Below are 115,343 nucleotides of genomic sequence, written 5' to 3'. Positions count from 1 at the left end.
GCGGGTTGCGTTTTTCGGGGTTGATGCCGAACTTGGCGATGGCTTCGGCCACGACCTTGGGTTCGATATCACCGCGATCGGCCAGGGCTTCCAGTGCGGCCAGCACGACCCAGTGGCGGTCGACTTCGAAGAAGTCGCGCAGCTTGCGGCGGCTGTCGCTGCGGCCGAAGCCATCGGTGCCCAGGACCTTGAATTCCTTGCTCGGCACCCACTGGCGGATCTGCTCGGCGTAGAGCTTCATGTAGTCGGTGGAGGCGATGACCGGACCCTTGCGGCCGGACAGGCACTCTTCGACGTAGCTCTGTTTGGGCTTCTGACCCGGGTGCAGGCGGTTCCAGCGCTCCACGGCCAGGCCGTCGCGGCGCAGTTCGTTGAAGCTCGGAACGGACCAGACGTCGGCGCCGATGCCGAAGTCTTCGCGCAGGATCTTCGCGGCGGCTTCGACTTCGCGCAGGATGGTGCCCGAACCCAGCAGCTGCACGTGATGCGCGGCGTCCTTCTTGTCTTCATCGAGCAGGTACATGCCCTTGATGATGCCTTCCTCGGCGCCCTTGGGCATGGCCGGCTGGACGTAGTTCTCGTTCATCACGGTGATGTAATAGAAGATGTCCTGCTGCTCTTCGATCATCTGCCGCGAGCCTTCGCGGATGATCACCGCCAGCTCGTACGCGTAGGTCGGATCGTAGGTGCGACAGTTCGGGATGGTCGCCGCCAGCAGGTGGCTGTGACCGTCTTCGTGCTGCAGGCCTTCACCGTTCAGGGTGGTACGGCCGGCGGTGCCGCCGATCAGGAAGCCGTGCGCGCGGCTGTCGCCAGCGGCCCAGGCCAGGTCGCCGATACGCTGGAAGCCGAACATCGAGTAGAAGATGTAGAACGGCAGCATCGGCTGGTTGTGCGTGGAGTACGAGGTACCCGCAGCGATCCAGCTGGACATGGCGCCGGCTTCGTTGATGCCTTCCTCGAGGATCTGACCTTTCTTGTCCTCGCGGTAGAACATCACCTGGTCTTTATCCACCGGCTCGTACAGCTGGCCGACGGAGGAGTAGATGCCCAACTGGCGGAACATGCCTTCCATACCGAAGGTACGGGCTTCGTCCGGCACGATCGGGACGATGCGCGGGCCGAGTTCCTTGTCCTTGACCAGCTGCGAGATGATCCGCACGAAAGCCATGGTGGTGGAGATTTCGCGGTCGCCCGAGCCGTCGAGCATGGCCTTGAGGGTTTCCAGCGGGGGAACCGGGACCTGGAAGCTCTTCTCGCGGCGAACCGGCATCACGCCGCCCAGCGCGGCACGGCGGGAAGCCAGGTACTTGGCTTCGGCGCTGCCTTCCTCGGGGCGGTAGAACGGCAGGTTTTCCAGATCGTCATCCTTGATCGGGATGTCGAACTTGTCGCGGAACGACTTCAGCGACTCGACGTCGACCTTCTTGACGTTGTGCGCGATGTTCTTCGCTTCGCCCGAGCCGGTACCGTAGCCCTTGATGGTCTTGGCCAGGATGACGGTGGGCTGGCCCTTGTGGTTGACCGCCTGGTGGTAGGCCGCATAGACCTTGTAGGGATCGTGGCCGCCACGGTTGAGTTTCCAGATCTCTTCGTCGGAGAGGTCCTTGACCATCTCCAGCAGCTCCGGACGGGCACCGAAGAAGTGCTCACGCACGTAGGCGCCGTCTTTGGCCTTGTAGTTCTGGTACTCGCCGTCGATGACCTCGTCCATGCGCTGCTGCAGCAGGCCGGCGGTGTCCTTGGCGAACAGCGGGTCCCAGAAGCGACCCCAGACCACCTTGTTGACGTTCCACTCGGCGCCACGGAACACGCCTTCGAGTTCCTGGATGATCTTGCCGTTGCCGCGAACCGGGCCGTCGAGGCGCTGCAGGTTGCAGTTGATGACGAAGATCAGGTTGTCCAGCTTCTCGCGGCCGGCCAGGGAGATCGCGCCCAGGGATTCAGGCTCGTCGCACTCGCCGTCGCCCATGAAGCACCAGACCTTCTGCTTGCCGGCGGGGATGAAGCCGCGGCTTTCCAGGTACTTCATGAAGCGCGCCTGGTAGATCGCCTGGATCGGGCCCAGGCCCATGGAAACGGTCGGGAACTGCCAGAAGTCCGGCATCAGCCAGGGGTGCGGGTAGGAGGACAGGCCGTTGCCGTCCACTTCCTGGCGGAAGTTGTTCAGCTGGTCTTCGCTGATGCGGCCTTCGAGGAAGGCGCGGGCGTAGACGCCGGGGGAGGCGTGGCCCTGGAAGAACACCAGGTCGCCGCCGTGTTCGTCGGTCGGGGCCTGGAAGAAGTAGTTGAAGCCCACGTCATAGAGGGTCGCCGAGGAGGCGAAGGAGGAGATGTGGCCACCCAGATCCGGGTCGTTCTTGTTGGCCTTCATCACCATCGCCAGGGCGTTCCAGCGCACCAGGGAGCGGATGCGGCGCTCCATGAACAGGTCGCCGGGCATGCGCGCTTCGTGGGTCACCGGGATGCTGTTGCGGTACGGCGTGGTGATGGCGTAGGGCAGTTGGGTGCCGGACCGGCTGGCCAGCTCGCCCATGCGGGTCATCAGGTAATGGGCGCGGTCTTCACCTTCACGGTCCAGGACCGATTCCAGGGCGTCCAGCCATTCCTGGGTTTCGACGGGATCGAGGTCTTGCATGGCTTGCTCCAGGGCGGAAAGGCTTCCAGAATCGGAAGCCAGTAGATCGTTGCCGATAGCTGCGCCAACCTCGTGGGCGACGCGGCGAATTCTTGGAAGTGCTCCGGGGGTACGCCCGGCGGGTTGTAGTTTTACTACAAATCGCCAGCGGATACATCCCTCCGCCAGAAAAAGTTAGTAGTAAAACTACAGGGGCGCGAAAAGACAGGAATGCCGGCGCCTCGCCGACCACTCAGGATAGACCATGAGCCTGCCGTCCCTGGCCGCTTTGCCGGCCACCCTCAAGCCCCTCGCCGAGCGGGCTGAGCAGAATTTCCGCATTGCCATCGCCGCGTTTTCCCCCGAGCAGATCGCCAGCTTCGACAGCTGGTCCGACGAGCGGCACGCCGACTTCTTCCGCGTCACTGCCGGCAGCGATTTCGTTGCCGAGCAGGTCCAGCGCGATCCTGCCTTTCTATTGGAACTGGCCGCGACCGGTGAGCTGGAGCGCGTCCTGCAGCCCGGCGAAATGGGCGCACAGCTGGAAGCGCTGCTGGCCGATTGCGCCGACGAGGACGAACTGGGCCGCCGCCTGCGTCGCTTCCGTCGGCGCCAGCAGGTGCGCATCATCTGGCGCGACCTGAGCCGCCGCAGCGACCTGGCGGGTACCTGCCGCGACCTGTCGGACCTCGCCGACGCCTGCATCGACCAGTCCCTGGCCTGGCTCTACCAGCGCCACTGCCAGCAGTTCGGCGTGCCCATCGGCAATCGCTCGGGCCTGCCGCAGAAGATGATCGTGCTGGGCATGGGCAAGCTGGGCGCGGGTGAGTTGAACCTGTCTTCGGACATCGACCTGATCTTCGGTTACCCCGAGGGTGGCGAAACCCAGGGCGCCAAGCGGGCGCTGGACAATCAGGAGTTCTTCACCCGTTTAGGGCAGAAGCTGATCAAGTCGCTGGACGCCATCACCGTCGAGGGCTTCGCCTTCCGCGTCGACATGCGCCTGCGCCCTTACGGTTCCAGCGGCCCGCTGGTACACAGCTTCGCCGCGCTGGAGCAGTACTACCAGGACCAGGGCCGCGACTGGGAACGCTACGCGATGATCAAGGCCCGCGTGGTCGGTGGCGACCAGGAGGCTGGTCAGCGCCTGCTGGAGCTGCTGCGCCCCTTCGTTTACCGCCGCTACCTGGACTTTTCCGCCATCGAGGCGCTGCGCACCATGAAGCAGCTGATCCAGCAGGAAGTCCGGCGCAAGGGCATGAGCGAGAACATCAAGCTGGGCGCTGGCGGCATCCGCGAGGTGGAGTTCATCGCCCAGGCCTTCCAGTTGATCCACGGCGGCCGTGACCTCAGCCTTCAGCAGCGGCCGCTGCTGCGCGTGCTGGCGATCCTCGAGGGGCAGGGCTACCTGCCGCCGCAGGTGGTCGCCGAGTTGCGCGAGGGGTACGAATTCCTGCGTTACGCCGAGCACGCCCTGCAGGCCATTGCCGATCGGCAGACGCAGATGCTCCCGGAGGACGAACTCGAGCGAATCCGCGTCGCCTTCATCATGGGCTTCGCCAACTGGTCGGCGTTCCACCAGGCCACCAACCAGTGGCGCGATCGCATCGACTGGCATTTCCGCCAGGTCATCGCCGATCCGGACGAGGACGAAGACGGCCAGGTCGACACCACCATCGGCGGCGAATGGATTCCGCTCTGGGAAGAGGCGGTGGACGAGGAGTCCGCCTGCCGACAGTTCGCCGATGCCGGGTTCGCCGAGCCCGCACAGGCCTGGAAGCGCCTGACCGACCTGCGCAATGGGCCGCAGGTGCGCGCCATGCAGCGCCTGGGCCGTGAGCGGCTGGATGCCTTCATGCCGCGCCTGCTGAACATGATCGCCGAGCGCGGTCCGGCGGACGTGTTGCTGGAGCGCGTATTGCCGCTGATCGAGGCGGTGGCGCGGCGTTCCGCCTATCTGGTGCTGCTCACCGAGAACCCCGGTGCGCTGGAGCGCCTGCTGACCCTCTGCGCGGCCAGCCCGATGGTGGCGGAGCAGATCGCCCGCTTCCCGATCCTGCTCGACGAGCTGTTGAATGAGGGGCGGCTGTTCCGTCCGCCGCAGGCCGCCGAGCTGGGTGCCGAGCTGCGCGAACGGCTGATGCGCATCCCCGAGGACGACCTCGAGCAGCAGATGGAAACCCTGCGTCACTTCAAGCTGGCCCATGGCCTGCGCGTGGTGGCCTCGGAGATCGCCGGCACCCTGCCTTTAATGAAAGTCAGCGATTATCTGACCTGGCTGGCCGAAGCGATCCTCGAACAGGTGCTGAGTCTGACCTGGGACCAGCTGGTGCAGCGCCACGGCCGGCCGACCCGCGTCGACGGGACGCCCTGCGATCCGGACTTCATCATCATCGGCTACGGCAAGTCCGGCGGCCTGGAACTGGGCCACGGCTCCGACCTGGACCTGGTGTTCATCCACGATGGCGACCCGCAGAGCGAGACCGACGGTGCCAAGCCCATCGATGGGGCGCAGTTCTATACGCGCCTGGGGCAGAAGATCATTCACTTCCTCACCGCGCAGACGCCCTCGGGCATGCTCTACGAAGTGGACATGCGCCTGCGCCCCAGCGGTGCCTCCGGCCTGCTGGTCAGTTCGCTGCGCGCCTTCGAGGCCTACCAGTTGGGCGAGGCCTGGACCTGGGAGCACCAGGCGCTGGTGCGCGCCCGCGTGCTCGCCGGCTGCCAGCGGGTGGCCAGGGCCTTCGAGGCGATCCGCGCGAAAGTGCTGGGCCAGCAACGCGATCTGCCGGAGTTGCGCAAGGAGGTCAGCGAGATGCGCGCGAAGATGCGCGACAACCTCGGCACCCCCAGCACTGTCGCCGGCACCGCGCCGAATGCCTTCGAGGCCGCGGCCCCGTTCGATCTCAAGCAGGATGCCGGTGGTATCGTCGATATCGAATTTATGGTGCAATACGCGGCCCTGGCCTGGTCGTGGCAGCACCCGGAGCTGGTGGAGTTCACCGACAATATCCGCATCCTGGAAGCGCTGGAGCGGGTCGGGTTGATGTCCGGCGAGGATGTCCTGATGTTGCAGGACGCCTACAAGGCTTACCGGGCGGCGGCGCACCGATTGTCCCTGCAGAAGCAGCCGGGCGTGGTAAGCGGCGACCACTTCCATGCGGAGCGGCGCATGGTGATGCAGATGTGGAAAGCCTTCGAGCTGACCTGATTCGCTGCGATTTCCCTCCCCTGGGCTTTTGAACGATGGAGCCAGCATCCGGCGGGATGATGTTCGCCGGAGCGGCCCGCGCTGTCAGTTGTGTTGTGCGGGCCTATGAATGTCAGGAACGAGGCGCGTGATGCCATTGCGCCAGGTCACAGGGAGTGACGAAAACTGTCCGGCCGAAAGAGCGGCTGGGCTAGACTGCCGGCATTCGATGCACGGCACCCGACGACGCCACACGGCTGGATGAATGGAGTACGGGGAGGCGAGAGCCTCCCCGGTCGTTTCTGGAAAAGGCATGAGAATTCTGATCGTAGGCCCCTCCTGGGTGGGCGACATGGTGATGGCGCAGACACTCTTCCAGTGTCTGAGGCAGCGGCACCCCGACTGCGTGATCGATGTGCTGGCGCCTGACTGGAGCCGGCCGATCCTCGAGCGCATGCCCGAGGTGCGCCAGGCCCTGAGCTTCCCGCTCGGCCACGGCGTGCTGGACATCGCCTCGCGCCGCCGTATCGGCAAGTCCCTCAAGGGGCAGTACGACCAGGCGATCCTCCTGCCCAACTCGCTGAAGTCGGCGCTGGTGCCCTATTTTGCCGGTATCCCAAAGCGCACCGGCTGGAAGGGCGAGATGCGTTACGGCCTGCTCAACGATATCCGCGCGCTGGATAAAGAGCGTTACCCGCTGATGATCGAGCGCTTCATGGCCCTGGCATTCGAGCCGGGTGCGGAGCTGCCGCAGCCTTATCCACAGCCACGCCTGGCCATCGACCCGCAGAGCCGCGAGGCCGCGCTGGCCAAGTTCGGCCTTAGCCTGGATCGCCCGGTGCTCGCCCTGTGCCCCGGCGCCGAATTCGGCGAGGCCAAGCGCTGGCCGGCGGAGTACTACGCCAAGATCGCCGAGGTGAAGATCCGCGCCGGCTGGCAGGTATGGATATTCGGCTCGAAGAACGATCATCCCGGCGGCGAAGACATCCGCATGCGCCTGATCCCCGGCCTTCGCGAAGAGTCGGTGAACCTGGCGGGCGAGACGGCCCTGTCCGAGGCCATCGACCTGATGTCCTGCGCCGGAGCCGTGGTCACCAACGATTCGGGCCTGATGCACGTGGCCGCTGCGCTGAACCGCCCGCTGGTGGCGGTCTACGGCTCCACCTCGCCGCAGTTCACGCCGCCGCTGGCCGACCAGGTGGAAATCGTCCGCCTGGGATTGGAATGCAGCCCCTGCTTCGACCGCGTGTGCCGTTTCGGCCACTACAACTGCCTGCGCGAGCTCAAGCCGCGCCCCGTGATCGAAGCGCTGGATCGACTGGTCGCTGACCCGGTGGACGTGGAAAGCGCCGAATGAGGGTTCTGCTGATCAAGACATCGTCCCTGGGCGATGTCATCCATACCCTGCCGGCTCTGACCGACGCCGCCCGTGCCATTCCCGGGATCCAGTTCGACTGGGTGGTGGAGGAAGGCTTCGCCGAGATTCCCGCCTGGCACCCCGCCGTGGCCCAGGTGATCCCCGTGGCGATCCGTCGCTGGCGCAAGAATCTCTGGCAGACATTGAAAAGCGGCGAATGGGGCCGCTTCAAACGCCGTCTGAAGGAAGTCGACTACGACCTGGTGATCGACGCCCAGGGCTTGCTCAAGAGCGCCTGGCTGACCCGCTACGCTCGCCGCCGCACGCCGATCGCCGGGCTGGACAAGGAGTCTGCGCGCGAGCCGGCTGCCAGCCGCTTCTATAACCGCACCTATCCGGTCGCCTGGGGCCAGCATGCCGTCGAGCGCGTGCGCCAGCTGTTCGCCCAGGCGCTGGACTACCCGCTGCCCGCCGGCACCGGTGACTACGGGCTGGATCGCAATCGCCTGCTGGACGAGACGGAGGCCGAGCCCTACCTGGTGTTCCTGCATGGCACCACCTGGGTGACCAAGCACTGGCCCGAAGTGTATTGGCGCGAACTGGCCCAGCGCATGGGCGAGCGCGGCTGGTCGGTGCGCCTGCCCTGGGGCAACGAAGCCGAACGGCAACGCGCCGAACGTTTGGCCGAAGGCTTGGAAAACGCTTCGGTGCTCCCCAGATTATCCCTCGCAGGCATGGCCAAGGTGCTGGCCGGCGCTTCCGCCTGCGTAGCGGTCGACACCGGACTCGGGCACCTGGCTGCCGCTCTGGACGTGCCGACGCTGTCGCTGTTCGGCCCGACCAATCCCGGTCTCACCGGCGCCTACGGACGCTCGCAGGTACACCTGGCCAGCGACTGGCCTTCATGCGCGCCCTGCCTGCAGAAGACCTGCACCTACCAGCCTACGGCCGAAGACAAGCGCCAGTTCGACCTGCGGCATGAACAGCCTCTGTGCTTCACGCGCCTGAATCCCCAGCGCGTAGCGACCCAGCTGGAGGCACTGCTGCTGGCCCCGGAGACGCTTCGATGACCCTGGCTTTCGTCCTCTACAAATACTTCCCGTTCGGCGGGCTGCAGCGCGACTTCATGCGCATCGCCCTGGAGTGCCAGCAGCGCGGCCACGCGATCCGCGTCTACACGCCGATCTGGGAAGGCGAAGTACCGCCCGGCTTCGACGTGCGCGTGGCGCCGGTGAAGTCGTTGTTCAACCATCGCCGCAACGAGAAGTTCAGCGCCTGGCTGACCGCGGACCTTGCGCGCTCGCCGGTAGACCGGGTGATCGGTTTCAACAAGATGCCCGGCCTGGATGTGTACTACGCCGCCGACGGCTGCTTCGAGGACAAGGCGCAGACCCTGCGCAACTCCTTCTACCGCCGCTGGGGCCGTTACAAACACTTCGCCGACTACGAGCGCGCGGTGTTCGCGCCAGAGTCCAAGACCGAGATCCTGATGATCTCCGAAGTGCAGCAGCCGCTGTTCATCAAGCATTACCGCACCCCCGAGGCTCGCTTCCACCTCTTGCCGCCGGGCATCGCCCAGGACCGCCGTGCGCCGGCCAACGCCGCCGAAATCCGCGCCGAGTTCCGTCGCGAGTTCAAGTTGGCAGAGGATGACCTGCTGCTGGTGCAGATCGGCTCGGGCTTCAAGACCAAGGGCCTGGACCGCAGCCTCAAGGCACTGGCCGCGTTGCCGCGCTCACTGCGCAAGCGCACCCGCCTGATCGCCATCGGCCAGGACGATCCCAAGCCATTTCTGCTGCAGGTGAAGGCGCTGGGCCTGTCGGACAACGTGCAGATCCTCAAGGGGCGCAGCGATATCCCGCGCTTCCTGCTCGGCGCTGACCTGCTGATTCACCCGGCGTACAACGAGAACACCGGCACCGTGCTGCTCGAAGCGCTGGTCGCGGGCTTGCCGGTGCTGGTCACCGACGTCTGCGGCTACGCCCACTACATCGACGAGGCGAAGGCCGGGCGCGTGGTGCCGTCGCCCTTCGAGCAGGAGCGGCTGAACGCCATGCTCCAGGAGATGCTGGAAGACGACGCCGCGCGCGCCGACTGGTCGCGCAATGGCCTGGCCTTCGCCGACAGCGCCGATCTCTACAGCATGCCGCAGCACGCCGCCGACCTGATCCTGCGGGAGCGCGCATGAAGCTCGAACTGCACGAGCCCTTCAAGACCCTCTGGGCCGGCAAGGACCCGTTCGCCGAAGTCGAACGCCTGCAAGGCAAGATCTACCGCGAGCTGGAGGGCCGCCGCACGCTGCGCGCTGAGGTCGAAGGTCGCGGCTATTTCGTGAAGATCCACCGCGGCATCGGCTGGGGCGAGATCGTCAAGAACCTGTTCAGTGCCAAGCTTCCGGTGCTCGGGGCGGGCCAGGAGCAGCGAGCCCTGGAGCGCCTGCATCAAGCCGGGGTGGCCACCATGACCTCGGTGGCGTATGGCGAGCGCGGCGGCAATCCGGCCGCACAACACTCCTTCATCATCACCGAGGAACTGGCGCCGACGACCGATCTGGAAGTCTTCTCCCTCGACTGGCTGCAGGCGCCGCCCGAGCCACGGCTCAAGCGCGCGCTGATCGCCGAGGTGGCGAAGATGGTCGGCACCATGCACCGCGCCGGGGTCAACCACCGCGACTGCTACATCTGCCACTTCCTGCTGCACACCGACCGCCCGATCAGCGCCGATGACCTGCGCCTGTCGGTGATCGACCTGCACCGGGCGCAGACCCGCGCCGCCACCCCGCGGCGCTGGCGCGACAAGGACCTGGCGGCGCTGTATTTCTCCGCGCTGGACATCGGTCTCACGCGCCGTGACAAATTGCGCTTCCTGCGCGGTTACTTCCTGCGCCCGCTGCGTGACATCCTCCGCGAGGAAGCCGCGCTGCTGGCGTGGATGGAACGCAAGGCGGCCAAGCTCTACGACCGCAAACAACGATACGGAGACCTGCTCTGATGGCCGGCTGGGTACTCGAAGCCGACTACCAGCACCTCGCCGCCGATTTCGGCAGCCTGGATGCCGTGTTCGCCCTCGAAGGCGAGCGCATCACCAAGGATGCGATGTCCGACGTCGTGCGGGTGGAGCGGGATGGCGTGCGTTATTACGTCAAGCGCTACCGCAAGCCGGGCAAGGGCTTTCGCCGCTTCCTGCCGCGCCCCCGGGTGAAGGCCGAGTGGCAGAACCTCAAGCAGTTTGCCAAGTGGGGCATCCCCACGGCGAAGGTGGTGGCCTACGGCCTGGAGCGCGAGCACGGTGGTTTTTCCCGTGGTGCGATCATCACACGCGAATTGCTCGGCACCGAGGACCTGCAGGCGCTGGCCAAGCAGAGGGATCCGCGCCTGAAGGATCGAGCCTGGGTCGACCATGTCATGCAGCAACTGGCGCGCTACACGCGGACCATGCACGACCACCACTTCACCCACAACGACCTGAAGTGGCGCAATATCCTGGTCGATGGTGAAGGCACGGTGTATTTCATCGACTGCCCGATCGGCGACTTCTGGATCGGTTTCATGCTGCGCTACCGGATCACCAAGGACCTGGCGACGCTCGACAAGGTCGCCAAGCGCCAGTTGTCCGCCACCCAGCGCCTGCGCTTCTATCTCCTGTACCGTCGGCGCGAGCGCCTGAATGCGTCGGACAAGAAGCGCATTCGCCACATCGTTCATTTCTTCGAGGGACGCGAGTGAAGGACTTCATCGCCAGCGACGACCAGGACCTGCTGGAAAGTAATGCCCTGGCCGATTTCGATGCCCTGTGGGACCTGGAGCTGGTGGCCGTCGACGAGCCCAACACCGAGCGTGGCGGCTGGAGCAGCGTCTATCGCCTGGAGCTGGACGGCACCGCCTACTACCTCAAGCGCCAGAGCAACCACCTGACCCGCAGCCTGAAGCACCCGCTGGGCGAACCTACCTTCAGCCGCGAGTTCCGCAATATCCAGCGTTACCGCCAGCTCGGCATTCCCTCGATGCAGGCGGCCTTCTTCGGCGCGCGGCAGGTCGGCGGCGAGCGCCGGGCGATCCTCATGACCCGTGCCCTGGATGGTTGGCGTGACCTGGACAGTCTGCTGCAAGGCTGGTCGAACCTGCCTGCCGAGCGCCGCCAGGCCGTCCTGCGTGCCTGTGGCATGCTCGCCCGGCGCCTGCATGAGGCCGGGCAGATGCACGGCTGCTTCTATCCCAAGCACATCTTCCTGCGCGAGACCGACGACGCCTTCGAGGCGACCCTGATCGACCTGGAGAAGACCCGCCCGCTGTGGTTCGGCCAGCGCGACCGCGTGCGCGACCTTGAACCGCTGCTGCGCCGCGCGCCGGACTGGAACGAGGCCGACGTGCGCAACCTGCTGGCGGCTTATCTGGGGACTGCCGCGGGTGGCCCGGAAGTCGACGACTGGTACCGCCGCCTGGGCGCGCGCCGCAAGAAGAAGGAAAACCGCGCATGAGGCTGTCCGCCCTGCGCGATGCCGGCCGCGCTCCGTCGCTGCCCCTGCGCATCGAGCTGGAAGACGGCGCCGGCCCGGCCGAGCTGCGCCTGGACAGCCTGTTGCGGGTACTGCCCGGGCAGCGTTACGTCGGCGCGGCCAATTGGCGTGGCCGGCCGGTGCTGGCCAAGCTGCTGGTCGGCGGCAAGGCTGCCCGGCACTTCCAGCGTGAGCGCGACGGCGTGCGCCTGCTCGCCGAGCAGGGTCTGACCACACCGCAACTGCTGGCCGATGGCCTGAAGGACGGCGAGGGCGGCTGGTTGCTCTTCGAGTTCCTCGACAACGCCCAGAGCCTCTGGGATGCCTGGCGCGCCGTGGAGGGCGAGCCACTGCTGTCCGAAGGCCAGACCGCCGTCATTGCCGAGGCGCTGACGGCCATCGCCCAGCTGCATGCCAAGGGCCTGTGGCAGGAAGACCTGCACCTGGACAACCTGCTGCGCCACGCCGGCCAGCTCTACCTCATCGACGGCGCCGGCATCCGCGCGGAAACCCCGGGTCAGCCACTGTCGCGCAAGCATGTCTTGGAAAACCTCGGGGTATTCTTCGCCCAGTTGCCGGCCAGCCTTGATCCGTATCTGGAAGAGCTGCTGATCCACTACCTGCTGGCCAATGGCGAGCACGCGCTGCCGTTGGAGGCCTTGCAGAAGGAAATCGCCAGGGTGCGCCGCTGGCGCGTGGGCGACCTGATGAAGAAGATCGCCCGCGATTGCAGCCTGTTCAGCGTGTTCAAGGGGCCGTTCGGCCTGCGCGCGGTGCGCCGCGAGGAAGAACCGGGCCTGCAGCCGTTGCTGGCCGATCCCGACGCCTTCATCGGCAAAGGGCATATCTACAAGACCGGCGGCGCCGCCACGGTTGCCCGAGTCGAGCTCGACGGCCGGCCGTTGGTCGTCAAGCGTTACAACATCAAGAACCTGCTGCACTGGTTCAAGCGCTTCTGGCGCCCGAGCCGCGCCTGGGCCTCCTGGCGCGAAGGCAATCGCCTGGACTTCCTCGGCATCGCCACGCCCAAACCCCTGGCGGTGATCGAGCGGCGCTGGCTGTGGCTGCGCGGGCCGGCCTTCCTGATTACCGATTACCTGGCGGGTCAGGATATAATCGCCCGTTTCAAACCCTACCTGGATCAACCGGAGGGGGGCGGCCTGCCGCCGGAAACAGACCTTGCAGCCCTGGACAGACTGTTCGCGGCGCTGGTGCGCGAGCGCATCAGCCACGGCGACCTGAAGGGGCACAACCTGTTCTGGCAGGAGCAGGGCGAAGGCGGGCAGTGGTCCTTGATCGACCTGGATGCCATGCAGCGCCACTCGCGAGAAGCGAGCTTCGCCCGCGCCTATGCCCGCGACCGTGCGCGCTTCCTGCGCAACTGGCCAGAGGGCAGCGCACTGCACCAGCTGCTCGACGAACGTTTACCGCGGGTGCCTGCGCACCCGCCCAGATGAAAGAGGCTAGACCCTGTGGCATTGACCATCCTCGGCCTGTCCGGCGCCGTAAGCCATGACCCTTCCGCCGCCCTGTACATCGACGGCAAGCTGGTCGCGGCCGTCGAAGAAGAGCGCTTCGTCCGCGACAAGCACGCGAAGAACCGCATGCCCTATGAGTCGGCCAAGTTCTGCCTGGAACAGGCCGGCATCAAGCCGTCGGACGTTGACGTGGTGGCCATTCCCTTCGCCCCCATCAGCATCTTCGACAAGGCCCGCTGGCACTACGCCAAGCGCTACGCCTACGCGCCGGACCGCGCGCTGGACGCCATCCTGCTCGGCAACCGCCGCTACCACCGCTACTACAAGCGAATCCAGTGGTGCCTGCAGCAGCTGGGCTTCGACCTGAAGAAGGTCAAGATCCAGCCGGTCGAGCACCACCTGGCCCACGCCTCCAGCGCCTACCACTGCTCGGGCTTCAAGGAGAAGACGGCGATCCTCGGGATCGACGGCAAGGGCGAGTACGCCACCACCTTCTTCGGCTACGGCGAGAACGGCAAGATCCACAAGATCAAGGAATTCTACGATCCGGACTCCCTGGGTGGCCTGTATGGCGCGATCACCGAGTACCTCGGCTTCGACATGCTCGACGGTGAGTTCAAGGTCATGGGCATGGCGCCCTACGGCGATGCCAGCAAGTACGATTTCTCGCGCCTGGCCAAGTTCGAGAACGGCGAGCTGATCATCAATACCGACTACGCCAACGTCATCGGCTTCCGTCGCTACAAGGAGAAGGGCAAGGGTTACTACTTCTCGCCCAAGCTGATCGAGTGGCTCGGCCCGAAACGTGAAGGCGACATCGCCGACGACCCGTATATCCATTACGCCGCCAGCATCCAGGCGCTGTTCGAGAAGCTGGCGCTGGAGATGATGGATTACTACCTGGGCGACATCATCCGCGAGACCGGCAAGGTCGCCTTCGCCGGTGGCTGTGCGTTGAACGTCAAGCTCAACCAGAAGATCATCGCTCGCCCCGAGGTCAAGGAACTGTACGTGCAGCCCGCGGCCAGCGACGCCGGCACCGCGGTTGGCGCGGCAGCCTACGTCTCCTGGGAGCGTGGCGTACCGGTCGAGAAGATGGAGCACGTCTACCTCGGCCCGGAATACAGCAACGAAGACGTCATCGCCGCCTGCGCCCGTCACGAGGCCAAACCGCAATGGCGCAAGATCGACAACGTGCCCGAGCTGATCGCCAAGGTGCTGGTGGACGGCAACCCTGTGGCCTGGTTCCAGGGCCGCATGGAGTTCGGTCCGCGCGCCCTCGGCGGTCGTTCGATCATCGGCTGCCCGAGCGTGCCGGGCGTGGCTGATCGGATCAACGCGCAGATCAAGTTCCGCGAGCGCTGGAGGCCCTTCTGCCCGTCGATGCTGGATACCGTCGGCCCACAGATGTTCAAGATCGACCACCCGGCGCCGTTCATGACTTTCACCTTCGAAGTCAATGAAGAGTGGAAGACCCGTGTGCCGGAAGTCGTCCATGAAGACGGCACCTCCCGTGCCCAGGTGCTCAAGCGCGAGTTCAACCCGCGTTACTACGACATGATGAAGGAGTTGGAGAAGCTCACCGGCAACGGCGTGGCGCTCAACACCTCGCTGAACCGCCGTGGCGAGCCGATGATCTGCTCGCCGACCGATGCCCTGAACATGTTCTACGGTTCGGACCTGCAGTACCTGATCATGCAGGACATCCTGGTGGTCAAGGACGGCGTGCAGTGACGACCGGAGCGCCCGCATGCGTGTTCTGATCATCAACCGACAGGAGCGCGCGCGCTCGCTGGATACTCTCTATGAAGGCCTGATCGCACTGAACCCCGGTTCGCGCATGATCAAGCTGAGCAAGGAGGAAATCCGCGATCTGCCGCGTACCCTCGCCAACCTGGACACCTCCGGTTTCGAGCGAGTGCTCTTCGACATCCCGTTGCGCCGCGCCGCGCACGCCTTCGACAGCGTGCGCGCCTTGCCGGGGCTGGTGTACTACGAAGAGGACGCCTATCAGGAGTTCATGGGCGAGAGCAAGTTCTACGGCAAGTTCCTGCGTTTCTTCCATTCGCTCAAGGGCGCGCCGGTGATCTACACCAGCGAATCAGTGCGCAGCTATTTCGCCCAGCAGGGCGTCAATGCGCACTTCGTCGCCAAGGCCTTCGATGACCGTCAACTGAAGGATCTCGGGCAACCGCGCGACATCGACCTGGCCTTCGTCGGCCGGGTGAAGAGCAAGGTCTATGGCCGCCGCAAGGAGCTGCTCGATCGTGTCGCCGAGCTGACCCCGCTGCAGCTGCTGCGTACCGAGAACCCCGACGAGTACCTGGGCGTGCTCAACCGCATCCGCTGCTTCCTCAGCGCGGACATCGGCTTCAACGAGTACATGGCAAAGAACTTCGAGGCCATGGCGTGCGGCTGCGTGCTGGTCGCCAAGCGCCAGCCCACCGAGGATGCCCTGCTCGGCCTGGTCGACATGCACAACGTGGTGCATTACGACACGCTCGAGGAGCTGATGGAGAAGTACCGGCAACTGCTGGCCGATCCGCAGCAGGCCCAGGCCATCGCCCGCGCCGGGCATGACCTGGTGTTCGAACGGCATCGCCTGAGTCAGCGCGCCGAGGAGTTCTCCCGAGTCCTTGCGCTGCCCCATCCGAATCCCCAAGGAATCAGCCGGCCGGGTCTCCTCCGCCGGCTCGGGTCGCTGTTCTCCCGCGCCTGATGCGGGAGTCGCGGCTCCGCAATAGCAGGGTCTGAGCATGAAAATCACGATCTTCGGAAGCGGTTACGTCGGTCTGGTGACCGGTGCCTGCCTGGCTGATGCCGGCCACCAGGTGGTTTGCGTCGATACCAACAGCGAGCGCACGCAGATGCTGTGCCGGGGCGAAATCCCGATCTTCGAACCGGGGCTGGACGTCATGGTCCGCAACAACCTGGCCGCCGGGCGCATCAGCTTTACCGAGGATGCCGCCGAGGCCATCGCCTTCGGCACGCTGCTGTTCATCGCAGTGGGCACGCCGCCGGACGAGAACGGCTCCGCTGACCTCACCTACGTACTCAACGTGGCGCGCACCATTGGCCAGCACATTGATGGCTACAAGGTGGTGGTGAACAAGTCCACTGTACCCGTTGGCACCGCCGACAAGGTCCGCGCCGCCGTGCTCGACGAGCAGGGCAAGCGCGGCTGCGACTTCCGTTTCGATGTCTGCTCCAACCCCGAATTCCTCAAGGAAGGCGCGGCGATCGAGGACTTCACCCGTGGCGCGCGAATCGTCGTCGGCACCGATTCGGAGGAAGTGCGTACGCTCATGCGTGAGTGCTACGCGCCTTACAACCGCAACCACGACAAACTGTTCTTCATGGGCGTACGCGCCTCCGAGCTGACCAAGTACGCCGCCAACGCGATGCTGGCGACCAAGATCAGCTTCATGAACGAGATCGCCAACATCGCCGAGCGAGTGGGCGCCGATGTGGAGCAGGTGCGCCTGGGGATCGGTTCCGATCCGCGCATCGGCTACCACTTCATCTATCCCGGCTGCGGCTACGGTGGCTCATGCTTCCCCAAGGACGTGCAGGCCCTGGAGCGCACCGCTGGCGAGATCGGCTACGACGCCGAACTGCTGCGGGCGGTAGAACGGGTCAACGACCGGCAGAAGCATGTGCTGCTGCGCAAGCTGCTGCAGGCCTTTGATGGCGAGCTCTCGGGGCTGACCGTGGGCATCTGGGGCCTGGCCTTCAAGCCCAATACCGATGACATCCGTGAGGCGCCCAGTCGTGTGCTGATGGAAGCCCTGTGGGAGCGCGGTGCCCGCGTGCGTGCCTACGATCCGGTGGCATCTCACGAGATCGCCCGGGTCTACGGCGAGCGTGCCGACCTGGAACTGGTCGGCAGCCGTGAAGCTGTGCTGGAAGGCGCGGATGTGCTGGTGATCTGCACCGAGTGGAAGGAGTTCCGCGCGGTGGACTTCGCCTGGCTGGCCAAGACCCTGCGACGCCCGGTGATCGTCGATGGGCGCAACCTCTACAACCCCGACGAAGTGCGCGCCGCTGGGCTGCTCTACTACGCAGTTGGGCGCGGTGATTCGCTGGAGAAGGACGTCTGATGGGGCGTCGCTCGGAGGGTTCGAAGCTCGCCCGCAAGGTCCGCAAGTACCGTACCCGCCTGCAGCGTAAATGCCTGCTGCTCAAGTACGCCCTGGCCAACCGCTTCGGCACGAAGAAGGTGGTGGGTGAGGGCGGCCCCGTCGTTTCGCTGACCAGCTACTCGACGCGGCTGCGCAAGGTACACATCACCCTGGAATCCATCGCCGCTGGCAGCCTGCTGCCGTCGCGGCTGATCCTCTGGGTTGACGAGGAAAAGACCCTGGCCGACCTCCCGGCGCCGCTGCGGCGCTTGCAGGCGCGCGGCCTGGAAGTAAAGCGCTGCAATAATTATGGGCCGCACAAGAAATACTTTCCCTACGTCCAGGGTGAGAGAATCGGCGCGCCGCTGGTGACCGCGGACGATGACGTGCTCTATCCCGAAGGCTGGCTGGCCGGCCTGCAGGCGGCCCATGAGCAGACCCCGCAGCAGGTGGTGTGCTACATGGCCAAGCGCATCGGTATCGAGGCCGGTGTTATCCAGCCCTACCACGGCTGGACCACCCAGCTGGGCAAGGCGCCCAGCGTGGGCAACTTCGCCATCGGGGTTTCCGGCGTGCTTTATCCGGCGGCCTTGCAGGAAGTGCTCAAGCGTGAGGGCGAGGCGTTTATGCAGATCACGCCCAAGGCCGACGATATCTGGCTGCACTGGCATGCCCTACGTGCGGGCGTTGCGGTGCGACAGATTTCCGACAGCGACGAGCATTTTCTCAGCGTGCCGGGCACTCAGGACATCGCCCTGTACAGCCAGAACCTCAAGCAGGGCGGCAACGATCAGGTCATCGCAAAGCTGTACACGGCGGACGATATCGCCACGATGTTAAAGGACTGAAGACCGATGCTGTCGGCCGCCCAACAATCATTGAACCACCTGTCGCCGGCACTGCTGGCGCGCATCCAGGCGTCGCGCCGGGTCATCCTGCTGGCGAACAACCCGGCGATCACCCGCGAACACCTCGATGCGCTGGCCCTGGGCCCGGACGACCTGGTGGTAAGCTTCAACAAGTGCCGCAACCGCACCCTGCTGCGCCGCCAGTTGCACAACCTGTTCATCCATCGGCACAACTACCGCAAGGGCGGCTACTTTGGCTTCCCCTACAAAGGTTGGCTGCGGCTGTTCCCCTGGTTCAACAAGCGCTTCCACAGCGTGCTGCTGGGCGGTGAGCAGGCCGAGCTGCCGGCTTCGCACCGCGCTTCCTCGTTCCTGCCGCTACGCCAGCCATTCCCGGCGCTCGAAGGGTATCCCTACGAGCGCCTGCCGACGCGTGGTGGCCCGTCCACCGGCTTCTACGCGGTGGCGTTCTTCGATTATGTGAAACGACTGAAGCAGGCCGATTTTGAGATCGTGCTGGTCGGCTTTTCCGATGAGGGCGGGTCATTCTGGGATGGCCATGCCTGGGACTTCGAGCGGGAATGGACGCGCTCCTCTGACGTTACCGTCATCAAACTCTAATTTTCAGCGGTGGCACAGACTGCCCCTGATCACTGACTTGCCAGCGTGGTGTTATGCAACTCGAAAGACGGTCGGATTGGTTGAAACTGGTGGGGCTCGCCTTTGCGGTCGTCACCTTGAGCATGCTGGTAGTGGGGCGTTTCTGGTGGCCGACGGAGAACGGCGACTGGCTCAAGAGCATTCGCCTGGGGGCGTTCCTGGCGATCATTTTCCTGTCGCTGCAGCTGTTCCGTGAGCGCGCGCGGCTTGCCACCGTGCCCTTCCTGGCCTACCTGGTGTTCTGGGTCGGGCTGATGCTCAACTCGATACTCACCGACTCGCCCAGCTCGGTGAAGCAACTGCTGGTGATCCTGTTCTTCACCTGGATGGTGATGGTGATGGGCGGCCGCGAAAGCCGCCCCTGGCTGTTCGTGCTAGGGCTGGATGCGCTGGCGGGCGCGGGTTTTGCCGGATTCTCACTGGTCAACAAAGCGATCATGGGCCAGTTCGACGTCGGCTATCGGGTGATGAACATCAAGGATTCCGGCGTGTTCGGCATTGCGGATTTCGGCATCACCATCGAGGCTGGCATGCACTATGCCTTCTGCTTCATCGTCGCGGTCTGGCTGCTGATGCGTGCGCGAAACCTGGCGATGCGCGCGGTCTGGCTGACCTGCTCGCTGGTTCTGTTCACCTACCTGTATTTCACCTTCGCACGTTCCGCCTGGGTCGCCGGCCTGATGGGCGCGGGCCTGCTGATCCTGTGCATGATCGAGGGTCGACAGCGCATCTTTGCCGTCGGCCTCGCGGCGCTGGCCGGCCTGGCCGTGCTGGTATTTGGTTTCGAGCAGGTGGCGTACGAGTTTGGCGCGCGCGGGCTGACCAAGCGCGACGAGATCTGGCGCGTAGTCATCGAACGGATCGGCGAGGCCTGGTGGTTTGGCCATGGCTCGCACACCGAACTGGGCAAGGTGATGCTCTCCACCGGACAGATCGTACGCAACCCCCACAGCCTGTACCTGGAAGTGCTCTACCAGTTTGGCCTGGTGGGGCTGTTCACCATGCTGGCGGCCATGGCGGCCTGCATCTGGGGTGCCTGGAAGGCTCGCACCGATTTTGCGCGGCTGTGGTTTGCGGTGATGGTGTCGGCGGCGGTGGTGATGACCGTCGAGTTGCACTTCTTCGTGGCCGCGCCGAACCTGGTATGGATGTGGTTCTGGCTGCCGATCGCCGGCTGCCTGGCGGTGGCGACCCAGCATCGGGTCGAGCGGCTGTCCTGAGCAAGTGGCCATCACGCCAGGCGACGTGATGGCCCTGACTGTTAGCGGCCGAACAGGCGGCTGAACAACCCGCCGTTCTTCTTGCCGCGGGTCACGTCGTTACCCTTGTAGTTCTTCTGCGACGCCTTGGTGATCGTGCCGAAGCGCTGCTTCACCTTGTAGCTGTCCAGCGAATAGCCGGCAGCCTGGGCTTCGGCCAGGTAACCGTCGAACAGCTCGATCAGGTCCTTGCGCGGGTGGTCGAACACCGCGCCGTCGAACCAGTGCTTCTCGCCGTTACCCTGCAGGCGCTTGAACGAGTGCTTGTGCGACAGCTGGGTGCCGATGTCCGAGTAGTGCAGGATTTTGATGGCGTCGATCGGGTGGCCTTCGCCGTCGATATTGTTGAACTGCGTATCGAACGCCTGGATCAGCTGGGTGTGGTCGCGGAAGTAGTCGCGCAGCTTGTGGTGAGCCTTGCGGTCGCTCTTGATTTCGCCGAGCGGCGGAAGGTGCGCCTTTGCCGCGGCGCAGTCCCACATCGACACGCAGAAGCGCCAGGACTCCTCGCCGCCCTTGGCCATGACGATCTTGCCGGGCTCGAAGGGCGCGTTCCACAGTTCGGCGATGTCGCTGAGGATCACCACGTCGGCGTCCATGTAGATCGCACGGCCTTCGAAGTTGCAGAACGCCGGAATGCTCCAGCGGAAGCCCGAGAAGGGCGTAGTCCAGTCGTCGCTGCGCCAGCCTTCGCCGGCTTCGGGGCGCGAATACCAGAAGCTCTCGGGGTTGCGGGACAGCTGCATCCAGTGGATTTCCACTGGTTGCGAGGCGTGTTTGCGCAGGCTGTACTCGAGTACCATCATTTGTTCGAGATCGCAGTCGTTCGGATCACATCCGACGAAGATCTTCATCGTATCGCTCATTTCGGACATTCCCTGATCTGGGTGGAGTCTGGCTCCCGTTGTCTGGTTACGCCCTGGGGGCTTCGTATTCGGCGATCAGCTCGCGGCTGTCCAGGGGCGTGGTGGCGTTCTTGTTATAAAGCTCGAAGAAGGCGCCAAGGCCCAGCTTGCGCAGCAGGGCGAGGTCCTTCTTGTAGCGCAGCAAGTGCTTGAAATTACGTTTTCGCTTGGCGCGGGACAAGGGTGCCGGGCTGGTCCGCAGGTCGGAAAGATCTATCAGGCCGTAGGCGCCGGGCGGCGTAAGGATCACGTTGCCCAGGTGCAGCGAGCGGAAATAGATGCCCAGGTCGTGCAGGTGCGCGATGAACACCGCCAGCTCGCGGAGCATCTCCAACTGGCGCTCCGGTTCCTGCATGGGAATGTAGCTGCGCAGGGTGTGGCCGGGCAGCGGCTCGTAGCGCACAGCGGTGCGTTCGATCTCCGGGAAGGCGTAGGTGCGCAGCGTGCGCGGGCACGGGATACCCTTGTCGGCCAGGACCTGGCAGTTGTTCTGGAAGCGTTTTTCCGGCGGCGAGAGCAGCGCAGTGGAAATCAGGCGCTTGCGCCGGAACAGCTTGAGAAAGCTGCCGTCGCGCAGGTGCAGGACCTTGTCGCCATGGGGGTCGCGTTCGATGACTTCGGCGCCGTCGACGAGTGAAAGGTAAGTGGAATCGTCGAGGGCATTCATCGGGACGGACTGTCAGACCTGGAGGCAACATGGAGTGGGACGGCGGTGGTATCATCCGCAGTCTTCTTACGACAAGGCAGCTTGCACTTCATGAGTGATTCTCCCCGGAGCGCCCAGCCGGTGTCCAGCGTCAAGATCTACTTCCGCCTGCTCTCCTATGTGCGCCCGTATGCGGGTCTGTTTGCACTGAGCATCGTCGGCTTCCTGATCTTCGCGGCCACCCAGCCGATGCTTGCCGGCATCCTCAAGTATTTCGTCGACGGCCTGACCAACCCGGACGCCGCGCTCTTCCCTGACGCCCCCTGGGCCTGGCTGCGCGACCTGGAGCTGCTCTACGCGGTGCCCCTGCTGGTGGTGCTGATCGCTGTCTGGCAGGGCGTCGGCTCCTTCCTGGGCAACTATTTCCTGGCCAAGGTTTCCCTGGGCCTGGTGCATGACCTGCGGGTCGAGCTGTTCAACAACCTGCTGACGCTGCCCAACCGCTATTTCGACCGGCACAACTCCGGACACCTGATCTCGCGCATCACCTTCAACGTGACCATGGTCACCGGTGCCGCCACCGACGCCATCAAGGTGGTGATCCGCGAGGGCATGACCGTGGTGTTTCTGTTCGCCTCGCTGCTGTACATGAACTGGAAGCTGACCCTGGTGATGCTGGCGATCCTGCCGATCATCGCCGTCATGGTAACCAGCGCCAGTCGCAAGTTCCGCAAGCAGAGCAAGAAGATCCAGGTGGCCATGGGCGACGTCACCCACGTCTCCTCGGAAACCATCCATGGCTACCGCGTGGTCCGCAGCTTCGGCGGCGAGCCCTATGAGAGCAAGCGCTTCCTCAAGGTGAGCAGCGAGAACACCAAGAAAAACCTGCGCATGAACAAGACCTCTGCGGTCTACACGCCCATGCTGCAGCTGGTGATCTACAGCGCCATGGCCGTGTTGCTCTACCTCGTGTTGCTGCTGCGCGGCGACGCCACCGCTGGTGAATTGGTCGCCTACATCTCCATGGCCGGCCTGTTGCCCAAGCCGATCCGCCAGCTGTCGGAAGTCAGCTCGACCATCCAGAAGGGCGTGGCCGGCGCGGAGAGCATCTTCGAGCAGCTCGACCAGCCGCAGGAAGTGGACAACGGTACCGTCGAGCGTGATCGCGTCAGTGGCCGCCTGGAAGTGAAGAACCTCAGCTTCACCTACCCCGGCACTGAGAAGCAGGTGCTCAACGATCTGAACTTCAGCGTCGAGCCGGGCCAGATGGTGGCGCTGGTGGGGCGCTCTGGCAGCGGAAAATCGACCCTGGCCAACCTGATCCCGCGCTTCTATACCCACAACGACGGGCAGATACTGCTCGATGGGTTGGACGTCGAGGACTACAAGCTGCGCAACCTGCGCAAGCACATCGCGTTGGTGACCCAGCAGGTCAACCTGTTCAACGACAGCGTGCTCAACAACATCGCCTACGGCGACCTGGCCGGCAAGCCGCGCGAAGCGGTGGAGAAGGCCGCCGAGGACGCCTTTGCCCGCGAGTTCATCGACCGCCTTCCCGAAGGCTTCGAGACCGAAGTCGGCGAGAACGGCGTGATGCTTTCCGGCGGTCAGCGCCAGCGCCTGGCAATTGCCCGCGCCTTGCTTAAGGATGCGCCGGTGCTGATCCTCGACGAGGCGACTTCGGCGCTGGACACCGAGTCCGAGCGACACATCCAGGCCGCCCTGGAGAAGGTCATGGAAGGTCGCACCACCCTGGTTATCGCCCACCGCCTGAGCACCATCGAGGCGGCGGACCTGATCCTGGTGATGGACCAGGGTCACATCGTCGAGCGCGGCAGCCACGACGAGCTGATCGCGCAGAACGGCTACTACGCCCGTCTGCACGCCCGTCAGTTCGCCGACGACCCGGTCGACGGGACCGAAGAAGCACCGGTCGAGCAACCGGTATGACGGCAGTGGGGAATCGCCGTCCATGCTGAACCGCCTGCGCGTCTTCCGCGAGCGCGGCTGGACCTCCCTCAGCGCCACCGATTACGCCGCCGCCTGGCAGCGCTTCGGCGGCAGCGTCGCGACCCATCCGGACGTGGTCGAACGTCTCGCCGCCCTGGCCGGTATCCCGGTGCGCTACCTCGGTTGGTTCGAAGGCGACGAACTACGCGCCGCCGTGCCCACGTGGGGGCGCAACCTGGCCTTGTCCAAGGACGTGCTCAAGCGCGAAGGCAAGAAGGCGCTGTTCGACCTGGGCAACGCCGAGATCATCCTGCCGATCGCCGAGGGCGCGCGCATCGAGTTGCGCCATCAGGTGCGCTATCTCTCGGAGCTGAACCGCGAGCAGGTCAGCGACGCCCGTGAGCAACCCGAGCAGCTGGCGATGAATCGCGCGCCAGCGGATTTCTCGAAGAAATTCCGCTACAACCAGCGCCGCGAACAGCGTTTGCTGGAAGAGGCGGGCGGCGTGCTGCAGCCGATGAGCGAGCTGAGCCCCGAGGAGCAGGCGAGCATCTATGCCGACCTGTTCCAGCGCCGCTGGGAGTTCGAGGTACCGGGCAAGGCACGGTTGGCCGAGGTATTCGGCCTGATGCGTGAGTTCATGCGTGGTTCGCTGGTGCGCCTGGACGGCGAGCCGGTGGCGATCCAGATTCTTTACAGGGTCGAGGCGCCGAAATGGATCAGCGTCGAATACATCAATGGCGGCGTGGCGCCGGAGAACCGCGAGTTCAGCCCCGGCAGCGTGCTCAGCTTCGTCAATACCCAGCAGGCCTGGGCCGAAGCCGAAGCGCTGGGCAAGCCGCTGCGCTACTCCTTCGGCCGCGCCGACCGCGAGTACAAGGACCGCTGGTGCCGCCGCGTGCCGGTGTTCCAGGTCTGAAGGCCCCTCGTCCTTCAGGGACAGGGGAGAACCCGAACCTCAAGCCTCACCGTTTGAGCGGACCTCGTCCACCATTTGCCTTGAGAGAGATCCCCGCGTGACCGCCCGCAAACAGCACCTGCTCAAACAGCACCGCCGCAAGAAGCGTGTGGTTCTGCTCGTCGCCCTGCTGGCGCTGATCCTGCTGGGTATCTTCGCGCCCTGGTGGAGTGTGCCGCTGGCCGTGTTGCTCGGCTGGGTCGCCCACGAGGCGTGGTTCGCCGATCACCTGTTCTACTCGCCGCGCGACGACTACCGCTACGACTTCCCCGAAGGCTCCGTCGCGCTGCCGGTCTCCCTGGGTCCGCACGGCTTGCACGTTGCCACCGGCGCGTTGCCGGAGCGGGAAGAGACCCTGGTGCTGGAGATCGAGGTGAAAGCCTCGCTGCTCGGCCGCTGGCTCGATCCGCAGGTGTTGATCGAGGGCGTCGAGAACGACCGCCAGGACTTCGAACGGGGTGTCAGCGGCAAGCGCTACATCAACCTCTCCGGCCAGGGCGCAGCATTGCGTGCCGGGCACCTGCGCATCCGCAGCCGCCATTGCCGGCTGGCGCAGCAGGGCGTGCTGCATGCCTTCGACAACCCCGATTACGCCCGGCAGCGCCTGCTGATCATCGCCCCTCACGCCGATGACGCCGAACTGGCTGCCTTCGGCCAGTACAGCCGTTGCCCGGAAGCCTGGATCGTCACCCTGACCCAGGGTGAGATCGAGGCCGAACACTACCAGCGTCTCGGGCTGGGCAAGGCCGAGGCTGCCAGACTCAAGGGCCGTCTGCGCACCTGGGACAGCATTGCTGCGCCGCTCTGGGGGGGCGTGCCGGCCGAGCGTTGCGTGCAACTGGGCTACTACTGCCTGCAACTGCCGGCCATGGCTGCCGAGCCGAGCCAGGCGTTCGGCTCGAAGGAGTCCGGCGAGACCGACATCCGTAGCGTACGCGGCTTCAATCCGTTCGCGCTGCCGGCCGACAGCGACGGTGCGCCGACGTGGCTCAACCTGGTGGCTGACCTCACCACACTGATCGAACACATCCGCCCTGAGGTGATCCTTACCGCTCACCCGGAGCTGGACCCCCACGCCGACCACGTGCACGCTACCCGCGCGACCCTGGAGGCCATCGAACGCAGCAGCTGGCAGCCGCAGACCCTGCTGCTTTACGCCAATCACCTGCACGATAACGATCGCTGGCCCATGGGGCCGGCCGATGGCGGTATCGCCCTGCCACCTTGTATCGAGGCATTGCCGGCCGACCCGCTGTGGAGCCCGGTGCTGGATGCCGCGACGCGCATCGACAAAGCCCAGGCCCTGGCCCTGCAGCACGATCTGCAGACCCCGCTGACCGGCAAGAAGCGCCTGCGCCGGCTGATCCAGCGTGTGTTCGCCGGGCGCCAGTGGCCGGTCACCGGTGACGACGAGTTCTTCCGCAAGGCGGTGCGTCGCCACGAGCTGTTCTGGGTCCGCAGACTGCCCTGACCGGCGCAAGTCGCACCGGGCGGCTATGGTATTATCCGCGGCGATTTCGACCTGCGGAGTTCCCATGAAATTGACCATGCCCCGATTCGATCAGGCCCCCGTTCTAGTAGTCGGCGACGTGATGCTCGACCGCTACTGGCACGGCGCGACCTCGCGCATCTCGCCCGAGGCGCCGGTGCCCGTGGTGCGGGTCGAGCAGCATGAGGACCGCCCCGGCGGCGCCGCCAACGTCGCGCTGAACCTTGCCGCCCTCGGCGCACCGGCCTTCCTGGTCGGCGTCACTGGTGTCGACGAGGCCGCCGACAGCCTGAGCGACAGCCTGCAGGCCGTGGGCGTGACCACCCGCTTCCAGCGCATCGCCGGCCAGCCGACCATCGTCAAGCTGCGGGTCATGAGCCGCCACCAGCAATTGCTGCGCGTGGACTTCGAGGAAGCCTTCCGCACCGACGCGGTGGCGCTGTCCGCCGATGTCGAAGCGCTGCTGGACCAGGTCCGTGTGCTGGTGCTCTCCGACTACGGCAAGGGCGCGCTGAAGAACCACCAGGCACTGATCCAGGCCGCGCGCAAACGCAATATCCCGGTGCTGGCCGATCCCAAGGGCAAGGACTTCGCCATCTACCGTGGCGCCAGCCTGATCACCCCGAACCTCTCCGAATTCGAAGCCATCGTCGGTCGCTGCACCGATGAAGCCGACCTGGTTGCCAAGGGCCAGCAACTGATGACCGAGCTGGAGCTCGGTGCGCTGCTGGTCACCCGTGGCGAACACGGCATGACCCTGCTGCGCCCCGGCCACAGCGCCCTGCACCTGCCGGCCCGCGCCCGCGAAGTGTTCGACGTCACCGGTGCTGGCGACACGGTGATTTCCACCCTGGCCGGCGCCATCGCTGCTGGCGAGGACCTGCCGCAGGCCGTGGCCCTGGCCAATCTCGCCGCCGGCATCGTCGTCGGCAAGCTCGGCACCGCCGCCATCAGCGCCCCGGAACTGCGTCGCGCCGTGCAGCGCGAGCAGGGCTCCGAGCGGGGCGTACTGAGCCTCGACCAACTGCTGCTGGCCATCGAGGACGCCCGCGCCCACGGCGAGAAGATCGTCTTCACCAACGGCTGCTTCGACATCCTCCACGCCGGCCACGTGACCTACCTGGAGCAGGCGCGCGCCCAGGGCGACCGCCTGATCGTCGGGGTCAACGACGACGGCTCGGTGACCCGCCTGAAAGGCCCTGGCCGCCCGATCAACAGCGTCGACCGCCGCATGGCCGTGCTCGCCGGCCTCGGCGCGGTGGACTGGGTCGTCAGCTTCGCCGAAGACACCCCCGAGCGCCTGCTCAGCGAAGTCCGCCCGGACGTGCTGGTGAAAGGCGGCGACTATGGCGTCGATCAGGTCGTGGGTGCCGACATCGTCAAGGCCTACGGCGGCGAAGTCCGCGTGCTGGGCCTGGTGGAAAACAGCTCCACCACCGCCATCGTCGAGAAGATTCGTCACCAGGGCTGATCCTCCCCTCCCCAGAAAGGGCGCTACCGGGTAGCGCCCTTTTTGTTTGTGCCCCATGCACTGACCGCTCTGCCAGCGACCAACGGCAAAGCGGTCATGGTCCCTGCGGCATTTTGCAGCGCATGATCGGGGCATCCACCCTCTGCGGAGCGAGATGCCATGACCACCGACGTGCAGGGCCGCGCCCTGGCCGTGCTGAACCGTGTCGCCCAGGCCGACTGGCCGGACCGACTGAAGCTGCGCAAGCCTTTCGAAAGACTGCTCTACAGCGGCAGCCGCACCGGTTTTCGGTTGGCCAGCGAGCGCGCCGCCAAGCAGCCCAAGACCCCACGCAAGGCCGATCCCGATGGGCTGTTCGACCTGTCCCTGTCCGACGAGCAGCAGATGTTGGTGGAGATGCTCGAAGGCTTCGCCGCCGAAGTGCTTCGCCCGGCCGCCCATGAGGCCGACGCCAGGGCCCATCTCAGTCTCGAACTGCTGGCCCAGGCGCAGGAGCTGGGGCTGACCCACTATGGCGTCAGCGAAGTGCATGGCGGCATGGCCGGCGAACGCACCGTGGTGACCAACGCGCTGATCGCCGAATCCCTCGCCCGCGGCGACCTGAGTCTGGCTGCCGCGCTGCTGGTACCCTTGTCGGCGGCCAACTGTATTCGCCGCTGGGCCTCGCCCGAACAGCAGGCGCGCTGGCTGCCGGCCTTTGTCGCTGAAGAGGCCGCGCCGCTGATCGCCATCGCGGTGAACGAGCCGCAGTTGCTGGCTGATCCACAGCGCCTGTCCACCAGGGCCCGCAAGCGCGGTTCGAGCTACACGCTATCCGGCGAGAAGTGCCTGGTGGTGCGCGGCGTGGATGCGCAGAAGCTGATCGTCGCCGCGGATGCCGGCGACGGCCCGGCGCTGTTCCTCGTCGATACCCGTGCCAAGGGCGTCGAAGTGCGTGCCGAGCCGGCGATGGGGCTGAAAGCCACCGGCACCGCGCGGGTTCGCTTCAAGGGGGTGAGAGTCCCGGCCGAACAGCGGTTGGCAGCCGAGCGCTTCGACTATCAATCCTTCCTCGATCACACCGCGCTGGCCTGGTGTGCGCTGGCCGTGGGTACCGCGCAGGCCGCGCTGGACTACGTGATCACCTACTGCAACGAGCGCGAAGCCTTCGGCGAGCCGATCAGCCACCGTCAGGGTGTGGCCTTCATGGTCGCGGATATTGCCGTCGAACTGGACGCCATGCGCCTGATGGTCTGGCGCGCGTGCGCGCTGGCCGAACGTGGCCAGGCGTTCCACCGAGAGGCCTATCTCGCGAAGCTGCTCTGCGCCGAGAAGGCGATGAAGATCGGCACCGACGCGGTGCAACTGCTCGGCGGCCACGGTTTCACCCAGGAACACCCGGCCGAGCGCTGGTACCGCGACCTGCGCGCCGTCAGTTTGATGGTCGGCGGCCTACACCTGTAACGCGGGCTCATCGCTGCTGTGCTCGCCCAGCCGGCGTTGGAAACGAACTCGGAATGCTCATTTACAACTGTAGACTCCGCTTCCTCGTCCGTTTCCGCCTTGGCTGCGCTTCGCTCGCAACGCGATGAGCTCCGCTTAGGAGCCTTGCATGTACCTCGAGACACCGAAGAAATTCCGCACCTTGCAGAACCAGGCCCGTCAGGTCGCCGAGAACTACCTGCGGCCGATTTCACGCAAGTACGACAAGGCCGAACACGCCTATCCCAAGGAACTGGACCTGCTGGCGGCGCTGCTGGACGGCATGAACGCCGGTTCGCCGGACGCCGTCGGCGCCACCTCGGCCAGCAAGCGCAAGGCCGGCGCGGAGGAGGGCGTGAAGAACGGCGGCAACCTCTCCGCCTGCCTGGGCGTGATGGAAATGTGCTGGGGCGATACCGGCCTGCTGCTGGCCATGCCGCGCCAGGGCCTGGGCAACGCCGCTATCGCCGCGGTGGCCAATGAGGAGCAGCTCAAGCGCTTCTCCGGTACCTGGGCGGCCATGGCGATCACCGAGCCGGGCTGCGGCTCGGACTCGGCAGCAATCCGCACGACCGCAACCCGCGATGGCGATCACTACCTGCTCAACGGCGAGAAGATCTTCGTCACCTCCGGCGCCCGCGCCGATGCGGTGGTGGTGTGGGCGACCCTGGACAAGAGCCTCGGCCGCGCGGCGATCAAGTCCTTTGTGGTGGAGAAGGGCACGCCGGGCATGACCGTCACCCGGCTGGAGAAGAAACTCGGGATCAAGGCGTCGGATACCGCCTCCATCAGCTTCACCGATTGCCGCGTGCCGGCGGCTAACCTGCTGGGCAATGCCGAGATCGATGTGCAGAAAGGCTTTGCCGGGGTAATGGAAACCTTCGACAACACCCGGCCATTGGTGGCCGCCATGGCCATCGGCGTGGCGAAGGCCTCGCTGGACCGTACTCGCGAGCTACTGAAGAAGGCGGGTTGTCGCTTCGACTTTCGCCAGCCGCTGCTGATCGCCAGCCATGCCGAAGCCACCCTCTATCGCCTGGAAGCTGAATGGGAAGCCGCGCGCCTGCTGACCCTGAAGGCGGCGTGGATGGCCGACAACCGCCTGCCCAATTCCAAGGAGGCTTCCATCGCCAAGGCCAAGGCCGGGCGGGTGGCCAACGAGGTGACGCTGAAATGCGTCGAACTGGCGGGGGCGTTGGGTTACGGGGAAGAGGAGCTGTTGGAGAAGTGGGCGCGGGATTCGAAGATCCTCGACATCTTCGAGGGCACCCAGCAGATCCAGTTGCTGATCGTGGCGCGGCGCTTGCTGGGCAAGAGTTCCAGTCAATTGAAGTGAAGCTGTTGTAGGAGCGAGCTTGCTCGCGAACTGCTCAACGCCGGCGTACCCGCCTGACATGGTTCGCGAGCAAGCTCGCTCCTACAGACGTCGCCCTACCGTCAGGCAGGGCGAATCAGGTTACGGCCTCAGGCCGTGCGTCGCCCGCTGCCGGCATTGCCGGCGGCGGGCGGCCACTGCTCCATCCATTCGCGGAAACGGATGCGCTCTTCGCGCACCAGCCAACCTTCCTGTTCGGCGAAGCTTTCCGATAGCCAGAGGCCGCGGGTACTCGCCTTGCACAGTTCGCCCTTGCTCAGGGTGAAGAGTTCGCCAGTGGGGCGGCCGTGTTCCAGCGGCAACAGGTAGAGGTCCGGACGACGGCGGTCCAGGCGGGCCACCAGCGGGCCGCTTTCGAGTTTTTCGTCGACATGGAACAGACTGACCTCGCGGGCGTCCTTGGGCAGCTCCATGCGCAAGTCGTAGACCAGCTGCAGGGAGGCCGTCGGCAGGTGCACGTAGGCTTGCGGGCGCTCCAGCAGGCGCAGCGCGCCGGCCTGTACCGGGCGCGAGGCGCCGGACAGCGGGGTGAGCGAGAAGTGGCTGGTTTCGCGGTAGCGCAGGATGCCCTCGTAGGGCGTTGGCAGCCAGGTGTCGCCGAAGCGCCCGCCGAGCCAGCCGTCTGCGGTTTCCACCAGGCATTCCTCGGCCACTTCCTGGATCGCGGTGAGCAGCGGCAGGTTCAGTTCGTGGGCCGGCACGTAGCCGGAAATCAGCTTGAGCACCGTGTCGCCGCGGTCGAGGCGGCGCTGGCGCACCAGGATCCAGTGATCGCGGCCCTGGTAGTTCAAGGTCAGTCGCACCGACACGCCGAGATTGGCCAGTTCGGTGGTAAAGCGTTCGGTTTCGGCAATCTCGATGGGGCGGCGTTTCTCCAGGACCTGGGCAAAGTTCAGGGGCTTGCCGAGGGTCTGGTAGGCGAGACCTTCCGGGCTGGCTTCCACCAGCAGCGGCAGGGTCTTGAAGGCGGTCGGGTCCTTGCGGGCGAGCGTACGGGGCATGTGGGGGTTCCTTCTCGTACAGGGCGCCGGGTTGCGCCGGGCGCGTCCTTTTCAAAGGCGACGCCGACGCCAACGCTGACCGTCTGCGGGAGACGGACCGGCCGATCATTCTTTACCGGGTCGCTACAAACTAGACAGCCTGACACCGATTCTGGCGTCATCGAAAATCAAAAAGATTTCCGGATTTTTCCCTGAAAGTCTTGATGATTCCGAGATTTTTGCAGGGGAATAGCTGGCTGGCGACAGTTTCTGTGCCCACGGTTTTCGCCGGGGGAGTTGGAGCATGGCACAGGAATACGCAATCCACATGACCGTACGGCGTCTGCCGATCAGTGGTCGAGCACCTCGGCGGCGATGCTGACGTTGTGCGCCAAGTGCAACGGATTGATGGTGCCGACAATGGCGCTGGCGACGCCCGGATGGCCCAGCACCAGCTCGAAGCTGGCGCGCACCGGATCGACACCCGGCGCCAGGGTGGCGTGGCCGCTGGCCAGGGCCTTCTTGATCAGGATGCCGCGACCCTGGGCCAGGGCATGGTCGATCACCAGCTTTTCCGCCTGTTCGTCGAGGTTGTAGGTGACCATGGCGCAGTCGCCGCGCTCCAGGGCCAAGAGGCCGCCGTCGGCGGTCTTGCCGGAGAAACCGAAGCCGCGGATCAGCCCTTCGTCCTTCAGCTGTTCCAAGGTTGCGTAGACCTCGGTGCCGCGCAGGATGTCCAGGTCGTTGCCGTCGGAGTGCACCAGCACCAGGTCGATGTAGTCGGTCTCCAGGCGCTGGAGGCTGCGCTCTACCGAGCGGCGCGTGTGGGCGGCGCTGAAGTCGAACTGCGACTGGCCGCTGACGAATTCCTCGCCGGTCTTGCTGACGATCACCCACTGATCGCGCTGGCCGCGCAGCAGCGGGCCGAGGCGTTCTTCGCTGCGGCCATAGGCCGGTGCGGTGTCGATCAGGTTGATGCCCAGATCGCGGGCCAGGGCGATCAGGTCGGCAGCCTCGCGGTCATCGGGGATGCGAAAGCCCGCGGGATATTTCACGCCCTGGTCGCGGCCGAGCTTAACGGTGCCCAGGCCCAGCGGCGAGACGTTCAGGCCGGTGCTGCCCAGCGGGCGGTGCAGGTGATGCAGGGTCTTCATCCGAACAGTTCCTCCCACACCGGGCTGGCCATGGCCGGGCGCGGCAGGTTGGGCAGGGCGGCGCTGGCTTGCGGGCGGACGCCGCTCTTCTCCAGGGACTCCACTACGCGATCGGCGAAGTTCGGCGCCAGGGCCAGCTTGGTCGGCCAGCCGACCAGCAATGCGCCGTCCTCCGCGAGGAAGGCGCTGTCCGGACGCAGCAGGTTGTTCTGCGAAGGCTCCGCGCGGTCCACCCGCAAGGTGGCCCAGCGCGCGGTGGAAAGGTCGATCCACGGGACCAGCTTGTGCAGCTCGCGCTGCGCCTCGGTGATCTGCTCGGCTTCGCTGCGCGCGACACCGCCGGCTTCGGCGATGTCGCCTCCCAGGTACCAGACCCAGTCGCCATTGCTCAGCGGGTGGGTGGTGACGGTGACTCGTGGCTTCGGCCCGCCGCCGAGGCAGTGGGCGTAGAGCGGTTTCAGGGTCGGTGCGGTGACCAGCACCATGTGCAGCGGGCGGCGCTGCATTTCCGGGCGCTCCAGGCCCAGCTCGCGCAGCAGCGCCTCGTTGCCGGCGCCGGCGCTGAGCACCACGCGCTGGGCGCGGATATCGCGGCCGTCCACGCGCAGGCCGGCCAGTTGGCCGCCTTCGCGCAGGGCTTCGATGTGTTCGCCGGCCAGCAGGCTGTCTCCGGCCAGTTCGGCGAGGCGGGCGATCAGGCTCGGCACGTCCAGCACCAGTTCGGTGAGACGGTAGGCCTTGCCCTTGAAGGCCTTGTCCTGCAGGGCGGGCGGCAGATCGCTGCCCTTCACCTGGGTGACGCGGCTGCGCACCGCCTTGCTGGCGAAGAAGCTGGTGAGATTACCGGCCAGGCCGCCCGGTGACCACAGGTAGTGGGCGTCGGACAGCACGCGTACGCCGCGCAGGTCCACTTCGCCGGTCCCGGCCAGGCAGTCGCGCCACAGCGCGGGCATGTCGGCGATGGCTTCCGAGGCGCCGGTCAGCGCGCCGTGCAGCGCGTACTTGGTGCCGCCATGGATGATCCCCTGCGAGCGCATGCTCTGCACGCCGCCCAGCGCGCTGTTCTCCACCAGCACGGTGGAAAAGCCGGCGCGACGCAGGCGAGCGTTGAGCCAGAGACCGGCGATGCCGCCGCCGACGATGAGGATGTCGGTGCTCAGGGATTCGGACATGAAAGCGCCTCGAAGGGAAAACAAGGCGCGCAGTATAACCCGATGGCGCGCGGCGGCAGGCCGCGCGCCGATGCCACGTCAGTGACCGGCGTTACCGGAAAACAGTTGGATCACCACCACCCCACTGACGATCAGGCCCATGCCGAGCAGCGCGGCGGTATCGAGCTTCTGTTGGTAGAGCACCAGGGCTGCAATGCTGACCAGCACGATGCCCAGCCCGGCCCAGATAGCGTAGGCGATGCCCACCGGGATGCTGCGGACCACCAGGGTGAGCATCCAGAAGGAAATGGCGTAGCCGACGATCACCAGTACCAGCGGCAGAGGCGTGGACAGGCCCTTCACCGATTTGAGTGAGGCGGTGGCGATGACTTCGGCGACGATGGCGATGGCGAGGTAGAGATAGCCGGGCATGGTGGGTGCTCCCCGGAACGACACGCCGCTCGTTGTGAGCGACACGCAGCTGACGTTCGATTCTGTCGGCCATTCTAGTCCCGTGGCTGATGGGATAAAGTCATTACCTATCTGAGTTGGAGATGGGTTCTGGAGATAGACCATGCAGTGGAACCTGGACCAGTTGCGCCTGTTCGTCAGCGTCGCCGATCAGTCGTCGTTTTCCGCTGCCGCGCGGCAGCTCAAGCGGGTGCAGTCTGCCGTGAGTTCTTCCATCGCGCTGCTGGAAAGCGACCTGGGTGTGACCCTGTTCGAGCGCAGCAGCGGCCGCCAGCCGGTGCTGACCGTCGAAGGGCGTGCGCTGCTGGACGAGGCGCGCGAAGTGCTGCGCCAGTGCGAGCGGCTGGAGAGCCGCGCGCTGTCGCTGGTGCGCGGCACCGAGCCCTTGTTGCGATTGGCGCAGGATGAAGCGATGCCTTATCAACCGGTGCTCTCCGGGCTGCAGGCGCTGGCGCAGGAGTTCCCCGCGGTGGAGGTGCAGCTTTCCAGCAGCGCCCAGGGCGACGTGGCGCGCAAGCTGCTGGAGCGCCGCGCGGACCTTGGTCTGCTGTTCCATCACGAGGGTATGCCGCAGGAACTCGAGCGGCAGCGCCTGGGCACCATCGAGATGGTCACCGTGTGTGGCGCCGGGCATGATCTGGCGAAGCTCGACTATGCTGACCGTCGCGAGCTGGCTCGGCATCGCCAGTTACTGATGGCCCCGCAGGACAGCCACTACCCCGGCGGCGAGCAGATCAGCCCGCTGGTGTGGCGCGCCGACAGCTTCTACGCCATGGCCGAACTGCTGATGCGCGACCTCGGCTGGGCCTGGCTGCCGACCCATGTGGCGCAGTACCCCGCCTACCAGCCGTTGCTGGTCGAGCTCGCCAGCGACTGGACGCCGCCGCCGCTGGTGGTGGAGTTGGTCTGGCGCCGCGACGAGCCGCTGGGGCCGGCGGCGAACTGGCTGGGCGAGTGCTTTGCGGAGCATCTCGCCGCGCCGGTGTGACCTGCTCTTCGTGGGAGCGATGCACCATGCAGGATTGTCCGGCCGCCAAGCCCGCTAATTTGCTACTCTCCGCCGCCATGAACCGGACCCTCTATACCCTGCTGTTCCACCTGGGCCTGCCGCTGGTTGCGCTGCGCCTGTTCCTGCGCTCGCGCAAGGCCCCGGCCTATGCCCAGCGCGTTGGCGAGCGCTTCGCCCTCGGACTGCCGGCGCTCAAGCCTGGCGGCATCTGGGTGCATGCGGTATCGGTGGGCGAGAGCATCGCCGCCGCGCCGATGATCCGAGCGCTGATGCAACGTCATCCCGGCCTGCCGATCACCGTCACCTGCATGACGCCCACCGGCTCCGAGCGCATCCGCGCGCTGTTCGGCGACCAGGTGCAGCACTGCTACCTGCCGTACGACCTGCCCTGGGCGGCGGCGCGCTTCCTCGACCGCGCACGGCCGGTGCTGGGCGTGATCATGGAGACCGAGCTGTGGCCCAACCATATCCACCAGTGTGCCAAGCGCGGTATTCCGGTGGCGCTGGCCAATGCGCGGCTGTCCGAGCGCTCGGCGCGTGGCTACGCGCGTTTCGCCGGGCTGACCCGGCCGATGCTCGAAGAGATGAGCTGGATCGCCGTGCAGACCGAGGCCGAAGCCGAGCGCTTCCGCCGGCTCGGCGCGCGCCCGGACTGCGTGAGCGTCACCGGCTCGATCAAGTTCGACCTGGCCATCGACCCTGAACTACTGGTCCGCGCCGGTGATCTGCGCGCCCAATGGCAAGCACAGCAGCGGCCGATCTGGATCGCTGCCAGCACCCATGTCGGCGAAGACGAAATCATCCTGGCGGCGCACCACCAACTGCTGGAAAAACATCCGGACGCCTTGCTGCTTCTGGTGCCGCGCCACCCGGAGCGCTTCGGCCCGATGTTCGAATTGTGCCAGCGTGAAGGCTTCCGTACCCAGCGTCGCTCCACCGGCGAGCTGGTCACGGCGGACACCCGGGTGCTGCTGGGCGATACCATGGGCGAACTGCTGTTCCTCTATGCGCTGGCCGACGTCGCCTTCGTCGGTGGCAGCCTGGTGCCCAATGGCGGGCACAACCTGCTGGAGCCGGCGGCGCTGGGCAAGCCGGTGTTGTCGGGCCCGCACCTGTTCAACTTCCTGGAAATCGCTGCGCAATTGCGCGAGGTTGGGGCGCTGCGCGAGGTGGCCGATGCACCTTCGCTGGCAGTGGCCGTGGCCGCTCTGTGGGACGAGCCGGCAAGCGCCGAGCGCATGGCCGAGGCCGGGCGTGGCGTGATGAAAGCCAACCAGGGCGCGCTCGGGCGGTTGCTGGATGGGCTGGGGCGACTGATCAGAACGTCGGCGGGGTAATCACCCACAGCACCACCGCGTCCACGTCACCCGGATTGCCATAGCGATGCGGCTCCTGGCTGGAGTAGCTGAAGCTGTCGCCCTCATTGAGCAGGAAATAGCGCTCGCCCACCCATAGCTCGAACGTGCCGCTGAGCAGGTAGCCGGCTTCTTCGCCTTCATGGCTGTAGCTCTGCTGGCTGTAGGTGCCGGGCGGGAACTTCGAGTGGAGGATCTCCAGCTGGCGGCTGGGTTGCGGGCTGAGCAGTTCGTCGACGATGCCATCCTCGTAATGCACGCTGGTACGGGCATTGCGCCGCACCACGTAGCCGGCGTCGGCCGGGTCGACCTGCACTTCGCTGGCGAAGAACCACTGGATGGTCACGCCCAGGCTGCGGGCGATATTGAACAGCGCCGGGATCGACGGATACGCCAGGTTGCGCTCCAGCTGGCTGATGTAGCCGGCGGTGAGCCCGCTCTGCTCGGCCAGCGCCGCCAGGGTCATGCCGCGCCGCTTGCGCAGGCCGCGGATGCGGGTGCCGAGGAACTGCGCTTCGGCGTTGGCGGGTGCTTCCTGCGGGGCTTTGCGGCTCATGCGGCGAGAGTCCTGGCGAATGTCGTCGTGGGGCATTCTAAACAATGCGCCGGGGCTGTGGACCGTTTGCTCTTCGTAGGAGCGAGGGGCACCCAGTTCTTGCTCGCGAACGAGGCTCCCGGCGAGTTCGGCGCTGAGCGGTTCGCAAGCAAGCTCGCTCCTGCAGGAAGTTGCCTTGCCAGGGCTCAGATTGCCCAACCCGCCTTGAGTCCCTCGTAGATCGCCTCTTCCGCCGTGCGTGGCGCCAGGCAGTCGCCGATGCGGCGTACCTCGGCGAGGTCGGCGATCTCGTCGGCCAGTTCGTCCACCGGTTGGTGGCCCTGGCAGAGCACCAGAGTGTCGATGTTTTCCACCAGCATCGGCTCGCCGCTAGCGGTGTGCTGCAGGTAGACGGTGCTGTCGTCCACACCGTACAGGCGGGCGTAGGTGGTGATGCTGATGCCCAGGCGGTGCAGCTCGCCAGCCAGGTGATCGCGCACGTAGAGGGGCAGGCTTTCGCCGGCGTGGGTGCCGTTCACGGCGAGTTGCACCTGGTGGCCGTCGCGTACCAGGCGCTCGGCGATGCCGGGGGCGATCCAGTCGGCGCGCCAGTCGGTGACCAGAACGGAGCGGCCGAGCTTCATTTCGCCGCGCAGCACCTGCCAGGCGTCCACCACCTGCAGCTCGCCCGCTTCTTCGTAAGGGGGGCGATAGGGTTTGGCGCCGGTGGCGACGATCACTACGTCGGGGCGCTCGGCCTCTACCAGCGCGCGGTCGACGCGGGTGTTGCGGCGCACTTCGACGCCCGCCAGCTGCATCTCGCGTTGCAGGTTGGTGGAGGCACCGCCGAACTCCGCGCGGCGCGGCAGGAGCTGGGCGAGGTTGACCTGGCCGCCCAACTGAGCGGTGGCTTCGCAAAGGGTGACGTCATGGCCACGCTGGGCAGCGACAGCGGCGGCCTTCATGCCGGCTGGCCCACCACCGACCACCAGGACGCGTTTGCGCTGGGCGGCCATCTTGCGTTCGGCGTAGATCAGTTCGCGGCCGGTTTCCGGATGCTGGATGCAGGAGATCGGGTAGCCGCGGTGGAAGTGGCCGATGCACGCCTGGTTGCAGGCGATGCAGGCGCGCACGTCCTCGACGTGGCCGCGTTCGGTCTTGCTGGGCATCTGCGGGTCGCAGATCAGCGCGCGGGTCATGCCGCAGACGTCCGCCTGGCCGCGCGCGACGATCAGCTCGGCTTCCTGCGGCTGGTTGATGCGCCCGGTGACGAACAGCGGGATGTCCAGATTGCGCTTGAAGGTGCCGGCTTCGTTGGCCAGGTAGGCCGCTTCGATGGCCATCGGCGGCACGATGTGGATGGCGCCGCCCAGGGAAGCGGAGGTGCCGGCGACGATGTGCACGTAGTCCAGGTCTTTCTGCAGCCCTTTGACGCCCTGCAGCGATTCGTCTTCGGTGAGGCCTTCGGGATCGCGCTCGTCGGCGGAGATGCGCAGGCCGATGATGAAGTCGTCGTCGGTGGCGGCGCGGATGGCGGCGATCACTTCGCGGGTGAAGCGCAGGCGGGCGTCGAGATCGCCGTTGTAGCCGTCGCTGCGGCGGTTCACCCGTGGGTTGAGGAACTGCGCCGGCAGGTAGCCGTGGCTGGCCACCACTTCCACGCCGTCGATGCCGGCAGTGTGCAGGCGCCGTGCGGCGGCGGCATAGCCTGCGATGATCTCGTCGATCATCGCCTGGCTAAGCTCGCGGGGCATCACGCGGAAGCGTTCGTTGGGCGAAGCGGACGGTGCGTAGGCCACGGCCAGCAGGCCGTCGCTGGACTCCATGATTTCGCGGCCCGGGTGGAACACCTGGGACAGCACCACCGTGCCCTCGGCGTGGCAGGCCTCGGCGATGCGCCGGTAGCCGGGGATGCACTCGTCATCGGTGGCCATCAGCACGTGGGAGGTGTAGCGGGCGCTGTCGTGCACACCGGCGACCTGTAGCACGATCAGGCCGACGCCACCCTTGGCGCGGGCGGTGTGGTAGGCCACCAGCTGGTCGTTGACCAGGTTGTCGGTGGGCATCGAGGTGTCGTGCCCGGTGGACATGATGCGGTTCTTCAGCGCCTTGCCGCGGATCTGCAGCGGGCTGAACAGGTGGGGAAACTGGCTCATCGGGCAACTCCGGATTCTTGTTGTAAATACAGCGCTAAACATCGACCGCGCGAGCTAGAGCGCAACAAGGCGGAGACCGGAGAGGCAGCGGAGTTTACTCCAGTAAATGAGCATGCCGAGCCGGTTTCCAACGCAGTTGCGCCGACGCGCAGCCGGTCGACCAGCTAGGCGTTGCGCGCCTGCCAGTCCACCGGGTAGAGGGCGTAGAAAACACAGGCTTTTTCGCCTTCGTAGGCCAGCGGCGTGCGCTCGGGGACCCAGATCACATCACCCGGCCTGGCCTCGATCACCTGGTCGGCCAGGCGCAGGCGGAAATTGCCTTCCAGCACCACGATCAGTTCGTCGTAGAGCACTGTCCACTCGATGGAGACGCCGTCGAAGCGCGCCAGGCCCGCGCCCATGGTCTCGCTGTCCGCCGGACCGATCAGGCGGCAGATGGCGGCGCGTTCGATGTCTTGTCCACCGTAGGACTGGAACTGCAGGGCGGATTGCTGGAAGTGGCGAACCTGGGACACGGCGACTTCTCCTGGGTGGAAAGCGTTGTTTAAGTTCTTGCTATGGAAATTTACCGCCAGTAAAAAATCAACTTGTTTTTTTAAAAGTGACTGGGTAGTTTCGATGCCGCTCCCGGAGTTTCCGGGGCAACCGCGACGTGCTCCACAACAACTACAAGAGGAGAGGCGCATGAACCGTCCCGTACGGTACCCCCTCGCACGGCGGGTCCACCCGCTGGCAATCGATTCATCTCTGCCCTGTCTTTCTTGCTCCGTGGTTCCGGCGCGCCCGTCCTGCGTGTGTGCAGTCATTCCGGCTGCGCCCGCTGCCACCTACGACTGGGGGTATGCCCGATGACTTTGCGTCAAAGCAGTTTCCACAAACGCTTCTTCCTCAAGACCGCCGCCGCGCCCCTGCTGCTAGCCCTCGGGCTGTGCTGCGGCGTCGCCCAGGCCGCCGAGAACATGGTGGTGGTCGGTTATGGCGGCGCGGGTCAGAAGGCCCAGGAAGCGGCCTTCTTCCAGCCGTTCAGCAAGCAGTCCGGGGTTGGTGTGACCCAGACCGAATACAACGGCGAGATGGCGCGCATCAAGGTGATGGCCGATACCGGCCACGCCGACTGGGACGTGGTGCAGATCGAAGGACCTGACCTTGCGCGTGGCTGCGACGAGGGCCTGTTCGTGCCGCTGGACTGGCAGCAGATCGGCGGCAAGGACCAGCTGATTCCCAACGCCGCCAAGGATTGCGGTTCGGCCGCGCTGGTATGGGGCGTGGCCATCGCCTACGACGCGGACAAGCTCAAGCCGGCGCCGCAGTCCTGGGCCGATTTCTGGGATGTGAAGAAATTCCCCGGCAAGCGTGGCCTGCGCAAGCGCGCCATCTACAACCTGGAGTTCGCCCTGATGGCCGACGGCGTGAAGCCGGCGGACGTCTACAAGGAATTGGGCACCAAGGCCGGTGTCGACCGCGCCTTCGCCAAGCTCAACCAGATCAAGCCCTATGTGCAGTGGTGGGAAGCCGGCGCGCAGCCCGCGCAGTGGCTGGCCGCCGGTGACGTGGTGATGACCACCACCTACACCGGGCGCATCGCCGATGCCTTCAAGGGCGGGCGCAACCTGCAACTGGTCTGGCCGGGCAGCCTGTATGGCATGGACTACTGGGCGATCATTAAGGGCTCGCAGCACGTCGACGCGGCGAAGCGCTTCATCGCCTTCGCCAACCAGCCCGATGCGCAGGTCGACTACGTGAAGCACATTGCGTATGGTCCGACCAACAAGCAGGCCGCCGAACGCCTGCCGTCCGATCTCGCCGGCTGGGTGCCGACCTCGACGCAGAACCTGCCCCAGGGCCTGGCGATGGACGATGAGTTCTGGGTCGACCATGGCGAGGAGCTGGAAGAGCGCTTCAACGCCTGGGCCGCGCAATAACCAGAACGTGACCGTGACGCTGGGGCGACTGCCCCGGCGTCTTCTTGCCTTGAGGAGAAGTGCACCATGACGTCGCTGCAGGCGCCCAGCCGCGCCACCTGTTCACCCGAGGAATGGAAGCTGCGCGAGGAACTGGCGGCCTGCTACCGCCTGATCGCGCACTACCGCATGTCCGACCTGATCTTCACGCATATCTCGGTGCGTATTCCTGGTCCCGAACACCATTTCCTGATCAATCCCTACGGCCTGATGTTCGACGAGATCACTGCCTCGAGCCTGGTGAAGATCGACCTGTCCGGTCATGCCGTGGAGCCGTCGCCGTACAAGGTCAACCCGGCCGGCTTCGTCATCCACAGTGCCATCCACGGCGCCCGCGAGGACGCGCAGTGTGTGCTGCACACCCACACTCGCGCCGGCTGCGCGGTGGCGGCTCAGGCTTGCGGGTTGCTGCCGCTGAACCAGATGTCGATGGAGTTCTACGGACGGCTGGGCTACCACGATTACGAAGGGATCGCCCTGTCCATGGACGAGCAACAGCGCCTGGTCGCCGACCTGGGCGATCACCTGGGCCTGATGCTGCGCAACCATGGGCTGCTGACGGTCGGCCAGACCGTGCAGCAGGCGTTCCTGCGCATGTACTACCTGGAGAAGGCCTGCGACATCCAGTTGGCGGCCCAGGCGGGCGGCGAGCTGGTGATTCCGCCGGAGGAGGTATGTCGTCACACCGAGCAGCAGTTCAACGCCCCGGCGCGACCGCTGGCCGAAGGCGAATTGAGCGATCCGGATGGCTATGACCTGGCCTGGTCGGCGCTGCTGCGCATGCTGGATCGCGTCTCGCCGGGGTATCGCGATTGAGCGCGACGCCCTGTCGGCGGCAAGTCCAAAGAAAAAGCCCCGCATCGCGGGGCTTTTTCATGGGGCTGGATCAGTACTTCGAACCGGCCTTGAGCTGTGCCTCGGCGGCCTTGGCCAGGTCTGGCGGGAGGAAGTCCTTGTCCGGGTTGTAGTCCGGTTTCAGGTAGCTGCCCAGCGCTTCCAGGTCGCTCGGCGCGAGGGTGCCGGCGGTCTGCTTGAGACTCAGGTTGTCGAGGATGTAGTCATAGCGGGTGTTGTTGTAGTCGCGCACCGAGTTGTACAGCGAACGCTGGGCGTCCAGTACGTCGACGATGTTGCGGGTACCGACCTGGTAGCCGATCTCGGTGGCTTCCAGCGAACTCTGGTTGGAGATGATCGCCTGGCGGCGCGCCTTCACCTGCTCCACGTCGGTGTTCACCGCACGGTGCTGGTTGCGCGCGTCCTGTACCACCTGGCGGCGCTGGCTTTCGCGCAGCTGCTCGCTCTGGTTCAGGCGCTGGTAGGCCTCGCGGACCTGGGAACTGGTCAGGCCGCCGCTGTAGATCGGCACGTTCAGTTGCAGGCCGATGCTGCTCTGGTCGACGTACTTGCCATAGTGCGGCTCGCCCGGTACGCCGGAGTTGGCAAAGCCCAGGGCATCGTTGTCGCCCTTCTGGTACTGGGCCACGGCGTCGACGGTCGGCAGGTGGCCGGCCTTGCGCTGGCGCAGGGTCTCTTCGGCGGCGTCGACCGCGTAGTTGCTGGCCTGCAGGCGCAGGTTCTGCTGCACCGAGGTATCCACCCAGGCCTTGGCGTCATTGGGGATCGGCGCGACCACCGGCAGCGAGTGGAGGATGCCCTCGATGGCGCTGTACTCGCGGTTGGTCAGGGTCACCAGGGCCTGGAAGGCGTCATCCACCTGGCGCTCGGCGACGATCCGGTTGGCGCGGGCGGTGTCGTATCCCGCCTGGGATTCCAGCACGTCGGTCTTGTCGGACAGGCCGACGTCGAAGCGCTCGTTGGACTGGTCGAGCTGGCGCTTGAACGCCGCTTCCTCGGCCTTGCTGGCCGCCAGGTTGTCCTGGGCTCGGAGCACGCCGAAGTAGGTCTGGGCAGTCTGCAGGATCAGCTGTTGCTGCGTTGCAGAAAATTCCAGCTGGGCCTGTTCGGTGGTGTTTTCCGCGGCCTTGAGCTGGAACCAGCGGTCCGCACGGAACAGCGGCTGGCTCAGGCTTGCCTGCACCAGCTGGGTATTGCGGTTCAGCGTGGCGCTGGGGGTGTCCAGTGAGGTGCGAGTCGACCCGGTGCTGGCACCGGCGTTGATCTGCGGCAGCAGGCCGGAGCGTGCCTGGGGCACGGCTTCCTTGCGCGCCAGGTAATCGGCCTGGGCGGCGGCGAGGTCGGCGTTATTGTCGACAGCGTCCTTGTAGACGCTGATCAGATCTGTCTTGGTGGGCAGCGGAGTAGCGGCCGGAGCGGGCTGGGCAGCCCAGGCAAAGCCTGTCGTAGCGGCAACAGCGACAGCCAGAGAGAGTCTGCGCAGCATTCGTTCATCCTGGAAAGTGATGCGAGGTGGGGCAAGGCTACGGTCGCCGCCGGTGGCGGTCAAGGCACGTTCGTACGAGCCTTCCGAGGCTGGAGTGTAGCTGCCTGTAGGAGGTCGCAAGGAATTCTGTCGGACGGCGATTGGCTAATCCCTGTCCACTTGATTAGACTGCGGGCGTTCTTGTCGGGGTGCCCCATTGCGAGGGGCTGAGATCGGATAGTTCCGGATCCCGTTGAACCTGATCGGGTTAGCACCCGCGTAGGGAACAAGAAGACCGCATCCCGCGGCGTATTCCGCCCCGGCCCCAGCCCTTCACGGGATGCGTCCCTTCGCTGCAGCAAGCAGCTCCTCTCGTTCCAGGTTCTCCCCGGCAATCAACCCAAGGAGAGCCAGGATGAGCACCCAGAAGAACAACGTCACCCGCCTTGAACAGCTCGATCGCCAGTCGACCCAGCCGTTTCCGAATTCGAAAAAGGTCTATCTGACCGGCTCGCGCCCGGACATCCGCGTCCCTGTGCGGGAAATCACCCTCGCCGACACCCCGACCGCCTTCGGTGGCGAGAAGAACGCCCCGGTGATGGTCTACGACACCTCCGGCCCCTACACCGACCCGGACGTTCGCATCGACCTGCGCAAGGGCTTGCCGGACGTGCGTTCGGCCTGGATCGACGAGCGCGGCGATACCGAAATCCTCCCCGGCCTGACCTCCGAGTTCGGCCAGTCGCGCCTGGCCGATGCCAGCCTGGACGCCCTGCGCTTCGCTCACGTGCGCACCCCGCGTCGGGCCAAGGCGGGCGGGAACGTCACGCAGATGCACTACGCACGCCAGGGCATCATCACGCCGGAAATGGAATACATCGCCATCCGCGAGAACATGAAGCTGCAGGAGGCCCGCGCCGCCGGCCTGCTGGGCGCCCAGCATCCGGGCCAGAGCTTCGGCGCGAGCATTCCGCAGGAGATCACTCCCGAGTTCGTCCGCGAGGAAGTCGCTCGTGGCCGCGCGATCATCCCGGCGAACATCAACCACACCGAACTGGAGCCGATGATCATCGGCCGCAACTTCCTGGTGAAGGTCAACGGCAACATCGGCAACAGCGCGCTGGGTTCCTCCATCGAGGAAGAAGTGGAAAAGCTTACCTGGGGCATCCGCTGGGGCGCCGATACGGTGATGGACCTGTCCACCGGCAAGCACATCCACGAGACCCGCGAGTGGATCCTGCGCAACAGCCCGGTACCGATCGGCACTGTGCCGATCTACCAGGCGCTGGAGAAGGTCAACGGCATCGCCGAGGACCTGACCTGGGAAATCTTCCGCGACACCCTGATCGAACAGGCCGAGCAGGGCGTGGACTACTTCACCATCCACGCCGGCGTGCTGCTGCGCTACGTGCCGCTGACCGCCAAGCGGGTTACCGGCATCGTCTCCCGTGGCGGCTCGATCATGGCCAAGTGGTGCCTGGCCCATCACCAGGAGAATTTCCTCTACACCCACTTCGAGGAAATCTGCGAAATCATGAAGGCCTACGACGTCAGCTTCTCGCTGGGCGATGGCCTGCGTCCGGGTTCGATCGCCGACGCCAACGACGCGGCGCAGTTCGGCGAGCTGGAAACCCTCGGCGAGCTGACCCGCATCGCCTGGAAGCACGACGTCCAGGTGCTGATCGAAGGCCCTGGCCACGTGCCGATGCACCTGATCAAGGAAAACATGGACAAGCAGCTGGAGTGCTGCGACGAGGCGCCGTTCTACACGCTCGGCCCGCTGACCACCGACATCGCGCCGGGCTACGACCACATCACCTCCGGCATCGGCGCGGCGATGATCGGCTGGTTCGGCTGCGCCATGCTCTGCTACGTCACGCCCAAGGAGCACCTGGGCCTGCCGAACAAGGATGACGTGAAGACCGGCATCATCACCTACAAGATCGCCGCCCACGCCGCCGACCTCGCCAAGGGCCACCCGGGCGCGCAGATCCGCGACAACGCCCTGTCCAAGGCGCGTTTCGAGTTCCGCTGGGAAGACCAGTTCAACCTCGGCCTCGACCCGGATACCGCCCGCGCCTTCCACGACGAGACCCTGCCCAAGGACTCGGCCAAGGTCGCGCACTTCTGTTCCATGTGCGGGCCGAAGTTCTGCTCCATGAAGATCACCCAGGAAGTCCGCGACTACGCCAAGGAAAACGGCCTCACCGATGAGCAGAAAGCCATCGAGGCCGGCTTCCAGCAGCAGGCCGCGCGCTTCAAGGACGAAGGCTCGGTGATCTACAAGCAGGTGTGATGCCTGTGCAATACCTGTAGGAGCGAGTTTGCTCGCGAACCTTTGCCGGCGACTCCGCAACTGGGCGGTTCGCGAGCAAGCTCGCTCCTACAAAAAACAACAAAACCTAATCCAACCTTCGAGCCCTGCACGCATCGTGACCACTACCGCCATCGACTACTCACCGACTTCCGCCGTGGGCAACGCCCAGCGGGTACTCGGCCTGCGCGACCTGTTCTCCCTCTGGTTCTCCCTGGGCATCGGCCTGATGGTGCTGCAGACCGGTGCGCTGTTGGCGCCGGGCCTGGGCCTGGCCGGCGCGCTGGGCGCGATCCTGCTCGGCACCCTGGTCGGCGTGCTGCTGCTGGCCAGCGCCGGGGTCATCGGCACCGACACCGGCCTATCCGCCATGGCCTCGCTCAAGCTCAGCCTGGGCAGCCATGGCGCCGCGTTGCCGGCGCTGCTCAACCTGCTGCAGCTGGTCGGCTGGGGCGCCTTCGAGATCATCGTCATGCGTGATGCGGCCAGCCTGCTGGCGACCCGCGCCTTCGGTGAAGGTGGCGCCTGGAGCAACCCTGCGCTGTGGACCCTGGTATTCGGCGCGCTGGCAACCCTGCTGGCGGTCGCCGGCCCGCTGGCCTTCGTGCGCCGTGTGCTGCGTCGCTGGGGGATCTGGCTGCTGATCGCCGCGTGCATCTGGCTGACCATCGACCTGTTCCAGCGTGCCGACCTGGCGGCGCTCTGGGCCAAGGCCGGCGATGGGTCGCTGACCTTCGCCGTGGGCTTCGACATCGCCATCGCCATGCCGCTGTCGTGGCTGCCGCTGATCGCCGACTACTCGCGCTTCGGCAAGCGCGCCGGGCAGACCTTCACCGGCGCGGCGCTGGGCTTCTTCATCGGCTGCTTCTGGCTGATGGGGCTGGGCGTGGCCTACACCCTGGCGTTCGCCCAGGGCAGCGATGCCAACGCGCTGCTGCTGGCGCTGGCCGGTGCGGGCATGGGCATCCCGCTGCTGCTGATCCTGCTCGACGAATCGGAGAAGGCCTTTGCCGACATCCACTCGGCGGCGGTCTCCAGTGGCATCCTGCTGCCGCTCAAGGTCGAACACCTGGCGCTGGCGATCGGTGTGATCTGTACCCTGATCGCCTGGTTTGCGCCGCTTGCGCAGTACCAGAATTTCCTGCTGCTGATCGGCTCGGTGTTCGCCCCGCTGTTCGGCGTGGTGCTGATCGATCACTTCGTCCTCCGTCGCCGCGCGCCGGCCGCGATTCCCCATGGCCTGCGCTGGGGCTCGCTGCTGGCCTGGGGCGGCGGCGTGGTGGTGTATCACCTGTTGGCGAACTACCAGCCTGATCTGGGCGCAACGCTGCCGGCTTTGGTGGTGGCGGGTGTGTTGCAACTGCTGCTGGGGCGTGTGGGCGTGAAAGGGCCGGCTACTGCGTAACGCTGTTCGCGAGCAAGCTCGCTCCGGCAGGCACCCGGTAACGCCGAGTGTGCTCTTCGTAGGAGCGTGCTTGCTCGCGAACCGGACCTTTACTGCGCCCCGCGCCCAGGGAAGTAATAGGTCTTCACGATCCCGTTCAGGCGCGGGTACGGAATCTTCAGCTCCGGGTGCCCGACCGAATGCGGGGCGATGCGGTCGATGTCGTACTTGAGCGTCAGCGCGCCGAAGGTCAGGGCGAAGTGCTCGGTCGGCTGGAACGGCCAGTTCTTCGAGAAGTTCGGGTCCTGCTCGTCCAGCTTGTTCTGCAGGATCCACGCCTGGTGCGCCATGCGCGCCACTTTCCAGAAGTTGTCCTCCTGGCCGGGCTGGAGAATGTCCTGCAGGGTGAGCACCTTGTGGAGGCGTCGATCATAATTGATGAAGGCGCGGCCGGGCTGGCCGTACTCGCCGCCGGTGAAGCGATAGCTGGACAGCTCGATGATCACCAGACCGTCATGCTGTTCGCGGATCTTCGCTTGCAGGTAGGAGCTCCAGCCGGGCTGCGCCGAATCGAGGAAGCCTTTCTCGTAGACATCCAGGCTGGCGGGGGCCGCGCCGTCGCCCTCGCGGGCCAGTTGCAGCAGTTGGGCGTTGATCGCTTCGTTGAGCGCCGGCTCGTCGTCGAAGCTCAGGGTATCGAGGTTGAACAGCGGGCATTGCTCGCCCTGGCAGCCCGGCTGCGCGTGTTCGAAAGCGGTGTGGCGCGCAGTGAGCGGCTCGTCGAGCGAGGGCTTGAACAGACCCTGGCACGCCCCCAGTAACAGGCAGATGCTGCCCAGGGCGGCAAGTTTCAGAAGTCGCATGGGAATCCTTGTCGTTGACGTTCGCCGGCAATTGGAGTGGTTCGACCGCCATCGGTGCTGCCGGTTCGGCGGGTGAGTATGAACCACTTTGGCGGAACGCCGGCAGTGTGCGACGGTCACAGCAGACCGGCCGCCCGGCGGCCCGCGAAAGAGGCTGCGCCTGCTCCGGCGGCGCGATAGGATGGCGCGAAGTTCAACGTACTGTCAGTAGGAACGGGAGTAGAACGGGATGTCGGAAACGTTCAAGCCAGGCCCGCAGGATATCGAGATCCAGGAGCGCGAACAGTGCTTCAAGGGCTTCTACAAGGTCGACCGCCTGCGCCTTCGGCACCGCCAGTTCGCCGGCGGCATGGGCCCGCTGCTGACCCGCGAATTGTTCGTGCGCCACGATGCCGTGTGCGTACTGCCCTACGATCCGCAGCGCGATGAAGTGGTGCTGATCGAGCAGTTCCGCGTCGGCGCCATGGACGCCGGGGTCAATCCCTGGCTGATGGAGCTGGTTGCCGGGCTGATCGACAAGGATGAGGAGCCCGAGGAGGTCGCCCGCCGCGAAGCGGTGGAGGAAGCCGGCCTGACCCTCGGCGCGCTCTGGCCGATCGCCCAGTACCTGCCGTCGCCCGGCGGCAGCAACGAACTGGTGCACCTGTTCGTCGGTCGCTGCGACAGCAGCAGCGCCTCCGGCATTCACGGGCTGGAAGAGGAGGGCGAGGACATCCGCGTCCACGTCATGCCGCTGGAGGAAGCACTGCAGGCCGTGCGTGACGGCCGTATCAACAACGCGGCGAGCATGCTCGCCCTGCAATGGCTGGCGCTCAATCGCGCCGAGGTAAGGGGGTTATGGGTGTGAATCTGCTGCGCGAGCGCTATCGCGTCGACCTGGCGGGGTTGCAGGCGACCTGTGAGGCGAACTACTTGCGCCTGATGCGCCTGTTGCCGGAAATGCGCGAGGCCCAGGTCTCGCGCCGTGTGGCGCTCAGCGAAGGCGAGCGGCTGCTCGGCGTGCTGGCGCTGGACGTGGTCGAAGCCTGCCCGTACACCACGGTCCTGCAGGTGCGCCAGGAGCTGGGGCTGCCCTGGCTGCCTGCGCCCAAGCTGGAAGTGCGGGTGTACCACGATGCACGCATGGCCGAGGTGGTCGGTGCCGAGCAGGCGCGCCGCCTGCTGGCGATCTACCCCTACCCGAACCAGGCGATGCATCAGCCGGACGAGAAGAACCAGCTCAACCAGTTCCTCGGCGAATGGCTGAGCCATTGCCTGTCCTGCGGCCATGAGCTGGAGCCGGTGCTGCAACGCTGAGATGGCGGTAGTGGCAGCGTGCCATGATATCCTGCCCGTCCATCGCAGACTCGTGTCCCTAACTGTGATCTGTGACGCTTTCCCGGTTTGCTCAGGGGGGCGCCTGTCACCATACTTCGTCACGAATCCCCGCACGCCCGCCTCACAGGAGAAGGCGCATTGCCCACCCAGCCCACCGCTTCCGATTCCGTCCTGGTCGTCCAGCTTTCCGACAGCCACCTGTTCGCCGAAGAGAACGGCCGGCTGCTGGGCATGGACACCGCCGACAGCCTGACCCAGGTCGTCCGACTGGTGGGCGAGGAGCAACCGGCGATCGACCTGGTGCTGGCCACGGGTGATCTCTCCCAGGATGGCTCGGTAGAGTCCTACCAGCGCTTTCGCGAAATCACCGCATCGATTGCCGCGCCGGCCCGCTGGTTCCCCGGCAATCACGACGAACTGGGGCCGATGCGCGAGGCCGCCGCCGACACCGACCTGCTCGAACCGGTGATCGACCTGGGCGCCTGGCGGGTGATTCTGCTGGACTCCACCATTCCCGGCGCGGTGCCGGGGCAGATGACCGTCGAGCAGATCCATCTGCTTGAGCGCGCCATCCAGGCCGCGCCAGACAAGCACCTGCTGATCAGCTTCCATCACCACCCGGTGCCCATCGGCAGCCGGTGGATGGACCGCATAGGCATCTACAACCCCGAGCGCCTGTTCGCCGTGCTCGACCGCCATCCGAACGTGCGCTGCCTGCTCTGGGGCCACGTGCACCAGGAGATCGACCGCATGCGCGGCGACGTGCGCCTGCTGGCTTCACCGTCCACCTGCGTGCAGTTCACTCCCGGCAGCGAAGACTTCTGCGTCGACAGCCCGGCGCCGGGCTATCGCTGGTTGCGGCTGATGGCCGATGGTCGGGTGGAGACAGGCGTTTCGCGCGTGACCGACATCGAGTTCGAAGTCGACTACAGCATCAAGGGTTATTGATCGGTCACGCTTCGAACGCCTTGCGACGCTGACCCACTTGCGGCATGCCACTTGCAGCTTGTAGCCTCCCGGCCCATGACCGCATTCCTCTATATCCACGGATTCAACAGTTCGCCCGGCTCGCAGAAGGCGCGCCAGTTCGCGGCCGCCATGGAGCGCCTGGGCCTGGCCGAGCAACTGCGCGTGCCCGCGTTGCACCATCATCCGCGCAAGGCCATGGCACAGCTGGAATCCGCCGTTGCCGACCTGGGCCAGCCAGTGCTGATCGGCAGCTCCCTGGGCGGCTACTACGCCACGTATCTGGCCGAACGCCATGACCTGAGGGCCGTGCTGATCAACCCGGCCGTGGCCCCGCACCGGCTGTTCGACGGCCAGCTCGGCCCGCAGACCAACTACTACAGCGGCGAGACCTGGGAACTGACCCTGGACCACGTTGCCGCCCTGGCGGAACTGGAAGTCCCCACGCCCACCGACGGCTCGCGCTACCAGGTGTGGCTGCAGACCGCCGACGAAACCCTCGATTACCGCGCCGCCGAGCGCTACTACCGGGCCGCTGCCTTGCGCATCGAGTCCGGCGGCGATCACAGCTTCCAGCGCTTCGTCAGCCATCTGCCGGCCCTGCTGGCCTTCGCCGGCGTGCCGTCCAGCCAGTGGCGCGACATCGACTTCTCCGCCTTTGAAGCCATCACCTCTTCGACTGATTAAGCAGGAACCCCATGGCCCAGCAGAACGCCTATAACGCAGACGCCATCGAGGTTCTCTCCGGCCTCGATCCGGTGCGCAAGCGCCCGGGCATGTACACCGACACCTCGCGCCCGAACCACCTGGCCCAGGAAGTCATCGACAACAGCGTCGACGAAGCCCTCGCCGGCCACGCCAAGAGCGTGCAGGTGATCCTCCACGAGGACAACTCGCTGGAGGTAATCGACGACGGCCGCGGCATGCCGGTGGACATCCACCCCGAAGAGGGCGTGCCCGGCGTCGAACTGATCCTCACCAAGCTGCACGCCGGCGGCAAGTTCTCCAACAAGAACTACCAGTTCTCCGGCGGCCTGCACGGCGTGGGCATCTCGGTGGTGAACGCGCTGTCGACGCTGGTCGAGGTGCGCGTCAAGCGCGACGGCAACGAATACCGCATGACCTTCGCCGACGGTTTCAAGTCCAGCGACCTGGAAGTCGTCGGCAGCGTCGGCAAGCGCAATACCGGCACCAGCGTGCACTTCTGGCCGGACGCCAAGTACTTCGACTCGCACAAGTTCTCCGTCAGCCGCCTGAAACACGTGCTCAAGGCCAAGGCCGTGCTTTGCCCCGGCCTGCTGGTCAGCTTCGAGGACAAGGCCAGCGGCGAGCGCATCGAGTGGCACTACGAGGATGGCCTGCGTTCCTACCTGGTCGACTCGGTCTCCGAGCACCTGCGCCTGCCCGACGAGCCGTTCTGCGGGTCGCTGGCCGGCAACAAGGAAGCAGTGGACTGGGCCCTGCTGTGGCTGCCCGAGGGTGGCGAATCGCTGCAGGAAAGCTACGTCAACCTGATCCCCACTGCCCAGGGCGGCACCCACGTCAACGGCCTGCGCCAGGGCCTGCTGGACGCCATGCGCGAGTTCTGCGAATTCCGCAACCTGCTGCCGCGCGGCGTCAAGCTGGCGCCGGAAGATGTCTGGGAGCGCATCGCCTTCGTCCTCTCGATGAAGATGCAGGAGCCGCAGTTCTCCGGCCAGACCAAGGAGCGCCTGTCCTCCCGCGAGGCCGCCGCGTTCGTCTCCGGCGTGGTCAAGGACGCCTTCAGCCTGTGGCTCAACGCCCACCCCGAACTGGGCCTGCAACTGGCAGAGCTGGCCATCAGCAACGCCGGCCGCCGCCTCAAGGCGGGCAAGAAGGTCGAGCGCAAGAAGATCACCCAGGGCCCGGCGCTGCCCGGCAAGCTGGCCGACTGCGCAGGGCAGGACCCGATGCGCGCCGAGCTGTTCCTGGTGGAGGGTGACTCCGCCGGTGGCTCGGCCAAGCAGGCGCGCGACAAGGAATTCCAGGCGATCATGCCGCTGCGCGGGAAGATCCTGAACACCTGGGAAGTGGACGGCGGCGAAGTGCTCGCCAGCCAGGAAGTCCACGACATCGCCGTGGCCATCGGCGTCGATCCGGGCGCGGCCGACCTGACCCAGCTGCGCTACGGCAAGATCTGCATCCTCGCCGACGCCGACTCCGACGGCCTGCACATCGCCACCCTGCTGTGCGCGCTGTTCGTCCGCCACTTCCGCCCGCTGGTGGAAGCCGGCCACGTCTACGTCGCCATGCCGCCACTGTTCCGTATCGACCTGGGCAAGGAAGTCTTCTACGCCCTGGACGAAGCCGAGCGCGACGGCATCCTCGACCGCCTGGCCGCCGAGAAGCGCCGTGGCAAGCCGCAGGTCACCCGATTCAAGGGCCTGGGCGAGATGAACCCGCCGCAGCTGCGCGAAACCACCATGGACCCCAACACCCGCCGCCTCGTCCAGCTGACCCTGGAAGACGCCGAAGGCACCCTGGAAATCATGGACATGCTGCTGGCCAAGAAACGCGCCGGCGACCGCAAGTCGTGGCTGGAAACCAAGGGCAACCTGGCGGACTTCGCCTGATGCGCTGGCTGCTGGCCTGCTCCTGCCTGTTGACGAGCCTGTTCGTCGGCGCAGCGAGCGCTGCCCAGGTGCCCGACCAGGCGCCGAAGGCTGGCGCGCCGCTGGCTGCGCCCGTGGCTCCTGCGTCGCTGCAGTTCGTCGCCGAGCATCCGGTGGAGGGCATGCCCAGCGGCAACCTTTCCGGGCTCGCACTGTGCGGCAACGAGATGTGGACGGTGTCCGACCGCGACGACGACCGTATCTATCGACTGCTGATCGACGAAGCGCCGGGCAAGGCCTGGCAGGCCACCGCCGAACCCTTCGTGGTGCCGGGCACCCCGGAAAGCGGGCTGTCCTGGGGCACCCGTGCGCGGGTCGCCGTCGGTGGGCTGTTGCGTGGTGGGGCCATGGACTTCGAAGGCATCAGCTGCGACCAGGCGGGCAACCGCTATGTGGTCAGCGAAGGCTACGCGGCCGTCCTGCTGCTTCCCGCCGTCGGCGAGCCGAGCTGGCTGCCGCTGCCGCAGAGCCTGCTGCGCCAGGCTCGCGCCAGCGGCCTGCTGATGGAGTTCAATGCGCTCTACGAAGGCATTGCCGTCAGCGCCGATGGCAAGCAGCTGTGGCTGGCCGCCGAGCGCCAGCGCCGTGGCCTGCTCAAGGTGCGCAACGAGAACGGCACCTGGAAGTGCGAAGGCAACTGCGTGATGCTCAGCGAGGGCGGTACGGCAATGCCGCCACCGGAACTGGGCAGCGAGCGCGCACTGCCGATCGATTTCTCCGATATCGCGTTGTTCAAGGACAAGCTGTTCACCCTGGAGCGCCTGGCGCACCAGATCTGCCGCCGTGACGCCAAGACCGGCGCGCAGGAGTTGTGCTGGTCCTTCGCCGCCGGTGCACTGGCCCCGGAGCGCCGCTACGACCTGCCTTATGGCGTGGCCGAGGCGTTGATCCTCGACGAGCAGGGCGCCTGGATCGGCCTGGACAACGGTGAACACGCCCGCGCCGACGGCGATGGCCGCCCCTACGTGCTGCGCTTCGCGGCGCCGGCCGGCGGCTGGCTTGGTGGCAAATGAACGACGCAGTACCGGGCAAGCGGGTCGGCAAGGTCATGATGTTCCTCGCCTGGGGCGCGGGCATCCTGCTCGCCACCCATTATTTCGGCGCCTGGGAAACCCGTCAGCACAATCCCAACCCTCAACCGCAGTCGACTCGCGCCAATGGCGCCGTGGAAGTGCGGTTGGTGGGCAATCGCGCCGGCCACTATGTGGCCGACGGCCGGATCAATGGCGAGGCGGTGACCTTCATGCTCGACACTGGTGCTACCCAGGTGGCCCTGCCGCAGCGCCTGGCCGACCGGCTCGGCCTGCCGCGCGGGTTGCCGATCACCCTGGACACCGCCAACGGCCGCAGCCAGGGCTGGCGCACGCGCCTGCCCAACCTGCAGCTCGGCGACATCCGCCTCACCGATGTGCCGGCGCTGATCGCGCCGGGCATGGAAGGCGACGAGGTGCTGCTCGGCATGAGCGCACTCAGACAACTGGATTTCACCCAGCAGGACGGCACCCTGGTGCTGCGCCAGCGATCTACACCGTGAGGCACGCATGAGCGAAACCCTCGATCTGAGTCTGGAGGGCGTGGAGCGCCGGTCACTGGCCGACTTCACCGAACAGGCTTACCTGAACTATTCCATGTACGTGATCATGGACCGCGCCCTGCCGCACATCGGCGATGGCCTCAAGCCGGTACAGCGGCGAATCGTCTATGCCATGAGTGAACTGGGCCTGGACGCAGACTCCAAGCACAAGAAGTCGGCGCGTACCGTCGGCGACGTGCTGGGCAAGTACCATCCCCACGGCGACTCGGCGTGCTACGAAGCCATGGTGCTGATGGCCCAGCCGTTCTCCTACCGCTATCCGCTGGTGGACGGCCAGGGCAACTGGGGGGCGCCGGACGATCCCAAGTCCTTCGCCGCCATGCGTTACACCGAGGCCCGTCTGTCGCGCTACGCCGAAACCTTGCTCTCCGAACTGGGCCAGGGCACCGCGGACTGGGTGCCGAACTTCGACGGCACCCTGGACGAGCCGGCCGTGCTGCCGGCGCGCCTGCCCAACCTGCTGCTCAACGGCACCACCGGCATCGCCGTGGGCATGGCCACCGACATTCCGCCGCACAACCTGCGCGAAGTGGCCGCTGCCTGCGTGCACCTGCTGGATAACCCGGGCTCCACCGTCGCCGACCTGATCGATTTCGTCCCAGGTCCGGATTTCCCCACAGAGGCGGAAATCATCACCCCGCGCGCCGACCTGCAGAAAATCTACGAAACCGGCCGCGGCTCGGTGCGCATGCGCGCCGTGTACCGCGTCGAGGATGGCGATATCGTCGTCACCGCGCTGCCGCACCAGGTCTCCGGGGCCAAGGTGCTGGAGCAGATCGCCGGCCAGATGCAGGCCAAGAAGCTGCCGATGGTGGCCGACCTGCGTGATGAGTCGGACCATGAGAACCCCTGCCGCATCGTCATCATCCCGCGCTCCAACCGCGTGGATGCCGAAGAACTGATGACCCACCTGTTCGCCACCACCGACCTGGAAAGCTCGTATCGGGTGAACATGAACGTCATCGGCCTGGACGGCAAACCCCAGGTCAAGGACCTGCGCCAGGTGCTCAGCGAGTGGCTGACCTACCGCACCGACACCGTGCGCCGCCGCCTGCAGTTCCGCCTGGACAAGGTCGAGAAGCGCCTGCACCTGTTGGAAGGCTTGCTGGTTGCCTTCCTCAACCTCGACGAAGTCATCCACATCATCCGCACCGAGGACCAGCCCAAGCCGGTCCTCATGCAGCGCTTCGAGCTCTCCGAGCTGCAGGCCGACTACATCCTCGATACCCGCCTGCGTCAGTTGGCGCGCCTTGAAGAGATGAAGATCCGCGGCGAGCAGGACGAGCTGGCCAAGGAGCGCGCCAAACTGCTGGCGATCCTGGGTTCCAACGCCAAGCTGCGCAAGCTGGTGCGCGACGAGCTGGTCGCTGACGCCGAGACCTACGGCGATGACCGCCGTTCGCCCATCGTCGAGCGTGCCGAAGCCCGCGCCCTGTCGGAAACCGAGCTGATGCCGACCGAGCCGGTCACCGTGGTGCTCTCGGAAAAAGGCTGGGTACGTTGCGCCAAGGGGCACGACATCGACGCCACCGGTCTGTCCTACAAAGCCGGAGACGGCTTCAAGGCCGCTGCGCCGGGCCGCTCGAACCAGTATGCGGTGTTCATCGACTCCACCGGCCGCAGCTATTCGCTGGCCGCCCACGGCCTGCCGTCGGCCCGTGGCCAGGGTGAGCCGTTGACCGGCCGCCTGACGCCGCCGCCGGGCGCCTCCTTCGAGCGCGTGCTGCTGCCGGAGGACAATGCCCTGTACGTGCTGGCTTCCGACGCCGGCTACGGCTTCGTCGCCAAGGGCGAGGACATGCAGGCCAAGAACAAGGCCGGCAAGGCGCTGCTCAGCCTGCCCAATGGCGCGCAGGTCATGGCACCCCGGCCGGTGAGTGATTTGGAACAGGACTGGATCGCCGCCGTGACCACCGAAGGCCGCCTGCTGCTGTTCAAGGTTTCCGACCTGCCGCAGTTGGCCAAGGGCAAGGGCAACAAGATCATCAGCGTGCCAGGCGACCGCGTGGCGAGCCGCGAGGAGTATCTCACCGACCTCGCCGTTCTTCCGACGGGCGCGACCCTGGTGCTGCAGGCCGGCAAGCGGACGCTTTCGCTCAAGGGTGACGATCTGGAGCACTACAAGGGCGAAAGGGGGCGTCGTGGCAACAAACTGCCGCGCGGTTTCCAGCGAGTGGACGCCTTGCTGGTAGAATCGCTGTCTCAGGATTGAAACGCGGTTCGATACATTCTGCCTCTGGAGCTGAGGCGCCGGTTGAGGGATGATACGTCCCTTTGGCTACTGGCGCCTCGGCGCGTTGCCTGAAGTCATAGTGAAATTTGTTGGAAGTAGCGCCGATTTTCGGCGAATGACGGTGAACCAGATGAGCGCTTGGCGCGTCTTGGCCTTATTTTCCCTCGTCAGCCTCCTTGGGCTGACGGGCTGTACAGTGAACCGACCGACCCAGTTGTACCAACTGGACGCGGGCGCGGTTCCTGTTCCGACCCGTGACAACGGCGTCGCGGTTCTGCTCGGCCCGGTGTCCCTGGCCGATTACCTGAAGCGCGAGACCATGGTCCAGCGCCAGGCCGACGGTATCCTCAACCTGTCGACTGAAGCCCGCTGGGCTGGCAGCCTGGAAACCAACGTCAGCCAGCAGCTGATGCGCCTGCTGTCGGGCGAGCTGGACAGCACCCGTCTGGCGCTGTTCCCGGAGAAGCCCGGTTTCACTCCGCAGGTGCAGGTCATGCTGACCATCAGTCGCCTGGATTCCGGCCCCAAGGAACCGGCGGTGCTGGAGGCGCGCTGGCGTCTGCTCGACCCGAAGGGTGAGCTGCGTGACAGCCGCGTCTTCCGCGAGGAAGAAGCGCATTCTGGCAGCGTGCAGGACCAGGTGCGTGCCCAGGGCGACCTGCTGCGCAAGCTGTCCGCGCAGCTCGCTCGCGACGTACGTCCGGTCGCCGCCGCGGTTGCCGAACAGCAGGCGGCGCCGCCGCGCAAGCCGCAGGTAGCCAATACCGAGCAGGTGGCCAAGCCCAAGGTGGAGGGGCCGAAGATCCCGCTGGTGGTGCCGATCCGCACTGACGTCGAGGTCTACCGCTTCTAAGCCGGCACTGCTCGGCGCGAAATTCCACGGCCCGCAGAGTTTGGCTTTGCGGGCCGTTTTGCATCTGCCGTGGCCGGTTTTGACATCTTCTTGACGGCCCCTGTGGTATCTACGGGCGCTTGTGCAGGCTATTGGCGCCCGGACGTTTCCGCGCGGAGCCTGCGAGAGACTCAAGCGTGTCGTCATTCCCTCCTACGTCCGGTATTCAGGCAGATTCCGCCCTGAGTCGTCAGACGCTTTGCGTCATGCTGGCGACTCTGGTGCTGTTCCTGCTCGGTGTGCACGGTGACGCCTTCGTTGGCTTCGACTCGCGCTTCGTGCTGTTCGCCCGCGAAATGCTGCGCCATGGGCCCAGCTGGTTCCCGACCACCTACGGCGCACCCTACCCGGACTATCCGGCTACCTCCACCCTCCTGACCTACCTGCTCTCGCTACCGCTGGGGCGGGTCACCGAGCTCACCGCCTGGCTGCCCACCGCGGTAGCGGCGGCCGTCTGCGGCGGCATGGTGTATCGCCTGGTGGCTCCGTTCTCGCGCTCCTGGGCGCTGGTCAGCCTGGCGCTGCTGCTGCTAACGGCCACCTTCGTCAGCGAGACCCGGGCCGTGTCCCTCGACCTGATGGTCGCTGCCGTAGGGCTGCTGGCCTTCTACCGGGCGTTTCAGGCCGAGCGCCATGGTGTGCCGGGCCTGCTGCTGCGCCTGCTGCCACTGCTGTTCATCGGTTTTGCCCTGCGTGGCCCGCTGGGGCTGGTGGTGCCGGCCGGCATGGTGTGCAGCCAGTTGCTGCTGGACCGGCGCTGGAAGGCTCTGGTTGCCTTCTCGGCAAGCGCGCTGGTGCTGCTGATGCTCTGCGTGCTCGCGCTGATTGCCCTGGCGCGCTCCACCGGCGGAGAGGAGTTTGTCCAGGATGTCCTGCGGATGCAGGTGATCGGCCGTCTGGACGGCTCCGCCGGCTCCAGCGATGCCCTGTATTACTTCCGCAGTTCGCTGGGCAACTACGCCCTGGCCTTCCCGCTGGCGCTGCCGGCGCTGGCGCTGCTCTGGCAACGGCGCCGCGAGCCGGCGTTCCGCCTGGTGGCGGGTTGTGCCCTGGCGGCGCTGGTCGTCATGGTCGGCCTGTCGGTACCGCAGGCCAAGAAGGCCCGCTACATCGTTGCCCTGGCTCCGTTGGCGGCCATTGTCGCCGGGTATCCCTTCATGGTCGCCGGCAGCCGTCTGGCGCAGGTGCTGCGTGGCGTACTGCGCGTGCTTTGGCTCGCCTTGCCGGCCTTGCTGCTGGCCGGGTTGTGGCTGGCCTGGAAGCGCTACCCGCAGGAGCTTGCCGCACTGGGCTGGCGCCTGCCAGCCAGTATCGTGGTTCTCGCTGCGCTGCTGGTGCTGGGCGCACTGCGCTGGCGGCGGCCGGCGGCACTGGCCCTGGGGGCGGCGCTGGCACTGTGGGCAAGCTACATTCTGCTCTTCGAGCCGGTGGAGCATCGCCTGTACGACAGCCAGGCGTTCTCCCGCGAGCTGGTCCTGCAGCTCGATGCGCAGCCTGCGCCCCTGGCGCTCTATGGCATGGCTCCGGACGCGCGGGCGATCAAGCTGATGGTCAATCTCGACCGTGACCTGCAGCCGCTGTTCCTCGACCGTCCGGAGCAGTTGGCTGCCCAGCGCGGCCCGCTGTACCTGATGATCCAGGCGCGCGATGCCGAGCGTATCGCCGCCTCCCTGCCCACGGCCCCGGAGCAGTTGTTCGAGGGCCGCTTCGACAATGACACCTATCGCCTGCTGCGCCTCCCCGGAGTGGGCTCCAATCCGTGATGAAAGTACTGACATCCCTTCTTGCCTGCTGTCTGCTGCTGGTCGGCTGCGACGATTCCGATACCCAGGATGTGGTCGAGCGGGACCAGGCATTCTTCCGCCAGCATCCGCTACCGCCCCTGGAAATCGTCTCCGGCGGTGGCAGCTTCGTGCTGCCGCTGCTGCCCGACACCCAGTTCTACGCGGAGAACAACCACCGCCAGCGCCACCTGTTCCGCAGCGAGCAGCGCTTTCCCGGCTTGCCGTACCAGCCGGCGCTGGCGTTCTTCGCCCAGACGTTCTGGCTGGCCAAGCACGCCGAGGTTCTCCAGGTGCCGCTGGTGGTGCACCTGGGGGATGTGGTGGAGAACGCCGGCGTCGCCACCCAATGGCAGACCGCCAGCGGTGCCATGCGTACGCTGGAGGAGCGCGGCGTGCCCTACAGCATCGCCACGGGCGAACGCGACGTGCATGAGGAGGCCAGTAGCGATGACCGCCGATCGTTCCTTGACCGCTTCGCTGACCACTTCGGACCTCAGCGCGCGGCCTGGCAGAGTACCTATGTCGGCAGCGATCCCAGGGGGCTGAGCCAGGTGCATCTGTTCCAGCGCTATGGGCAGTCGTTCCTGCTGCTGGCGCTGGACTGGAACCCTTCTGAAGCCACCCTGGTGTGGGCGCAGAGCGTCATCGACGAGCATCCCCATGTGCCGGTGATTCTCGCGTCCCACAGCATCCTGCGGCGCACCGACAAGGGCGTGGCGGAGCTGTCCCGCGAGGACAATGCCAGTGGCGTGCTGCTCTGGGATCGGCTGATCCGTCGCAACGACCAGGTGTTCCTCACTCTGAACGCGCACACCGATGGCGCTGTGCACACCCGACTGCTCAACGACCGGGGGCACAGCGTCGATATGGTGATGGTCGACTACCAGCACCAGTACCTCGGCGGCAACGGGCTGCTGCAGTTGCTGGAGCTGGACTTGCGGCGCAATCGTCTCGCGGCGTTGACGCTGTCGCCGTGGGTACTCTGGAAGCGCCAGGTCTATCCGCAGGCCTACAAGCCCTGCGATACGTTGCAGGCGCTGCACGATTGCGACCAGCTGATGCCGGAAGATTCGCCCGGCTGGGACAACCGCTTTCAGCTGGAACTCGATTACCAGGCACGGTTCAGCAGTTTCCAGGGCTACAGTGCGCAGTTGCCGTTGCAGGGTGAGCAGGCCTCGCTGCTGGACCAGCTCCAGGCGCAGCTCGGCAAACGCTGAGTCAGGCGTCCCCGCGCAGCAGGCGGCGTACTCCAATGCCGGCCAGCGCCATGCCCAGGCAAGGCAGCCAGACCCAGCGCGCCTCGGAGAGCAGTACTTCCAGGCCGCGCGGGCTGAGGAAGCGCGACAGGCCGATGGGCGAGACCTCGATCGGGTGCAGGGGCAGGAAGTAGCGCTGCTCGCTCCACGGCCAGAACCAGGCGACGCCCAGTCCTCCGTCGGTCATCGCATCCAGCACGCTATGGGAGGCGGTTGCCAGGCCGATCCACAGGCCGGCTTTCAGCGGGCCGCTGCCCAGCAGGCGGCAGCACAGCGCCCCAAGCACACCCAGGCACGCCGCGAACAGCAGGGAATGGCTGAAGCCTCGATGACCGAAGGCGTCGTGGTAGGCAATGCCCAGCTTGAAGGCCAGCACATCGAGGTCGGGTAGGCACGCGGCGAGCATGCCGGCCAGCAGCAGGCGCGGCCCGATGGCGCGCGAGCCGAGCGCGAGACCCAAGGCCAGCACAGGCAAGGGATGGGTGATCAGGGTGGTCATGGAATCCGTTCCACGTGGGGCCGGGCGGCCCCCTCTCTTTCTATTGGGGGTCAGCTGGTGCGCAGGGCGCGCATGCGCGAGAGCTGGCGTTCCAGCATGGATGGGTAGGGCTCTTTCAGCCATTCCACGCAGCAGGCGTTTTCCGGGCTGGCGATGGGGCGGATGCGTGCCCGCTCGCGGACCTTCTCGTCGTCGCCGATGGATTTTTCCACCAGCAGCAGGTTGCGGCTGTGCTGGCTGAGGGCCAGGGCGTCCTGGGCAGAGGAATCCTGCAGCAGGTCGGCCTGTTCGAGGTCGGCGACGTCTTCGCCCAGCACCAGGCCCAGTTGCAGCTGCAGGGTGATGCCGCTGTCGGCCACCTCGATCTGCAGGGCATGGCCCAGGGCGCGCATCAGCTCGCCGCAGCACAGTGCGTTGGTGAGGAATTCCTCGTCCTGGTCGCGGCTGTGGAAAAGGATCAGGCTGCCGCCGTCGCTGAGGGTGTAGAGCGTACCCTTGTACAGGCGCGCGGCTTGCTCCAGGCAGTCGCGGTAGCGTTCCAGCAGGTCCACCAGGCGTGCACGCGGCAGGCGGCGCAGCTGTTCCTGGGCGCCCAGTTGCACGGCCAGCACAGCGCTGGTGCCGGCGGAAATCGGCTCCGGCTCGGCTTCAGGCTCTTCTTCCTCGACGCCGATTTCGTCCTCGGCTTCCTCTTCCGCCACGGTCTCGAACTCTTCCTCGGGGAAGTCGTCGTCAGCATCGGCCTTGCGGCGCGCGGCGGGGGCGAGCAGCTCGTCGTCGGAGAAAATGTTTTCGTCGAACTCGTGTTCGTCTGCGGGGCCCGTTGCTTCCAGCGACGGCTCTTTGGCCGCGGGCTTGCCGACCTTGGCAGGCGCTTTCGGGCGCGGCGCGGGAGCGCTGGCCAGCGGTTCGGGAGCTGGCGGTTTCTCGGGCACTAGGCGCGCCTGCAACTGGCGGGCAAGGTCGCCGATCTCGTTCTGCAGGCCGGCGCCTGGAGCGGGGTCGTCCGGGTCGCGCAGCCAGACACGAAGCTGTAACAACGGTGTGGAAATCTGCCGCCCCAGACGCAGGCCGAAGGTCAGGGTGAGCAGCAGCAGGATCAGGCTGATCAGCCCCATGCTCTGCAGGCTGACGGTCATCGGTTGCTCGAACTGGTGCATGTCGAGGCTGATGCGCAGGTGGCCGGCGATCACTTCCTGGAAGGTGATCGGCGTGGAGTACAGGCCCTCGGCATCGCCCAGCAGGCCCTGCTTGGGCCGCGTGCCGGACTCGGCGAGGATGCGGTTGTCCACGCTGTAGATGGCGGCGTGGGCCACCAGCGGGTTCTTGGTCAGGTTGTTGAGCAGCACGTTGAGGCTGAGGATGTCGTTGGACACCAGCAACTCGGTGGCCGACTGCGCGGTCTGCGTGGTCAGGCTCTGGCCGAGGGCGTCGGCCTGCTGCTGCATGGCCTGCTTGAACTGCATGCCCATCACCCAGGCGTAGATCACCAGGGCAGCGGCCACCAGCAGCAGGCTGTGGATGGCGATGCGCAGGGCGATCGGCACGCGGCGCTGGCGCAGGGCGTGGAAGAGCAGCAGGAAGAAATTGTCGGGCTTGACGGAGGTGGGCCGGGTCACAGCGGGCTCGGTCTTCTCTAGGGCAGATGCGGGGCAGTATAACGAGGCCCTACCGGGGGGCAAAGCGCCGCAGGGCCCGTCAACTCGAACCGGGCCGGAATGACCCGGGAAACTCGCCGTTAATCCGATCGACGGCGCCGGCCCCGAACGGGCGAGCGGAGCATCCGCGGACGGTGAAAGCAGGTAGAATGTCTGCCTTTTTTCCATGGCGGAGACAGCGCCTTGCGCGAGATCGTCCTGATCAACATCACCGGGGAAGACCGCCCCGGCCTCACCGCAGCCATCACCGGCGTCCTGGCGCAGGGTGGCGTGAACATCCTCGATATCGGCCAGGCGGTGATTCACGACACGCTGTCCTTCGGCATCCTCGTGGAAATCCCGGACAACGAGCGCGCTTCGTCAGTGCTCAAGGATGTGCTGTTCACGGCCTACGAGCTGGACCAGCAGGTGCGCTTCACACCGGTCTCCGAGGACGATTACCGGCAGTGGGTCGGTGGCCAGGGCAAGCCGCGCCACATTGTCACCCTGCTGACTCGCCGGGTGACCGCCGAGCAGTTGCAGCGGGTCAGCTCGATCACTGCCAAGTACGGCCTGAACATCGACCAGATCGATCGCCTGTCCGGACGTATGCCGCTGGACATGCCGGCGGACCAGGGCAAGGGCTGCATCGAGTTCTCCGTGCGCGGCGAGCCCGCGGATCCGGCAGCCCTGCGCGCCGAGTTCCTCAGCGTGGCCCAGGAGCTGAACGTCGACATCGCCTTCCAGCAGGACTCGGTGTTCCGCCGCAACCGTCGCCTGGCGGTGTTCGACATGGACTCGACGCTGATCGAGGCCGAGGTCATCGACGAGCTGGCCAAGGCGGCCGGCGTGGGCGAGCAGGTTTCCGAAATCACCGAGCGCGCCATGCGCGGCGAGCTGGACTTCCGCGCCAGCTTCAAGGAGCGCCTGGCGTTGCTGCAGGGGCTCTCCGAGGATGTGCTGGAAGAGATCGGCGCTTCGCTGCGCCTGACCGAAGGTGCCGAAACCCTGTTCGCCGAGCTCAAGCGCCTGGGCTACAAGACGGCCATCCTCTCCGGCGGCTTCAGTTATTTCGCCAAGCAGCTGCAGGCCAAGCTGGGCATCGACTATGTGTTCGCCAACGAATTGCAGATCGTCGACGGCAAGCTGACCGGCGTGGCCATCGAGCCCATCGTTGACGCCCAGCGCAAGGCCGACCTGCTGCGCGAACTGGCGGCGAAGGAAGGCCTGCAGCTGGAACAGACGATTGCCGTGGGCGATGGTGCCAACGACCTGCCGATGCTCGGCCTGGCCGGCCTGGGCGTGGCCTTCCGCGCCAAGCCACTGGTCAAGCAGTCGGCCAAGCAGGCGATCTCCACCCTGGGGCTGGACGGCATCCTCTACCTGCTCGGCTTCCGTGATCGCGAAGGTGTGGACGGACTCTGATTTGCCGCAGCATGAAAAAGCCGCCTCGATGGGCGGCTTTTTTATGGGCTTCCGGCTGCTTTTTGTAGGTTCCGCTCCGGGTTACTCGTCCGAGGCGAAGTCGTAGTCCATCGCCTGGCTCGGGCCCTGCAGGTAGCGGCCCTGGATGTAGTTGGCGCCGGCCTGCCACAGGGTGGCCAGGGCGGTGGCGCTTTCCACCATGGGGACGATGGTCAGCTTGGCCTGGGCGTGCAGGCTGGCCATCAGGGTCTTGAGGTTTTCCTGGTTCTCCGCCGTGTTCAGGTCCTGCACATAGGAGCCGTCGACCTTCACGAAGTCGACGTTCATGTGCTTGAGCGTGTTGAACGGGTTGAGTGCGCAACCGAACTGGCACAGCGCGATCTGGCAATGCAGTTCCGCCAGGCCCTGGCTGAGCACCTTGGCCTGGCGCAGGTAGGCGATGGCGTCCGGTTCGCTGATCTGGACGATCAGCGCATCGGCCGGCAGGCGCGAGGCCTTCAGCGCCACGCTCAGCCACGGCAGCAGTTCGGGGTCCTGCAGGCTGGGGCCGGAGAGGTGCACGAAGAGCTTGGTCTCGTGACCCTTGGCGCGGTGTTCGGAGAGCAGCTTGATGGAGTTGAGCAGCACCCAGCGGTCGATCTTCTCGGCCAGGCCGCTGGCCTTGGCGGCGTTGAGGAAATCTGCCGGCGGTACTTCCTCGCCCTGCGGGTTGAGCAGGCGCAGCAGTACTTCGTAGTGCTCGTGGGTATCTCCACGCAGGCTGATGATCGGCTGGAACAGCAGGCGGAAGCTGTTCTGCTCCAGCGCCTGGCGGATGATCGCGACGATGTCGCCACGGTAGGCGGCAGCGGCGAGTTCATCGGCCGGGTTGTAGATCTTCAGGCCGTTGCCGTCCTTCTGTGCGACGTCGTCGGCGCCACGGTGGGCGCGCTCGATGACTTCCTGGGCGCGGGTGGTCTTCTCGTCCAGCCCGGCGGTGCCGATGGACAGGGTGACCTGTGCGGTGCGGCCATGGATGTCGAACAGATGGCCTTCGACCTTCTTCAGCAGCGCGTTGAAGCGCGGCGCCGATTGTTCCGGGGTTTCGCCCTGCAGCAGCACGGCGAACACATCGTCGCCCAGGCGGGCCAGTTGCGCCTGCTCCGGGAACTGCCCGCGCAGCAGGTTGCCCAGGTCCGCCAGCAGCAGGTCGATGCTGGCAACGCCGAGGTCGAGCTGGAGGGTCTGGGCGCGATCCAGCAGCATGTAGGCGAAGGTCGCCGGCTGGCCGGCGGTTACCGCACGCTCCACGGCGCTGTCCATCAGGTCGAGGAAGTGGGCGCGGTTGAACAGGCCGGTGACCAGGTCCTGACTGCTGACTTCGCGCAGTTTTTCCTCGAGTTGGGCGTTGTCCGATTCGGCGCGTATCACCACCTGGATGCAGGGTTCGCCGTCATAGGTGGCCGGCGAGAAGGTCATGCGCGCGGCGAAGGCCTGGCCATCGCTGCGGATGCCGCTGCAGGCCAGGTCGGCGTTGTCCTCGGTGCTTTCCTTGGTGAGATGGTAACCCTTGAGGAAGTCCTTGAAGTTGGCCTGGTCGCAGCCGGCGATCAGGTCGATCATCGGCATGCCTTCCAGCTCCTCGGCATCCTCGTAGCCGAACAGGCCGACGTAGGCCCGGTTGGCGTAGATGTGCATGCCGTCGTGGACGTAGGTGATGGCGTCCACCGAGCTGTCCAGCAGCAACTGGCAACGTTTCTCTGCTTCACGCAGCGCGACTTCGGCGGAGCGGCGGGCGCGGCGCTCCTCGAGGTTGGCCAGCTCGCGGTTGGCGACCAGGATCAGCCGCTCGTCCTCGCCTTGCGGCAGGGCATCCTGCGCGCCGAGGGCCAGGGCCTCGGTGACGGCGTCGGAGTCGTTGCCGCTGACCAACTGGATAAAGGGAATGTCCTTGGCCTGGCGGCGAATGCTGCCCAGCGCTTCGCTCGGGTCCAGCGCCTCGGCCTCGGGGGCGGCGATCAGCAGGTCCCAGCCCTGGGGCAGGATGTCCGTCAGATCTTCGCTGGAGGTGATGCGGTGGACGCGGGTCGCGCGACCGGCATTGCGAAACAGGCTGACCAGGCGCTCGGCTTCGTTCTGCGAGTCTTCCAGGATCAGCAGGCGGATGGTTTTCTTTTCATTGGCCATGAGGAAGGCTGCTTATACCGCGCTGGACGGCAGCAAATTGGCGACGAATGGGAATTCTCCGGAATCTACAGAGACTTCCATAGTGAGTCAAAGTCTTCCTCCCCGCCAGCACCTCGAGCATTCGGTGCTGTGATGGGCTTATCGCTCGACGGGCCGGCAGCATCCTGCGCCTGGTATTCGAACTGGGTGAAGCTGGCGGTGGCGGTGACCTTGCGGGTCAACGTGGCACGTCGTTCGTCACCGTGCAGGTTGAGCTGCACGCGGTTGCCTTCCTGGAAGGGCAGGCGAGGAGTAATGACGGTCGCCGGGCGGGAGATGGCGGCGATTTCCGGCAGCAGCAGCGCCCGCAGGTACTGGCTGCCCTGTTCGGTCTTGCGCAGCAGTTGCAGGCCGCAGGGCTGGGCGAGCGGGGCGATCAGCTCAATGCCCATCTGCGTGCCGCCGCCGCGGACCTGGCGGATCCAGCGCACCACCGCGACGCTCCAGCTGTGCTCCGGGGTGTCCTGGATGCCGAGCAGTTCGCCGGCCTGCAACTGGCTGGGAATTTCCTTTGGCCAGGTCAGGCAGTAGCCACCGGGGCTGTGGTTGACGATGGCCAGGTTGAAGACTGGATAGTCGTCGCGCGGATTTTCCGGTGCGGCGCCAACGCCCGTGTCGTCGACGGTGCGTGGCGCGGTGTATTCGATTTCCTCCAGCGGCATGCCGGGCTGCCAGTCGTTGAGTTTCTGCGCATCGAAGGCGCCGGACCAGGCGTCGTTGACCTCTGCCTTGAAGCTGGGCACCTGTTCCTGCACCTGGATCTTCAGGACGTCGGCAAAGCTGCGACGGCCGGCGAGGAAGTAGTGCAGGGCGCTCATGCCGATACAGAGGGTCAAATGACCATGGCCGGGCGTACGGTTGAAGGTGCGTTCGGCGATGTCGCCCCAGGCGGCGGCGAGGTGCTGTAGCAGATCGATGCTGACGCCGTCCGGGACTTTCAGGCGCGCCTTGGCGCGATCCTCGGCCGGCAGCAGGAGGTATTCGCGGATCAGGTCCACCAGCGGCTGCGGGTCGATGCCCAGCGCGCCGGTGAGATCGCTTTCCTTGAACAGCGTGCGATAGCGCGGCGGGCCGTCCACCTGCGGCACCACCACGAACAGGGTGGAAGGCGCGTCGGCGGCCTGCACTCTGATCTGCGCCGCCCAGCCTTCGAGCACTTCGGCGACGCGTGCGATGTTGTTCTGGCGCATCTGGTTGCAGCGCGCAGAGCCGAGCATCAGCGCAGTCACATAGGCGTGCTCGATGGACAGCCCCTGGGACTGGCGGGCCAGCGCATCGCGCACCGGCGTGTGCTGCAAGCCGTGCCGGCGAGCGAGCTGGTAGAGCTGGTGGAGTTCCAGCCACAGGTTTTCCGGCACCGGGCAGTACAGCTGGGACGCTCGTACCAGCGGCCCGCAGAGGCTGCGGATGGCGCGCTGGGTGGCCGCGGTCATCACCTGGGCGCGTTCGCGGGTGAAGCGCGAGGCTTCGCGTACGACAATCAGCTTGTAGCCGATGGCCAGATGGTTCTGCAGCGCCTGGCAGAGGTTGGCGACCTTGCGCGGGCGCTCGTCCAGGACGATGGATTGGTTGAGGAAGTGCCGCTCCAGGTTGTGGCAGACGAAGTGGACTTCCGGGCGGAACAGTTCCAGTAATTGCAGGCGAGTCTCGACCGGCAGTTTGAGCTGGTTGAGTTCGATCAGCCCCTGGTAGAGCTGACGAGCCGTTTCCCCGAGATTGGCCTTGGGCAGGTGATCCAGCCAGTTTTTCAGCTCGCGCGCATTGGCGTTGCAGAAGCTCAGGCTCTCGTGCGTTGGTGTGGGGACACGTAGAAACTGCTGGGGACTGTTGTCCATGGTGAGAGTCGATTCTCCACAACCCGGCTCGTTGTACGAACCAGTTGTTCATAACTGTCGGCTTTTTCCGAACTCTAGCAGCATCCGCCGCCCGCCGCAGCCCATCGCCCGGATGGTGCGCGGACAGGTCACGGCCGAGGGGATTGCCCCTTGATCTGACGTTGCAGGGCGTCCTTCGCCGAGTCCTGCGCCGTGCTGCGCACCCAGCCGTCGCCCTGGGCCGTCACCGGGTAGGCCGCCCAGTCGAGCAGGTCCTGACGGCGGCAGACGCCAGTGTTGCCTTTGCCGGCGCCGGCGACCACCTTGTAGACCAGCTGATCCTGGCGGCTGCGCTTGTCCGGGTGGTCGTCGATCACCTGGCGCACGGCCCAGGCGTTGCCGCTCAGGGCGTTGCTGTAGCTGGCGCCGAGCAGGATGTCTTCGGGCGTCAGGCGCTGCGCCTGGGCGTGTTCCTGGGCCAGCTGGAGAATCTTCAGCAGGTCGTCGAACTGCACGTCGATGTACGAATCCATCTTGCGCAGCGCGTGATACAGGTCCTCCGGTGCCGGCCCCGCGGGCAGCTTCGGCGTGACTGGCAGGCGTGCCAGCGGTGCGGGGTAGCGGCGCCAGGCGAACAGGCCGTTGAAGGCCACCGCCACGGCGAGGATCAGCACGACGTTGAGCAGCACCGGGCTGAGCACGTAGTGGAAGCCCTGGGCCGTGATGGCCGGACCGCCGGATACTGCCGCCAGTGCCGTGGCGCCGCCCGGGGGGTGGATGCAGCGGGCGTAGTGCATGACCAGGATTGCAGCGCCCACCGCGAGGGCGGGGGTGAAGGCCTGGCCGGGGAGGAGCTTCTGGCAGATCACCCCGACGCAGGCCGAGAGAACCTGGCCACCCAGAACAGCCCAGGGTTGCGAGAGCACGCCATGAGGTACAGCGAACAGCAGCACGGCGCTGGCGCCCATGGAGGCGACGACCCAGATGGCCGCTTCGCTGGGTAGCACCCAGTGGGTGACGGCGTAGATGGCGGCGATGCCGCACAGCGCTCCGGTTGCGGAGAGCCACTTTTCAAGATGGCTGGTGGCATTGGCACGCCAGCCCATCAGGTGCAGGAAGCGTTTCATGGCAGGGAACTGGCACGATGAGGCGAAAAGCAGTGGTGGGCGGCTCGTTGGCCGCCCGCCTTATGGACAGCGGACTTCAGCCCTGGCGTGCGCCACCCAGGCGCTCGCCCATGCGCACGGCGCTGGTGGCGGCGAGGTTTTGCGCCCAGCTCACCTGCTCGGGACCGAACAGCACGATGGCGGTCGAACCCAGCTTGAAGCGGCCCAGCTCGGCGCCTTTCTCCAGGTGGATCGGCGCACGGGAGGCTTCGTCGTAGGAGAACGATTTCAGCTCACGCTTGGGCGGTGTGACCAGGCCGGCCCAGACGGTCTCGATGGAAGCGACGATCATCGCGCCGACCAGCACCACGGCCATTGGCCCGCGCTCGGTGTCGAAGATGCACACCACGCGCTCGTTGCGGGCGAAGAGTTCCGGCACCTGCTCGGCGGTCAGCTGGTTTACCGAGAACAGGCGGCCCGGCACGTAGACCATCTCGCGCAGGGTGCCGGCCAGCGGCATGTGCACGCGGTGGTAGTCCTTGGGCGACAGGTAGACGGTGGCGAAGTCGCCGCCCATGAAGGGCGCGGCGCGCTCGGCGTCGCCGCCCAGCAGTTCCATCAGGCTGTAGCTGTGGCCCTTGGCCTGGAACACGCGGCCATGCTCGATCGGGCCGAGCTGGCTGATGGCGCCGTCGGCGGGGCAGAGCACCGCGCCTGCGCTTTCGTCCAGCGGACGCGCGCCCTCTTTCAGGGCGCGGGTGAAGAAGGCGTTGAAGTGTTCATAGGCGCGCAGGTCCTCGACCTGGGCTTCGCGCATATCCACCTGGTAGCGACGGGCGAACCAGGGAATCAGGCGGTCCTTGAACCAGGGCGCGCGGCATTCGGCGGCGCAGCCGATCAGGCGCGACAGCAGGTGATGCGGCAGCAGGTACTGGCTGAGGATGAACAGACGATCTTTGAACGACATTCCTTAAACCTCTACGGGGGTGTCGGGATGGTTGCCCCATTCCGACCAGGAACCGGCATAGCCCTTGACCCGCGGATAGCCGAGGGCCTTGGCCACCAGGTAGGTGAAGCCGGAGCGGTGGTGGGTCTGGCAGTGGGTGATCACTTCCTTGTCCTTGGTGATGCCCAGGTCCTCGAGGATCTGCGGCATATCGGTGCGGATGCGCAGCGCGCGGGCCGGATCCATGCCGGCGGTCCATTCGAAATTGACCGCGCCGGGCACGTGGCCGGCCTTGGCGGCGAGAACCTTCTGGCCGCTGTACTCGCTGGGATTGCGGGCGTCCCAGACGGCCAGGTCGGCTGCGCCCAGGCGGCTCTGCAGGTACTCGCGGGTGGCGGTCGGCTCGTCGTGCAGGGTCAGCGGCAGCGGGCCGCCGACCGGCGCCGGAACGTCCTCGCTCAAGGGCAGGCCGTCGGCAAGCCAGGCGTGCAGGCCGCCGTCGACGTAGTGGTAGTTGCCGTGGCCGATCACATCCAGTAGCCAGATGAAGCGACCGGCCCAGCCGCCGCCTTCGTCGTCGTAGACCACGTAGACGGCATCGGGGTGGTGGCCCAATTCGCCGAACAGCGCTTCCAGGTCGGCCTTGGCCGGCAGCAGGCCCGGGGCCGGCGTGCCGCCCATCTGGGTGCGCGCAGGAGCGACGAAGCGGGCGCCGGGGATGTGGCCCTGGGCGTAGCGCGCGGCACTGGTCAGGTCGACCAGGATCAGTTCCGGAGCATCGAGACGGCTGGCGAGGTCAGCCGGTTCGATCACCAGGGGCAGGGCGGAGAAGGCGGACATGGCGGAGACTCCCGGCGAAAAGGGTGGGGGAGGCAACGTGAGCGCGTGCCCTGGGCTACCCCGTGAGGGCGGTTAGTTTAAAGGGCAGAAGGCGGGGAGCAAACCTTTCCCGGATCACGAGCCCCGCGCCATCTGCTTCACCGCGTGCTCGATACACTGCACGGTGCGGCCGAAGGCCTGCGCGTGCAGGTCTGCCAGCGGCTGCCCGAGGCGGTCGCAGACGACCAGCATGACCACCCGCGCGCCATTGCCCAGCGAGCGCAGCAGCAGGTGTTCACTGGGTAGCAGCGCCTTCAGCGAGCCGGGAATCAGCGCCGAGAACTCGGCCATGTTGGTCGGGCTCAGGCGCAGTTGTCCGGGTTGTTGCAGGAGTTTGCGCAGCACCGGGCTGGCGGCGACTTCCAGCTTGAAGTCGCCGAGCTCGCCGTCCAGGCCGAAGTGGCGGCGCGCCTGCAACCAGCTGCCGCCCTTGTCGGCCAGCAGGATCATCCCGCGTTGCAGCCCGCAGGCCTGCAAGGCAGCCGTGGCACAGTCGAGCAGTTGCACGGCGTTGCCGAACGGGCTGGGCGTCTGCATCAGGCGGGTGCAGTGCTGACGCCATTCGACGAGGGTGTCCGGCGCCTTGGCCGGCTCCTCGGCCTTCGGCCCGTTGAGCCAGCGGCGCGCATCCCAGGGCCAGAGCAACGCCTGCGCCGGGTGCCAGAGCAGCGGGCGGGCGTGGTGGCGGGCGCTCTGCGCGGCGAGGCCGTGGACGGTCTGCTGCAATTCTTCCAGCGGCATCTGCAGATAGAGGCTGGTCAGGCGCTGCCAGCGCAGCATGTGCACGCCACCCCAGGACTGGTGTGCGGCCATGGCGATGCTGTTGGCCAGGAGGATGGTGTTGGCCGGGCGGGTCAGCCAGCGTTGCAGTTCCGGATCGGCGTCCAGGCGCTGCTGCTGGCCCAGCGGCTCGTGTTCGGTGTGGGCGACGTGCAGGGCGCGCACCAGCAGGCGCTTGTCGTCGCTGAGCAGGGCGTAGCCCTGGCCGACCCAGTCCGGCAGCCGCCAACTGTCGGCCAGCGCGCGGCACAAGGGCAGCAGGGGAGTGCCGAGCAACTCCTCTTCGACTTCGCTGCTGCAGCGGCCCAGGCCGTAGACCTGGCGCTGCCAGCTCTCCATCAGCTCCGGTTTCGCGGTGGCCAGCGCCCACAGCGGCGCAAGGGTGAACAGGCTGCCCCAGTGGATTTCCTGCCAGAGTCGCGCCAGGCGGTTGGCGAACAGGCCGCTGGCCTGCTGCATGGCATGGCGGCTGATCAGCAGCAGTTGGCTCAGGGCTCGCGGCATCTGCGCCTCGGGCATCGCGGGCAGGCTGTCGAGCAATTGAGTGACGCGGGATAAGCCCAGGCGGTTGAGGGCGACCTCCAGGCTTTCCGCCGGATTGTCCCTGGCGCTCTGTGCGCGGTTGGCTTCGCGCAGGATGGCAAAGGCCAGGGTCGGCGCGTCCTGCAGCAGTTCGGCGATATCGCGGATCGAGCGGCGGCTGTCGTTCAGCGCCCGGCGAATGTCATCGCGCTGTTCCAGCGGAACGGGCAAAGGCAGGTCTTCCAGCTGGGTTAGCCAGGCCTTGAGACGCTCTGGATGAAGCAATTGCTTAGACATGCGTGAGGCGCCGAACTGGTTTTTAGTGTTTTCGGCCTATAGTCTTGCCCGAAATCTCCGATAACAACAGGGAGGCGGGAATCATGCCTCCATTCTGTTAACAGTTTCAGTCCGGTCCCCATGGCAAAAATCATCGGCATCATCGTCATTCTGGGTAGCGTGCTCGGCGGCTACATGCTCTCCGGCGGCAAGATCGCGGCCATCATTCAGCCGTTCGAAGTGCTGATCATCGGCGGCGCCGCGCTGGGCGCCTTCCTCCAGGCCAACCCTGGCAGCACCTTCATGACCGTACTGAAGAAGGCGCCGAAGATGTTCGGCAACCGCTTCACCCATACCTTCTACCTGGAGGTGCTGGGCATGCTCTACGAGGTGCTCAACAAGAGCCGCCGCGAAGGCATGATGGCGATCGAGGCCGACGTCGAGGACCCGGCTGCCAGCCCGATCTTCAGCAAGTACCCCGCGGTGCTCAGGGACGACCGCATGACGGCCTACATCTGCGACTACCTGCGCATCATGTCTTCCGGCAACATGGCGCCCCACGAGTTGGAAGGCCTGTTCGACATGGAACTGGGCAGTCTCAAGGAAGACCTCGAGCACCCCGCCCATGCAGTGACCCGCGTCGCCGACGCCCTGCCGGGCTTCGGTATCGTCGCCGCGGTACTGGGCATCGTGATCACCATGGCGCTGCTCGGCCAGGGCAGCCAGGCGGAGATCGGCCACCACGTCGCCGCGGCGCTGGTGGGTACCTTCCTCGGTATCCTCGCCGCGTACGGTTTTGTCGGCCCGCTGTCCAACGCGCTGGAGCACGACGCCAAGGAAGAGCTGAACCTCTACGAAGCGATCAAGGCCTGCCTGGTGGCTTCGGCTTCCGGCATGCCGCCCTCGCTGGCCGTGGAGTTTGGCCGCAAGGTGCTGCTGCCGGCGCACCGTCCGAGCTTCAGCGAGCTGGAGCAGGCCGTTCGCGGTCGCTGATGGGTCGCCTGACGCATGGATAACAATCAGCCGATCATCGTCAAACGCGTCAAGCGCTATGCCGCTGGCCACCACGGCGGCGGCTGGAAGATCGCCTTCGCCGACTTTGCCACCGCCATGATGGCGTTCTTCCTCGTGCTCTGGCTGCTGTCCTCGGCCACGCCCGAGCAGAAGAAGGCCATCTCCGGTTACTTCCAGGACCCCATCGGCTTCACCGAGAGTGCCAGCCCCTACGTCATCGACCTGGGCGGCACGCCGACGCCGGCGCCGGACAAGACGCTGAACCCGCAGATCCAGGCCCAGCCGGATGCCGACGAGACGCGCATCAACCCGGACGAGAACGCCAAGATCAACGAGCAGCAGGCCGAGGACGTCGCCGAGAAGGTCGAGAAGGAGCGCCTGGAGTTGCTGCTGCAGGAACTGCAGAACAAGGTCGACGAGAACCCGACGCTCAAGCGCTTCAAGGACCAGATCCTCTTCGAGATCACCCAGGACGGCCTGCGTATCCAGATTGTCGATTCGGACAACCGGCCGATGTTCGACCTGGGCAGCGCGCGTTTGCAGTCCTATTTCGAGGACATCCTGCTGGCGCTGGCCGAGACCATCAAGCAGGTGCCGAACAAGATCAGCATCAGTGGCCACACCGACGCCAAGCCCTACGCCGGCAATGGCGACTTCGGCAACTGGGAGCTTTCGGCCAACCGCGCCAACGCGGCGCGGCGCGCGCTGGAAGCCGGCGGCTACCCGGAAGACCAGATCGCCCGCGTGGTGGGCTACGCCTCTTCGGCGCTGTTCGACCGCGACCAGCCGCTGAATCCAGTGAACCGTCGGATCGACATCATCGTCCTGACCAAGAAGGCCCAGCGCGCCATCGAGGGGCAGGACGGCGGCAGCGACAAGCCGGTCGATGGCGCAGTCCCGGCTGCCCCGGGCGCCGCCACACCGGCAGCGCCCAATGGCGCACCGGCCAAGCCAGCGAGCGGCCAGGGCGACCCTGTGCCGCCGGACCAGCTCAAGCAGAAGCTCAACCTGTTCGACGACGGCGGTACGCTGAAACTCGACGAGTTGAACAAGCAGCAGTAGGAAACGAAGAAGGCCAGCTGAACAGCTGGCCTTCTTCGTTGCGCTTCATGCCATTGATTTGCTGAGGCGTGCTCGCTCCTACTGGTCCGTGCAACATCGGTGCGGCGGATAACGCTTGAGGCGTTATCCGCCAATCAATATTCGTCTTGCGGCAGGCTCGCGAGGATGTGCCGGTAGCTGGCCATCCGTTGCGGCGAAACACGCCCGTCTTCCAGCGCCTTGAGCAGCGCACAGCCCGGTTCGCGATCGTGCTTGCAGTCGCGGAAGCGGCAGTGGCCGAGCAGGTCGTGGAACTCGATGAAGCCGGCTTCGACATCGTCACGGCTGACATGGCCGAGGCCGAATTCGCGGATGCCGGGGGAGTCGATCAGGTCGCCGCCGGCGGGGAAGTGGAACAGCCGCGCGGTGGTGGTGGTGTGGGTGCCCTTGCCGGTGACTTCCGAGAGATCACCGACGCGGGTGTCGACGCCGGGCAGCAATGCGTTCACCAGCGACGACTTGCCTACGCCGGACTGTCCGACGAACACGCTGACGTGCTCGTTCAGCGCGGCACGAAGGGCGTCCAGCGCCAGGCCGTTGAAGGCGGAAACCTCCAGCAGCGGATAACCCAGCTCGCGGTAGGTGCCCAGCAGCGAATCGAGGAAGGGTGCGTTTTCCTCGTCGATCAGGTCGGCCTTGTTCAGCAACAGCAGCGGCTTGATGCCGGCGTGCTCGGCGGCCACCAGGTAGCGGTCGATCAGGTTGGCGTGGGGTTCCGGGCGCGGGGCGAAGACGATCACGATGCGATCGACGTTGGCCGCCACCGGCTTGAGCACGCCGCGCATGTCCGGGCGACGCAGCTCGGACGTTCGCGGCAATTGCGCGACGATTACCCCGATGCCCTGGTTGCCGGGGCGCCACACCACCTGGTCGCCGGTCACCAGCGGGGGCAGGTTGGCGCGCAGGTGGCAGCGGAACACCTGGCCGGCGTGGTCGCCTTCCTGGGCCTCGACTTCCACCTGCACCCCGAAGTGGGCAATCACCTGGCCGGTCTGCTCCGGGCCGAGGTCGCCGCCTTCCAATTCTTCCAGGGCGCGTGACTCACGCTTCGCCGCGCGCGAAGCGCGTTCTTCCTGGACTTTTTCGATCCGCCAGCTCTGCCGGCGGGTGAGGTGACGCTTGGCCATAGGGTATCCACAGGGAAAATCGCGCCGCAGTTTAGCATGCGCGCGTCCGCTTCCCGCTAAACTAGGGGGCTGAGCTGAGGAGCCCCATCATGCAGAACCCGCAGAACCTGATCTGGATCGACCTGGAAATGACCGGGCTGGACCCGGACAAGGACGTCATCATCGAGATGGCGACCATCGTCACCGACAGCGACCTGAACATCCTCGAGGAAGGCCCGGTGATCGCCGTGCACCAGAGTGAGGAGCTGCTCGCCGGCATGGACGAGTGGAATACCCGTCAGCACGGCCAATCCGGCCTGACCCAGCGCGTGCGTGAAAGCACCATCTCCGCCGCCGAAGCCGAAGCGATGACCATCGCCTTCCTGGAAAAGTGGGTGCCCAAGCGCAGCTCGCCGATCTGCGGCAACAGCATCTGCCAGGACCGCCGCTTCCTCTACCGCCACATGCCGAAGCTGGAAGGCTACTTCCACTACCGCAACCTGGACGTTTCCACCCTCAAGGAACTGGCAGCGCGCTGGGCGCCTTCGGTGCGGGATGGCTTCAAGAAGGGCAACACCCACCTGGCGCTGGACGACATCCGCGAGTCGATCGCCGAGCTGCGCTACTACCGCGAGCACTTCATCAAAGTCTGAGCCGATGGCTCTTTGTAGGGGCGAGCTTGCTCGCGAACTGATTCCGTCGCGGGGCTTGGTTTGCGAGCGGGTACCATGCGTCCCCCTCGCTCCTACACGTCTCCTTCAGGCGCAGTGCCGGCCCAGCGCCCACGCCACATGCTCGCGCACCAGCTCCGACGGGAACTCCTGTCGTGCCCGCAGCGCCTCGATCACCGGGATGGTCGATGGCGCATTGCCCAATCCCACGGCCAGGTTGCGCAGCCAGCGCTCGTAGCCCGCTCGTCGCAATGGCGAACCCTCGGTGCGGCTGAGGAATTCCTCTTCCGTCCACAGGAACAGCTCCGCCAGCGCGGCGTTGTCCAGGCTGTGGCGCGGTTGGAAGTCGCCCTGGTCGGTGGCGCGGGCGAAACGGTTCCACGGGCAGACCATCTGGCAGTCATCGCAGCCGAATACACGGTTGCCGATCAGCGGGCGCAGGTCTTCGGGGATCGGGCCCTTCAATTCGATGGTCAGGTAGGAAATACAGCGCCGTGCATCCAGCACATAGGGCGCCACGAAAGCGGCGGTGGGGCAGATGTCCATGCAGGCCGAGCAGCGCCCGCAGTGCTCCGTGCCGTGCGGCTCATCCACCGGCAGCGGCAGGTCGGTGAACAGCTCGCCGAGGAAGAAGTAGCTGCCGGCCTTGCGGTTCAGCACCAGGGTGTTCTTGCCGATCCACCCCAGACCCGATTGCTCGGCGATGGCCTTCTCCAGCACCGGTGCGCTGTCGACGAAGGCGCGGAAGCCGAACGGTCCGGCCTGCTGCTGGATGCGTTCGGCCAGTTGCTGCAGACGCTTGCGGATGAGCTTGTGGTAATCGCGGCCCAGGGCGTAGCGCGAGACATAGGCCCTCTCCGGATCGCCCAGGACCTGCGCCATGCGCGTGTCGCCGGGCAGGTAGTCCATGCGCAGCGATACGACCCGTAGCGTGCCGGGCACCAGTTCGTCGGGCCGCCAGCGCTTGCTGCCATGGGCGCCCATGTAGTCCATCTCGCCGTGGTAGCCCGCATCCAGCCAGCGCTGCAGGTGGGTGCCGTGTTCCTCGAGGTCGAGCCCGCTGATGCCGACCTGCTGGAAGCCGAGTTCGCGCCCCCAGTCCTTGATGGAGCGGGCGAGGTCGGCGTAGTCGAGCGTTGAATCGTGCATGGAAGGCGGGAAACCGAAGTCCGGGTGCGTATAATTCTGCCAGACCTGGCCGGCGTCGGCCCGTCCGTACGCCAATAGCCGCTCAAAATCTGCTGCGCGTCGGCAGAGCTGCGTTAAAAACAGACGCGGAATGCTCATTTACAGCAGTAAACTGCGCTCCCTCGTCTGTTTTTGCCTTGCTCTGCTCTAGCTCGCGAGCTTTTGAACAGGCGCTCAGGCGACACATTCTGCCGCCCGGAACAGCGATGACTGCCCACGACGATCTGCCCCTGAATCTGTACAGCGCCCAGCAGGTGCGCGACCTCGATGCGCGCCTGATCGCGGCCAGCACGCCCGGCTTCGAGCTGATGCGCCGCGCCGCCCATGCCGCCTGGCGCGCCCTGCGTCGCCAGTGGCCGGATGCCGGCGAGGTTACCGTGCTGGCCGGCCACGGCAACAATGCCGGCGACGGCTACCTGATTGCCGCTCTGGCCCTGCGCGCCGGCTGGCGCGTACGCGTGCTCGCAGTGGGCGATGCCTCCCGCCTCTCTGGCGATGCCGCCTCGGCCCATGGCGAGGCGCGCGCGGTCGGCGTGGATGTCCAGGCCTGGAGCGACCGCGCCGAACTGCGGGGTGTGCTGGTGGATGCGCTGCTGGGCACCGGCCTCGGCGGCGAGGTGCGCGAGCCCTATGCCTCGGCCATCGCGGCGATCAACGCCAGCGGCCTGCCGGTCCTGGCCGTGGACATCCCTTCCGGCCTCAGCGCCGATACCGGACAAGTGCTGGGCTGCGCGGTGAGCGCCGATCTGACGGTGACCTTCATTGGCCTCAAGCTTGGCCTGTTTACTGCTCAGGGGCCCGACCAGTGCGGCGAGCTGGTATTCGACGGGCTCGATGCCGATCCTGCGCTGCTTCCCGAAAGCAGCCTGGCGCGCCGGCTCGCTGCAGCTTCCCTGCCCTGCCTCGCAGCGCGCCCCAAGGCTGCGCACAAGGGCCTGTTCGGCCATGCGCTGGTGATCGGCGGCGACACCGGCATGGGCGGCGCCGTTCTGCTGGCGGCGGAGAGCGCGCTACGCTGCGGTGCCGGGCTGGTTTCCCTGGCGACCCGCGCAGTCCACGTGCCCGCTGCGCTGGCTCGTCGCCCCGAACTGATGGCACGCGGCGTCTCCTCTTCCGCAGAGCTGCTGCGCCTCGCCGAGCGGGCCGATGTGCTGGTGGTCGGCCCTGGTGTCGGTCGTGACGCCTGGGGGCGCGTACTGGTCAGCGCCGCAGCGAGTCTGGAGCGCCGACAGGTGTGGGACGCCGATGCGCTCAATCTGCTGGCCGAAGAGCGGGTGGCCCGCCCGTCCGGCGACTGGGTGATCACTCCCCATCCCGCCGAAGCGGCGCGCCTGCTGGGAATCTCCACCGCGGAGGTTCAGGCGGATCGCCCCAAGGCTGCTCTCGCACTGGCGCAGCGCTATCAGGCGGTGGTCGTGCTCAAGGGCGTCGGCAGCCTGATCGCGTCCCCGGATGGCCGGCTCGCGCTGTGCGATCACGGTCATCCAGCCATGGCGGGCGCCGGGCTGGGTGACGTGCTTTCCGGCATCCTCGGTGCGCTGCTGGCGCAGGGGTTGCCTGCATTCGATGCCGCTTGCCTGGCGGTCTGGCTGCACGCGCGCGCCGGCGAGTCGCTCGGCGCGCAAGGTCGCGGCCTGGCCGCCGCCGATCTGATTCCTGCCGTTCGTCAGCTGCTCGAGGAGTTGTGCCCATGCCTGAACTGAATCTGTTCGCCGATGGCGAAGAGGCCATGGTCGATCTTGGTCGGCGGATCGCCGAGGCGACCGGCGGGCGCGGAGTGATCTATCTGCATGGCGACCTGGGGGCGGGCAAGACCACGCTGTCGCGCGGCATCCTGCGGGGATTGGGCCACGGTGGAGCGGTCAAGAGTCCGACCTTCACCCTGGTCGAGCCCTACGAAATCGGCGATCTGCGCGCCTTCCACTTCGATCTCTATCGCCTTGCCGATCCGGAGGAACTGGAGTTCCTCGGCATCCGCGACTACTTCGAGGGCGATGCGTTGTGCCTGATCGAGTGGGCGGAGCGTGGCAAAGGCATTTTGCCAAAGGCCGACATGGACATTACCATTGTTCCGCATGCGGGCGGACGCATGCTGCGCCTCGACCCGCACGGAACACGGGGCGAAGCCTGGTGTGCCGCCCTGGCCACGGGAGCATAGAAAAAAGATGGGTTGGGGGTTGCGCCTTCGGGCGTTGTTTATCGGGGTGTCCGTTCTGCTGGCATTCGTTGCCGGTGAGGTTTCTGCCGCCACGCAAATCAAGAGCGTGCGCATCTGGCGCGCGCCGGACAACACGCGTCTGGTGTTCGATCTGTCCGGCCCTGTGCAGCACAGTCTGTTCACCCTGAGCGCACCCAACCGTATCGTCGTCGACATCAACGGCGCACAGATGTCCGCCGCCCTCGACAAGCTCAAACTCGGCAATACCCCGATCACCGCGATGCGCTCCGCCCAGCGCTCGCCCACCGACCTGCGCCTGGTGCTGGACCTGAAGAACCAGGTCACGCCCAAGAGCTTCGTGCTGCCGCCGAACCAGCAGTACGGCAACCGCCTGGTCGTCGACCTCTATGACCAGGGCGCCGACATTGCCCCGGACGTCCCGGCGACCCCGACCCCCAGCGTGCCCGCCACGCCGGTCAGCCCCGCCCAGTCGGTGGCCAAGATTCCCGCGCCCAGCAGTGGCGGCAAGCGTGACGTGGTGATCGCCATCGACGCCGGTCACGGCGGTGAAGACCCTGGTGCCCTCGGCCCGAATGGTCTGCACGAGAAGAACATCACGCTGTCGATCGCCCGCGAACTGCAGCGGCAGATCAACCAGATGAAAGGCTTCCGCGCCGAACTGACGCGCACCGGCGACTACTTCATCCCGCTGCGCAACCGCACCGTGATCGCCCGCAAGAAGGGCGCGGACCTGTTCGTTTCGATCCACGCCGACGCCGCGCCCAGCCGCAGCGCCTTCGGTGCCTCGGTATTCGCCCTGTCCGACCGTGGCGCTACCTCCGAGACCGCGCGCTGGCTGGCCGACACGGAAAACCGCTCCGACCTCATCGGCGGTGACGGCGGCGTGAACCTCGACGACAAGGACAAGATGCTCGCCGGCGTGCTGCTCGACCTGTCGATGACCGCCACCATGTCCTCCAGCCTGGACGTCGGCCACAAGGTGCTGACCAGCGTCGGCCGCGTCACCCCGCTGCACAAGCGCCGTGTGGAGCAGGCCGGCTTCATGGTGCTGAAGTCCCCGGACATCCCGTCGATCCTGGTGGAAACCGGGTTCATCTCCAACCCGAACGAATCGGCCAAGCTCGCCAGCGGCTCGCACCAGCAGGCCCTGGCGCGCTCCATCGCCGCTGGCGTGCGTCAGTACTTCGTGCAGACCCCGCCGCCGGGCACCTACATCGCCTCGCTGCGCGACGGCGGCCAGTTGGCTTCCGGTCCGCGTGAATACGTCGTGCGCAGTGGCGACAGCCTGGCGATGGTTGCCAGCCGCTTCGATGTCAGCACGGCCTCGATCCGCAGCGCCAACTCGCTCAAGAGCGACGAGCTGAAGATCGGTCAGGTGCTGAAGATCCCGGGCACCTCCCTGGCGTCGCAGCAATGAGTGACGTTCGCCGAATCCAGCTGCTGACTCCGCGGCTGGCGAACCAGATCGCTGCCGGCGAAGTGGTCGAGCGGCCCGCCTCGGTCATCAAGGAACTGCTGGAGAACTGCCTGGACGCCGGTGCCAAGCGCATCGACATCGAGGTCGAACAGGGCGGCGTCAAGCTGCTGCGCGTACGTGACGATGGCAGCGGCATCCCGGCCGACGACCTGCCCCTGGCGCTGGCGCGCCACGCCACCAGCAAGATTCGCGAGTTGGAAGACCTGGAGCGGGTGATGAGCCTGGGCTTCCGCGGCGAGGCGCTGGCTTCGATCAGCTCCGTCTCGCGTCTGACCCTGACCTCCCGCACCGCCGATGCCGAGCAGGCCTGGCAGGTGGAGGTCGAAGGCCGCGACATGGAGTCCACCGTGAAGCCGGCGGCACACCCGGTGGGCACCAGCATCGAGGTGCGCGACCTGTTCTTCAACACCCCGGCGCGACGCAAGTTTCTGCGCGCCGAGAAGACCGAATTCGATCATCTGCAGGAAGTCATCAAGCGTCTGGCGCTGGCGCGCTTCGACGTGGCATTCCATCTGCGCCATAACGGCAAGACCATCCTCTCGCTGCATGAAGCCAAGGACGAAGCTTCCCGTGCCCGCCGCGTCGGCGCCGTGTGCAGCGCTGGTTTCCTTGAACAGGCCCTGCCCATCGAAGTGGAGCGCAACGGCCTGCACCTGTGGGGCTGGGTCGGTCTGCCGACCTTCTCCCGCAGCCAGCCGGACCTGCAGTACTTCTACGTGAACGGCCGCATGGTGCGCGACAAGCTGGTCGCCCACGCCGTGCGCCAGGCCTATCGTGACGTGCTGTACAACGGCCGGCATCCGACCTTCGTGCTGTTCTTCGAAGTCGATCCCGCGGTGGTGGACGTCAATGTCCACCCGACCAAGCACGAAGTGCGCTTCCGCGACAGTCGCATGGTCCACGACTTCCTCTACGGCACCCTGCACCGGGCGCTGGCGGAAGTACGCCCCGACGACCAGTTGGCTCCGCCGGGCGCCACCACCCTGACTGCGCCGCGCCCCACGGGTGCGGAGGCCGGCGAGTTCGGTCCGCAGGGCGAGATGCGCCTGTCCGAGACCGTGCTGGAGGCTCCGGCCGCCGCGCGTGCCTGGCAGCCCAGCCCATCTTCCGGCGGATCCGGTGGCGGTGGCTTCAGCTACCAGCCGACGCGCCCGGAAATACCGCCGATCCAGGAGGCCCAGGGCGCCTACCAGGCCTATTTTGCTCCGCTGCCCGACCAGGCGCCGCAGGCGTTGCCGGAAAGCAGCCAGGATGTGCCGCCGCTGGGCTATGCCCTGGCGCAGCTCAAGGGTATCTACATCCTTTCGGAGAACGCCCACGGCCTGGTGCTGGTGGATATGCACGCGGCCCACGAGCGCATCATGTATGAGCGCCTGAAGACCGCCATGGCCAGCGAAGGCCTGCGTGGTCAGCCCCTGCTGGTGCCTGAATCCATCGCTGTCAGCGAGCGTGAGGCGGACTGCGCGGAGGAGCATGGCAGCTGGTTCTCCAAGCTCGGCTTCGAACTGCAACGGCTCGGTCCGGAGACCCTGGCGATCCGCCAGGTTCCCGCGCTGCTCAAGCAGGCCGAGGCCACCCAGTTGGTGCGCGACGTGCTCGCCGACCTGCTGGAGTACGGCACCAGCGACCGTATCCAGGCGCACCTCAACGAGCTGCTCGGCACCATGGCCTGCCACGGCGCCGTGCGCGCCAATCGCCGCCTGACGCTGCCGGAGATGAACGGCCTGCTGCGCGACATGGAAGTGACCGAGCGCAGCGGCCAGTGCAACCACGGCCGGCCGACCTGGACACAACTGGGGCTCGACGAGCTGGACAAGCTGTTCCTGCGCGGACGTTGATTTCCGTAAGGTTGCGTTCAGGAAAGTGCAGTAAACTGCGCGCCAATCGATTCAGCAGTGCGCAATAACGAGCTCCCGATGTCCTTGCCTCCCGCCATTTTCCTCATGGGCCCCACCGCCGCCGGCAAGACCGACCTGGCGCTGGAGCTGGCGCGTCTGCTGCCGGTGGAGCTGATCAGCGTGGACTCGGCGCTGATCTACCGCGACATGGATATCGGCACCGCCAAGCCGCCGCGCGAGGTGCTGGAGGAATTCCCGCACCGACTGATCGATATCCGTGACCCCAGCGAGGCCTATTCGGCAGCGGAGTTCCGCGCCGACGCCCTGGCGGCCATGGCCGAAATCACCGCGGCCGGAAAGATCCCGCTGCTGGTCGGCGGCACCATGTTGTATTTCAAGGCGTTGCTGGAAGGCCTGGCCGATATGCCCAGTGCCGACCCCGTCGTACGTGCCGAACTGGAAGCCTGGGCGGCCGCCGAAGGCTGGAGTGCCCTGCACTCGGAACTCGCCCGCGTCGACCCGGAGTCGGCGGCGCGCATCCACCCCAACGACCCCCAGCGGCTTGTCCGGGCGCTTGAGGTCTTCCGTGTCAGCGGTATGTCCATGACTGCACACCGCCTTCGCCAGGCTAGTGAAAATGCGGGTCTTGGCGCGCAAGGCGGTGGACAATTACCGTATACTGTGGCTCACCTGGCGATTGCGCCTCTGCAGCGCCAGGTGTTGCACGAGCGTATCGCGCAACGTTTTGACCAGATGCTGGAACAGGGCTTCATCGCCGAGGTCGAACGCCTTCGCGCAAGAAGTGACTTGCACGTGGGGCTACCGTCCATAAGAGCGGTGGGTTACCGACAGGTATGGGATTACCTCGAGGGCAAACTGTCCTACGCTGAGATGGTGGAGCGCGGCGTCATCGCCACGCGGCAGCTGGCCAAGCGCCAGTTCACCTGGCTCCGCAGCTGGAGCGATCTACACTGGTTGGACAGTCAGGCAAGCGACAATTTGCCGCGTGCCTTGAAATACTTTGAGGCGGTCTCCATATAGGCTCGAGACCTTAATTCCGGCCGTCTATCCTTGGGGTTCAGGACGGCGTTAAGCCAAATTCGACTACTACTAAATCAGTATTTTACCCTTACAAGGAGTGCGGCATATGTCAAAAGGGCATTCGCTACAAGACCCTTACCTCAATACCCTGCGCAAAGAACGCGTTCCGGTTTCCATCTACCTGGTCAACGGCATCAAGCTGCAGGGTCAGATCGAATCCTTCGACCAGTTCGTCATCCTGCTGAAGAACACTGTCAGCCAGATGGTCTACAAACACGCTATTTCCACCGTGGTCCCCAGCCGCCCCGTGCGCCTGCCCACCGGTGATCAACCGGCCGAGCCGGGCAACGTTTGACGGGAGTCCGCCTTGTTCTTTGAGCGCCCGGGTGGTGGGGAACGGGCCATTCTGGTCCATCTGGAAGGTCAGGACCCCGAGGCGCGCGAAGACCCGCAGGAATTCCAGGAGCTGGCCCGTTCGGCAGGCGCGGAATCGGTTGCTTTCGTCAGCATTTCGCGCCATCAGCCCTCAGCCAAGTACCTGATCGGCAGCGGCAAGGTCGAAGAATTGCACGACCTCGTCCACGCCGAGAAGGTCGAGCTGATCATCTTCAATCACACCCTCACGCCGAGCCAGGAGCGCAACCTCGAGCGAGCGCTCGAGTGCCGCGTGCTCGATCGTACGGGTCTGATTCTCGATATCTTCGCCCAGCGCGCCCGCACCCACGAGGGCAAGCTGCAGGTGGAGCTCGCCCAGCTGGAACACATGAGCACGCGTTTGGTGCGCGGCTGGACTCACCTTGAGCGCCAGAAAGGCGGTATCGGCCTGCGTGGCCCGGGTGAAACCCAGCTGGAAACCGACCGGCGCCTGCTGCGTGGGCGTATCCGGCAGATCAAGTCGCGCCTGGAAAAGGTTCGCAGCCAGCGCGAGCAGGCCCGTCGTGGCCGCCGCCGTGCGGAGATTCCGGCGGTTTCCCTGGTGGGTTACACCAACGCCGGCAAGTCCACGCTGTTCAATGCGCTAACCACATCCGAGGTCTACGCGGCCGACCAGTTGTTCGCCACCCTCGACCCGACCTTGCGCCGTCTGGAACTCGATGACGTTGGGCCGATCGTGCTGGCTGACACCGTAGGCTTCATTCGCCACCTGCCGCACAAGCTGGTGGAGGCGTTTCGGGCTACCTTGGAAGAGTCCAGCAACTCCGACCTGCTGCTGCATGTGATCGACTCCCACGAGCCGGATCGCGATGCGCAGATCGAGCAGGTGCTGGCAGTGCTCAAGGAGATCGGCGCGAACGAGTTGCCGATGCTCGAGGTGTACAACAAGATCGACCTGTTGCCGGACCTGCAGCCGATGATCCAGCGCGACGAGTTGGGCAAGCCGGTCCGTGTCTGGCTGTCGGCGCGTGAATCGCGTGGGCTGGAATTGCTGGAGCAGGCGATTTCCGAGTTGCTGGGGGAGGACATGTTCGTGGGAACGCTCTGCCTGCCGCAGCGCCTGGGACGACTTCGGGCTCAGTTCTTCGAGCTGGGTGCGGTACAGTCTGAGAATCACGACGAACAAGGACGCGCCGTTTTGCAGGTCCGCCTGCCGCGTGTCGAGTTGAACCGCATGGTGAGCCGCGAAGGCTGGCAGCCGTCGGAGTTCATTGCGCAACACACTTTGCAATAAAGCCCGGCACACTGTTTTTGGCAGGGTAATGGGCATTCGGTAGCATAGGTGGGCGCGCCGTAGGCGCGTTTTCGCGTTATCAGATGGAGAGCGCTATGGCTTGGAATGAGCCGGGTGACAACTCGAACAAGAACGACCAGGACCCCTGGGGTGGACGCCGTGGTGGTGGTCGCCAGGGCCCGCCTGATCTGGATGAGGCCTTCCGCAAGCTGCAAGACAGCCTGAATGGAATTTTCGGCAAACCCAAGCGCGGCAGTGGTTCGGGCGGTGGCGGCAGTGGTCGGGGCGGTAGCCTCGGTCTGTTCGGTATCGGCTTGGCTATCCTCGCCGTGCTGTGGCTGTACAACGCCATTTACGTCGTGGATGAGCAGGAGCAGGCGGTGATCCTGCGCTTTGGCCAGTACCACGACACCGTGGGCCCCGGCCTGAACATCTACTTCCCGCCGATCGACAAGAAGTTCCAGGAGAACGTCACCCGCGAGCGTGCCTACAGCAAGCAGGGTCAGATGCTCACCGAAGACGAGAACATCGTCGAGGTTCCGCTGACCGTGCAGTACAAGGTCAGCAACCTGAAGGACTTCGTGCTCAACGTCGACCAGCCGGAAGTGAGCCTGCAGCACGCCACCGAAAGCGCCCTGCGTCACGTGGCCGGCTCCACCACCATGGACAAGATCCTCACCGAGGGCCGCGAACAGATGGCCACCGAGGTGCGTGATCGCCTGCAGCGTTTCCTCGATACCTACAAGACCGGTATCACGGTGACCCAGGTGAACATCCAGAGCGCCGCCGCGCCGCGTGAAGTACAGGAAGCGTTCGACGACGTGATCCGTGCCCGCGAGGACGAGCAGCGCGAGAAGAACCAGGCCGAAGCCTACGCCAACGGCGTGGTGCCCGAAGCCCGTGGCCAGGCCCAGCGCATCATCGAGGAAGCCAACGGCTACCGCGATGAAGTGGTTTCCCGCGCCCAGGGTGAGGCAGACCGCTTCACCAAGTTGGCCAGTGAGTATCACAAGGCTCCGGAAGTCACCCGTCAGCGTCTGTACCTGGACTCCATGCAGGATGTCCTGAGCCAGACCAGCAAGGTGCTGGTCACCGGCCAGCAAGGTCAGAACAACCTGATCTACCTGCCGCTGGACAAGATGATGGATGGCCGTGGTTCGGCAGCTCCGAGCACCGCGCCCAGCGCGAGCAGCAGCACGCCGGATATCGGTTCGCGGGTCGCCAGCGACCTGCAGCAGCGTGACACGCGTACCCGGGAGAGCCGCTGATGAGTAACAAGTCCCTGATCGCCCTCATCGCGGGTGTGGTGGTTGCTGTTGCCGTCTGGAGCAGCGTCTACGTGGTGCAACAGACCGAGCGCGCCGTCATGCTGCGCTTCGGTCGCGTGGTCGAGCCGGACGTGAAGCCCGGTCTGCACTTCAAGATTCCGTACGTCAACACGGTGCGCAAGTTCGATGGCCGCCTGCTGACCCTGGACTCGCCGACCCAGCGCTTCCTGACGCTGGAGAAGAAAGCGGTGATGGTCGACGCCTACGCCAAGTGGCGCGTCTCCGATGCCGAGCGCTTCTACACCGCGACTTCCGGCATGAAGCAGATTGCCGACGAGCGTCTGTCCCGTCGTCTGGAAGCCGGTCTGCGCGACCAGTTCGGCAAGCGCACCCTGCACGAAGTCGTGTCGGGGGAGCGTGATGCGCTGATGGGTGACATCACTGCGTCGCTGAACCGCATGGCGCAGAAGGAGTTGGGTATCGAGGTGGTCGACGTTCGCGTCAAGGCCATCGACCTGCCCAAGGAAGTGAACCGTAGCGTGTTCGAGCGCATGAGCACCGAGCGTGAGCGGGAAGCCCGCGAGCACCGCGCCAAGGGGCGCGAACTGGCCGAAGGTATCCGCGCAGATGCCGACCGTCAGCGTCGTGTGCTGCTGGCCGAGGCCTATCGCGAATCCGAAGAAACCCGTGGTGACGGCGATGCCAAGGCGTCGGCGATCTACGCCAAGGCCTACTCTGCCGATCCGGAGTTCTACGCCTTCACCCGCAGCCTCAAGGCTTATCGCGAGAGCTTTGCGGACAAGAAGGACGTGCTGGTGCTCGATCCGAGCAGCGAGTTCTTCCGCTATCTGGAAAAAGCTAAACCGTAAGTCAAAGTCTCCGGCGGGCGGCAGCGCCCGTCGGAGAAATCGTGTTATCATGGGTCAGCCGGGAAATCCCGGCTTTTTTGCGTCCGCGAGAATGATGTACGAGAGCCATGTGGCAGGAATTCGGCAAGGCGTTCTGTCTGTTGCTGGTGCTGGAAGGCATCCTTCCATTCCTGTACCCGCGTGGTTGGCGCGACGCCGTGAGCGGGCTCGGGCGCCTTGGCGACCGCAGTCTGAGACTCATCGGGCTGGGCAGCATGCTGCTCGGCACCGTCCTTCTTTACTGCATTCATTGAAGTGCCGCCCGGCCTAAAAAAGGAGAGAGGCGACATGGCAACGGTAGACCGCTGGCTGCTGCCAGATGGGATCGAAGAAGTGCTGCCACCGGAGGCGGCTCGCGTTGAAGCAGCCCGCCGTCAGGTGCTGGACCTGTTCCAGCGCTGGGGTTACGAGTTTGTCGTCACCCCGCATATCGAATACCTGGAATCCCTGCTGACCGGTGCCGGCCAGGATCTGGATCTGCGGACCTTCAAGGTCACCGATCCGGCGTCCGGCCGTCTGATGGGCTTCCGTGCGGACATCACGCCGCAAGTGGCACGCATGGACGCCCACAGCCTGCGTCGCGAAGGGCCGAACCGCCTGTGCTACGCCGGCAGCGTGCTGCATGCCCGCCCGCGTGCGCTGGCGACTTCGCGCAGCCCGATCCAGCTGGGTGCCGAGCTATACGGCAATACCGGCTCGGCGGGTGACGTCGAAGTCATCAGTCTGCTGCTCGACATGCTCGAGATGGCCCAGGTGCCGGACGTGCACATGGACCTTGGTCATGTTGGCATCTACCGTGGCCTGGCCCAGGCTGCCGGGCTGTCCGGCGAAGTCGAGCAACTGCTGTTCGACGCCCTGCAGCGCAAGGCCGTGGATGAAATCGCGGCGCTGACCGAAGGCCTGCCGGGCGATCTCGCCGGCATGCTGCGTGCGTTGGCTGAGTTGTGTGGTGGCCGCGAGGTGCTGAGCCAGGCGCGTGAAGTGCTTGCCGGGGCTCCGGCTCCGGTGCAGGCCGCCCTGGCGGACATCGCGGCCATCGCCGACTCGCTGGCTGCGCGCTTCCCGCAGCTGCCGCTTTATTTCGACCTCGGCGAGTTGCGTGGCTATCACTATCACACGGGCGTGGTGTTTGCCGCGTTCGTGCCTGGGGTTGGCGAGTCCATCGCCCAGGGCGGTCGTTACGACGACATCGGCGCTGATTTCGGCCGTGCCCGTCCGGCGACCGGTTTTTCCACCGACCTCAAGACCCTGGTCACTCTCGGCCGCGCCCAGCTCGACGAGCCGCGCACCGGAGTCTGGGCGCCGGCCGATGGCGCCGGCTTGTGGCAGGCGGTGCAGCAGCTGCGCCGTCAGGGCGTGCGCGTGGTGCAGGCGCTGCCCGGGCAGGATGCGGCTTCGGCTACCGAAGCGGGCTGCGACCGGCAACTGCTGGTTCGCGATGGCAATTGGCAGGTGGCCGCGCTCTGAGGCGCGTCACTCGAGTTTCTGCCGGCCGCGGCCGGCACCGAACATCCACGATGGGGACAAGTTTATGGGTAAGAATGTCGTAGTCCTGGGCACCCAGTGGGGTGATGAGGGCAAAGGCAAGATCGTCGACCTGCTGACCGACCAGGCTGCTGCCGTGGTGCGTTACCAGGGCGGCCACAATGCCGGTCATACCCTGGTGGTCGCTGGCGAGAAGACTGTGCTGCACCTGATTCCGTCGGGCATCCTGCGCGAAGGCGTGCAGTGCCTGATCGGCAACGGCGTGGTGCTGGCGCCCGATGCGCTGATGCGCGAGATTGCCAAGCTGGAAGAGAAGGGCGTACCGGTGCGCGAGCGCCTGCGCATCAGCCCGTCCTGCCCGCTGATCCTGTCCTTCCACGTGGCCCTGGACCAGGCCCGCGAGAAGGCCCGTGGCGACGCCAAGATCGGCACCACCGGTCGCGGCATCGGCCCGGCGTACGAAGACAAAGTGGCCCGTCGTGGTCTGCGCGTGGGCGATCTGTTCCACCGCGAGCGCTTCGCTGCCAAGCTGGGCGAGCTGCTGGACTACCACAACTTCGTCCTGCAGAACTATTACAAGGAACCCGTCGTCGACTTCCAGAAGACTCTGGACGAGTGCATGGCCTACGCCGAAGAACTGCGTCCGCTGATGGCCGACGTGACCTCGACCCTGCACGACCTGCGCCGTGCCGATGAGAACATCATGTTCGAAGGCGCCCAGGGTTCGCTGCTGGACATCGACCACGGTACCTATCCGTTCGTCACCAGCTCCAACACCACGGCCGGCGGCACCGCCACCGGTTCGGGCTTTGGTCCGCTGTTCCTGGATTACATCCTGGGGATCACCAAGGCCTACACCACTCGCGTGGGTTCCGGCCCGTTCCCGACCGAGCTGTTCGATGAAGTCGGCGCCCGTCTGGCCAAGGTCGGTCACGAGTTCGGCGCCACCACCGGGCGTGCCCGTCGTTGCGGCTGGTTCGATGCCGTCATCCTGCGTCGCGCCATCGAGATCAACAGCCTGTCCGGCCTGTGCCTGACCAAGCTGGACGTCCTCGACGGCCTGGAAACCGTGCGCATCTGCACCGGCTACCAGAATGCCGCCGGCGAACTGCTGACCGATGCGCCGACCGATGCCGACAGCTACATCGGCCTGCAGCCGGTCTACGAAGACCTGCCGGGCTGGAGCGAGTCGACCGTCGGCGTACAGAGCCTGGAAGGCCTGCCGGCCAATGCGCGCGCGTACATCAAGCGCATCGAGGAGCTGGTTGGCGCGCCCATCGACATCATCTCCACCGGCCCGGACCGCGCCGAGACCATCGTCCTGCGTCATCCGTTCGGCTGATCCACACGCTGTACCGCGACGGGCCGCTCATGCGGCCCGTTGTCGTTTCTGCCCTCCGTGTTTTGCTGCCCGGCACGCGCTTTGCTGGTGAAATGGATCGGCGCGCCATCTGCGCCAGAGTTCCGTTGCCTCCCGGAGGAAGCCTGCCGTGTCCGCCGTCCTGTCGCTTCTGCGCAGCCGCTTGCTGCGCCCCGCATTCATTGCCTTGGGCATCGCACTGCTGGTGCAACTGGCGATTGCCCTGTGGCTCACTCGCAGCACCGTCGATGGCCTGGTCAGCAATCTGGGGGATCACCTGGGTAAGGAATCGCAACGCCTGGCTGGTGAGCTGGAGCAGGCCGGTCGCGAAGTGACCTCCGGTTTGAATGATCTTTCCGCGCGTACCCGCGAGCGCCTGGGCTCGGCGCTCTCCGCGCGGCTGGAAGAAGAGCAGGGCGAGTTGCGCCAGAGCCTGGAGCAGAGCCTGCGCCAATCCGCCACCGAATTGGCGCAGTTGTTGGCTGCCGTGGCGCCCAAGGCCATGTGGGATAACGACGTGCCGCTGCTCTCCGATTACGCTCGGCGCGCTCAGGCCAATCCCAATGTGCTCTTCGTGGTCTACGACGATCCGCAGGGCCAGCACCTCACCCGTTACCTCAATCGCGAGGATGAGCGGGTCAAGGCGCTGCTGGAAAAAGGCAAGGGTGAGCGGGCGCTGGACAAAGTACTGGAGGCCGCGAGCCACGACAGCTCGGTGTTTCTCGTTGAAGCGCCGATCAGCCCGAATGGCGTGGAAATCGGCAAAGTGCGCCTGGGTGTTTCCACCGATGCGATCGAGAAGCGGATCGCCGCGCTGGATCAGCGCTTCTCTGCCCTGGTCGCCAGTGGTGATCAGTTGGTGGGGGACAGCCTTGCCGGCGCAGCTGCCGACAGCGCCAGGGCGCTGACTGCGCGTCTGCAGTCGGCGAAACAGGCGGCAGACGGCATGAGCCTGGGCGCGAAGACTTCCATCGAGGAGGCCGCGAGTACCCTGCGTTGGCGCATCGGTATGGGCTTGGTGCTGGTGGGTCTTGGTGTGCTGTTGTGCCTGGCAGTCGTGCTCGGTCATCGCGTGGTGAATCGTCTGCGCCTGCTGATCAATGCCTTGAATGACCTGGCGGCGGGTGAGGGTGACCTGACCCGCCGGGTGCGCCTGGATAGTCGTGATGAGCTGGGCGAGATGGCGACAGCGGTGAATCGCTTCGTCGACAAGCTTCAGCCCATCGTGCGGGAGGCCGGGCAGGTTGCTCAGCAGACCGGCAGTGAAATTGCCGCGCTGGCCACTCGCAGTGCCAGTGCCGAGGCGGCAACGGACCGGCAGCGCAATGAAGTCGCCGGCAGCCTGGAGGCGCTTTCCGGGATGGCGGCGGAAGCGGAAATAGAGAGCCGCTCCATGGAGGCGGCCTTGGCTCGGGTCGGAGAGATCCGCAAGGCGGCGCAGGACAATGCAGCCATTGCCCGCAAGGTCGGTGGCCTGATCGAAACCCTGGAGTCCCGTGTGCAGAGCGGCGCCGGCGTGATCGAGCGCCTGGCGCGGCAGAGCGAGCAGATCGAAGTGGTGCTCTCGGTGATCCATGGCATCGCCGAACAGACCAACCTGCTGGCACTGAACGCCGCCATAGAAGCGGCTCGCGCGGGTGAAAGTGGGCGCGGTTTCGCCGTGGTGGCGGACGAGGTGCGAGCGCTGGCGAGCAAGACCCAGCAGTCCACGGGCGATATCCAGTCGCATATCGGTGCGTTGCAGCAGGGTGCACGGGAGGCAGTCTCGGCTATCGGGCAGGCTCGTGAGCAGGCTGTTCAGGGGTTGGCCGCGTTGCAGGATAGCGAGCGGCTGCAGCGTGAAGTGCAGAGTGCGGTGGAGGAAGTGCACGGGGCCATCGAGGCGGCGACCCATTCGGCGCAGCAGCAGGCGGTTGGTGCTGCGGCGGTGCGCGGCCGGGTCGAGGTGATCCATGCCGAGGCAAGTCGAGCCGCGGAAGCGGTGAGTGCGACGGCCAGCAGTGGGCGAGTGCTCGATGGGTTGGCCGGTCAGTTGCGCGCCAGCCTGGGGCAGTTCAAGGCGTGAAGGTGCGCACGGCCCCGGTGTTTGTGTGGAGGCGAGCGCTGTCCGCGATGGGATCGGGCTGGGCGCGGGGCTGATATCGCCGGCAGAGCTCGCTCCTGCGCCTGGTTTGAATTCTTGGCGAGGCGGAAAGCCGAAAACGAAAAAGCCGAGCAGTGCTCGGCTTTTTCGTTTGAAGATGGTGCCCAGGAGAAGACTCGAACTTCCACGGTGTTGCCACCGCTAGGACCTGAACCTAGTGCGTCTACCAATTCCGCCACCTGGGCATGCTTTTCAGCATGGGGTGCGATGATCGCTCATCGTCTTGCGGTGATGCAACCCTTGGTTGCATCCAGCGGTCTATCGTTCGGTTTCAGGGTTCCGAACCCGCCTGACAAAGCCCGTAAATGACTGACTTTATCCTTGAATAAGTGGTGCCCAGGAGAAGACTCGAACTTCCACGGTGTTGCCACCGCTAGGACCTGAACCTAGTGCGTCTACCAATTCCGCCACCTGGGCACTGGAGTCGATGATTACTCATCGTTTCCGTGTTACAACGTCTGTCTGACGCTGTGGGCGCGAACTATACGGAGAGCGTTTTCGCTTGTAAACCCCTGATGCGATAAAAAATTTATTCTTGCCCGAAGCTGACCGACGAGCGGATTTCGCGCTTCAATAAGCACATGGCGATCCATACCCCTATATATAAGGTGACCGCACTTTAATGGCCGATTGGCAAAACCTCGATCCCGAGGCCGCCCGCGAGGCGGAAAAATACGACAACCCCATCCCCAGCCGTGAACTCATCCTGGCGCACCTCGCCGAGCGCGGCGCTCCCGCGACGCGGGCCCAGTTGCTGGATGAACTTGGCCTCTCCGGCGAAGAGCCGGAAGAAGCGCTGCGCCGCCGACTGCGCGCCATGGAGCGCGACGGCCAGCTCATCTATACCCGCCGTGGCGCCTATGCGCCGGTGGACAAGCTCGACCTGATCCTCGGCCGCATCGCCGGCCACCGCGACGGCTTCGGCTTCCTCATCCCCGATGACGGCAGCGACGACCTGTTCCTCAGCCCGACGCAGATGCGCCTGGTGTTCGACGGTGACCGCGCCTTGGCGCGTGTGTCGGGCTTCGATCGCCGCGGCCGCCGTGAAGGCGCCGTGGTGGAGGTGGTCGAACGCGCCCACGAGACCATCGTCGGCCGCTATTTCGATGAAAGCGGCATCGGCACGGTGGTGGCCGACAACCCGAAGATCCAGCAGGAAGTGCTGATCCCGCCGGGCAAGGCCGGCAAGGCCAAGCACAATCAATTCGTCCAGGTGCGCATCGACGTCTGGCCGAGCGTACATCGCCAGGCCCAGGGCGAAGTGGTGGAAGTGCTCGGCGACTACATGGCGCCGGGCATGGAGATCGAAGTCGCGCTGCGCAGCTACGACATCCCTCACACCTGGCCCGAGGCAGTGGAGAAGGAAGCGGCCAAACTCAAGCCTGAAGTGCTGGAGAAGGATAAAGAGAAGCGCGTCGACCTGCGCGCCCTGCCTTTCGTCACCATCGATGGCGAGGACGCCCGCGACTTCGACGACGCGGTCTACGCCGAAAAGCGCAAAGGTGGTGGCTGGAAGCTGTTCGTCGCCATCGCCGACGTCTCTCATTATGTGAAGGTCGGTTCGGCCCTGGATGAAGAGGCGGCCAAGCGCGGCAACTCGGTGTACTTCCCCGAACGCGTGATTCCGATGCTGCCGGAGATTCTCTCCAACGGCCTGTGCTCCCTGAATCCGCTGGTCGATCGCCTGGCCATGGTCTGCGAGATGAATCTCTCCAAGGCCGGCAAGATGACCGACTACCAGTTCTACGAGGCGGTCATTCATTCCCACGCGCGCCTGACCTACACCAAGGTCAGTCAGTACCTGGAAACCCCGGACAGCCCCGAAGGCCAGCGCCTGAAGGAACAACTGCCGGCGGTGGTGCCGCACCTCAACACGCTTTATGACCTGTACAAGGTCCTGGTCGGTGCGCGCCATGTGCGTGGAGCCATCGATTTCGAGACTCAGGAAACCCGCATCGTCTTCGGTGCGGACCGCAAGATCTCAGAGATTCGTCCGACCCAGCGCAACGACGCACACAAGCTGATCGAGGAATGCATGCTGGCGGCCAACGTGGCCACCGCCAAATTCCTCGAGAAGCACGCGATTCCGGCGCTGTATCGCGTCCACGACGGCCCGCCGCAGGAGAAGCTGAACAACCTGCGCCAGTTCCTCGGCGAGCTGGGGCTGACGCTGTACCGGGGCAAGGGCGATCCGACCCCGGCGGACTACCAGAAGCTGCTGGAGTCCATTCAGGGTCGCCCGGACCTGCAGCTGATCCAGACCGTGATGCTGCGTTCGCTGAGCCAGGCGGTGTACAGCCCGGAGAATGCCGGCCACTTCGGCCTGAACTACGAGGCCTATACCCACTTCACCTCGCCGATCCGTCGCTACCCGGACCTGCTGACCCATCGTGCCATCCGTGGCCTGATCCGCTCCAAGGCGGCTTCCGAGCATGTGCAGCGCGTCGGCGCGGCCAGCATGCCCAAGGCGCGAATCTATCCGTACGACGAGGCGCGTCTTGCCCAGCTGGGTGAGCAGTGCTCGATGACCGAGCGCCGCGCTGACGAGGCGACCCGCGACGTCACCAACTGGCTGAAGTGCGAGTTCATGCGCGAGCGCGTGGGCGAGACCTTCCCCGGCGTGATCACCGCAGTGACCGGCTTCGGCATCTTCGTTGAACTGACTGACATTTACGTCGAAGGCCTGGTCCACGTGACCGCGCTGCCGGGCGACTACTACCACTTCGATGCCGTGCATCACCGCCTCGCGGGCGAACGTACCGGCCGCAGCTTCCGCCTGGGTGACGCCGTGGAAGTGGTCGTGGCGCGCGTCGACCTGGATGAGCGCAAGATCGATTTCGAGCTCTCCGACAATGTGCTCAGCGCGCCGATTGGCCGCAAGAAGCGTAGCGAGAAGGCCGAGCCGGTTGCCAAGGGCAAAGTGGCCAAGGGCAAGGCGCCCAAGGGCGCAGTTGCCAAGGAGAAGCCGGCCAAGGCCCGCGCCCAGGTGGCGGATGATCCGTTCTTCGCTCCCGACGTGGCCGTGGTGCCGTCGCACCAGCCGCGCAAGCGCAAGGTTGGCGTGGTCCAGGCGCTGCCGTCGGTGGCGCCGGAGATGCTCGCCAAGGCCGAGGAGATGCTCGGCAATACCGATGTGCGCAAGAGCCGCGAAGTGAAGAAAGCGCTGCTCGAAGAGGCCAAGGTCGGCGGTAACAAGCCGGCGACCGGCAAGGGCAAGTCTGCGTCCGCCGCTGGCAAGCCGCGCAATCCGTCGAAGCAGAAGGCCCGGTCCGGCAAGTCAACCAAGCACCGCAAGGGGGCGTCGCAGCCCAAGGCGGGTGCATCGACCGGCGCTCCGGCAGGCAAGGGTAAGGCGAAGAAATGAGTCAGTGGGAAAAGGTCTACGGGGTCCATGCCGTAGAAGCGTTGCTGCGCCATCACCCGAAGCGGGTCAAGCAACTGTGGTTGGCCGAAGGTCGGCATGATCCGCGCGTCCAGGCGCTGGTCGAGCTGGCCGGCCAGGTGCGCGTGCCGGTGGGCACGCGCGACCGCAAGGAGCTGGACGAGTGGGCCGAGGGCGTTCACCAGGGTGTGGTCGCCGAGGTCAGCCCGAGTCAGGTGTGGGGCGAAAACATGCTGGAGGAGCTGCTGGAGCGCTCCACCGGTCCCGCACTGCTGCTGGCACTGGACGGCGTGACCGATCCGCACAACCTCGGCGCCTGCCTGCGCACCGCCGATGCGGCGGGCGCGCTGGCGGTGATTGTGCCCAAGGACAAGTCTGCGACCCTCAACGCCACCGTGCGTAAAGTCGCCTGCGGCGCCGCCGAGGTGATCCCGCTGGTCGCCGTGACCAATCTCGCGCGTACCCTGGAGAAGCTTCAGCAGCGCGGGCTGTGGATCGTCGGCACTGCCGGTGAGGCGACCCAGATGCTCTACGAACTCGATCTCACCGGGCCGACCGTGCTGGTGATGGGCGCCGAGGGCAAGGGCATGCGCCGCCTGACCCGCGAGCGCTGCGACTACCTGGCCAAGTTGCCGATGCAGGGCAGCGTGAGCAGCCTGAATGTCTCGGTGGCTACCGGTGTGTGCCTGTTCGAGATCGTCCGCCAGCGCCAGATCAAGGCTGGCGCCTGACGTCCCCACGCAAGGCGGCCGGCGCCGCCTTGCGCTGTTCAAAGTTTCACCAGTTTTCCTTGCGCCCCCTGGCACGCTTCTCTAGAATGTCGGCCCTTGCCGTCCTGGCAGGTGCTCGCGCGCCTTCTCTGGTGGCAAGGAAAAAATCATTCACTCCTTGTCTGACCGCTTAGTCGGCAGGCTGCAATCCGTAAGGAGCATTTATGCGTCATTACGAAATCGTGTTCCTGGTTCACCCGGACCAGAGCGAACAAGTCGGTGGCATGGTCGAGCGTTACACCAAGGCCATCGAAGAAGACGGCGGCAAAGTCCACCGTCTGGAAGACTGGGGCCGTCGTCAGCTGGCTTACGCCATCAACAACGTGCACAAGGCTCACTACGTTCTGATGAACGTCGAGTGCACCGCCAAGGCCCTGGCCGAGATGGAAGACAACTTCCGCTACAACGACGCCGTGATCCGTAACATGGTCATCCGTCGCGACGAAGCCGTTACCGGCCAGTCCGAAATGCTGAAGGCCGAAGAGAGCCGCAACGAGCGCCGTGAGCGCCGTGAGCGTCCCGAATCGAACGAGGGCGAGTCCGCTGACGGCGAAGATAGCCGCGACAGCGCTGACGAGTAATCCCGGACCAGTATTGAGGAGCCACACACATGGCACGTTTCTTCCGTCGTCGTAAATTCTGCCGTTTCACCGCTGAAGGCGTGAAAGAGATCGATTACAAAGATCTGAACACCCTGAAGGCCTACGTTTCCGAAACCGGCAAGATCGTTCCGAGCCGTATCACCGGCACCAAAGCCAAGTACCAGCGTCAGCTGGCGACCGCTATCAAGCGCGCCCGTTACCTGGCCCTGCTTCCCTACACCGACAGCCACGGCCGTTGATCGGGCAGTCGACTGGAATTGATGGATAGATCGCATGCGCGCATTGGCTGAATTTGTCATGCGAGGCCGCATGCAGGCGACCCTGGTGGTCGTCGCAGCCGCGGTACTGCAGCCTTTGTTCTGGCTCGGTGCCGCAGCAGGCAGTCTGGTGCTGTTGCGCCGTGGCGCCGGCGATGCCTTTGGCATCCTGGTGTGGGCGCTGCTTCCGGCACTGGCCTGGTGGTACCTGGGTGACCCCAGCGTGAGTCTGGTTCTGGTGGGTAGTGCCGTGCTGGCGCAGGTTCTGCGCAGCAAGGTGTCCTGGAATCAGGTGATGCTGGCGAGCGTTGTGCTCGGTGCGGTGTTCGTGCTGCTGCTCAGCACGGTGTCGGCCGGGTTGGTCGCAGGTCTGGCCGATGCATTCGGCAAGGCCCTGCCGCAGGTTCTGGCCGAAGCCAAGCTTTCGCCGGAACAGATGGCCGCCCTGCAGGCGGAGATGGTTCCGACCATCACCGGCCTGATGGCAGCCTCGCTGCAGACGATCAGCCTGTTGTGCCTGATGCTGGCGCGTTATTGGCAAGCAGTACTGTTCAACCCGGAAGGGTTTGGCCGCGAGTTCCGTGCACTGCGTCTGTCGCCGGGCACGGCTGTAGCGCTGCTGGTCGGCGTTGTGGCGCTGCCCTTCGCAGGGCCCGCGGCCACCATGCTGGCGCCGCTGTGCATGATTCCGCTGCTGTTCGCCGGGATCGCACTGGGGCACGGCCTGGCCGCGCTGAAGAAGCTTCCGGGCTTCTGGCTGGCACCGCTGTACCTGCTGGTATTCGTACTGGGCAATGTGATCTGTCTTGTCGCCGTCGTCGACAGTCTGTTTGATTTTCGCGGTCGCCTGGCCAAGCGCCAGAAAGCTGCGAACGGTGAAGGTTAAAAGTTAAGAGGTAAGACTCAAATGGAAGTCATCCTGCTGGAAAAGATCGCCAAACTGGGCAACCTGGGCGACAAGCTGAACGTAAAGGGCGGTTACGCTCGTAACTACCTGCTGCCGCAGGGCAAAGCCACCGCTGCCACCGCTGCCAACGTCGCTGCTTTCGAAGAGCGCCGCGCAGAGCTGGAAAAAGCCGCTGCTGAGAAAAAAGCCGCTGCTGAAGCTCGTGCTGCCCAACTGGCCGAACTGATCGTGACCATCGGCGCCCACGCTGGCGACGAAGGCAAACTGTTCGGTTCGATCGGCACCCGCGACATCGCCGACGCCGTTTCGGCTGCCGGCTACCCGCTGGAAAAGAGCGAAGTTCGCCTGCCCGACGGCGCCCTGCGCGCTGTAGGCGAATACAACATCGAAGTGCAACTGCACATGGATGTTGATGCAACCCTGCACGTGGTTGTAGTCGCCGAGTAAGCGATCCGTCGCTAGGACGTTTCGCACATCTTGCATGGGCGAATCAGTCCGCTAACATCGGGCACGGTACTGAAATTCGGTACCGTGCCCTTTGTTTTTTCCGCCTTTGAATTTCTACGAAGAGCCCGCACGAAGCGCCCATGAACGACATCACCGTCCCCGAGCAATACGACCTGCAGACCGCTTCCCTCAAGGTGCCGCCGCACTCGATCGAAGCCGAACAGGCGGTGCTGGGTGGCCTGATGCTCGACAACAACGCCTGGGAGCGCGTCTCCGACGCCGTGTCCGATGGTGACTTCTACCGCCATGACCATCGCCTGATCTTCCGCGCCGTCTACAAGCTCGCCGAAGCCAACCAGCCGATCGACGTGGTGACGCTCTCCGAGCAGCTCGAACGCGAAGGGCAATTGCCCCAGGTGGGCGGCCTTGCTTACCTCGCCGAGCTGGCGAAGAACACGCCTTCGGTGGCGAACATCAAGGCATACGCGGGCATCATCCGCGAGCGTGCCACCTTGCGGCAGCTGATCGGCATCAGCAGCGATATCGCCGACAGCGCCTTCAACCCCGAAGGGCGCAGCGCCAACGAAGTGCTCGACGAAGCCGAGCGCAAGATCTTCGAGATCGCCGAAGCGCGGCCCAAGACCGGCGGCCCGGTGGGCATCGGCGATATCCTGGTCAAGACCATCGACCGCATCGACCACCTGTTCAACACCTCGGACGCGCTGACCGGCATCACCACCGGCTTCACTGACCTCGACGAGAAGACCAGCGGCCTGCAGCCGTCCGACCTGATCATCGTGGCCGGCCGACCCTCCATGGGCAAGACCACCTTCGCCATGAACCTGGTGGAGAACGCCCTGATGCGCAGCGACAAGGCGATCCTGGTGTACTCGCTGGAGATGCCCTCCGACTCCATCGTGATGCGTATGCTCGCCTCGCTCGGGCGCATCGACCAGACCAAGGTGCGTACCGGCAAGCTGGACGACGAGGATTGGCCGCGACTGACCTCGGCGGTGAACCTGCTCAGCGACCGCAAGCTGTTCATCGACGACACCGCCGGCATCTCGCCCTCGGAAATGCGCGCGCGGACCCGTCGCCTGGCGCGCGAACACGGCGAGATCGGCATGATCATGGTCGACTACCTGCAGCTCATGCAGATCCCCGGTTCCGCCGGCGACAACCGGACCAACGAGATTTCCGAGATTTCCCGCTCGCTCAAGGCGCTGGCGAAGGAATTCAACTGCCCGGTGGTGGCGCTCTCCCAGCTCAACCGCTCGCTGGAACAGCGCCCCAACAAGCGCCCGGTGAACTCCGACTTGCGCGAATCCGGAGCGATCGAGCAGGACGCCGACGTGATCATGTTCGTCTACCGCGACGAGGTGTATCACCCGGAGACCGAGTTCAAGGGCGTCGCCGAGATCATCCTCGGCAAGCAGCGGAACGGCCCCATCGGCACGGTGCGCGTGGCCTTCCTCGGTCGCTACAGCCGCTTCGAGAACCTCGCGCCCGGCATGTACAACTTCGAAGACGAGTAACGATGCCGCATTCCGCGTGACCGACGGGCGCCTTAAGATAGGCGCCCGTTTTCATTTCAGAGGCCGCCATGCGCCCGCTCGTCGCCCACGTCGATCTTGCCGCCATTCGCCACAACTACGCCGTTGCCAAGCGCTGCGCGCCTGGGCGCGAGGCTTTCGCAGTGGTCAAGGCGAACGCCTATGGGCACGGCGCTCGGGAGGTGGTGAGCTGCCTGCACGACGAGGCTGACGGCTTCGCGGTGGCCTGCCTGGAGGAGGCCGCCGAGGTACGCGCTCTGCATGCCGGCGCCCGCATCCTGCTGCTGGAGGGCTGTTTCGAGCCGGCGGAATACCTGATCGCTGTCCAGCTGAGCCTGGATGTGGCGGTGCAAGGCCCTGAGCAGGCCCAGGCGCTGCTCGCCGCGCAACTGCCCAGTGCGCTGAATGTGTGGATGAAGCTGGATACCGGCATGCACCGCCTGGGCTTCTCGCCCGAGGCGCTACGCGACTGGCATTCGCGCCTGCGCCAGGCGCCGCAGGTGGCGGAGCTGAACCTGATGAGCCACTTCGCCAATGCCGATGTGCGCGGCGACGAGCTGACCGAAGACCAAGTGGCCTGTTTCCTCAGTGTGCTGGACCTGGATTTCGACCTGCGCTCGCTGGCCAACTCTGCCGCTGTGCTGACCATTCCCGCCGCACACATGGACTGGGTTCGCCCCGGCATCATGCTCTATGGCGCCACGCCCTTCGCCGACATCGGCGCCGCTGAACTGGGCCTGCGCCCGGCCATGAGCCTGGAGGCGCGACTGATCGCCGTGCGCGAGGTGGCGGTGGGTGAGAGCGTTGGGTACGGCGCGACCTGGGTGGCCGAGCGGCCGTCGCGTATCGGCACGGTGAGTTGCGGCTACGCCGATGGATACCCGCGCCACGCGCCGAGCGGTACGCCGGTGCTGGTGGATGGGCGGCGCGCATCGCTGGCCGGGCGTGTCTCCATGGATATGCTTGCAGTGGACCTGACCGATCTGCCCGGCACCGCAGTGGGTGATCGCGTTGAGCTGTGGGGCGCCAACCTGCCGGTGGACGAGGTCGCCGCCCATGCCGGGACCATCGGCTATGAGTTGCTGACCAAGGTTACCGCCCGCGTGCCGCGCCGTTACCGCAGCTGATCAGGCACGGTCTTCGCTTTCCAGCCGTTCGTTTTCCAGCCAGAGATCGCTGGTTTCGCCGGCGGCCTCGCTGGCCATGGCGTAGGCCGCCCGGCCATTGCCCTTCACCTCGTAGAGCGCCTGGTCGGCGGCCTTGTAGAGCTTGCTGAACTGCATGGCGTGGCTGGGATAAATGGCCACGCCGATGCTCGGCGTGACGCGCAGCTCCAGGCTGTCGAACTTCACCGGCCGCGACAGTTCATTGAGGATGCGGCAGGCGATCTCCTTGGCGTGGCTCTCGGCATCGGGCCCGGAAATCAATGCTGCGAATTCGTCACCGCCCAGGCGCGCCACGCAATCACTGCCGCGCACGCACTGGCGCAGGCGGTTGCCGACGTTCTGCAGCATGAAGTCGCCCGCATCGTGCCCGTGGCTGTCGTTGATCGGCTTGAAGTGGTCGAGGTCGATCAGCATCAGTGCCAGGGTCTCGCCGTTCTGCTGGGCATGGGCCAGGGCGTGTTCGGCATGTTCCACCAGGTAGCGACGGTTCGGCAGGCCGGTCAGCGGGTCGTAGTGCGCGGCGTGTTGCAGCTGCACTTCGCGCTCGCGCAGCAGCTGGTTGCTCTGGGTGAGTTCGGCGGTGCGCTCGGCCACGGCTGTCGCCAGGTCTTGCTGGGCGCTTTGCATGAGGGTCAGGCGCGCGCTCTTCTCCCGATCCGCCTGCTCCAGTGCCTGCGCGCGCTCGCGCTTGAGGCCCTGGATTCGCGAGGTGAGGGCGAAGGAGAACAGTACCGACTCCATCGCTACGGCGATGGGGAAGATGTACGAGGTCAATGGCGAGGGCTGCACCATGCCGGTGGCGCGCATCACCGAGATGCTCACGCTGGTCAGTACCAGGCCGAAGCCGAGCAGGTAGAGGAAGGCCGGGAACGAACCCTGGCGCCAGCGCACCACGGCACCGCCCAGTGCAGCCGGCACGCCGATCAGGGTGATCGCCACCAGCATCCAGCCGGCCACGCCGCGCAACTGCAGCGCGCCGAGGACGATGGTCAGCACGTACAGCGCGCAGTTCAGGTTCAGCAGCCAGTGCGACCAGCGCACGTAGCGGCGGGTCTGCAGCAGGGTGATGGTAAAACGGTGTACGCAAAGGCCCCAGAGCGAGGGCAGAGTGATGCGGTCGAGCCACCAGGGCACCGGGTGATCGGGCCAGAAGTACTCGAAACCGTGGCCGCTCATGCCCAGGCTGAACAGCAGGGCGCTGGCGGTCGTCAGCACGTACCAGAAGTACGCCGGGTCGCGCAGGGTCAGCAGGATGAACAGGTTGTACAGCAGCAGGGCGGCGATCAGGCCGTAGATGAAACCCAGGAACAGGCTGGTATCGGCGCGATGGTCCTGCAGATCATCCAGCGACCAGATACGCAGCGGGAACGAATTGCCGGCGGGGTCGTAGACGCGGGCATAGATGCGCACCGAGCCGGTGCCTTCGGGCAGGTGGAAGAGCGGTCGGCGGTAGTCGCGGTCACGGCCCTGGGCGAACGGCACGGCCTCGCCGGACAGCGTTTCCCGGTAGATGCCCCGTTCGTCGGGTATGTAGAGGCGCAGGTCCTTCAGGTTGACGGCATCGACTTCCAGCCACCAGCCGCCCAGCGGCGCGGTACGGCGGTCCAGGTCCAGGCGCAGCCACCAGCCGTCAGGGCTCTGGCCTACGCTGGTGCGGCCGTTGGCCGGAACGAAGTCGCGGCTGGCCTGCACGGCTGCCAGCGATAGCGGGCCGTCGCGCTCCTGCAGCAATTCGAGGTGATCATTGAGCCAGGCGCCGCTGGCCTTGTCGTCGAGTTCGAAGGCTAGCGCCGTGTGGCAGAACAGCAGGGTAAGCAACAGTACGATGGCACGACACACGACAGGCACTCCCTGGCCTGGGCGGGTTGGCCAGGCGTACTGCGGATAGTGGCTGAAGTATAGCCAGATGATGGCATTGGCAATCTACCGTCGGAAGGTTAAATCCCCCGTAAATCTGAGTTCGCTGGTCGGATTTGTACACTTTTTGTGCTATATTCCGCGCCCGCGTTTTTCCGCGATCCCTACTAGAGATACCCACGGTGCCCGTGATGCAAGCCGCCAAGCCGCTGTTCGACTATCCCAAGTTCTGGGCCGAGTGTTTCGGCCCGGCGCCGTTCCTGCCCATGAGCAAGGAAGAGATGGATCAGCTGGGCTGGGATTCCTGCGACATCATCATCGTCACCGGGGACGCCTACGTCGACCATCCGTCGTTCGGCATGGCCATTATCGGCCGCCTGCTGGAAGCCCAGGGCTTCCGTGTGGGCATCATCGCCCAGCCGGACTGGCGTTCGAAGGACGACTTCATGAAGCTCGGCCAGCCGAACCTGTTCTTCGGCGTGGCGGCGGGCAACATGGACTCGATGATCAACCGCTACACCGCGGACAAGAAAATCCGCAGCGATGACGCCTACACCCCGGGAGGCCTGGCCGGTCGTCGTCCGGATCGCGCCAGCCTGGTCTACAGCCAGCGCTGCAAGGAAGCCTTCAGCGATAGCCCGGTCATCCTCGGCGGCATCGAGGCTTCGCTGCGCCGCATCGCCCACTACGACTACTGGCAGGACAAGGTGCGCCGCTCCATCCTGATGGACGCCACCGCCGATATCCTCCTGTACGGCAACGCCGAGCGCGCCGTGGTGGAGATCGCCCAGCGCCTGGCTGCCGGCGAGCGGGTCGAGCAGATCACCGACGTGCGCGGTACCGCCTTCGTGCGCCGCGACACTCCCGAAGGCTGGTTCGAGGTGGACTCCACCCGCATCGACCGCCCAGGCAAGGTCGACAAGATCATCAACCCCTACGTGAACACCCAGGACACCGCCGCCTGCGCCATCGAGCAGGAAAAGGGCGAGCAGGAAGACCCGAACGAAGCCAAGGTCGTGCAGCTGCTGGCACACCCGCGCCTGGAGCGCGAGCGTACGGTGATCCGCCTGCCGTCGTTCGAGAAGGTGCGCAGCGACGCGGTGCTCTATGCCCATGCCAACCGCGTGCTGCACCTGGAGACCAATCCGGGCAACGCCCGTGCCCTGGTGCAGAAGCATGGCGAAGTGGACGTGTGGTTCAACCCGCCACCCATCCCGATGAGCACCGAGGAAATGGACTACGTGTTCGGCATGCCCTATGCGCGCGTGCCGCACCCGCTGTATGGCAAGGAGAAGATCCCGGCCTACGAGATGATCCGTTTCTCGGTGAACATCATGCGCGGCTGCTTCGGCGGCTGCACCTTCTGCTCGATCACCGAGCACGAGGGGCGAATCATCCAGAACCGCTCCCATGAGTCGATCCTTGCCGAGATCGAGGAGATGAAGAAGGTGCCGGGCTTCACCGGTGTCGTTTCCGACCTGGGTGGCCCGACCGCCAACATGTACCGCATCGCCTGCAAGGACCCGGAGATCGAGCGTCACTGCCGCAAGCCGTCCTGCGTGTGGCCGGGCATCTGCGAGAACCTCAATACCGACCACTCCTCGCTCATCGAGCTGTACCGCAAGGCCCGCGCCCTGCCGGGTGTGAAGAAGATCCTAATCGCCTCCGGCCTGCGCTACGACCTGGCCGTGGAGTCGCCCGAGTACGTCAAGGAGCTGGTGACGCACCACGTTGGCGGCTACCTGAAGATTGCCCCGGAGCATACCGAGGAAGGCCCGCTGTCGAAGATGATGAAGCCGGGCATCGGTACCTACGACGCCTTCAAGCGCATGTTCGAGAAGTTCTCCAAGGAGGCCGGCAAGGAGCAGTACCTGATCCCGTACTTCATCGCGGCGCATCCGGGTACCACCGACGAGGACATGATGAACCTCGCCCTGTGGCTCAAGCGCAATGGCTTCCGCGCGGACCAGGTGCAGGCGTTCTATCCCTCGCCCATGGCCAGCGCGACCGCCATGTACCACTCGGGCAAGAACCCGCTGCGCAAGGTGACCTACAAGAGCGACGGCGTGACCATCGTCAAGAGCGACCAGCAGCGCCGTCTGCACAAGGCCTTCCTGCGCTACCACGACCCGAAGGGCTGGCCGATGCTGCGCGAGGCGCTGGAGCGCATGGGCCGCGCCGACCTGATCGGCAACGGCAAGCATCACCTGATCCCGACCTACCAGCCGCAGACCGACGAGTACCAGAGCGCGCGCCGCAAGAACTCCACCCCGGCCGGCAGCAAGAAGACCGGCAAGCCGTTGCTGACCCAGCACACCGGCCTGCCGCCGCGCGCCAGCAACGGCTCCAAGCCGTGGAACAAGGCCGAGGAAGGCAAGGCCAGCGGCTACGCCAAGGGCAAGAAGCGCACCACCAAGCGACAGCCCAATATTCCGCGCTGATTCGTCTGTACCGTGCTGTAAAAAAGGCGTGTCGCTAAGCGGTCACGCCTTTTCCTTTGAAGAACGCCACGTAAGCCTTGTCCACCTTCAGGATATGGTGGATCAGCCAGGCCTTGAGCAGCTCCAGGGCCTCGACCGAGACGACCTCGCCATCCTCGTGGCGGTACAGCAGGTCGATGATCTGCCGATTGAAACGATCGTGCTCGGCCCGGTGCGCTTCCTCCTCGGGATAGCCCAGGCGCTGGAACAGCACTTCCTCGACGATGAAGTGATTCATCGTGTACTCCACCAGTTGCTCCAGCAACTCGCCGATGGGCTGACCCTCGCCCTCCGGGCCGTTCAGGCTGTCGTACAGCGCATTGGTGAGGTCGACCAGCCAGCGGTGCTGTTCATCGATCCGCTCGATTCCGATCACGAATTCGTCGTTCCAGGGCATGAAGCTCATCCGTGCACTCCTTGGGTTGGAAGCGCAGATCATCCCGATCCGCCACCGCTAAACCCTGACGTCAATCAATCAAAGTGCGATGTGTCTGAAGGGCTGGCGTGGCGCGGGATGTAGGAGTATTCTCGGTCTTATTTGGTACGATAGTTCCATATCATAAAAACAAGACCGGAGCCCGCCATGCGCCTCGCCACTCTCTCCCTTCTCGCTCTCTCCGTTGCCCTGGCCGCCTGCGGCGAAGGTGACAAGCCCACCGCTGCCGTCAGCGCCGACTTTCAGAAAGACCTGCAGGCGCGCCTGATCAAGGCCAAGGCCGGCGATGTCATCGACATTCCCGCCGGCACCTACCACCTGGACCGCAGCCTGAGCCTGAAGGTGGACGGCGTGACCATCCGCGGCGCCGGGATGGACAAGACCATCCTCAGCTTCAAGAACCAGAAGGCCGGTGCCGAAGGCCTGTTCGTCGACGCCTCCGACTTCACCATCGAGAACCTGGCCATCGAGGACGCCAAGGGCGACGGCCTGAAGGTCATCGGTGGCAAGAACATCGTCATCCGCAACATCCGCACCGAATGGACCAACGGCCCGGCTACCGAGAACGGCGGCTACGGCATTTACCCGGTACAGACCGAAAACACGCTGCTCGAAGGCAACGTCGCGATCGGCGCCTCCGACTCGGGTATCTATGTCGGCCAATCGCGCAACGTGGTCGTGCGCAACAACCGCGCCGAGCGCAACGTCGCCGGTATCGAGATCGAGAACACCATCGGCGCCGACGTCTACAACAACGTCGCCACCGACAATACCGGTGGCATCCTCGTCTTCAACATGCCCAACCTTCCGCAGCCGGGACGCGGCACCCGCGTCTTCGACAACGATGTGCAGGGCAACAACCACGAGAACTTCGGCCACAAGGGCACGCCAGTGGCCAGCGTGCCGGCGGGCTCGGGCGTGGTGGTGAACTCCAACGATGACGTGGAGATCTTCGACAACAAGATCGGCAACCACAAGACCGCCAACGTCATCGTCAGCAGCTACTTCAGTACCGGTTATTCGGGCAAGGCCACCCAGCCCAACTTCGACCCGTACCCCGAAGGCATCTTCATCCACGGCAACACCTTCGGCCCGGGCGGCGACAGCCCCGACCACCTGGAACTCAAGGCCCTGAAGATCGCCAAGTTCGGTCTCAACGGGCGCCTGCCGGATATCCTCTGGGACGGCTACTTCAACGACAAGAAACTGGTCGACGGCAAGCTTCCGGAAGCCCTGGCCATCTGCATCGACAACGGCAACGCCGGTATCGTCAACGTCGACGGTCCCAACGGCTACAAGAACATCAGCACCGACATGAGCAGCCACCAGTGCAAGCTCAAGCCGCTGCCGAAGATCGAACAGGCCGGCCTCGGCGAGAAGGGCAACAAGGCATGACGAAACCCGCTCCGTTCCTGTTGTCGCTCGCCCTGGCCGCTGCCCTTGCTGGTGCACTGGCCGGGTGCGGGCAGGAGAGCACGCCGCGTTATCAGCCCGAAGGTGATGATTACCCGGAAAAGCTCAGCGGCTGGGGCATGTTGCACCTGGCGGACGGCCACCTGACGCCGGCCGCCGAGGTGCTGCCGTATGACCTCAACACCCCGCTGTTCACCGACTACGCGCACAAGCTGCGCACCGTATGGATGCCCGAAGGCCTGTCGGCGCAGTACGCCGAGGATCGCTTCGACTACCCCGTCGGCACCGTGCTGACCAAGACCTTCTATTACCCCAGGGACGCCCAGGGCAACCTGCTGCAGAACAGCCAGGACGACCGCGACCCCAAGGCCGGACTGGACATGGGCAAGGTCCACCTGGTGGAAACCCGTGTGCTGGTGCGGCAGAAGGACGGCTGGGCGGCGCTGCCCTACGTGTGGAATGCCGACCAGAGCGAGGCGACGCTGGAACTCGCCGGCGACAGCCCGGCGCTGGAGTTGACCGCCGAGGATGGCAAGAAGACTGCCTTCACCTACATGGTGCCGGACGCCAATCAGTGCTCCGAATGCCACGCCGAGCAGAAGGGCGGCGGCATCGCTCCGCTGGGGCCCAAGGCGCGGCACCTGAACAAGGACTTCGCCTACGCCGAGGGCAGCGACAACCAGCTGCAGCACTGGCAGGCGCGCGGCTTCCTCAAGGGCCTGCCAGCGTTGGCGCAGGTTCCGCAGAACGCCTTGTGGGGCCATCCGCGTCCCGGTGAGGGGCTGGAGAAACAGGCGCGCAGCTACCTCGACGCCAACTGCTCGCACTGCCACAACCCCAAGGGCGCGGCACGCACTTCGGGCCTGCACCTCGACCCGCACACGCCGGTTTCCATCGCCTATGGCCTCTGCAAACCACCGGTGGCGGCGGGCGGCGGCACGGGCGGGAGGCTGGAGGACATCCACCCCGGCAGCCCGGAAAAATCGGTGCTCAGCTACCGGGTCGGCAGCGACAAGCCGGGCGACATGATGCCCGAGCTGGGCCGCACCCTGGTGCACCGCGAGGGGCTGGAACTGCTCAATCGCTGGATCGCCTCGCTACCCGGCGACTGCTAGCTCCATGGCGCCCGGAGCCCGCCGTGGCTATGGGCTGCGCACTGCGACGAGCAAACCGCTGGGGCCGTGCTAGCGTTCATCTGGTCCCTTTCTCTCGCAGGTGCGCTTCCATGGACGATACGAACATCATCAACGTGGGTACGGAGAAGATCAACGCACTGTGGGCGACGGTTTCGCAGTACGCGCTCGCGTTCGGTGTGAAGATTCTCGTCGCCATTCTCTTCTGGGTGCTCGGTCGCTGGCTGATCAGCTTCGCCGTCAACCTGGTGGAAAAGGCGTTGGCCAAGCAGAGCGTCGATCCGACGGTGCTGCGCTACGTCGGCTCCTTCATCACCGTTACCCTGAACATCCTTCTGGTCGTCGGCATCCTCGGCTACTTCGGCGTGCAGACCACCAGCCTCGCGGCGCTGATCGCAGCCATCGGCCTGGCCATCGGCATGGCCTGGTCGGGCCTGCTGGCCAACCTCGCCGCCGGTGGCTTCATCATCGTGCTGCGCCCGTTCAAGGTCGGTGACTTCGTCACCGCCGGCGGTGTCACCGGCACAGTGAAGGAGATCGGCCTGTTCGCCACCGCCATCAACACCCCGGACAACGTCCTGACCCTGGTGGGCAACAACAAGATATTCAGCGACACCATCCAGAACTACACCCACAACCCCTACCGCCGTGTGGAGCTCAAGGCCCAGCTCTCCGGCGCCGCCGATTATGCGGCCGCCGTGGCGGTGCTCAAGCAGCGCGTCGCGGCGATCCCCAACGTGCTGAGCGACCCGCCGGTAGACGTGGAAATCCTCGAGTTCAACCTCGTCGGCCCTGTGCTTGCCGTGCGCCCCTACTGCCATAACGATGTCTACTGGCAGGTCTACTTCGACACCAACCGCACCATCAAGGAAGCCCTGGGCACCGACTTCCCGGCGCCGATGCCGGCGCAGACGGTGATCGTGCAGCAGTCGGCCAACGGCTGATCGCTACGGGATCGGAAAAGGCCACCGCACGGTGGCCTTTTCTTTGGGCTCGCCGTGATGAGCGGTCGTGTCTCCGGGACCGGTGGTTTCCATCGTCGAAAGCCTTCCCGCGCCTGCGCCTGATCGCCAATTCGCGCGGAAATTTCCCGGCGATTTCGGCGCGCAGTCTGGCTGACTCGGCCCTGAAACACCTCGCACTCTAGAGATCGGAGCGCCGTCCCACGACGACGCGCAATCCGCTCAGCAGCGAGGCGAAACCATGCAAAGTCGCTTGCCGGCCAGGGGCTTCACCCTGGTCGAACTGCTCGTTTCGGTGGTGATCCTGTCCATCGGCCTGCTGGGGCTGGCGGGCCTGCAGAACGTCGGAGTCGCCGCCAGCCACAGTGCGTTGCAGCGCTCACAGGCTTCCTGGCTGGCCAGCGAGATGAGCGACCTCCTGCAGGCGAACCTGCCGGCGGCCCGCGCGGGCGCCTACGACCTTGCCTTTGCCGAGCCGACCGGAGATTGCCCGGCGGTTTCCGGCAGCAGTCGTGCGCAACTCGATCTCAGCCAATGGCGCAATACGGTCTGCACGGCGCTGGGCGGATCAGGCGGCGGCTCGGTGCGGGTGTTCCGCGGCGGCGAGCTGTACCGCGTGGAGATCGCTATCCGTTGGGACGACAGTCGTGCGCGAGGTCGGTGGCCCAGCGATGGCGAACGCTGGGAAACCTTTACCTATCGCACCTCACTCTGACATGGACGCCACTGCCCAGCGCGGCCTGTCGTTGGTGGAATTGCTGATCGCCATGGCACTCAGCCTGCTGCTCATGGCGGGTGTGATCGAAGTGCTGCTGAGCAGCAAGCAGACCTACCACGCCAGCCTTGCCCTGGCCGAGCTCCAGGAAAGCGGGCGTTTCGCCTTCGACATTCTCGCACAGGACCTGCGTACTGCCGGGTTCGTCAGTGCTTGCCCGTCCGGCGTGGTGAATGCCAGCGGGGCTGGCACCACGCAGTTCGCCCTGGAAAGGGCGGGCATCGAAGGCTACGGCAGCGGCATGGCGGCGCCGGCCTGGTTGCCCTCCGGGAAACTGGCGAACACGGATGCGTTGTTGCTGCGTTATGTCGGCGAGCCCGCGCTTGCGGCGCGCTCGGTCGTCGGCAACCAGGTCACCCTGGCATCCGCTGGTGCCTCGGCCGGGGCGTATTACCTGCTCTCCGATCTGCAGTCCTGCCTGCTGATGCGAAACGCCGGCAGTGCGAGCACCCTGGTCGCTAACCGCGCGTTGGGCCACTTCCTGGCCTCGGCCACCCGCGTCTATCCCTATCGCTACGCCATCTACTGGGTCGGCAAGGGGGAAGGGGGCTCGCCGGGCCTCTTCGTCACCTACAACAGCGAGAGCAGCGACAAGCAACAGACCGACGAACTGGTCTCCGGCGTGGCGGGGCTAAGCCTGCGCTATGGCGTTACCGGCGAGGGCGGCGACGCCGTCGCGATCTACAAGGCCGCGAGGGAGATGGCCGCTACCGACTGGCGCAGGGTGCGCACGGTGCGCGTCAGCCTGTTGTTGCAGAGCCTGACCCGCAACGTCGACGAGGCGTCGACTGCGCTGGTGTTCGACGGACGAACGCTGACCGCCAATACGGAGCGTCGTCTGCGTTTGGTGATGAGCAGCACCACTGTGCTGCGCAATGCCGTGCGGGCCGAATGAGGCGTTGGCGCGCCGAGCGCGGCGCAGTGCTGCTGGTCACCCTGGTGATGCTGTTGCTGCTGACGCTCATCGGGCTGGCCGGTATGCGCCTGGCGAGCCTGGAGGAGCGCATGGCGGGGAATCTGCGTGATCGTCAAATGGCATTTCAGGAAGCCGAATCTGCGTTGCGTGCGGGCGAACTGGCGGCACGCGATCTCTACAGGCGCGTTCATCTCGACGCCGTTGCTTATGACGTTGCCGCGGACATTTCGACAGGTGACGCAGGCGCTCCGGATCTCGCGCGCCAATCGCGTTACCAATTGAAGTTCCTGCGGCTGCTGAATAACGAAGGATTGGAAGTGGGCATGGGCAGGGCTGCGTATGGCGTGGCAGTGGAGGTGAGCGCGGCGGGCTACGGTGTGCGCCGCCAGCCCTCGGGCGAGCCGGTCTCCAGTGCGCGGTTGCGCAGCATCTACTTCATTCGCTGACGGACGACAGGGAGGTGGTGGTGGCACGAGGAGGGAAATACGCGTCGCTGGCGCTCATGGCAGGGTTGCACGGGCTGGCAAGCGCCACGCCGATCAGCCAGGTGCCGTTACAGGTTGGTGGCGGCGCTCCGGGTAATCTCGTGTTGCTGCCATCGACGGCTCACTCGTCCGTTGCGGCGGCTGCCCACTCGGGGGATACCTACATTCCCGAGCGGACGTACGTCGGCTATTTCGATCCTGCGAAGTGTTATGGCCAGGAGCCTGCACAGCAGTACTTCCAGCCCCTGCGGGCGGCGCAGGAACATCTCTGCTCTGGCGCCTGGAGCGGCAACTTCCTCAACTGGGCAACGGCGCAGCGCCTCGATGTCGTGCGCTCCGCGCTGACCGGCGGGGACCGTTACATCGATACCGCCGGCACAACAGTGCTGCAGAAGGCGCGCAATACGGAAGCTGACGGCAGCTTCCCGGACCGCCATTTATCCACTGCGCTCGCGGGCGGAGCCACGCCGTTTTCCGGGCTGTCCTTGTCGTTCCGCATCGCCGGGCAGGATCGCAGCCTCCTGTTCAGCCGCAGCCCGGCGTTTGCCGGTGAGCCGCAGGATTACCTCGCCGGGACGGTTGTGCAGGCCACGGAAACCTATCGCCTACCCGTTCGGGTACAGGTCTGTGTGGCTGGGCTGCTCGAGCGCAACTGCCACCGCTATGGCGGCCAGTCCAAGCCCGAAGGTCTATTGCAGCAGTACGCCAGCCGGCTGCAGGTCAGCGTGCTTGGCCGGGCTGATAGCGACGGAACGAGCAATGTCGTGCTGCGTGCCCGACACAAGTTCATCGGCCCGCAACTGGGCGACGGCGCGGATAATCCGCAAGCGGAATGGTCGGCACGCAGCGGCATATTTCTCGCCAACCCGGACCGGGATGCGTCCGGCCGCAGCGGCGTAATCGACTACCTCAACCGCTTCGACGAGGCGCAGTTGCGCCGCGGGGATGACCTGGGCGAGTCGTTGCATGCGGCGACCCGCTACCTGAGAAACCAGGGCAGCCTTGCGGCGCCGGCCGATGCTGGCGCCGTCCGTGTTTTCCCTGCCGTCGCGCCCTGGGGCGACCCGATCAGCCATGCCTGCCAGCGCAACAGCGTTCTAGGGCTGGGTGGTGCGGGGGAGGCGCGAATTGGCGAGAGCCTGCCTCGCCTCGCGGGGAAGGACCTGGCCGTGGATATGGCCCAGGCCGGTCGCCGCGTGGCCGCCATGGAGGGGGCAGGTGCCGACGACGCGACCCTGGACTTCGCCGGCCTCGCCTACGACGCGCACACCCGCGATCTCCGCCCGGACCTTCCAGGGCGACAGACGCTTTCCACCTACTGGCTGCCCCACGAGTCGGCAGGCCAGGGCAGCGCCCTCTGGCTGGCGACGAAATATGGCGGCTTCTTCGTGCCCAAGGGCTACAGCGATGCGCGGGATGCGCCGCTGCCGGCGGCCTGGTGGCACGATGCAGCGATCTCCCTTGCCGTGCGCCCGGACAACCTGCTGGACGCCACGGAGCCGGCGCGCTGGCGTGATGAGCTGCAGCGGGCGTTCGCACGCACTGCCGAGAGCGGCGCGGGGGCGTTCAGCCAGTTCATTGCGGGCGGGCGTTCCGACGAGGTATTCAGCACGACATTGAACCCAGCGAGGTGGAGCGGTGACCTGCTGCTTTGGCAGGGGAGTTCCGCGAAGCCTGTCTGGTCGGCGGCGCAACGATTGGATGAGCTGGACGAGGCGCGATTGGGCGGGAGAGATATCTTCACTGTACGCACGCCGGACGGCTCCGGTATTGCGCGGCAGGGACTCGCCTTCGCCTGGTCTGCGCTGGACGATCGACAGCGTGAGGCGCTGGCCGCCGAAGGCAACGACGGTGAGCGCCTGGTCGACTACCTGCGTGGTTCCAGGCTGGAGGAGCGCGACTCGGCGGCAAGCCCCCGACCATACCGGCAGCGCGGCAGCCGGCTGGGCGACATCGTCCATTCGCGCCCGGCTTACTCCTGGCATGACCCTCAGCCGTATGCCGCGCTGCCCCAGCCGCTCGCCAACGGGCAGACCCTGGGCAGCGCCTATCGCGACTTCCTCGACAATGCGACCTACCGGCAGCGTGCGCCCCTGGTGGTGGTCGGCGCCAATGACGGCATGCTGCATGGTTTCGATGCACGCGATGGGCGTGAGCTGTTTGCCTATGTGCCGGCGGCGGTCTTCGCCCATCTGCGCGAACTGGCCGCTCCGGGCTACGTGCACCGCTACTTCGTCGATGGCTCGCCGAGCATTGGGAATGCCTGGATCGAAGGGCGCTGGCGCACCTTGCTGGTAGGCACTCCAGGAGCGGGAGGCAACAGCGTCTTCGCCCTGGATATCAGCGATCCGCAGCGTATGCAGCCAGGCAGCGTGCTGTGGGAATTCAGCCACCCGGAGCTCGGCTACAGCCTGGGCCGCCCGGCCTTGCTGGCGTTGGCGTCGGGAAGGTTCGTGGTGGCGCTGTCCTCCGGCGCCCGTGACCCGCAGGGCAAGGATGGCGAACTGTGGCTGCTCGATGCAGCGGACGGTCGTCCGCTCAAGCGCGTCAGGCTGCCCGGCGCCGGAGACCTGGGGCCGGTGACGGCGATCAGCAGCACGGGCGATGTCACGGCTGACCGTCTGTACCTCGGGGATAGTCGCGGCAACCTCTGGCGA

At 65.7% G+C, this 115,343-nt stretch carries 94 protein-coding genes, 2 tRNA genes and 1 riboswitch (2 of these 97 only partly in view); of the genes, 70 read left to right on the top strand and 26 right to left on the bottom strand.

Annotated features, from left to right (window positions below; translation table 11 throughout):
• Nucleotides 1-2,638: the 5' portion of a pyruvate dehydrogenase (acetyl-transferring), homodimeric type gene (gene aceE / locus GJV37_RS23420; protein WP_024764268.1), read on the bottom strand. 11 nt of this gene lie to the left of the window's left edge; 2,638 of the gene's 2,649 nt are visible here — the first part of the coding sequence; its start codon is at nt 2,636-2,638; its stop codon lies beyond the left edge, outside the window.
• A gap of 244 nt (nt 2,639-2,882) precedes the next feature.
• On the opposite strand from aceE, the gene glnE reads away from it, so the two are divergent.
• From glnE to GJV37_RS23350, 14 genes are all read left to right on the top strand, one after another.
• Complete coding sequence (glnE, locus tag GJV37_RS23415; RefSeq protein ID WP_170858850.1) at nt 2,883-5,828, top strand: bifunctional [glutamate--ammonia ligase]-adenylyl-L-tyrosine phosphorylase/[glutamate--ammonia-ligase] adenylyltransferase; 2,946 nt, start codon at nt 2,883-2,885, stop codon at nt 5,826-5,828.
• A 292-nt stretch (nt 5,829-6,120) separates the two neighbouring features.
• Entirely contained in the window at nt 6,121-7,164 is a 1,044-nt protein-coding gene (gene waaF / locus GJV37_RS23410; protein WP_024764270.1) for a lipopolysaccharide heptosyltransferase II, read from the top strand.
• Entirely contained in the window at nt 7,161-8,234 is a 1,074-nt protein-coding gene (waaC, locus tag GJV37_RS23405; protein ID WP_084358650.1) for a lipopolysaccharide heptosyltransferase I, read from the top strand. Before waaF ends, waaC begins: the two co-directional genes overlap by 4 nt.
• The gene (locus tag GJV37_RS23400) at nt 8,231-9,352 is read left to right on the top strand and encodes a glycosyltransferase family 4 protein (protein WP_084358649.1); all 1,122 of its coding nucleotides are present in this window, start codon (nt 8,231-8,233) and stop codon (nt 9,350-9,352) included. The genes waaC and GJV37_RS23400 overlap by 4 nt, the downstream gene beginning before the upstream one ends.
• Complete coding sequence (rfaP, locus tag GJV37_RS23395; RefSeq protein ID WP_193452978.1) at nt 9,349-10,155, top strand: lipopolysaccharide core heptose(I) kinase RfaP; 807 nt, start codon at nt 9,349-9,351, stop codon at nt 10,153-10,155. Before GJV37_RS23400 ends, rfaP begins: the two co-directional genes overlap by 4 nt.
• A complete protein-coding gene (locus GJV37_RS23390; protein ID WP_170858851.1) occupies nt 10,155-10,889 on the top strand; it encodes a lipopolysaccharide kinase InaA family protein in 735 nt (244 codons plus the stop codon). The genes rfaP and GJV37_RS23390 overlap by 1 nt, the downstream gene beginning before the upstream one ends.
• Nucleotides 10,886-11,641, top strand: a complete 756-nt coding sequence (locus GJV37_RS23385; protein ID WP_193452977.1) for a lipopolysaccharide kinase InaA family protein — start codon at nt 10,886-10,888, stop codon at nt 11,639-11,641. The genes GJV37_RS23390 and GJV37_RS23385 overlap by 4 nt, the downstream gene beginning before the upstream one ends.
• The gene (locus GJV37_RS23380; protein WP_170858853.1) at nt 11,638-13,116 is read left to right on the top strand and encodes a lipopolysaccharide kinase InaA family protein; all 1,479 of its coding nucleotides are present in this window, start codon (nt 11,638-11,640) and stop codon (nt 13,114-13,116) included. Before GJV37_RS23385 ends, GJV37_RS23380 begins: the two co-directional genes overlap by 4 nt.
• Before the next feature lie 15 nt (nt 13,117-13,131).
• On the top strand, nt 13,132-14,871 hold the full coding sequence (locus tag GJV37_RS23375) for a carbamoyltransferase family protein (protein ID WP_170858854.1): 1,740 nt from the start codon (nt 13,132-13,134) through the stop codon (nt 14,869-14,871).
• A gap of 16 nt (nt 14,872-14,887) precedes the next feature.
• Nucleotides 14,888-15,856, top strand: coding sequence for a glycosyltransferase (locus tag GJV37_RS23370; protein ID WP_170858855.1), 969 nt, complete (start codon nt 14,888-14,890; stop codon nt 15,854-15,856).
• Nucleotides 15,857-15,893: 37 nt separating this feature from the next.
• Nucleotides 15,894-17,237 (top strand): UDP-glucose dehydrogenase family protein, encoded by a 1,344-nt coding sequence (locus GJV37_RS23365; protein ID WP_170858856.1) that lies wholly within the window; start codon nt 15,894-15,896, stop codon nt 17,235-17,237.
• Nucleotides 17,237-18,106, top strand: coding sequence for a hypothetical protein (locus GJV37_RS23360; RefSeq protein ID WP_170858857.1), 870 nt, complete (start codon nt 17,237-17,239; stop codon nt 18,104-18,106). The genes GJV37_RS23365 and GJV37_RS23360 overlap by 1 nt, the downstream gene beginning before the upstream one ends.
• 6 nt (nt 18,107-18,112) lie before the next feature.
• The gene (locus GJV37_RS23355) at nt 18,113-18,727 is read left to right on the top strand and encodes a hypothetical protein (RefSeq protein WP_170858858.1); all 615 of its coding nucleotides are present in this window, start codon (nt 18,113-18,115) and stop codon (nt 18,725-18,727) included.
• Between the two features lie 122 nt (nt 18,728-18,849).
• Nucleotides 18,850-19,986 (top strand): O-antigen ligase family protein, encoded by a 1,137-nt coding sequence (locus tag GJV37_RS23350; protein ID WP_240967290.1) that lies wholly within the window; start codon nt 18,850-18,852, stop codon nt 19,984-19,986.
• 41 nt (nt 19,987-20,027) lie between these two features.
• Here GJV37_RS23350 and GJV37_RS23345 read toward each other — a convergent pair whose 3' ends face one another.
• Nucleotides 20,028-20,891 carry a glycosyl transferase gene (locus GJV37_RS23345; RefSeq protein ID WP_170858860.1) on the bottom strand — a complete coding sequence of 288 codons (864 nt, stop codon included), beginning with the start codon at nt 20,889-20,891 and terminating at the stop codon, nt 20,028-20,030.
• 46 nt (nt 20,892-20,937) lie between these two features.
• On the bottom strand, nt 20,938-21,597 hold the full coding sequence (locus GJV37_RS23340) for a phosphotransferase (protein WP_170858861.1): 660 nt from the start codon (nt 21,595-21,597) through the stop codon (nt 20,938-20,940).
• 90 nt (nt 21,598-21,687) lie between these two features.
• Here GJV37_RS23340 and msbA point away from each other — a divergent pair, with 90 nt between their 5' ends.
• The 6 genes from msbA (at nt 21,688) to GJV37_RS23310 (ending at nt 30,241) form a co-directional block, all read left to right on the top strand.
• Entirely contained in the window at nt 21,688-23,526 is a 1,839-nt protein-coding gene (gene msbA / locus GJV37_RS23335; RefSeq protein WP_170858862.1) for a lipid A export permease/ATP-binding protein MsbA, read from the top strand.
• Nucleotides 23,527-23,548: 22 nt separating this feature from the next.
• Entirely contained in the window at nt 23,549-24,445 is an 897-nt protein-coding gene (locus GJV37_RS23330) for a GNAT family N-acetyltransferase (RefSeq protein ID WP_193452976.1), read from the top strand.
• 97 nt (nt 24,446-24,542) lie between these two features.
• On the top strand, nt 24,543-25,955 hold the full coding sequence (locus GJV37_RS23325) for a PIG-L deacetylase family protein (protein ID WP_084358642.1): 1,413 nt from the start codon (nt 24,543-24,545) through the stop codon (nt 25,953-25,955).
• 64 nt (nt 25,956-26,019) lie between these two features.
• Nucleotides 26,020-27,444: a bifunctional D-glycero-beta-D-manno-heptose-7-phosphate kinase/D-glycero-beta-D-manno-heptose 1-phosphate adenylyltransferase HldE gene (hldE, locus tag GJV37_RS23320; protein ID WP_024764284.1), complete on the top strand. Its 1,425-nt coding sequence runs from the start codon at nt 26,020-26,022 to the stop codon at nt 27,442-27,444.
• A gap of 159 nt (nt 27,445-27,603) precedes the next feature.
• Complete coding sequence (locus GJV37_RS23315) at nt 27,604-28,887, top strand: acyl-CoA dehydrogenase family protein (RefSeq protein WP_193452975.1); 1,284 nt, start codon at nt 27,604-27,606, stop codon at nt 28,885-28,887.
• A 148-nt stretch (nt 28,888-29,035) separates the two neighbouring features.
• Complete coding sequence (locus GJV37_RS23310) at nt 29,036-30,241, top strand: acyl-CoA dehydrogenase family protein (RefSeq protein ID WP_065085589.1); 1,206 nt, start codon at nt 29,036-29,038, stop codon at nt 30,239-30,241.
• A gap of 128 nt (nt 30,242-30,369) precedes the next feature.
• Here GJV37_RS23310 and GJV37_RS23305 read toward each other — a convergent pair whose 3' ends face one another.
• The 4 genes from GJV37_RS23305 to GJV37_RS23290 all read right to left on the bottom strand — a co-directional run bounded on the left by GJV37_RS23305 (nt 30,370) and on the right by GJV37_RS23290 (nt 33,997).
• Complete coding sequence (locus GJV37_RS23305) at nt 30,370-31,281, bottom strand: NUDIX hydrolase (RefSeq protein WP_024764287.1); 912 nt, start codon at nt 31,279-31,281, stop codon at nt 30,370-30,372.
• A 329-nt stretch (nt 31,282-31,610) separates the two neighbouring features.
• Nucleotides 31,611-32,414 (bottom strand): aldo/keto reductase, encoded by an 804-nt coding sequence (locus tag GJV37_RS23300; protein ID WP_170858864.1) that lies wholly within the window; start codon nt 32,412-32,414, stop codon nt 31,611-31,613.
• Nucleotides 32,411-33,586 (bottom strand): NAD(P)/FAD-dependent oxidoreductase, encoded by a 1,176-nt coding sequence (locus GJV37_RS23295; protein WP_170858865.1) that lies wholly within the window; start codon nt 33,584-33,586, stop codon nt 32,411-32,413. Before GJV37_RS23295 ends, GJV37_RS23300 begins: the two co-directional genes overlap by 4 nt.
• A 78-nt stretch (nt 33,587-33,664) precedes the next feature.
• The gene (locus tag GJV37_RS23290; RefSeq protein ID WP_024764290.1) at nt 33,665-33,997 is read right to left on the bottom strand and encodes a DMT family transporter; all 333 of its coding nucleotides are present in this window, start codon (nt 33,995-33,997) and stop codon (nt 33,665-33,667) included.
• Nucleotides 33,998-34,139: 142 nt separating this feature from the next.
• Between GJV37_RS23290 and GJV37_RS23285 the strand changes: the two genes are divergently transcribed.
• Nucleotides 34,140-35,024, top strand: coding sequence for a LysR family transcriptional regulator (locus tag GJV37_RS23285; protein WP_193452974.1), 885 nt, complete (start codon nt 34,140-34,142; stop codon nt 35,022-35,024).
• Nucleotides 35,025-35,101: 77 nt separating this feature from the next.
• Nucleotides 35,102-36,382 carry a lipid IV(A) 3-deoxy-D-manno-octulosonic acid transferase gene (gene waaA / locus GJV37_RS23280; RefSeq protein ID WP_170858971.1) on the top strand — a complete coding sequence of 427 codons (1,281 nt, stop codon included), beginning with the start codon at nt 35,102-35,104 and terminating at the stop codon, nt 36,380-36,382.
• Here the strand turns inward: waaA and GJV37_RS23275 are convergent.
• The 3 genes from GJV37_RS23275 to GJV37_RS23265 all read right to left on the bottom strand — a co-directional run bounded on the left by GJV37_RS23275 (nt 36,363) and on the right by GJV37_RS23265 (nt 39,606).
• Entirely contained in the window at nt 36,363-36,956 is a 594-nt protein-coding gene (locus GJV37_RS23275; protein WP_024764293.1) for a helix-turn-helix domain-containing protein, read from the bottom strand. The two genes, waaA and GJV37_RS23275, sit on opposite strands and share 20 nt — an antisense overlap.
• 185 nt (nt 36,957-37,141) lie before the next feature.
• Nucleotides 37,142-39,091: an oxidoreductase gene (locus GJV37_RS23270; protein ID WP_170858866.1), complete on the bottom strand. Its 1,950-nt coding sequence runs from the start codon at nt 39,089-39,091 to the stop codon at nt 37,142-37,144.
• 164 nt (nt 39,092-39,255) lie between these two features.
• Nucleotides 39,256-39,606, bottom strand: a complete 351-nt coding sequence (locus GJV37_RS23265; protein ID WP_065085583.1) for a cupin domain-containing protein — start codon at nt 39,604-39,606, stop codon at nt 39,256-39,258.
• A gap of 333 nt (nt 39,607-39,939) precedes the next feature.
• Between GJV37_RS23265 and GJV37_RS23260 the strand changes: the two genes are divergently transcribed.
• Together GJV37_RS23260 and GJV37_RS23255 are read left to right on the top strand one after the other, a co-directional pair.
• Nucleotides 39,940-41,013, top strand: coding sequence for an ABC transporter substrate-binding protein (locus GJV37_RS23260; RefSeq protein ID WP_065085582.1), 1,074 nt, complete (start codon nt 39,940-39,942; stop codon nt 41,011-41,013).
• A 66-nt stretch (nt 41,014-41,079) separates the two neighbouring features.
• Nucleotides 41,080-41,868, top strand: coding sequence for a class II aldolase/adducin family protein (locus GJV37_RS23255; protein ID WP_024764297.1), 789 nt, complete (start codon nt 41,080-41,082; stop codon nt 41,866-41,868).
• A gap of 70 nt (nt 41,869-41,938) precedes the next feature.
• Here GJV37_RS23255 and GJV37_RS23250 read toward each other — a convergent pair whose 3' ends face one another.
• Nucleotides 41,939-43,393, bottom strand: a complete 1,455-nt coding sequence (locus GJV37_RS23250) for a TolC family outer membrane protein (RefSeq protein ID WP_065085580.1) — start codon at nt 43,391-43,393, stop codon at nt 41,939-41,941.
• Nucleotides 43,394-43,567: 174 nt separating this feature from the next.
• A riboswitch (TPP riboswitch) is annotated at nt 43,568-43,675 on the top strand.
• A gap of 112 nt (nt 43,676-43,787) precedes the next feature.
• Here GJV37_RS23250 and thiC point away from each other — a divergent pair.
• Together thiC and cytX are read left to right on the top strand one after the other, a co-directional pair.
• Nucleotides 43,788-45,668, top strand: a complete 1,881-nt coding sequence (gene thiC, locus GJV37_RS23245; RefSeq protein WP_193452973.1) for a phosphomethylpyrimidine synthase ThiC — start codon at nt 43,788-43,790, stop codon at nt 45,666-45,668.
• Between the two features lie 136 nt (nt 45,669-45,804).
• Nucleotides 45,805-47,091: a putative hydroxymethylpyrimidine transporter CytX gene (gene cytX, locus GJV37_RS23240; protein ID WP_084358635.1), complete on the top strand. Its 1,287-nt coding sequence runs from the start codon at nt 45,805-45,807 to the stop codon at nt 47,089-47,091.
• Between the two features lie 89 nt (nt 47,092-47,180).
• On the opposite strand, the gene GJV37_RS23235 is transcribed toward cytX, so the two are convergent.
• Nucleotides 47,181-47,933: an RsiV family protein gene (locus GJV37_RS23235; RefSeq protein WP_024764300.1), complete on the bottom strand. Its 753-nt coding sequence runs from the start codon at nt 47,931-47,933 to the stop codon at nt 47,181-47,183.
• 229 nt (nt 47,934-48,162) lie between these two features.
• On the opposite strand from GJV37_RS23235, the gene GJV37_RS23230 reads away from it, so the two are divergent.
• The 11 genes from GJV37_RS23230 to GJV37_RS23180 all read left to right on the top strand — a co-directional run bounded on the left by GJV37_RS23230 (nt 48,163) and on the right by GJV37_RS23180 (nt 60,569).
• Entirely contained in the window at nt 48,163-48,780 is a 618-nt protein-coding gene (locus tag GJV37_RS23230; RefSeq protein WP_038803343.1) for an NUDIX domain-containing protein, read from the top strand.
• Nucleotides 48,771-49,229 carry a DUF1249 domain-containing protein gene (locus tag GJV37_RS23225; protein WP_024764301.1) on the top strand — a complete coding sequence of 153 codons (459 nt, stop codon included), beginning with the start codon at nt 48,771-48,773 and terminating at the stop codon, nt 49,227-49,229. The genes GJV37_RS23230 and GJV37_RS23225 overlap by 10 nt, the downstream gene beginning before the upstream one ends.
• A gap of 159 nt (nt 49,230-49,388) precedes the next feature.
• Nucleotides 49,389-50,198, top strand: a complete 810-nt coding sequence (cpdA, locus tag GJV37_RS23220; RefSeq protein ID WP_170858868.1) for a 3',5'-cyclic-AMP phosphodiesterase — start codon at nt 49,389-49,391, stop codon at nt 50,196-50,198.
• 75 nt (nt 50,199-50,273) lie between these two features.
• Nucleotides 50,274-50,903, top strand: a complete 630-nt coding sequence (locus GJV37_RS23215) for a YqiA/YcfP family alpha/beta fold hydrolase (protein ID WP_084358632.1) — start codon at nt 50,274-50,276, stop codon at nt 50,901-50,903.
• Between the two features lie 11 nt (nt 50,904-50,914).
• The gene (gene parE, locus GJV37_RS23210) at nt 50,915-52,810 is read left to right on the top strand and encodes a DNA topoisomerase IV subunit B (protein WP_170858869.1); all 1,896 of its coding nucleotides are present in this window, start codon (nt 50,915-50,917) and stop codon (nt 52,808-52,810) included.
• Nucleotides 52,810-53,862 (top strand): esterase-like activity of phytase family protein, encoded by a 1,053-nt coding sequence (locus tag GJV37_RS23205; RefSeq protein ID WP_038803344.1) that lies wholly within the window; start codon nt 52,810-52,812, stop codon nt 53,860-53,862. The genes parE and GJV37_RS23205 overlap by 1 nt, the downstream gene beginning before the upstream one ends.
• Nucleotides 53,859-54,383: a retropepsin-like aspartic protease family protein gene (locus tag GJV37_RS23200; protein ID WP_024764305.1), complete on the top strand. Its 525-nt coding sequence runs from the start codon at nt 53,859-53,861 to the stop codon at nt 54,381-54,383. Before GJV37_RS23205 ends, GJV37_RS23200 begins: the two co-directional genes overlap by 4 nt.
• Nucleotides 54,384-54,390: 7 nt before the next feature.
• Nucleotides 54,391-56,655 (top strand): DNA topoisomerase IV subunit A, encoded by a 2,265-nt coding sequence (gene parC / locus GJV37_RS23195; protein ID WP_038803345.1) that lies wholly within the window; start codon nt 54,391-54,393, stop codon nt 56,653-56,655.
• A gap of 151 nt (nt 56,656-56,806) precedes the next feature.
• Nucleotides 56,807-57,529, top strand: a complete 723-nt coding sequence (locus GJV37_RS23190; RefSeq protein WP_024764306.1) for a PqiC family protein — start codon at nt 56,807-56,809, stop codon at nt 57,527-57,529.
• Between the two features lie 245 nt (nt 57,530-57,774).
• Nucleotides 57,775-59,331, top strand: coding sequence for an ArnT family glycosyltransferase (locus GJV37_RS23185; RefSeq protein WP_193452972.1), 1,557 nt, complete (start codon nt 57,775-57,777; stop codon nt 59,329-59,331).
• A complete protein-coding gene (locus tag GJV37_RS23180) occupies nt 59,331-60,569 on the top strand; it encodes a metallophosphoesterase family protein (protein ID WP_024764308.1) in 1,239 nt (412 codons plus the stop codon). The genes GJV37_RS23185 and GJV37_RS23180 overlap by 1 nt, the downstream gene beginning before the upstream one ends.
• Before the next feature lies 1 nt (nt 60,570).
• Here the strand turns inward: GJV37_RS23180 and GJV37_RS23175 are convergent, their stop codons facing one another.
• Both GJV37_RS23175 and GJV37_RS23170 read right to left on the bottom strand, forming a co-directional pair.
• Nucleotides 60,571-61,107 (bottom strand): metal-dependent hydrolase, encoded by a 537-nt coding sequence (locus GJV37_RS23175; RefSeq protein ID WP_170858872.1) that lies wholly within the window; start codon nt 61,105-61,107, stop codon nt 60,571-60,573.
• 50 nt (nt 61,108-61,157) lie between these two features.
• Nucleotides 61,158-62,726, bottom strand: a complete 1,569-nt coding sequence (locus tag GJV37_RS23170) for an AhpA/YtjB family protein (protein ID WP_193452971.1) — start codon at nt 62,724-62,726, stop codon at nt 61,158-61,160.
• Between the two features lie 222 nt (nt 62,727-62,948).
• Here GJV37_RS23170 and serB point away from each other — a divergent pair, with 222 nt between their 5' ends.
• Nucleotides 62,949-64,169 (top strand): phosphoserine phosphatase SerB, encoded by a 1,221-nt coding sequence (gene serB, locus GJV37_RS23165; protein ID WP_024764311.1) that lies wholly within the window; start codon nt 62,949-62,951, stop codon nt 64,167-64,169.
• An 81-nt stretch (nt 64,170-64,250) separates the two neighbouring features.
• Here serB and GJV37_RS23160 read toward each other — a convergent pair whose 3' ends face one another.
• From GJV37_RS23160 to GJV37_RS23135, 6 genes are all read right to left on the bottom strand, one after another.
• A complete protein-coding gene (locus GJV37_RS23160; RefSeq protein WP_084358628.1) occupies nt 64,251-66,335 on the bottom strand; it encodes an EAL domain-containing response regulator in 2,085 nt (694 codons plus the stop codon).
• Between the two features lie 65 nt (nt 66,336-66,400).
• A complete protein-coding gene (locus tag GJV37_RS23155) occupies nt 66,401-68,209 on the bottom strand; it encodes a molecular chaperone (protein WP_170858874.1) in 1,809 nt (602 codons plus the stop codon).
• Nucleotides 68,210-68,337: 128 nt separating this feature from the next.
• The gene (locus GJV37_RS23150) at nt 68,338-69,315 is read right to left on the bottom strand and encodes an HPP family protein (RefSeq protein WP_170858875.1); all 978 of its coding nucleotides are present in this window, start codon (nt 69,313-69,315) and stop codon (nt 68,338-68,340) included.
• Nucleotides 69,316-69,391: 76 nt separating this feature from the next.
• Nucleotides 69,392-70,261, bottom strand: coding sequence for an archaetidylserine decarboxylase (gene asd / locus GJV37_RS23145; protein ID WP_024764314.1), 870 nt, complete (start codon nt 70,259-70,261; stop codon nt 69,392-69,394).
• A 3-nt stretch (nt 70,262-70,264) separates the two neighbouring features.
• Nucleotides 70,265-71,080 carry a thiosulfate sulfurtransferase gene (gene rhdA / locus GJV37_RS23140; protein WP_024764315.1) on the bottom strand — a complete coding sequence of 272 codons (816 nt, stop codon included), beginning with the start codon at nt 71,078-71,080 and terminating at the stop codon, nt 70,265-70,267.
• A 114-nt stretch (nt 71,081-71,194) separates the two neighbouring features.
• Nucleotides 71,195-72,718 carry an HDOD domain-containing protein gene (locus GJV37_RS23135; RefSeq protein WP_170858876.1) on the bottom strand — a complete coding sequence of 508 codons (1,524 nt, stop codon included), beginning with the start codon at nt 72,716-72,718 and terminating at the stop codon, nt 71,195-71,197.
• A gap of 120 nt (nt 72,719-72,838) precedes the next feature.
• Between GJV37_RS23135 and motA the strand changes: the two genes are divergently transcribed.
• Both motA and motB read left to right on the top strand, forming a co-directional pair.
• Nucleotides 72,839-73,690, top strand: coding sequence for a flagellar motor stator protein MotA (motA, locus tag GJV37_RS23130; RefSeq protein ID WP_024764317.1), 852 nt, complete (start codon nt 72,839-72,841; stop codon nt 73,688-73,690).
• A gap of 15 nt (nt 73,691-73,705) precedes the next feature.
• On the top strand, nt 73,706-74,773 hold the full coding sequence (gene motB / locus GJV37_RS23125; RefSeq protein ID WP_024764318.1) for a flagellar motor protein MotB: 1,068 nt from the start codon (nt 73,706-73,708) through the stop codon (nt 74,771-74,773).
• 134 nt (nt 74,774-74,907) lie between these two features.
• Here the strand turns inward: motB and rsgA are convergent, their stop codons facing one another.
• Nucleotides 74,908-75,939, bottom strand: coding sequence for a small ribosomal subunit biogenesis GTPase RsgA (gene rsgA, locus GJV37_RS23120; protein ID WP_065085567.1), 1,032 nt, complete (start codon nt 75,937-75,939; stop codon nt 74,908-74,910).
• A gap of 89 nt (nt 75,940-76,028) precedes the next feature.
• Here rsgA and orn point away from each other — a divergent pair, with 89 nt between their 5' ends.
• Nucleotides 76,029-76,571 (top strand): oligoribonuclease, encoded by a 543-nt coding sequence (orn, locus tag GJV37_RS23115; protein WP_024764319.1) that lies wholly within the window; start codon nt 76,029-76,031, stop codon nt 76,569-76,571.
• 105 nt (nt 76,572-76,676) lie between these two features.
• On the opposite strand, the gene queG is transcribed toward orn, so the two are convergent.
• On the bottom strand, nt 76,677-77,738 hold the full coding sequence (queG, locus tag GJV37_RS23110) for a tRNA epoxyqueuosine(34) reductase QueG (RefSeq protein ID WP_170858877.1): 1,062 nt from the start codon (nt 77,736-77,738) through the stop codon (nt 76,677-76,679).
• A gap of 245 nt (nt 77,739-77,983) precedes the next feature.
• On the opposite strand from queG, the gene GJV37_RS23105 reads away from it, so the two are divergent.
• The 13 genes from GJV37_RS23105 to GJV37_RS23045 all read left to right on the top strand — a co-directional run bounded on the left by GJV37_RS23105 (nt 77,984) and on the right by GJV37_RS23045 (nt 93,067).
• Nucleotides 77,984-79,480, top strand: coding sequence for an NAD(P)H-hydrate dehydratase (locus GJV37_RS23105; RefSeq protein ID WP_170858878.1), 1,497 nt, complete (start codon nt 77,984-77,986; stop codon nt 79,478-79,480).
• A complete protein-coding gene (gene tsaE, locus GJV37_RS23100; protein ID WP_037012078.1) occupies nt 79,468-79,935 on the top strand; it encodes a tRNA (adenosine(37)-N6)-threonylcarbamoyltransferase complex ATPase subunit type 1 TsaE in 468 nt (155 codons plus the stop codon). Before GJV37_RS23105 ends, tsaE begins: the two co-directional genes overlap by 13 nt.
• A 7-nt stretch (nt 79,936-79,942) precedes the next feature.
• Nucleotides 79,943-81,373, top strand: a complete 1,431-nt coding sequence (gene amiB / locus GJV37_RS23095) for an N-acetylmuramoyl-L-alanine amidase AmiB (RefSeq protein ID WP_083196183.1) — start codon at nt 79,943-79,945, stop codon at nt 81,371-81,373.
• Nucleotides 81,370-83,271, top strand: coding sequence for a DNA mismatch repair endonuclease MutL (mutL, locus tag GJV37_RS23090; RefSeq protein WP_193452970.1), 1,902 nt, complete (start codon nt 81,370-81,372; stop codon nt 83,269-83,271). The genes amiB and mutL overlap by 4 nt, the downstream gene beginning before the upstream one ends.
• A gap of 78 nt (nt 83,272-83,349) precedes the next feature.
• Nucleotides 83,350-84,312, top strand: a complete 963-nt coding sequence (gene miaA / locus GJV37_RS23085) for a tRNA (adenosine(37)-N6)-dimethylallyltransferase MiaA (protein WP_065085564.1) — start codon at nt 83,350-83,352, stop codon at nt 84,310-84,312.
• Nucleotides 84,313-84,418: 106 nt separating this feature from the next.
• A complete protein-coding gene (gene hfq / locus GJV37_RS23080; protein WP_017520393.1) occupies nt 84,419-84,667 on the top strand; it encodes an RNA chaperone Hfq in 249 nt (82 codons plus the stop codon).
• A 12-nt stretch (nt 84,668-84,679) separates the two neighbouring features.
• On the top strand, nt 84,680-85,981 hold the full coding sequence (gene hflX / locus GJV37_RS23075) for a ribosome rescue GTPase HflX (protein ID WP_024764326.1): 1,302 nt from the start codon (nt 84,680-84,682) through the stop codon (nt 85,979-85,981).
• 95 nt (nt 85,982-86,076) lie between these two features.
• Nucleotides 86,077-87,249, top strand: a complete 1,173-nt coding sequence (hflK, locus tag GJV37_RS23070; RefSeq protein ID WP_024764327.1) for an FtsH protease activity modulator HflK — start codon at nt 86,077-86,079, stop codon at nt 87,247-87,249.
• Nucleotides 87,249-88,118 (top strand): protease modulator HflC, encoded by an 870-nt coding sequence (gene hflC / locus GJV37_RS23065; RefSeq protein WP_024764328.1) that lies wholly within the window; start codon nt 87,249-87,251, stop codon nt 88,116-88,118. Before hflK ends, hflC begins: the two co-directional genes overlap by 1 nt.
• Before the next feature lie 107 nt (nt 88,119-88,225).
• The gene (locus GJV37_RS23060) at nt 88,226-88,411 is read left to right on the top strand and encodes a DUF2065 domain-containing protein (protein ID WP_037012084.1); all 186 of its coding nucleotides are present in this window, start codon (nt 88,226-88,228) and stop codon (nt 88,409-88,411) included.
• A gap of 34 nt (nt 88,412-88,445) precedes the next feature.
• Complete coding sequence (locus GJV37_RS23055) at nt 88,446-89,624, top strand: ATP phosphoribosyltransferase regulatory subunit (protein WP_024764329.1); 1,179 nt, start codon at nt 88,446-88,448, stop codon at nt 89,622-89,624.
• 64 nt (nt 89,625-89,688) lie between these two features.
• A complete protein-coding gene (locus tag GJV37_RS23050) occupies nt 89,689-90,984 on the top strand; it encodes an adenylosuccinate synthase (protein WP_170858880.1) in 1,296 nt (431 codons plus the stop codon).
• Nucleotides 90,985-91,132: 148 nt separating this feature from the next.
• Nucleotides 91,133-93,067 carry a methyl-accepting chemotaxis protein gene (locus GJV37_RS23045; RefSeq protein WP_170858881.1) on the top strand — a complete coding sequence of 645 codons (1,935 nt, stop codon included), beginning with the start codon at nt 91,133-91,135 and terminating at the stop codon, nt 93,065-93,067.
• 176 nt (nt 93,068-93,243) lie between these two features.
• Here GJV37_RS23045 and GJV37_RS23040 read toward each other — a convergent pair.
• Nucleotides 93,244-93,330: transfer RNA gene (locus tag GJV37_RS23040), tRNA-Leu, on the bottom strand.
• A 145-nt stretch (nt 93,331-93,475) separates the two neighbouring features.
• Nucleotides 93,476-93,562 (bottom strand) — tRNA-Leu (locus tag GJV37_RS23035).
• A 205-nt stretch (nt 93,563-93,767) separates the two neighbouring features.
• Here GJV37_RS23035 and rnr point away from each other — a divergent pair.
• The 8 genes from rnr to alr all read left to right on the top strand — a co-directional run bounded on the left by rnr (nt 93,768) and on the right by alr (nt 102,190).
• Nucleotides 93,768-96,509, top strand: coding sequence for a ribonuclease R (gene rnr / locus GJV37_RS23030; RefSeq protein WP_170858882.1), 2,742 nt, complete (start codon nt 93,768-93,770; stop codon nt 96,507-96,509).
• A complete protein-coding gene (gene rlmB, locus GJV37_RS23025) occupies nt 96,506-97,258 on the top strand; it encodes a 23S rRNA (guanosine(2251)-2'-O)-methyltransferase RlmB (RefSeq protein WP_170858883.1) in 753 nt (250 codons plus the stop codon). Before rnr ends, rlmB begins: the two co-directional genes overlap by 4 nt.
• A 203-nt stretch (nt 97,259-97,461) precedes the next feature.
• Entirely contained in the window at nt 97,462-97,878 is a 417-nt protein-coding gene (gene rpsF, locus GJV37_RS23020; protein ID WP_015479136.1) for a 30S ribosomal protein S6, read from the top strand.
• 29 nt (nt 97,879-97,907) lie between these two features.
• The gene (rpsR, locus tag GJV37_RS23015) at nt 97,908-98,138 is read left to right on the top strand and encodes a 30S ribosomal protein S18 (RefSeq protein ID WP_003095634.1); all 231 of its coding nucleotides are present in this window, start codon (nt 97,908-97,910) and stop codon (nt 98,136-98,138) included.
• Nucleotides 98,139-98,172: 34 nt separating this feature from the next.
• Complete coding sequence (locus GJV37_RS23010; RefSeq protein WP_037012089.1) at nt 98,173-99,042, top strand: hypothetical protein; 870 nt, start codon at nt 98,173-98,175, stop codon at nt 99,040-99,042.
• A 21-nt stretch (nt 99,043-99,063) separates the two neighbouring features.
• Nucleotides 99,064-99,510 carry a 50S ribosomal protein L9 gene (gene rplI, locus GJV37_RS23005; RefSeq protein WP_015479134.1) on the top strand — a complete coding sequence of 149 codons (447 nt, stop codon included), beginning with the start codon at nt 99,064-99,066 and terminating at the stop codon, nt 99,508-99,510.
• Nucleotides 99,511-99,650: 140 nt separating this feature from the next.
• Nucleotides 99,651-101,045 carry a replicative DNA helicase gene (gene dnaB / locus GJV37_RS23000; protein ID WP_038803348.1) on the top strand — a complete coding sequence of 465 codons (1,395 nt, stop codon included), beginning with the start codon at nt 99,651-99,653 and terminating at the stop codon, nt 101,043-101,045.
• Between the two features lie 68 nt (nt 101,046-101,113).
• Nucleotides 101,114-102,190 (top strand): alanine racemase, encoded by a 1,077-nt coding sequence (gene alr / locus GJV37_RS22995; protein WP_024766013.1) that lies wholly within the window; start codon nt 101,114-101,116, stop codon nt 102,188-102,190.
• On the opposite strand, the gene GJV37_RS22990 is transcribed toward alr, so the two are convergent.
• Complete coding sequence (locus GJV37_RS22990) at nt 102,191-104,077, bottom strand: diguanylate cyclase domain-containing protein (RefSeq protein ID WP_420875892.1); 1,887 nt, start codon at nt 104,075-104,077, stop codon at nt 102,191-102,193.
• A gap of 200 nt (nt 104,078-104,277) precedes the next feature.
• Here GJV37_RS22990 and GJV37_RS22985 point away from each other — a divergent pair, with 200 nt between their 5' ends.
• Nucleotides 104,278-106,527, top strand: a complete 2,250-nt coding sequence (locus tag GJV37_RS22985) for a YgiQ family radical SAM protein (protein ID WP_170858885.1) — start codon at nt 104,278-104,280, stop codon at nt 106,525-106,527.
• Between the two features lie 34 nt (nt 106,528-106,561).
• On the opposite strand, the gene GJV37_RS22980 is transcribed toward GJV37_RS22985, so the two are convergent.
• On the bottom strand, nt 106,562-106,972 hold the full coding sequence (locus GJV37_RS22980; RefSeq protein ID WP_024766012.1) for a bacteriohemerythrin: 411 nt from the start codon (nt 106,970-106,972) through the stop codon (nt 106,562-106,564).
• Between the two features lie 177 nt (nt 106,973-107,149).
• On the opposite strand from GJV37_RS22980, the gene GJV37_RS22975 reads away from it, so the two are divergent.
• The 7 genes from GJV37_RS22975 to GJV37_RS22945 all read left to right on the top strand — a co-directional run.
• The gene (locus GJV37_RS22975) at nt 107,150-108,397 is read left to right on the top strand and encodes a parallel beta-helix domain-containing protein (protein ID WP_170858886.1); all 1,248 of its coding nucleotides are present in this window, start codon (nt 107,150-107,152) and stop codon (nt 108,395-108,397) included.
• Entirely contained in the window at nt 108,394-109,530 is a 1,137-nt protein-coding gene (locus GJV37_RS22970) for an SO2930 family diheme c-type cytochrome (RefSeq protein ID WP_193452969.1), read from the top strand. The genes GJV37_RS22975 and GJV37_RS22970 overlap by 4 nt, the downstream gene beginning before the upstream one ends.
• Nucleotides 109,531-109,640: 110 nt before the next feature.
• Entirely contained in the window at nt 109,641-110,492 is an 852-nt protein-coding gene (locus GJV37_RS22965; protein ID WP_024766009.1) for a mechanosensitive ion channel family protein, read from the top strand.
• Between the two features lie 259 nt (nt 110,493-110,751).
• Complete coding sequence (pilV, locus tag GJV37_RS22960; RefSeq protein WP_170858887.1) at nt 110,752-111,225, top strand: type IV pilus modification protein PilV; 474 nt, start codon at nt 110,752-110,754, stop codon at nt 111,223-111,225.
• 1 nt (nt 111,226) lies between these two features.
• Nucleotides 111,227-112,180 (top strand): PilW family protein, encoded by a 954-nt coding sequence (locus GJV37_RS22955; protein ID WP_193452985.1) that lies wholly within the window; start codon nt 111,227-111,229, stop codon nt 112,178-112,180.
• A 26-nt stretch (nt 112,181-112,206) separates the two neighbouring features.
• The gene (locus tag GJV37_RS22950) at nt 112,207-112,647 is read left to right on the top strand and encodes a pilus assembly PilX family protein (protein ID WP_246228418.1); all 441 of its coding nucleotides are present in this window, start codon (nt 112,207-112,209) and stop codon (nt 112,645-112,647) included.
• 14 nt (nt 112,648-112,661) lie between these two features.
• Nucleotides 112,662-115,343 carry the 5' portion of a PilC/PilY family type IV pilus protein gene (locus tag GJV37_RS22945; RefSeq protein ID WP_193452968.1) on the top strand. It continues 699 nt past the right edge of the window, so the window shows 2,682 of its 3,381 coding nt (coding positions 1-2,682); the start codon lies at nt 112,662-112,664; its stop codon lies off the right edge, out of view.

It is taken from the genome of Pseudomonas nitroreducens, assembly GCF_010994165.1.
In the GTDB taxonomy this organism is placed as follows: domain Bacteria; phylum Pseudomonadota; class Gammaproteobacteria; order Pseudomonadales; family Pseudomonadaceae; genus Pseudomonas; species Pseudomonas nitroreducens.
Note: the sequence above shows the minus strand (reverse complement) of the source record. Positions and strands in the feature narration are given on the sequence as shown.

Coding starts and splice junctions, on each gene's coding strand:
- glnE (WP_170858850.1), top strand. CDS start 2,883: ATGAGCCTGCCGTCCCTGGCCGCTTTGCCGGCCACCCTCAAGCCCCTC.
- waaF (WP_024764270.1), top strand. CDS start 6,121: ATGAGAATTCTGATCGTAGGCCCCTCCTGGGTGGGCGACATGGTGATG.
- waaC (WP_084358650.1), top strand. CDS start 7,161: ATGAGGGTTCTGCTGATCAAGACATCGTCCCTGGGCGATGTCATCCAT.
- GJV37_RS23400 (WP_084358649.1), top strand. CDS start 8,231: ATGACCCTGGCTTTCGTCCTCTACAAATACTTCCCGTTCGGCGGGCTG.
- rfaP (WP_193452978.1), top strand. CDS start 9,349: ATGAAGCTCGAACTGCACGAGCCCTTCAAGACCCTCTGGGCCGGCAAG.
- GJV37_RS23390 (WP_170858851.1), top strand. CDS start 10,155: ATGGCCGGCTGGGTACTCGAAGCCGACTACCAGCACCTCGCCGCCGAT.
- GJV37_RS23380 (WP_170858853.1), top strand. CDS start 11,638: ATGAGGCTGTCCGCCCTGCGCGATGCCGGCCGCGCTCCGTCGCTGCCC.
- GJV37_RS23370 (WP_170858855.1), top strand. CDS start 14,888: ATGCGTGTTCTGATCATCAACCGACAGGAGCGCGCGCGCTCGCTGGAT.
- GJV37_RS23365 (WP_170858856.1), top strand. CDS start 15,894: ATGAAAATCACGATCTTCGGAAGCGGTTACGTCGGTCTGGTGACCGGT.
- GJV37_RS23360 (WP_170858857.1), top strand. CDS start 17,237: ATGGGGCGTCGCTCGGAGGGTTCGAAGCTCGCCCGCAAGGTCCGCAAG.
- GJV37_RS23355 (WP_170858858.1), top strand. CDS start 18,113: ATGCTGTCGGCCGCCCAACAATCATTGAACCACCTGTCGCCGGCACTG.
- GJV37_RS23350 (WP_240967290.1), top strand. CDS start 18,850: ATGCTGGTAGTGGGGCGTTTCTGGTGGCCGACGGAGAACGGCGACTGG.
- GJV37_RS23345 (WP_170858860.1), bottom strand. CDS start 20,891: ATGAGCGATACGATGAAGATCTTCGTCGGATGTGATCCGAACGACTGC.
- GJV37_RS23340 (WP_170858861.1), bottom strand. CDS start 21,597: ATGAATGCCCTCGACGATTCCACTTACCTTTCACTCGTCGACGGCGCC.
- msbA (WP_170858862.1), top strand. CDS start 21,688: ATGAGTGATTCTCCCCGGAGCGCCCAGCCGGTGTCCAGCGTCAAGATC.
- GJV37_RS23330 (WP_193452976.1), top strand. CDS start 23,549: ATGCTGAACCGCCTGCGCGTCTTCCGCGAGCGCGGCTGGACCTCCCTC.
- hldE (WP_024764284.1), top strand. CDS start 26,020: ATGAAATTGACCATGCCCCGATTCGATCAGGCCCCCGTTCTAGTAGTC.
- GJV37_RS23315 (WP_193452975.1), top strand. CDS start 27,604: ATGACCACCGACGTGCAGGGCCGCGCCCTGGCCGTGCTGAACCGTGTC.
- GJV37_RS23310 (WP_065085589.1), top strand. CDS start 29,036: ATGTACCTCGAGACACCGAAGAAATTCCGCACCTTGCAGAACCAGGCC.
- GJV37_RS23305 (WP_024764287.1), bottom strand. CDS start 31,281: ATGCCCCGTACGCTCGCCCGCAAGGACCCGACCGCCTTCAAGACCCTG.
- GJV37_RS23300 (WP_170858864.1), bottom strand. CDS start 32,414: ATGAAGACCCTGCATCACCTGCACCGCCCGCTGGGCAGCACCGGCCTG.
- GJV37_RS23295 (WP_170858865.1), bottom strand. CDS start 33,586: ATGTCCGAATCCCTGAGCACCGACATCCTCATCGTCGGCGGCGGCATC.
- GJV37_RS23290 (WP_024764290.1), bottom strand. CDS start 33,997: ATGCCCGGCTATCTCTACCTCGCCATCGCCATCGTCGCCGAAGTCATC.
- GJV37_RS23285 (WP_193452974.1), top strand. CDS start 34,140: ATGCAGTGGAACCTGGACCAGTTGCGCCTGTTCGTCAGCGTCGCCGAT.
- waaA (WP_170858971.1), top strand. CDS start 35,102: ATGAACCGGACCCTCTATACCCTGCTGTTCCACCTGGGCCTGCCGCTG.
- GJV37_RS23275 (WP_024764293.1), bottom strand. CDS start 36,956: ATGAGCCGCAAAGCCCCGCAGGAAGCACCCGCCAACGCCGAAGCGCAG.
- GJV37_RS23270 (WP_170858866.1), bottom strand. CDS start 39,091: ATGAGCCAGTTTCCCCACCTGTTCAGCCCGCTGCAGATCCGCGGCAAG.
- GJV37_RS23260 (WP_065085582.1), top strand. CDS start 39,940: ATGACTTTGCGTCAAAGCAGTTTCCACAAACGCTTCTTCCTCAAGACC.
- GJV37_RS23255 (WP_024764297.1), top strand. CDS start 41,080: ATGACGTCGCTGCAGGCGCCCAGCCGCGCCACCTGTTCACCCGAGGAA.
- GJV37_RS23250 (WP_065085580.1), bottom strand. CDS start 43,393: ATGCTGCGCAGACTCTCTCTGGCTGTCGCTGTTGCCGCTACGACAGGC.
- thiC (WP_193452973.1), top strand. CDS start 43,788: ATGAGCACCCAGAAGAACAACGTCACCCGCCTTGAACAGCTCGATCGC.
- GJV37_RS23235 (WP_024764300.1), bottom strand. CDS start 47,933: ATGCGACTTCTGAAACTTGCCGCCCTGGGCAGCATCTGCCTGTTACTG.
- GJV37_RS23230 (WP_038803343.1), top strand. CDS start 48,163: ATGTCGGAAACGTTCAAGCCAGGCCCGCAGGATATCGAGATCCAGGAG.
- GJV37_RS23225 (WP_024764301.1), top strand. CDS start 48,771: ATGGGTGTGAATCTGCTGCGCGAGCGCTATCGCGTCGACCTGGCGGGG.
- GJV37_RS23215 (WP_084358632.1), top strand. CDS start 50,274: ATGACCGCATTCCTCTATATCCACGGATTCAACAGTTCGCCCGGCTCG.
- parE (WP_170858869.1), top strand. CDS start 50,915: ATGGCCCAGCAGAACGCCTATAACGCAGACGCCATCGAGGTTCTCTCC.
- GJV37_RS23205 (WP_038803344.1), top strand. CDS start 52,810: ATGCGCTGGCTGCTGGCCTGCTCCTGCCTGTTGACGAGCCTGTTCGTC.
- GJV37_RS23200 (WP_024764305.1), top strand. CDS start 53,859: ATGAACGACGCAGTACCGGGCAAGCGGGTCGGCAAGGTCATGATGTTC.
- parC (WP_038803345.1), top strand. CDS start 54,391: ATGAGCGAAACCCTCGATCTGAGTCTGGAGGGCGTGGAGCGCCGGTCA.
- GJV37_RS23190 (WP_024764306.1), top strand. CDS start 56,807: ATGAGCGCTTGGCGCGTCTTGGCCTTATTTTCCCTCGTCAGCCTCCTT.
- GJV37_RS23185 (WP_193452972.1), top strand. CDS start 57,775: ATGCTGGCGACTCTGGTGCTGTTCCTGCTCGGTGTGCACGGTGACGCC.
- GJV37_RS23180 (WP_024764308.1), top strand. CDS start 59,331: ATGAAAGTACTGACATCCCTTCTTGCCTGCTGTCTGCTGCTGGTCGGC.
- GJV37_RS23175 (WP_170858872.1), bottom strand. CDS start 61,107: ATGACCACCCTGATCACCCATCCCTTGCCTGTGCTGGCCTTGGGTCTC.
- GJV37_RS23160 (WP_084358628.1), bottom strand. CDS start 66,335: ATGGCCAATGAAAAGAAAACCATCCGCCTGCTGATCCTGGAAGACTCG.
- GJV37_RS23155 (WP_170858874.1), bottom strand. CDS start 68,209: ATGGACAACAGTCCCCAGCAGTTTCTACGTGTCCCCACACCAACGCAC.
- GJV37_RS23150 (WP_170858875.1), bottom strand. CDS start 69,315: ATGAAACGCTTCCTGCACCTGATGGGCTGGCGTGCCAATGCCACCAGC.
- asd (WP_024764314.1), bottom strand. CDS start 70,261: ATGTCGTTCAAAGATCGTCTGTTCATCCTCAGCCAGTACCTGCTGCCG.
- rhdA (WP_024764315.1), bottom strand. CDS start 71,080: ATGTCCGCCTTCTCCGCCCTGCCCCTGGTGATCGAACCGGCTGACCTC.
- GJV37_RS23135 (WP_170858876.1), bottom strand. CDS start 72,718: ATGTCTAAGCAATTGCTTCATCCAGAGCGTCTCAAGGCCTGGCTAACC.
- motA (WP_024764317.1), top strand. CDS start 72,839: ATGGCAAAAATCATCGGCATCATCGTCATTCTGGGTAGCGTGCTCGGC.
- motB (WP_024764318.1), top strand. CDS start 73,706: ATGGATAACAATCAGCCGATCATCGTCAAACGCGTCAAGCGCTATGCC.
- rsgA (WP_065085567.1), bottom strand. CDS start 75,939: ATGGCCAAGCGTCACCTCACCCGCCGGCAGAGCTGGCGGATCGAAAAA.
- orn (WP_024764319.1), top strand. CDS start 76,029: ATGCAGAACCCGCAGAACCTGATCTGGATCGACCTGGAAATGACCGGG.
- queG (WP_170858877.1), bottom strand. CDS start 77,738: ATGCACGATTCAACGCTCGACTACGCCGACCTCGCCCGCTCCATCAAG.
- GJV37_RS23105 (WP_170858878.1), top strand. CDS start 77,984: ATGACTGCCCACGACGATCTGCCCCTGAATCTGTACAGCGCCCAGCAG.
- tsaE (WP_037012078.1), top strand. CDS start 79,468: ATGCCTGAACTGAATCTGTTCGCCGATGGCGAAGAGGCCATGGTCGAT.
- amiB (WP_083196183.1), top strand. CDS start 79,943: ATGGGTTGGGGGTTGCGCCTTCGGGCGTTGTTTATCGGGGTGTCCGTT.
- mutL (WP_193452970.1), top strand. CDS start 81,370: ATGAGTGACGTTCGCCGAATCCAGCTGCTGACTCCGCGGCTGGCGAAC.
- miaA (WP_065085564.1), top strand. CDS start 83,350: ATGTCCTTGCCTCCCGCCATTTTCCTCATGGGCCCCACCGCCGCCGGC.
- hfq (WP_017520393.1), top strand. CDS start 84,419: ATGTCAAAAGGGCATTCGCTACAAGACCCTTACCTCAATACCCTGCGC.
- hflK (WP_024764327.1), top strand. CDS start 86,077: ATGGCTTGGAATGAGCCGGGTGACAACTCGAACAAGAACGACCAGGAC.
- hflC (WP_024764328.1), top strand. CDS start 87,249: ATGAGTAACAAGTCCCTGATCGCCCTCATCGCGGGTGTGGTGGTTGCT.
- GJV37_RS23060 (WP_037012084.1), top strand. CDS start 88,226: ATGTGGCAGGAATTCGGCAAGGCGTTCTGTCTGTTGCTGGTGCTGGAA.
- GJV37_RS23055 (WP_024764329.1), top strand. CDS start 88,446: ATGGCAACGGTAGACCGCTGGCTGCTGCCAGATGGGATCGAAGAAGTG.
- GJV37_RS23050 (WP_170858880.1), top strand. CDS start 89,689: ATGGGTAAGAATGTCGTAGTCCTGGGCACCCAGTGGGGTGATGAGGGC.
- rnr (WP_170858882.1), top strand. CDS start 93,768: ATGGCCGATTGGCAAAACCTCGATCCCGAGGCCGCCCGCGAGGCGGAA.
- rlmB (WP_170858883.1), top strand. CDS start 96,506: ATGAGTCAGTGGGAAAAGGTCTACGGGGTCCATGCCGTAGAAGCGTTG.
- rpsF (WP_015479136.1), top strand. CDS start 97,462: ATGCGTCATTACGAAATCGTGTTCCTGGTTCACCCGGACCAGAGCGAA.
- rpsR (WP_003095634.1), top strand. CDS start 97,908: ATGGCACGTTTCTTCCGTCGTCGTAAATTCTGCCGTTTCACCGCTGAA.
- GJV37_RS23010 (WP_037012089.1), top strand. CDS start 98,173: ATGCGCGCATTGGCTGAATTTGTCATGCGAGGCCGCATGCAGGCGACC.
- rplI (WP_015479134.1), top strand. CDS start 99,064: ATGGAAGTCATCCTGCTGGAAAAGATCGCCAAACTGGGCAACCTGGGC.
- dnaB (WP_038803348.1), top strand. CDS start 99,651: ATGAACGACATCACCGTCCCCGAGCAATACGACCTGCAGACCGCTTCC.
- alr (WP_024766013.1), top strand. CDS start 101,114: ATGCGCCCGCTCGTCGCCCACGTCGATCTTGCCGCCATTCGCCACAAC.
- GJV37_RS22985 (WP_170858885.1), top strand. CDS start 104,278: ATGCAAGCCGCCAAGCCGCTGTTCGACTATCCCAAGTTCTGGGCCGAG.
- GJV37_RS22980 (WP_024766012.1), bottom strand. CDS start 106,972: ATGAGCTTCATGCCCTGGAACGACGAATTCGTGATCGGAATCGAGCGG.
- GJV37_RS22975 (WP_170858886.1), top strand. CDS start 107,150: ATGCGCCTCGCCACTCTCTCCCTTCTCGCTCTCTCCGTTGCCCTGGCC.
- GJV37_RS22970 (WP_193452969.1), top strand. CDS start 108,394: ATGACGAAACCCGCTCCGTTCCTGTTGTCGCTCGCCCTGGCCGCTGCC.
- GJV37_RS22965 (WP_024766009.1), top strand. CDS start 109,641: ATGGACGATACGAACATCATCAACGTGGGTACGGAGAAGATCAACGCA.
- pilV (WP_170858887.1), top strand. CDS start 110,752: ATGCAAAGTCGCTTGCCGGCCAGGGGCTTCACCCTGGTCGAACTGCTC.
- GJV37_RS22955 (WP_193452985.1), top strand. CDS start 111,227: ATGGACGCCACTGCCCAGCGCGGCCTGTCGTTGGTGGAATTGCTGATC.